At 46.7% G+C, this 92,158-nt stretch carries 92 protein-coding genes, 2 tRNA genes, 3 pseudogenes, 1 riboswitch and 2 other annotated features; of the genes and pseudogenes, 78 read left to right on the top strand and 19 right to left on the bottom strand.

Annotation, left to right across the window (positions count from 1 at the left end; genetic code table 11):
* Together B2751_RS05475 and B2751_RS05470 are read left to right on the top strand one after the other, a co-directional pair.
* On the top strand, nucleotides 1-1,272 hold a 1,272-nt coding region (locus B2751_RS05475), incomplete at its 5' end, for an NAD(P)H-hydrate dehydratase (protein WP_290773408.1).
* Between the two features lie 151 nt (nucleotides 1,273-1,423).
* Nucleotides 1,424-3,253, top strand: coding sequence for a bifunctional diguanylate cyclase/phosphodiesterase (locus B2751_RS05470; RefSeq protein WP_290773406.1), 1,830 nt, complete (start codon nucleotides 1,424-1,426; stop codon nucleotides 3,251-3,253).
* A 60-nt stretch (nucleotides 3,254-3,313) separates the two neighbouring features.
* On the opposite strand, the gene B2751_RS05465 is transcribed toward B2751_RS05470, so the two are convergent.
* The 4 genes from B2751_RS05465 to B2751_RS05450 all read right to left on the bottom strand — a co-directional run bounded on the left by B2751_RS05465 (nucleotide 3,314) and on the right by B2751_RS05450 (nucleotide 6,923).
* Nucleotides 3,314-4,393: a GGDEF domain-containing protein gene (locus B2751_RS05465; RefSeq protein WP_290773403.1), complete on the bottom strand. Its 1,080-nt coding sequence runs from the start codon at nucleotides 4,391-4,393 to the stop codon at nucleotides 3,314-3,316.
* Between the two features lie 98 nt (nucleotides 4,394-4,491).
* Complete coding sequence (locus tag B2751_RS05460) at nucleotides 4,492-5,061, bottom strand: 5' nucleotidase, NT5C type (RefSeq protein ID WP_231496878.1); 570 nt, start codon at nucleotides 5,059-5,061, stop codon at nucleotides 4,492-4,494.
* A gap of 99 nt (nucleotides 5,062-5,160) precedes the next feature.
* A complete protein-coding gene (ispG, locus tag B2751_RS05455) occupies nucleotides 5,161-6,270 on the bottom strand; it encodes a flavodoxin-dependent (E)-4-hydroxy-3-methylbut-2-enyl-diphosphate synthase (RefSeq protein WP_035409173.1) in 1,110 nt (369 codons plus the stop codon).
* A 167-nt stretch (nucleotides 6,271-6,437) separates the two neighbouring features.
* On the bottom strand, nucleotides 6,438-6,923 hold the full coding sequence (locus B2751_RS05450; RefSeq protein ID WP_290773615.1) for a hypothetical protein: 486 nt from the start codon (nucleotides 6,921-6,923) through the stop codon (nucleotides 6,438-6,440).
* 207 nt (nucleotides 6,924-7,130) lie between these two features.
* Here B2751_RS05450 and B2751_RS05445 point away from each other — a divergent pair, with 207 nt between their 5' ends.
* From B2751_RS05445 to B2751_RS05340, 22 genes are all read left to right on the top strand, one after another.
* The gene (locus B2751_RS05445) at nucleotides 7,131-8,774 is read left to right on the top strand and encodes a Na/Pi cotransporter family protein (RefSeq protein ID WP_035409170.1); all 1,644 of its coding nucleotides are present in this window, start codon (nucleotides 7,131-7,133) and stop codon (nucleotides 8,772-8,774) included.
* Between the two features lie 126 nt (nucleotides 8,775-8,900).
* Nucleotides 8,901-8,974, top strand: a tRNA-Met gene (locus B2751_RS05440).
* 11 nt (nucleotides 8,975-8,985) lie between these two features.
* Nucleotides 8,986-9,059 (top strand) — tRNA-Ile (locus B2751_RS05435).
* Between the two features lie 115 nt (nucleotides 9,060-9,174).
* Nucleotides 9,175-10,635, top strand: a complete 1,461-nt coding sequence (locus tag B2751_RS05430; RefSeq protein WP_035409168.1) for an alpha-amylase — start codon at nucleotides 9,175-9,177, stop codon at nucleotides 10,633-10,635.
* Between the two features lie 93 nt (nucleotides 10,636-10,728).
* Entirely contained in the window at nucleotides 10,729-11,337 is a 609-nt protein-coding gene (locus tag B2751_RS05425; protein WP_035409166.1) for a superoxide dismutase, read from the top strand.
* A gap of 133 nt (nucleotides 11,338-11,470) precedes the next feature.
* The gene (locus B2751_RS05420; protein ID WP_056060174.1) at nucleotides 11,471-13,543 is read left to right on the top strand and encodes a peptidoglycan D,D-transpeptidase FtsI family protein; all 2,073 of its coding nucleotides are present in this window, start codon (nucleotides 11,471-11,473) and stop codon (nucleotides 13,541-13,543) included.
* Between the two features lie 226 nt (nucleotides 13,544-13,769).
* A complete protein-coding gene (locus B2751_RS05415; protein ID WP_035409162.1) occupies nucleotides 13,770-14,714 on the top strand; it encodes a PstS family phosphate ABC transporter substrate-binding protein in 945 nt (314 codons plus the stop codon).
* Between the two features lie 89 nt (nucleotides 14,715-14,803).
* A complete protein-coding gene (gene pstC, locus B2751_RS05410) occupies nucleotides 14,804-15,745 on the top strand; it encodes a phosphate ABC transporter permease subunit PstC (RefSeq protein WP_035409160.1) in 942 nt (313 codons plus the stop codon).
* Nucleotide 15,746: 1 nt separating this feature from the next.
* Entirely contained in the window at nucleotides 15,747-16,655 is a 909-nt protein-coding gene (pstA, locus tag B2751_RS05405; protein ID WP_035409158.1) for a phosphate ABC transporter permease PstA, read from the top strand.
* A 95-nt stretch (nucleotides 16,656-16,750) separates the two neighbouring features.
* On the top strand, nucleotides 16,751-17,527 hold the full coding sequence (pstB, locus tag B2751_RS05400; protein WP_052019099.1) for a phosphate ABC transporter ATP-binding protein PstB: 777 nt from the start codon (nucleotides 16,751-16,753) through the stop codon (nucleotides 17,525-17,527).
* 18 nt (nucleotides 17,528-17,545) lie between these two features.
* Nucleotides 17,546-18,208, top strand: coding sequence for a phosphate signaling complex protein PhoU (phoU, locus tag B2751_RS05395; RefSeq protein ID WP_035409154.1), 663 nt, complete (start codon nucleotides 17,546-17,548; stop codon nucleotides 18,206-18,208).
* A gap of 107 nt (nucleotides 18,209-18,315) precedes the next feature.
* Nucleotides 18,316-19,041 (top strand): DUF4912 domain-containing protein, encoded by a 726-nt coding sequence (locus tag B2751_RS05390; protein WP_035409152.1) that lies wholly within the window; start codon nucleotides 18,316-18,318, stop codon nucleotides 19,039-19,041.
* 31 nt (nucleotides 19,042-19,072) lie between these two features.
* Nucleotides 19,073-21,256 (top strand): 1,4-alpha-glucan branching protein domain-containing protein, encoded by a 2,184-nt coding sequence (locus B2751_RS05385; RefSeq protein ID WP_290773400.1) that lies wholly within the window; start codon nucleotides 19,073-19,075, stop codon nucleotides 21,254-21,256.
* Nucleotides 21,257-21,360: 104 nt separating this feature from the next.
* The gene (gene rpmG / locus B2751_RS05380; protein WP_012369771.1) at nucleotides 21,361-21,510 is read left to right on the top strand and encodes a 50S ribosomal protein L33; all 150 of its coding nucleotides are present in this window, start codon (nucleotides 21,361-21,363) and stop codon (nucleotides 21,508-21,510) included.
* 57 nt (nucleotides 21,511-21,567) lie between these two features.
* Nucleotides 21,568-22,113 carry a 5-formyltetrahydrofolate cyclo-ligase gene (locus B2751_RS05375; protein ID WP_035409149.1) on the top strand — a complete coding sequence of 182 codons (546 nt, stop codon included), beginning with the start codon at nucleotides 21,568-21,570 and terminating at the stop codon, nucleotides 22,111-22,113.
* Nucleotides 22,107-22,886, top strand: coding sequence for a DUF92 domain-containing protein (locus tag B2751_RS05370; protein ID WP_056060181.1), 780 nt, complete (start codon nucleotides 22,107-22,109; stop codon nucleotides 22,884-22,886). The genes B2751_RS05375 and B2751_RS05370 overlap by 7 nt, the downstream gene beginning before the upstream one ends.
* Before the next feature lie 163 nt (nucleotides 22,887-23,049).
* Nucleotides 23,050-24,006 (top strand): L-lactate dehydrogenase, encoded by a 957-nt coding sequence (locus tag B2751_RS05365; RefSeq protein ID WP_035409145.1) that lies wholly within the window; start codon nucleotides 23,050-23,052, stop codon nucleotides 24,004-24,006.
* 255 nt (nucleotides 24,007-24,261) lie between these two features.
* Nucleotides 24,262-24,771 (top strand): GNAT family N-acetyltransferase, encoded by a 510-nt coding sequence (locus B2751_RS05360; protein ID WP_290773397.1) that lies wholly within the window; start codon nucleotides 24,262-24,264, stop codon nucleotides 24,769-24,771.
* A gap of 160 nt (nucleotides 24,772-24,931) precedes the next feature.
* Nucleotides 24,932-25,969: a M42 family metallopeptidase gene (locus B2751_RS05355; protein WP_290748890.1), complete on the top strand. Its 1,038-nt coding sequence runs from the start codon at nucleotides 24,932-24,934 to the stop codon at nucleotides 25,967-25,969.
* Nucleotides 25,953-26,156, top strand: a complete 204-nt coding sequence (locus B2751_RS05350; RefSeq protein WP_035409139.1) for a YqgQ family protein — start codon at nucleotides 25,953-25,955, stop codon at nucleotides 26,154-26,156. The genes B2751_RS05355 and B2751_RS05350 overlap by 17 nt, the downstream gene beginning before the upstream one ends.
* An 83-nt stretch (nucleotides 26,157-26,239) precedes the next feature.
* On the top strand, nucleotides 26,240-27,190 hold the full coding sequence (locus B2751_RS05345) for an ROK family glucokinase (protein ID WP_290773394.1): 951 nt from the start codon (nucleotides 26,240-26,242) through the stop codon (nucleotides 27,188-27,190).
* Between the two features lie 216 nt (nucleotides 27,191-27,406).
* The gene (locus B2751_RS05340; protein WP_035409136.1) at nucleotides 27,407-29,332 is read left to right on the top strand and encodes an LTA synthase family protein; all 1,926 of its coding nucleotides are present in this window, start codon (nucleotides 27,407-27,409) and stop codon (nucleotides 29,330-29,332) included.
* 106 nt (nucleotides 29,333-29,438) lie between these two features.
* Here the strand turns inward: B2751_RS05340 and B2751_RS05335 are convergent, their stop codons facing one another.
* Entirely contained in the window at nucleotides 29,439-29,618 is a 180-nt protein-coding gene (locus tag B2751_RS05335) for a DUF2759 domain-containing protein (protein ID WP_035409134.1), read from the bottom strand.
* 168 nt (nucleotides 29,619-29,786) lie between these two features.
* On the opposite strand from B2751_RS05335, the gene B2751_RS05330 reads away from it, so the two are divergent.
* Complete coding sequence (locus B2751_RS05330; RefSeq protein WP_290773390.1) at nucleotides 29,787-30,404, top strand: MBL fold metallo-hydrolase; 618 nt, start codon at nucleotides 29,787-29,789, stop codon at nucleotides 30,402-30,404.
* Nucleotides 30,405-30,446: 42 nt separating this feature from the next.
* Here B2751_RS05330 and B2751_RS05325 read toward each other — a convergent pair whose 3' ends face one another.
* Entirely contained in the window at nucleotides 30,447-30,710 is a 264-nt protein-coding gene (locus B2751_RS05325; RefSeq protein ID WP_023467555.1) for a DUF2626 family protein, read from the bottom strand.
* 224 nt (nucleotides 30,711-30,934) lie between these two features.
* On the opposite strand from B2751_RS05325, the gene B2751_RS05320 reads away from it, so the two are divergent.
* The 13 genes and pseudogenes from B2751_RS05320 to gcvPB all read left to right on the top strand — a co-directional run bounded on the left by B2751_RS05320 (nucleotide 30,935) and on the right by gcvPB (nucleotide 39,739).
* Nucleotides 30,935-31,321, top strand: coding sequence for a Spx/MgsR family RNA polymerase-binding regulatory protein (locus B2751_RS05320; RefSeq protein WP_035409130.1), 387 nt, complete (start codon nucleotides 30,935-30,937; stop codon nucleotides 31,319-31,321).
* 62 nt (nucleotides 31,322-31,383) lie between these two features.
* Nucleotides 31,384-32,226, top strand: a complete 843-nt coding sequence (locus B2751_RS05315) for an ATPase, T2SS/T4P/T4SS family (RefSeq protein WP_290773385.1) — start codon at nucleotides 31,384-31,386, stop codon at nucleotides 32,224-32,226.
* A gap of 14 nt (nucleotides 32,227-32,240) precedes the next feature.
* Nucleotides 32,241-33,182, top strand: a complete 942-nt coding sequence (locus B2751_RS05310) for a type II secretion system F family protein (RefSeq protein WP_056060200.1) — start codon at nucleotides 32,241-32,243, stop codon at nucleotides 33,180-33,182.
* 17 nt (nucleotides 33,183-33,199) lie between these two features.
* Nucleotides 33,200-33,511: a competence type IV pilus major pilin ComGC gene (locus tag B2751_RS05305; protein WP_023467559.1), complete on the top strand. Its 312-nt coding sequence runs from the start codon at nucleotides 33,200-33,202 to the stop codon at nucleotides 33,509-33,511.
* On the top strand, nucleotides 33,480-33,941 hold the full coding sequence (locus B2751_RS05300; RefSeq protein WP_035409128.1) for a prepilin-type N-terminal cleavage/methylation domain-containing protein: 462 nt from the start codon (nucleotides 33,480-33,482) through the stop codon (nucleotides 33,939-33,941). Before B2751_RS05305 ends, B2751_RS05300 begins: the two co-directional genes overlap by 32 nt.
* 5 nt (nucleotides 33,942-33,946) lie before the next feature.
* Nucleotides 33,947-34,024: pseudogene (locus tag B2751_RS15260) on the top strand (prepilin-type N-terminal cleavage/methylation domain-containing protein); the annotation flags it as partial.
* A 139-nt stretch (nucleotides 34,025-34,163) separates the two neighbouring features.
* Complete coding sequence (locus B2751_RS05295) at nucleotides 34,164-34,592, top strand: hypothetical protein (protein WP_290773380.1); 429 nt, start codon at nucleotides 34,164-34,166, stop codon at nucleotides 34,590-34,592.
* The gene (locus tag B2751_RS05290; protein ID WP_231496877.1) at nucleotides 34,589-34,861 is read left to right on the top strand and encodes a hypothetical protein; all 273 of its coding nucleotides are present in this window, start codon (nucleotides 34,589-34,591) and stop codon (nucleotides 34,859-34,861) included. Before B2751_RS05295 ends, B2751_RS05290 begins: the two co-directional genes overlap by 4 nt.
* Complete coding sequence (locus B2751_RS05285) at nucleotides 34,854-35,339, top strand: shikimate kinase (RefSeq protein WP_035409124.1); 486 nt, start codon at nucleotides 34,854-34,856, stop codon at nucleotides 35,337-35,339. Before B2751_RS05290 ends, B2751_RS05285 begins: the two co-directional genes overlap by 8 nt.
* A complete protein-coding gene (locus B2751_RS05280) occupies nucleotides 35,336-35,650 on the top strand; it encodes a hypothetical protein (RefSeq protein WP_035409123.1) in 315 nt (104 codons plus the stop codon). Before B2751_RS05285 ends, B2751_RS05280 begins: the two co-directional genes overlap by 4 nt.
* 184 nt (nucleotides 35,651-35,834) lie before the next feature.
* Entirely contained in the window at nucleotides 35,835-36,917 is a 1,083-nt protein-coding gene (gcvT, locus tag B2751_RS05275) for a glycine cleavage system aminomethyltransferase GcvT (RefSeq protein WP_290773374.1), read from the top strand.
* Nucleotides 36,918-36,930: 13 nt separating this feature from the next.
* Complete coding sequence (gcvPA, locus tag B2751_RS05270) at nucleotides 36,931-38,277, top strand: aminomethyl-transferring glycine dehydrogenase subunit GcvPA (protein ID WP_056060214.1); 1,347 nt, start codon at nucleotides 36,931-36,933, stop codon at nucleotides 38,275-38,277.
* Complete coding sequence (gcvPB, locus tag B2751_RS05265) at nucleotides 38,270-39,739, top strand: aminomethyl-transferring glycine dehydrogenase subunit GcvPB (RefSeq protein ID WP_290773371.1); 1,470 nt, start codon at nucleotides 38,270-38,272, stop codon at nucleotides 39,737-39,739. The genes gcvPA and gcvPB overlap by 8 nt, the downstream gene beginning before the upstream one ends.
* A gap of 64 nt (nucleotides 39,740-39,803) precedes the next feature.
* Here gcvPB and B2751_RS05260 read toward each other — a convergent pair whose 3' ends face one another.
* Nucleotides 39,804-40,184, bottom strand: coding sequence for a rhodanese-like domain-containing protein (locus B2751_RS05260; RefSeq protein WP_035409116.1), 381 nt, complete (start codon nucleotides 40,182-40,184; stop codon nucleotides 39,804-39,806).
* Nucleotides 40,185-40,322: 138 nt separating this feature from the next.
* Here B2751_RS05260 and B2751_RS05255 point away from each other — a divergent pair, with 138 nt between their 5' ends.
* From B2751_RS05255 to hpt, 3 genes are all read left to right on the top strand, one after another.
* Nucleotides 40,323-41,153 carry a lipoate--protein ligase family protein gene (locus tag B2751_RS05255; RefSeq protein WP_290773368.1) on the top strand — a complete coding sequence of 277 codons (831 nt, stop codon included), beginning with the start codon at nucleotides 40,323-40,325 and terminating at the stop codon, nucleotides 41,151-41,153.
* A gap of 24 nt (nucleotides 41,154-41,177) precedes the next feature.
* The gene (mntR, locus tag B2751_RS05250) at nucleotides 41,178-41,600 is read left to right on the top strand and encodes a transcriptional regulator MntR (RefSeq protein WP_035398709.1); all 423 of its coding nucleotides are present in this window, start codon (nucleotides 41,178-41,180) and stop codon (nucleotides 41,598-41,600) included.
* Between the two features lie 149 nt (nucleotides 41,601-41,749).
* Nucleotides 41,750-42,277 (top strand): hypoxanthine phosphoribosyltransferase, encoded by a 528-nt coding sequence (gene hpt, locus B2751_RS05245; protein WP_035409112.1) that lies wholly within the window; start codon nucleotides 41,750-41,752, stop codon nucleotides 42,275-42,277.
* Between the two features lie 56 nt (nucleotides 42,278-42,333).
* On the opposite strand, the gene B2751_RS05240 is transcribed toward hpt, so the two are convergent.
* Both B2751_RS05240 and B2751_RS05235 read right to left on the bottom strand, forming a co-directional pair.
* On the bottom strand, nucleotides 42,334-42,735 hold the full coding sequence (locus B2751_RS05240; RefSeq protein WP_035409109.1) for an SA1362 family protein: 402 nt from the start codon (nucleotides 42,733-42,735) through the stop codon (nucleotides 42,334-42,336).
* A 20-nt stretch (nucleotides 42,736-42,755) separates the two neighbouring features.
* Entirely contained in the window at nucleotides 42,756-43,688 is a 933-nt protein-coding gene (locus tag B2751_RS05235; protein ID WP_290773365.1) for a DUF1385 domain-containing protein, read from the bottom strand.
* A gap of 156 nt (nucleotides 43,689-43,844) precedes the next feature.
* Here B2751_RS05235 and aroQ point away from each other — a divergent pair, with 156 nt between their 5' ends.
* The 15 genes from aroQ (at nucleotide 43,845) to spo0A (ending at nucleotide 57,646) form a co-directional block, all read left to right on the top strand.
* The gene (gene aroQ, locus B2751_RS05230) at nucleotides 43,845-44,273 is read left to right on the top strand and encodes a type II 3-dehydroquinate dehydratase (RefSeq protein ID WP_035409105.1); all 429 of its coding nucleotides are present in this window, start codon (nucleotides 43,845-43,847) and stop codon (nucleotides 44,271-44,273) included.
* Between the two features lie 14 nt (nucleotides 44,274-44,287).
* Nucleotides 44,288-45,352: a M24 family metallopeptidase gene (locus tag B2751_RS05225; protein ID WP_290773362.1), complete on the top strand. Its 1,065-nt coding sequence runs from the start codon at nucleotides 44,288-44,290 to the stop codon at nucleotides 45,350-45,352.
* Nucleotides 45,353-45,387: 35 nt separating this feature from the next.
* Complete coding sequence (efp, locus tag B2751_RS05220) at nucleotides 45,388-45,954, top strand: elongation factor P (RefSeq protein ID WP_023467577.1); 567 nt, start codon at nucleotides 45,388-45,390, stop codon at nucleotides 45,952-45,954.
* Nucleotides 45,955-46,122: 168 nt separating this feature from the next.
* The gene (gene accB / locus B2751_RS05215) at nucleotides 46,123-46,572 is read left to right on the top strand and encodes an acetyl-CoA carboxylase biotin carboxyl carrier protein (protein ID WP_035409101.1); all 450 of its coding nucleotides are present in this window, start codon (nucleotides 46,123-46,125) and stop codon (nucleotides 46,570-46,572) included.
* 15 nt (nucleotides 46,573-46,587) lie between these two features.
* Entirely contained in the window at nucleotides 46,588-47,940 is a 1,353-nt protein-coding gene (gene accC / locus B2751_RS05210; protein WP_035409099.1) for an acetyl-CoA carboxylase biotin carboxylase subunit, read from the top strand.
* A gap of 123 nt (nucleotides 47,941-48,063) precedes the next feature.
* On the top strand, nucleotides 48,064-48,465 hold the full coding sequence (gene nusB / locus B2751_RS05205) for a transcription antitermination factor NusB (protein ID WP_035409747.1): 402 nt from the start codon (nucleotides 48,064-48,066) through the stop codon (nucleotides 48,463-48,465).
* Between the two features lie 71 nt (nucleotides 48,466-48,536).
* Nucleotides 48,537-49,370, top strand: coding sequence for a bifunctional methylenetetrahydrofolate dehydrogenase/methenyltetrahydrofolate cyclohydrolase FolD (gene folD / locus B2751_RS05200; RefSeq protein WP_081780391.1), 834 nt, complete (start codon nucleotides 48,537-48,539; stop codon nucleotides 49,368-49,370).
* Entirely contained in the window at nucleotides 49,367-50,689 is a 1,323-nt protein-coding gene (gene xseA / locus B2751_RS05195) for an exodeoxyribonuclease VII large subunit (protein WP_290773359.1), read from the top strand. Before folD ends, xseA begins: the two co-directional genes overlap by 4 nt.
* Nucleotides 50,690-50,691: 2 nt before the next feature.
* Entirely contained in the window at nucleotides 50,692-50,913 is a 222-nt protein-coding gene (xseB, locus tag B2751_RS05190) for an exodeoxyribonuclease VII small subunit (RefSeq protein WP_023467583.1), read from the top strand.
* Complete coding sequence (locus tag B2751_RS05185) at nucleotides 50,910-51,779, top strand: polyprenyl synthetase family protein (RefSeq protein WP_056060223.1); 870 nt, start codon at nucleotides 50,910-50,912, stop codon at nucleotides 51,777-51,779. Before xseB ends, B2751_RS05185 begins: the two co-directional genes overlap by 4 nt.
* 118 nt (nucleotides 51,780-51,897) lie before the next feature.
* Nucleotides 51,898-53,784 carry a 1-deoxy-D-xylulose-5-phosphate synthase gene (gene dxs / locus B2751_RS05180; RefSeq protein WP_290773356.1) on the top strand — a complete coding sequence of 629 codons (1,887 nt, stop codon included), beginning with the start codon at nucleotides 51,898-51,900 and terminating at the stop codon, nucleotides 53,782-53,784.
* 6 nt (nucleotides 53,785-53,790) lie between these two features.
* Nucleotides 53,791-54,597 carry a TlyA family RNA methyltransferase gene (locus B2751_RS05175; RefSeq protein WP_035409090.1) on the top strand — a complete coding sequence of 269 codons (807 nt, stop codon included), beginning with the start codon at nucleotides 53,791-53,793 and terminating at the stop codon, nucleotides 54,595-54,597.
* 154 nt (nucleotides 54,598-54,751) lie between these two features.
* On the top strand, nucleotides 54,752-55,201 hold the full coding sequence (gene ahrC, locus B2751_RS05170) for a transcriptional regulator AhrC/ArgR (protein ID WP_035409088.1): 450 nt from the start codon (nucleotides 54,752-54,754) through the stop codon (nucleotides 55,199-55,201).
* Between the two features lie 12 nt (nucleotides 55,202-55,213).
* Entirely contained in the window at nucleotides 55,214-56,920 is a 1,707-nt protein-coding gene (gene recN / locus B2751_RS05165) for a DNA repair protein RecN (RefSeq protein ID WP_290773350.1), read from the top strand.
* Between the two features lie 3 nt (nucleotides 56,921-56,923).
* Nucleotides 56,924-57,646 carry a sporulation transcription factor Spo0A gene (gene spo0A / locus B2751_RS05160; protein WP_035409083.1) on the top strand — a complete coding sequence of 241 codons (723 nt, stop codon included), beginning with the start codon at nucleotides 56,924-56,926 and terminating at the stop codon, nucleotides 57,644-57,646.
* A 156-nt stretch (nucleotides 57,647-57,802) separates the two neighbouring features.
* On the opposite strand, the gene B2751_RS05155 is transcribed toward spo0A, so the two are convergent.
* Both B2751_RS05155 and B2751_RS05150 read right to left on the bottom strand, forming a co-directional pair.
* On the bottom strand, nucleotides 57,803-58,387 hold the full coding sequence (locus tag B2751_RS05155) for a dihydrofolate reductase family protein (protein WP_290773347.1): 585 nt from the start codon (nucleotides 58,385-58,387) through the stop codon (nucleotides 57,803-57,805).
* A 675-nt stretch (nucleotides 58,388-59,062) separates the two neighbouring features.
* Nucleotides 59,063-59,317, bottom strand: a complete 255-nt coding sequence (locus tag B2751_RS05150) for a DUF2627 family protein (RefSeq protein ID WP_023467590.1) — start codon at nucleotides 59,315-59,317, stop codon at nucleotides 59,063-59,065.
* 122 nt (nucleotides 59,318-59,439) lie between these two features.
* Between B2751_RS05150 and B2751_RS05145 the strand changes: the two genes are divergently transcribed.
* The 15 genes and pseudogenes from B2751_RS05145 (at nucleotide 59,440) to trpA (ending at nucleotide 76,043) form a co-directional block, all read left to right on the top strand.
* Nucleotides 59,440-61,095, top strand: coding sequence for a sigma 54-interacting transcriptional regulator (locus B2751_RS05145; RefSeq protein WP_290773344.1), 1,656 nt, complete (start codon nucleotides 59,440-59,442; stop codon nucleotides 61,093-61,095).
* Nucleotides 61,096-61,239: 144 nt separating this feature from the next.
* Nucleotides 61,240-62,160 carry a phosphate butyryltransferase gene (yqiS, locus tag B2751_RS05140; RefSeq protein WP_035409077.1) on the top strand — a complete coding sequence of 307 codons (921 nt, stop codon included), beginning with the start codon at nucleotides 61,240-61,242 and terminating at the stop codon, nucleotides 62,158-62,160.
* 13 nt (nucleotides 62,161-62,173) lie between these two features.
* Nucleotides 62,174-63,298 carry a Leu/Phe/Val dehydrogenase gene (locus tag B2751_RS05135; protein ID WP_023467593.1) on the top strand — a complete coding sequence of 375 codons (1,125 nt, stop codon included), beginning with the start codon at nucleotides 62,174-62,176 and terminating at the stop codon, nucleotides 63,296-63,298.
* A 16-nt stretch (nucleotides 63,299-63,314) separates the two neighbouring features.
* The gene (gene buk / locus B2751_RS05130) at nucleotides 63,315-64,418 is read left to right on the top strand and encodes a butyrate kinase (protein ID WP_290773340.1); all 1,104 of its coding nucleotides are present in this window, start codon (nucleotides 63,315-63,317) and stop codon (nucleotides 64,416-64,418) included.
* The gene (lpdA, locus tag B2751_RS05125) at nucleotides 64,388-65,809 is read left to right on the top strand and encodes a dihydrolipoyl dehydrogenase (RefSeq protein ID WP_290773337.1); all 1,422 of its coding nucleotides are present in this window, start codon (nucleotides 64,388-64,390) and stop codon (nucleotides 65,807-65,809) included. The genes buk and lpdA overlap by 31 nt, the downstream gene beginning before the upstream one ends.
* 13 nt (nucleotides 65,810-65,822) lie before the next feature.
* Nucleotides 65,823-66,836 (top strand): thiamine pyrophosphate-dependent dehydrogenase E1 component subunit alpha, encoded by a 1,014-nt coding sequence (locus B2751_RS05120; protein ID WP_056060235.1) that lies wholly within the window; start codon nucleotides 65,823-65,825, stop codon nucleotides 66,834-66,836.
* On the top strand, nucleotides 66,833-67,816 hold the full coding sequence (locus tag B2751_RS05115) for an alpha-ketoacid dehydrogenase subunit beta (protein WP_290748965.1): 984 nt from the start codon (nucleotides 66,833-66,835) through the stop codon (nucleotides 67,814-67,816). Before B2751_RS05120 ends, B2751_RS05115 begins: the two co-directional genes overlap by 4 nt.
* A gap of 14 nt (nucleotides 67,817-67,830) precedes the next feature.
* Complete coding sequence (locus B2751_RS05110) at nucleotides 67,831-69,099, top strand: dihydrolipoamide acetyltransferase family protein (RefSeq protein WP_290773334.1); 1,269 nt, start codon at nucleotides 67,831-67,833, stop codon at nucleotides 69,097-69,099.
* A gap of 56 nt (nucleotides 69,100-69,155) precedes the next feature.
* Nucleotides 69,156-69,410 (top strand) — a binding site (T-box leader).
* 48 nt (nucleotides 69,411-69,458) lie between these two features.
* Nucleotides 69,459-69,708 (top strand) — a binding site (T-box leader).
* Between the two features lie 50 nt (nucleotides 69,709-69,758).
* Nucleotides 69,759-71,153: pseudogene (gene trpE / locus B2751_RS05105) on the top strand (anthranilate synthase component I).
* On the top strand, nucleotides 71,150-71,716 hold the full coding sequence (locus B2751_RS05100) for an anthranilate synthase component II (protein ID WP_035409060.1): 567 nt from the start codon (nucleotides 71,150-71,152) through the stop codon (nucleotides 71,714-71,716). The pseudogene trpE and the gene B2751_RS05100 overlap by 4 nt, the downstream one beginning before the upstream one ends.
* 6 nt (nucleotides 71,717-71,722) lie before the next feature.
* Nucleotides 71,723-72,738: pseudogene (gene trpD / locus B2751_RS05095) on the top strand (anthranilate phosphoribosyltransferase).
* Nucleotides 72,735-73,502, top strand: coding sequence for an indole-3-glycerol phosphate synthase TrpC (gene trpC / locus B2751_RS05090; protein WP_035409056.1), 768 nt, complete (start codon nucleotides 72,735-72,737; stop codon nucleotides 73,500-73,502). Before trpD ends, trpC begins: the two are co-directional and overlap by 4 nt.
* Nucleotides 73,499-74,062 carry a phosphoribosylanthranilate isomerase gene (locus B2751_RS05085; RefSeq protein ID WP_035409055.1) on the top strand — a complete coding sequence of 188 codons (564 nt, stop codon included), beginning with the start codon at nucleotides 73,499-73,501 and terminating at the stop codon, nucleotides 74,060-74,062. Before trpC ends, B2751_RS05085 begins: the two co-directional genes overlap by 4 nt.
* Nucleotides 74,063-74,064: 2 nt before the next feature.
* Complete coding sequence (trpB, locus tag B2751_RS05080) at nucleotides 74,065-75,261, top strand: tryptophan synthase subunit beta (RefSeq protein WP_035409053.1); 1,197 nt, start codon at nucleotides 74,065-74,067, stop codon at nucleotides 75,259-75,261.
* On the top strand, nucleotides 75,261-76,043 hold the full coding sequence (gene trpA, locus B2751_RS05075; RefSeq protein WP_290748983.1) for a tryptophan synthase subunit alpha: 783 nt from the start codon (nucleotides 75,261-75,263) through the stop codon (nucleotides 76,041-76,043). Before trpB ends, trpA begins: the two co-directional genes overlap by 1 nt.
* Before the next feature lie 50 nt (nucleotides 76,044-76,093).
* On the opposite strand, the gene B2751_RS05070 is transcribed toward trpA, so the two are convergent.
* The 6 genes from B2751_RS05070 to B2751_RS05045 all read right to left on the bottom strand — a co-directional run bounded on the left by B2751_RS05070 (nucleotide 76,094) and on the right by B2751_RS05045 (nucleotide 83,611).
* Nucleotides 76,094-76,564 carry a GNAT family N-acetyltransferase gene (locus tag B2751_RS05070; protein ID WP_290773611.1) on the bottom strand — a complete coding sequence of 157 codons (471 nt, stop codon included), beginning with the start codon at nucleotides 76,562-76,564 and terminating at the stop codon, nucleotides 76,094-76,096.
* Nucleotides 76,565-76,583: 19 nt separating this feature from the next.
* Nucleotides 76,584-78,557 carry a penicillin-binding transpeptidase domain-containing protein gene (locus B2751_RS05065; RefSeq protein WP_290773327.1) on the bottom strand — a complete coding sequence of 658 codons (1,974 nt, stop codon included), beginning with the start codon at nucleotides 78,555-78,557 and terminating at the stop codon, nucleotides 76,584-76,586.
* A gap of 116 nt (nucleotides 78,558-78,673) precedes the next feature.
* Entirely contained in the window at nucleotides 78,674-79,390 is a 717-nt protein-coding gene (locus tag B2751_RS05060) for a peptidoglycan DD-metalloendopeptidase family protein (protein WP_035409046.1), read from the bottom strand.
* A 244-nt stretch (nucleotides 79,391-79,634) separates the two neighbouring features.
* Nucleotides 79,635-80,528 carry a diacylglycerol/lipid kinase family protein gene (locus tag B2751_RS05055; protein WP_035409044.1) on the bottom strand — a complete coding sequence of 298 codons (894 nt, stop codon included), beginning with the start codon at nucleotides 80,526-80,528 and terminating at the stop codon, nucleotides 79,635-79,637.
* A gap of 67 nt (nucleotides 80,529-80,595) precedes the next feature.
* Nucleotides 80,596-82,452, bottom strand: a complete 1,857-nt coding sequence (gene abc-f, locus B2751_RS05050; RefSeq protein WP_052019068.1) for a ribosomal protection-like ABC-F family protein — start codon at nucleotides 82,450-82,452, stop codon at nucleotides 80,596-80,598.
* Nucleotides 82,453-82,729: 277 nt separating this feature from the next.
* Complete coding sequence (locus tag B2751_RS05045) at nucleotides 82,730-83,611, bottom strand: DUF1002 domain-containing protein (RefSeq protein WP_214855133.1); 882 nt, start codon at nucleotides 83,609-83,611, stop codon at nucleotides 82,730-82,732.
* Nucleotides 83,612-83,804: 193 nt separating this feature from the next.
* Nucleotides 83,805-83,911, top strand: a riboswitch (TPP riboswitch).
* Between the two features lie 72 nt (nucleotides 83,912-83,983).
* Here B2751_RS05045 and tenA point away from each other — a divergent pair.
* Entirely contained in the window at nucleotides 83,984-84,679 is a 696-nt protein-coding gene (gene tenA / locus B2751_RS05040; RefSeq protein ID WP_290773322.1) for a thiaminase II, read from the top strand.
* Nucleotides 84,680-84,730: 51 nt separating this feature from the next.
* Nucleotides 84,731-85,039, top strand: a complete 309-nt coding sequence (locus B2751_RS05035) for a hypothetical protein (protein WP_290749002.1) — start codon at nucleotides 84,731-84,733, stop codon at nucleotides 85,037-85,039.
* A 31-nt stretch (nucleotides 85,040-85,070) separates the two neighbouring features.
* On the opposite strand, the gene B2751_RS05030 is transcribed toward B2751_RS05035, so the two are convergent.
* Entirely contained in the window at nucleotides 85,071-86,987 is a 1,917-nt protein-coding gene (locus B2751_RS05030) for a glycoside hydrolase family 3 protein (RefSeq protein WP_290773319.1), read from the bottom strand.
* A gap of 265 nt (nucleotides 86,988-87,252) precedes the next feature.
* The gene (locus B2751_RS05025) at nucleotides 87,253-88,035 is read right to left on the bottom strand and encodes a sporulation protein (protein ID WP_290773316.1); all 783 of its coding nucleotides are present in this window, start codon (nucleotides 88,033-88,035) and stop codon (nucleotides 87,253-87,255) included.
* A 110-nt stretch (nucleotides 88,036-88,145) separates the two neighbouring features.
* On the opposite strand from B2751_RS05025, the gene B2751_RS05020 reads away from it, so the two are divergent.
* From B2751_RS05020 to B2751_RS05000, 5 genes are all read left to right on the top strand, one after another.
* A complete protein-coding gene (locus tag B2751_RS05020) occupies nucleotides 88,146-89,330 on the top strand; it encodes a class I SAM-dependent methyltransferase (protein ID WP_035409035.1) in 1,185 nt (394 codons plus the stop codon).
* A gap of 30 nt (nucleotides 89,331-89,360) precedes the next feature.
* Nucleotides 89,361-89,786: a BrxA/BrxB family bacilliredoxin gene (locus B2751_RS05015; protein ID WP_023467616.1), complete on the top strand. Its 426-nt coding sequence runs from the start codon at nucleotides 89,361-89,363 to the stop codon at nucleotides 89,784-89,786.
* Nucleotides 89,787-90,073: 287 nt separating this feature from the next.
* The gene (locus B2751_RS05010) at nucleotides 90,074-90,847 is read left to right on the top strand and encodes a transporter substrate-binding domain-containing protein (RefSeq protein WP_035409033.1); all 774 of its coding nucleotides are present in this window, start codon (nucleotides 90,074-90,076) and stop codon (nucleotides 90,845-90,847) included.
* Nucleotides 90,848-90,904: 57 nt separating this feature from the next.
* Complete coding sequence (locus B2751_RS05005) at nucleotides 90,905-91,564, top strand: amino acid ABC transporter permease (protein ID WP_035409731.1); 660 nt, start codon at nucleotides 90,905-90,907, stop codon at nucleotides 91,562-91,564.
* A gap of 13 nt (nucleotides 91,565-91,577) precedes the next feature.
* The coding region (locus B2751_RS05000) for an amino acid ABC transporter ATP-binding protein (RefSeq protein ID WP_290773608.1) at nucleotides 91,578-92,158 on the top strand (581 nt) is incomplete at its 3' end.

Genomic DNA, 92,158 nt, shown 5'->3' with positions numbered 1-92,158 from the left:
GGCAATAATGGTGGGGATGGTTATGTCATTGGTCGCGAACTGATACGTGACGGATTCGATGTCACGCTATTCACTCCGTTTGGAAAGAGTCGTTCGGATATTGCAACGATTCATACTCATTATGCAGAAGCGTTCGGACTTGTAGCCGAAAAACCATGTGGTCGATATGATGTCATTTTGGATGCCTTATACGGTACTGGATTTGATCCAGGTCGGATTAATCCGGAATTCGAGGCGCAGTGTACATTCGTATCGGAACAAAAGCAGCAAGGAGCACGCATCTATGCAATAGATGTACCGAGCGGTGTGCCAACGGACCATACTATAGGATTCAAAGAGATAGCGATTCGAGCAGATGCGACATTTCAATTGCATGCGATGAAACGATCTACCTTTTTGATACGGACGGCACCGTTTTATGGAGAATCAGAAACGCTAGATATCGGATTACCGGCTTTTGGTGAATGGCGCGTCTCACCGAAGGATCTGGCTTCCTTGTTTAAGCGGGAACCATACGGTCACAAGGGGACATACGGAACGGCATTATTGATTGGAGGAAGTGACACGATGCCGGGATCCATTCAACTTGCGACACGGGCAGCCCTAAGAACGGGAGTCGGTAAACTACAAGTCGCGACGACGTCACTTGCGAAACAGGGGATCGTCGTCCAAGCACCGGAAGCGATGGTCGTGGACCAGACGTTACCGGCGATTCAGAACGTGCTATCTTCCATATCAGCAGTTGGAATCGGTCCTGGTTTATCGCAAGAAGTAGCCGAAACATGGGTGGATCATCTACTTGAGAGTGATTTACCGGTAGTATTAGATGCCGGAGCACTAATAAAAGAAAGTTACCCAGAACGAACCGCGCCGATCATCGTCACACCGCATATTGGCGAATTCGCTCGGATGACGAATCAGACTGTTGCATGTATTCAAGATGATCTATTCGGTCAAGCAACTGAGTATGCCGTCTTGCATCAAGTAACTGTCGTTTTGAAATCCCATGTCATTTTAATCGCTAAACCAAATGGAGGTGGGTTTGTCATCTCTGGTGCATCGAGTGGTCTCGCAAAGGGAGGAAGCGGGGATACCTTGTTTGGAATTTTAACGAGTCTCCTTGCGCAACATCCATCAGGAGATGTCGAAAAAACGCTAGCGCTAGGAGCGGAGTGGTATGCGTGTGCTTCAAAACAAGTTGAACGACGATTACATCCAAGTAGTTTGTTAGCAACGGATGTCATCGAAGAGTTAGGACGATTTGGTTTATAGGACAATAAATGTTAGAGAAAAGTCTTCCACGACATGTATGAGGGAAGACTTTTCTTTTTAGGAAAGAATTGACACATTCGATACGATAGGAGTATCATCAAGCGATGTCGAAACCTATATACGAAAAAACTAATGGAAAGGAGGGAAATACATGGAGGACATTGTTCGGAAACAACAATGGTGGATCGGAAATTTTGCCCTTTTCATGATGCTTGTTGGCGCTTTAATCATTTATACGACGACGGAAGAGACGATAAAGAATGCATATTTAAGTCGTTCTGTCATTATTTCATTTTTAGTCCTCATGGGGATTTTTATTTTTTATATCAGTCGTCGTAAGATGGACGTGGTGTTGCAAACCCACTTATTGTCCTTGATGTTGCTCGTTGTTCCAATCACTTCGATTAGTTTTTTACCTTATGCGGCGGTCACCGTTTGGGCTAGCAGTTTTTTGTTTTTAATGATCGCTTTGATTTCGTATCAACGAATCATGATGTGGTACGCCATCATCATTGCCATCGCAACTAGTTTTTACGTCATGTGGAATGCCGATAACGTGACGGTGAAAATTGATCCGACTGATCATTATGGACGAATTGGCATGATTATAATTGGTGTTTCCATCGCCCTTGTCATCAATCACTTGCATATCCGTAATTTAAATCGTTTGAATGATTTGGCGATACAACTACACGATACGGCACGCTGTGACGAAGAAACAGGTGTTTTGAATCGTCAAGGATTGAACGAAGTCGATTTCCCAAGACCTGAAAAACAGCTCATTTTTGTCGGGATTCATTTAGAAAATTATTATGAGTTGGCACGGTATTTTGGAGAAGACATTCAGTCACAAGTGTTACGAGCATGTATTGAACGGCTCAAGCGAAAACTACCTCCTTATCAAGCGTTTGCTCGAATCGAAGCAGGAACGTTATTGATCGTCATGAAAAAGCCGGACAAGGTGGCATGTAAGGAAGCGATGGAAAAATTGAGTCAAGAAATTTCCATACCTTACGAAATCGAAGGGCATCATGTCTACGTCAACATATCCATCGTCATCGATAATGGAGAAGGGGCGACGGACAATCGGAAGCGTCGAGTACAGCAGTTATTGACTGCGCTACAGGAAGCCGCTCAACAAAATGAACGTGTGATGTGCATTGACCAAGCCTGGCGAAAGGATCAAGAATTGCGAGTCAAAGCAGCACAATCATTAGCACAGGCTAATATTGAAACGGACTTTCACCTCGTCTATCAATTGCAGTACGATGTTCGATCAGAACAATTCATTGGTCTTGAAGCATTGGTTCGCTGGAAGACCTCGTTGCAAGGAGCTGATCGACCATCCGTCTTCATCCCGATTGCTGAAAAAAGTGACTTGATGATTCGTCTAGGAGAATGGATTTTTGAGGAGGGGTGTAAGACGCGTAAAGCATTGATCGGTCTCGTTCCGGATGAATTTACCTTATCGGTTAACGTATCGCCACGACAATTGACGAGTGAGTCATTCATGCCATTCATTGAACGAACGCTACTCAAGTATGCACTAAAGCCGCAACAGATTAAGATCGAGATCACGGAAAGTCAGTCGCTTGATTTTGAGAGTCAATCGATTCATCGAGCGCTCAAGCGCATCAAAACACTCGATTTTCCAGTTTCTCTTGATGATTTCGGGACTGGTCATGCCTCGTATCACGTCCTCGAACGTTTATTACCGTTACGTCAATTAAAGATTCCAAAGCAATTCATTGAACAAATCGGAGCATCAGAGAAACGACAATCGATCCTTGAGTCGATTTTTCAATTGAGTCAGTCGATGCATGTCGAATGTATCGTCGAGGGGGTAGAGACGGGAGAAGAAGTACGCATTGCCAAAGAAATCGGGATTCATTTGTTCCAAGGCTACTTCTTCGCTAAACCGGTACCACTCGAAGAAATCATCTGTCTACTACAAAAATCGAATGAAGGAACGATTCATTAATACCTAAAAAGCCACTTCAGTCCGAACCTTTCGGAGAGAAGTGGCTTTTTCATACAGTATTTATGATTGGTACAGTCGATATTGATTTCGACCTTGTGTTTTTGCTTCATACAAAGCAATATCTGCTTGCTTGAAGACCATTTCAGCGGGTTGATGATGAGCGTAAGCAATTCCAGCAGATACCGTGATCGATACAGCGTGATCCTGCATGACAAATGGCGTTTGTTGAACGGCTGCCACGATTGTTTCTGCTAAATGAATAGGTTCGTAAAGGTCACAATCTGGAATGATGACGATGAACTCTTCACCGCCATATCGACCAACCGTGATAGGTGCGGGACAATGTTCATTCAATACAATCGAAAAATGGCGCAAGACGGCGTCGCCGCCGGCGTGACCATGTGTGTCATTCACACTCTTGAAGTGATCTAAGTCAAACAAGATGACGCCCCAAGAAGCTCTGTTTTTTTCAAGCGTCGTGACCTTTTCCAAAATGACATGTCGATTCGCAAGCCTTGTTAATTGATCGGTCGAAGCGAGATAGGATTGATAAGAGTAAAGAACAAAATGTTGTTGCAGGAGTAGTGACAAACGATAAAACAAAAAGGCTCCGCCAATCGTTAAGATGAAATAAGGAATATAAATCGTCCTCCAGGCATCTACAGGGGAATTACTCGTAATCAGTCGCCAAAGAACAAGTAGAGAACCGACTGTCACGATGGCGGTAAAAAAATATCCTTGCCGTGTAATGAACCGACGACAAATAAATGACAGCATCAAAAAACCGAGTAGCGTCATGACAGAACTAAGTAAGGCATTTATAGAATCGCCATTATCGATTAAAAAACGATAAATCAAAAGCATTAATCCCGTCACTGTGATACTGATGTTACCACCGAATAAAGCGGATAAAGCGAGGGGTAATAAACGCAAATCAATCAGTGCGCCGTTTAAATCGATCGCATGATGCATAAGAAGAATACCGGTGATCCCATTAGCAAAACCAAAATACAGCCGAGTAGATATCATCGAGTCGGGTTGAATCGGTAAACGATCACGAAGCAGATAAAAGGCGAACGTAGAAACGAGAAAAATAATACAAATATTAATAAAAAAGATATTCACTGTAGCAAGCATCATGAAGCACTTCCTATTTTAAAATTTAAAACGAAAATCATTGTAAGATATCTCAGAGTTCAATAACATGAAAAACGGAAAAAACAGCCTAATCGGCTGTTTTAACGAATCGGTGCAAATTTTTGAATCTCTTGAACAGCCTCATTCCATGAAGCGACACGAATAACATTATTCGGTACGGCTTTACGGTTATAAGGTGCGTCGAACAAAATCACAGGGATGAATGTATCTTCTGCAATCTGCACAGCATTCTCTAATCGATCTTCCATAAACAAATCGAGTGATAAATCACGGACGACTTGTACTTTGTCGTGTGATCCCGTCATGATTAAGGAATCAAGAGGAAGTTCATGTTGTTTGATCCACTCTTCAGTTACAGGACGAACGAGTTCCGATCGTGCTGTCACGTAATGGAGATCATATTGCTTCCGCAAATTCCATAAGTGGTGGCGAACATGTTCTTGAGGGATGGACTCACGATAAATTCCTGACTCGTGACCGGAGTTCACCATGTAGTCCCAAAATTCGATTTGATTCATATCCGTATACGTATGCAATTCATATTCAGACGCCTGATTGAAGTCAATCGACGTTCCGAGATGTTTATTCATGTAAGTGAAGCAAGAGGATGGATGTGTGATTGTTCCATCGATGTCGATTCCAATTTTCATTTACAGTCACCCACGTTCTAAGAATTTTTCTTCACTTAGTATAACATAGTCGAAATCGAGATACGAAAAAAGACTCCTCATGAAAGAGGAGCCCCTATCTTATACGTGATTTGCTTTTTCGGCTTCTTTTTCAGCCTGTTTTTCGAGGACGATGGCATCGATCTCTTTTTTCAATTCTTCGACCATTGTTGCTTCTGGTACTTTACGAATGATTTCTCCGTGGCGGAACAACAATCCTTCGTTACGAGCGCCGGCGATACCGATATCGGCTTCACGTGCTTCACCAGGACCGTTGACTGCACAACCAAGAACAGCAACTTTGATGTTCGCTTGGATATTTTCGATATAGTCTTCGATTTCTGCAGCGATCGACATCAAATCGATTTCGATCCGACCACATGTTGGACATGAGATCAATGTCGCAGCGTTGGCTGCGAGACCAAATGATTTCAAGACTTCTTTTGCGACTTTTACTTCTTCGACAGGGTCCGCTGAAAGAGATACACGAACCGTATTTCCGATTCCGCGTGAGAGGATCGCTCCAAGTCCTGCTGCTGATTTTAATGAACCAGAACGAAGTGGACCCGATTCCGTAATCCCTACGTGAAGTGGATAGTCAAACGATTCAGAAGCAAGTTGATATGCTTCAAGCGCCAACTGTACGTCTGATGCTTTCAATGAAACGATGATGTCATGGAAGTCGAGGTCTTCAAGGATCTTGATGTGGTGCAAGGCACTTTCGACCATACCACGTGCTGTTGGATAACCGTATTTTTCGAGAATGTGCTTTTCGAGTGAACCAGCGTTTACCCCAATACGGATTGGGATGTTTTTCGCTTTTGCTGCTGTCACGACGGCTTCGACTTTTTCGCGGCGACCGATATTACCTGGGTTGATCCGGATTTTATCGACGCCAGCTTCGATCGCCATGAGCGCGAGTTTATAGTTGAAGTGGATGTCTACGACAAGCGGGATGTTGATTCGGCTTTTGATTTCTGCAAGTGCGAGCGCATCACGTTCTTCTGGACAAGCGACGCGGACGATTTGGCAACCAGCTTCTTCAAGACGTAGGATTTCAGCGACTGTCGCTTCGACGTCGTGTGTTTTAGTTGTCGTCATACTTTGGATGATGACTTCATTATTTCCACCAATGACAAGGTCCCCTACACGAACGGGACGAGTCTTAGAGCGATGGACCATTTTCGGCATATCGAAAATCTCCTTTTGTGGCATACCGCCATATTGTTTATGTTTACCTTTTCTATCATATCGAACTATTCCCTAAAAATCGAGAAACAAGAACGAAAATCGAACATTTACAATTGTTTAATGAAAGTAAGGCGTCCGTCAATCCGTCGGACGCCTGATTTTGATACTCATCGAGATTTACGTGACGCGCGAGGTTTCGGGGAACGGGCAATCCATAATGGCACCAACGTGTAAATGAAGTGCCCGAGGATGAGTAAAGCAACTCCTATTTGATGATGCCCCAATTGGTAAAGAAACATGCCAAGGGGGAAGGTCCATAGATTCGTTGCAACCGTATAAGGGAACGTCTGACGATATGCCCATGGACGGGGGAGTAACAGACGAACGAATCCTTTCGTCAGATATGCCATCAAGAGCAAATACAGTAAGACCGCAATAGCGATGAAGATGAAGTGGAGAACGAACCAAATCACGATTGGAATATTTTTTTGTAAAAAGAAGGAATCGATGATCGTCGTCCATAGTGAAATCCAAGCCAATCCACAGAAATACAAAGAAACATCTGATAGACGAAGTCGTAAAAACGAGCGGTTTGGAATTAATGAAGTTTGTAAGTAATTAATGAGTTGACGTAAAAAAGACAAGAATATCACTCTTTCCATTGTTTTATAACAGATTTTTTGGTTTGTCTATTTGTTCATAAATAAAGGAATTATTGTAGTGGTACAGATTAATAAAACCTTAACAATTGGATATCGGGAAAACTGTTTACAAGTTCATTAGACCTTTACATAATAGGGGGGTCGAAAAAATAAACTTTACAAACACATCAATCCACATCAAATAAAGGAGCTGGCAAGATGAACTATGATTTGCAGGAAATGATTTTTACCTTCATCGGTGGACTTGGGATTTTCCTTTTCGGTATTAAGTATATGGGAGATGGTCTCCAAAAAACAGCGGGAGACCGATTACGTTATATCCTCGATAAGTATACGACGAATCCACTATTAGGTATCTTAGCAGGTATCGTCGTCACGATATTGATTCAATCGTCATCCGGTACGACTGTCATCGTCGTCGGACTCGTGAGTGCAGGTCTGATGAATTTACGACAAGCAATTGGTGTCGTCATGGGAGCGAACATCGGTACGACGATCACGGCCTTTATCATCGGGTTCAATGTTAAAGAAGCGGCACTTCCGGCAATCGCCATTGGTGCTTTCTTGATCTTCTTCTTCAATAAAGAACGTGTTCAGTATATCGGACAGATTTTCTTTGGTTTCGGTGCATTGTTTTACGGTCTCACATTGATGGGGGACGGGATGGCTCCGCTCGAATCAAGTGCCTGGTTCCGAGAGTTGACTGTCTCGATGTCGGATAACCCATTGCTTGGTGTATTCGTCGGAACTATCTTTACAGTTCTTGTTCAGTCGTCATCTGCGACGATTGGTATCTTACAGGAGTTGTATGCTGGTGACATGATCGATATCAAAGCGGCACTACCGGTCTTGTTCGGTGATAACATTGGAACAACGATTACGGCAGTACTTGCAGCACTTGGTGCGTCGATCGCAGCCAAACGGACAGCCGCCGCACACGTCATCTTCAATATCATCGGAACAATTTTGTTCTTGATTGCATTACCAGTGTTCTCAAGCTTCATCGCATGGATTACAGATGCGCTTGGTTTAGAACCGAAAATGCAAATTGCTTTTGCACACGGAACGTTCAATGTCGTCAACACATTGATTCAATGTTGGTTCATCGCACAAATCGCATGGCTCGTTCAAAAAATCGTACCAGGTACGGATACGACGATCGATTCAAAACCGCGTCATCTCGATCAAAACATCTTAAATCAATCTTCTGCGCTTGCCTTAAACCAAGCGAAACTTGAAGTTTTGCGTATGGGTGAATTCTCAAAAGACGCACTTGCAAAAGCACACCGTTACACGCAATCGCATGATAAAAAAGATGTTTCAGAATCCGAGCAGATTGAATATGCGATCAACTACCTGAATACAGAAGTGACGAGTTATCTCGTTAAAATAGCAGCACATGATTTATCAGAACGTGAATCAAACGATCATTCGTTATTGATGCACGCCGTCAATGACTTTGAGCGGATTGGTGATCATGTTGAGAATATCGTTGAATTAATCGACTTCCAGATCGTCAACCGGATTCAGTTCACCACATCTGCGAAGCGAGAGCTTGATGAGATGTATGTCCTGACACAAGAAATCGTCGCTTGTGCGATTCGCGCCGTCGAAGAAGACGATGTCACGCGGGCACGAAAAGTTCTTGAACTTGAAGGGAAACTTGATGCATTCGAACGTTCATTCCGTAAACAGCATGTACTTCGCGTGAATGCTGGTGAATGTACAGGACAAGCGGGAATGATCTTCGTCGACTTACTTTCAAACCTTGAACGAATCGGCGATCACGCTGTGAACATCACGGATCTCGTCCTTGAACAGCGGACAGCATTAATGAACTAAGCGTAGACTTATTTTAAAACAGCTGATTTCGAAAAAAATGAAATCAGCTGTTTATTTTTTTGAAATAGCATATTGACAAGTTTCGTCACATCTCGTAATCTAATAAGAGTAAGAAACATACATCATGGCGGTGTAGCTCAGCTGGCTAGAGCGTACGGTTCATACCCGTGAGGTCGTGGGTTCGACTCCCTCCGCCGCTACTATTACTTAAGGACCCTTAGCTCAGCTGGTTAGAGCTGACGGCTCATAACCGTCCGGTCGCAGGTTCGAGTCCTGCAGGGTCCATTTGGTTGAACGCTTCTCGTTGCAAACGGGAAGCGTTTATTTTTGTTCGCTCGGGGAATAGTAAAGGTATTGTAATAATATTCATACTATAGTAACTAAGGGAGAGCGAAGAGAGATGGAACGTAACCATACGATGATGCAGTTTTTCGAGTGGCATGTAGAGAATGATGGAAAGCACTGGCAACGTTTGAAAGAACGAGCGCCTGAATTGCGTGCTGCTGGCATCACGTCCGTGTGGATTCCCCCAGCATCGAAAGGTCAGTCGGATGAAGATACAGGATACGGCATCTATGATGTCTATGACTTAGGCGAGTTCGATCAAAAAGGAACGGTCCGGACGAAATATGGCACAAAGGATGAACTGGTCGAAGCAATCGAAGTTGCCCATGAGAACGATATCGCTGTTTATGCGGATGTTGTCATGAACCATAAAGCTGCAGCAGACGAACTCGAAACGATTAAAGTAGTGGAAGTCAATCCAGAAGACCGATCGAAAGAAATTTCAGAAGAGTTTGAAATCGATGCGTGGACGAAGTTTACTTTCCCAGGTCGTAATGGAAAGTATTCGGATTTCGTCTGGACACACGAATTCTTCAATGGAACGGATTTTGACGCGCGCGAAGAAAAAACAGGGATCTTTAAGATTTCCGGAAATAATAAAGATTGGAACAACCAAGTAGATGATGAGTTCGGCAATTATGATTACCTCATGTTTGCAAACATCGACTACAATCATCCGACGGTACGGGAAGAAATGATCCGTTGGGGACACTGGTTCAAGGACACGATCGATTGCCAAGGCTTCCGTCTTGATGCAATCAAGCATATCAACTATGAATTTGTCCGTGAATTCGCGAAATCGATGATGGAAAGCAGCGAAGGCGATTTTTACATGGTCGGCGAGTTTTGGAAGTCAGATCTCGACGATTGCCGTCATTTCCTAGACAGTGTCGACTACACGATTGATTTGTTTGATGTTCCGCTTCATTATAAATTCCATGAAGCTTCCAAGCAGGGAGAAAAATTTGATTTAACGACATTGTTTGCGGATACGCTCGTCGAGTCGCATCCGACGAATGCCGTGACGTTCGTCGACAATCACGATTCACAGCCTGGCGAGTCGCTAGAATCATGGGTGGATGACTGGTTCAAGCAACATGCCTATGCAGCGATCTTGTTACGTAAGGACGGATATCCATGTGTCTTTTACGGGGATTACTATGGCGTCCAAGGACCGACCCCTGTCGAAGGAAAAAAAGAGATGATCAATGCCCTGCTCTATACGCGCTATCATAAAGCATACGGAGAACAACAGGATTATCTTGATGACCCGCACTGTGTAGGCTGGGTTCGTCTTGGTGTCGATGAAATCGAGAACTCAGGTTGTGCCGTGTTGCTTTCGAACGCCGACATGTGCGAGAAACGCATGTTCGTCGGTGAAGAGCGTGCGGGTCAAGAATGGTTCGACTATACAAACCATCAAGATCATCCAGTCGTGATTGACGAAGAAGGATTTGGTGTCTTCCCGGTTCCGGGCGGAGGCGTCTCTGTTTTTGCTCCGCAAGAAGTCGAGTAAATCCGAGGGTCTTGACTTGCGTCAACACAGGTACTTTTGCTAGTCTTAAAGGGTATTGAAGTTTTCGAAAATAGCACAAAGGGGGACATGAACATGTCAAAATTTGAATTACCAGAACTCGGCTACGCTTATGATGCGCTTGAGCCACATATCGATGCTCGTACGATGGAGATTCACCACACGAAACACCACAACACGTATGTCACGAACGTGAATACGGCGCTTGAGGGTACAGAACATGAAGGAAAGTCACTTGAAGAACTTCTTCAAAACTTGGATGCTCTCCCAGCAAACATTCAAACTGCAGTCCGTAACAACGGTGGCGGTCACTGGAACCACTCATTCTTCTGGAAATTGTTGAAGAAGAACGATGGCGCTGCTCCAACAGGGGAACTTGCAACAGCAATCGACGAAGCATTCGGATCATTTGATGCATTTAAAGATGCGTTCGCAAAAGCAGCAACAACTCGTTTCGGTTCTGGTTGGGCTTGGTTGATCGTTGACGGTGGGAAATTGGCAGTCGTTTCGACTCCAAACCAAGATACACCAGTCATGGAAGGCAAAACGCCAATCCTTGGTCTTGATGTTTGGGAACATGCATACTATCTCAACTATCAAAACCGTCGTCCGGATTACATCAATGCATTCTTCAACGTCGTTGATTGGGACCACGTAGCGAAGCTTTACGCTGACGCGAAGTAATGGAAAGAAGCGTATCGTTCAATTGTGAACGATACGCTTTTTTTAATGCGGAAAATCATGGGATAGGTTGTTATGGAAAGTTTCCTTCTATATAATGAAACAAGATGACTTTTGAACGATAGGGGAGTACGCCATGGCTAAACGAATCACCGTACGAGGAAGACGGCGTAATCATCTGCCGCTTCGTCTGAATTTAATGTTCTTCGTCGTTTTTTTATTGTTTGCGATTTTGATTTTCCGTCTAGGAGTCGTTCAAATCGTCAATGGTGAAAAAATTTCGCGGGAAGTCCAAAAAACGGAGATGACTGCATCAAAGTATGAAGTACCACGTGGTAAGATTTATGACCGGGATGGTCGTCTACTTGTCGATACAATTTCTAAATACTCCATTGTATATCGTCGCGCACAATCGACGAAAGTAGATGAACGTATTGAAATCGCGCAGCGTCTCGCAGCAATCATTGATCTGCCTAAAAAAGACTGGAAAGTCACGGAACGTGACATCAAGGATTTTTGGGTCGCGACGAACACGGAAGAGTCGGATCGTCGTTACCAAGCAGCAGTGAAAAAGAAGTATCCTTCAACGGAAGCACAAAGTAAGCTTTCGATTGCGGAACAAGATCAAATCCGCCTGGATGCGATCACGAAAAAAGATATTGATTACGATGATAAGACGATGGAAGTCATTGCGATCAAACATAACATGGAAGTCGGTTATGCGCTTGATCCACAACTCGTCAAGCTCGGTGCGTCTGCAAAAGAGATGGCAATCATCGATGAAAATTTAGAAGATTTGAAAGGTGTATCGGTTGAACCGTTTTACGAACGCTCTTATCCGTATGAAGGAACACTTCGAAACATCTTCGGAAAGTACTCGAAGATTCCGGCAGAACAACAAGCGGAGTTCAAAGCAAAAGGATATAGTTTGAATGATCGTGTCGGGACTTCGTTCCTTGAGCAACAGTACGAAGATCTTCTGCGCGGGAAACCGGCATACGATGTGTACGAAACGTTTAATGGAGAACCGGTCGGTGATCCAAAACGTGAAGAAGGCGAGTCCGGGAAGGACCTCGTTCTAACCGTTGATGCGGAATACAATAAAAAAGTAGATCAAATCATGCAACAAGCGATCAAAATGGGTCGTGGCATGGGTAGTCGTTATTTAAAAGAAGGATATGCCGTCGTCATGAATCCACAAACTGGTGAGATTTTAGCGATGTCAGGTCAAAAGCTTGATCCTTCGACTGGGAAGTTCACGGATGTAGCGATTAATAATGTCTTGACGTCTCTTCAAATCGGTTCAACGATCAAGGGTGCGACAGTTGCGATGGGACTACAGGAAGGTGTCATTCGTCAAAACGAAGTCATCAACGATGCGCCGATCACAATCGGAGGTACAAAAAAAGGATCATATGTTAACATGGGACCGATTACGGATTTAACGGCGCTTGAGCGCTCGTCGAACGTCTATATGTTTAACATTGCGATGCGGATGGCGAAATATCCGAGCAATGGGATTGCTGGTGCGAGCGTGGATGGAGCAGCTGCCATCATGCAGAATTACTATAGTCAGTTCGGTCTTGGGGTGACGACAGGTGTTGATTTGCCTTACGAAGCAAAAGGTGTTCAAGGGACGCCAGACCGTGTCACGTTGTTGATGGACCGAGTCATTGGTCAGTACGATGCCTTTACGCCGCTTCAAGTCGCGCAGTACATTTCAACACTTGCGAACGGTGGTTATCGAGTTCAGCCTCACTTCTTAAAAGAAGTATTGGCGTCGAACTCGATTGAAAAGGGTACGAAAAAAGTCGATTACAGCTTTAAAACGAATTATCTGAACCGGATTGAAGTCAGTCAAGATAATATTGATCATGTCCGGGAAGGGTTGCACCGTGTTGTAAAAGGTGAGCGTGGTACAGCCAAAGTCATCGCACAAACTGGAATCGATGCTGCAGCAAAAACAGGTACTGCACAGGTCAGCGTCTATGGGGATGACGGAATCGCCTTACGTGACGGAAGCGGGCAACCGGTTCGTTCATTGAACTCGAATCTTGTCGGTTGGGCACCGTATGACAATCCAGAGATGGCGTGGGCCGTGTTCCTTCCTTATATGGAACAAGAGACTGTCAACTCGAAAATCGGTCATGATCTTGTCAAAGCGTACTTCAACGTAAAGGACGTACCGTGGCAGACTAAGCCAAATTAACTAGAAACTAAGCGAGGGTGAGCAATCACTCTCGTTTTTTTTGTTTGTATTGACCTTTTTTTGTAATGGATTTCGAATTGTAAACACTAAAAAACACGCCTTTACAATTCTTTTACGTTGGATTCATTTCGTTTTAATAGTTCATCCGTAGTATAAGTCTTGTAAGGAAAACGGATAAAAAGTCGTAGCATCGTCAGCGACATACTCTCGAGGAGGAAAATTAATCATGTCTTGGATGAAAAAAACAGCACTCATTACAACGGTAGCATCAATCGCAGTAGTGGGGGCAGCATGTGGTAACGATAAAGGCGGTTCTGCTAGTTCATCTGATTTAAAAGGGAAAATCGCAATCGACGGTTCTTCTACAGTCTTCCCGATCATGGAAGCTGTCGGTGAAGAATATTCAACGGAACAACCTGACGTAAATGTCACAGTCGGTGTCTCTGGTACGGGTGGCGGATTCAAACGCTTCGTCGTCGGTGAAACGGATCTTTCGAACGCATCGCGTGAAATTAAAGAAGAAGAAGCAGCTGAAGCGAAAAAGAACAACATCGAATATACAAAACTTTCACTTGCATATGATGGTCTAACTGTTGCAGTCAGCAAAGATAATACATGGGTAAAAGAACTCTCGCTTGATCAACTCGAAAAGATTTGGCTCGACCCAAACGTTAAGACTTGGAAAGATGTTGATTCTTCTTATCCGGCTGAACCACTGAAGTTCTTCAGCCCAGGGAAAGACTCAGGAACATTCGACTTCTTCTCTGAAAAAGTACTTGAGAAGAAAGACATGCGTAAAGACGTTCAACTGTCTGAGGACGATAACGTACTCGTCAAAGGGGTTGAAGGAACGAAAGGTGCGATCGGTTACTTCGGTTATGCCTACTACGCTGAAAATAAAGATAAGTTAAAAGAAGTACCACTTTCAGCTGAAGGAAAAGATGCTGTCGATCCAACACCAGAAACAATCAAGGATTTATCTTACCCGCTGTCACGTGAAATCTACACGTACGTCAACAACAAATCATTGAACGATAAAAAACAGGTGGCAGACTTCGTGAAATTCACGAACGAAAACGCTGGAGATTTAGCTGAAGAAGTCGGTTATATCAAAATGCCACAAGATCGTTACGATGAAAACACAAAAGCAATCGAAGATGCAATGAAATAATCATCGAGTCATGAGGATGGCCCAACCGGGGAAGTCTGTACCGGTTGGGTCCCGTTCTCATGTCAAGAAGGAGTAGGGAGCGAAGAAGGATGAATTCAACACCCAATAAATCGGTTCGCGAGCTGATTCAACAGAACCGACAGCAAAAATTCAGTGTGAAAAACGTCATGGAACGCATCATGCCGATCGTTTTATTTCTGTGTGCGTTCGTCTCGGTCGTTACGACCATCGGCATCATTCTCACGTTAGTCATTGAAACCGAGCATTTCTTTGAAGTCGTTCCGTTCAAGGAATTTTTCGGCAGTACGAGCTGGTATCCACTGAACTCTCAACCAGAGTATGGGATTTGGCCGCTTGTCGTCGGTACACTTGAGATTACCGTGATTGCGATGCTAGTTGCCGTGCCGATCGGCCTCACGTCTGCGATTTATTTAAGTGAGTATGCGTCAGACCGTGCACGCCGTATCTTAAAACCGATTTTAGAAGTCTTAGCTGGTGTTCCGACGATCGTTTTCGGATTCTTCGCGTTGACGTTCGTCACACCACTACTCGTTAAATTAATTCCAGGCATTCAAATCTACAATGCGCTCAGTCCGGGGATCGTCGTCGGTATCATGATCATTCCAATGATCGCCTCGATTTCTGAGGATGCGATGAGCTCTGTTCCTAAAAAAATTCGTGACGGTGCGCTTGCTCTTGGTTCGACACGTCTTGAAGTCGCATTAAAAGTCGTTGTTCCCGCTGCCTTGTCCGGAATCATTGCTTCAATCGTACTCGGAATGTCTCGGGCAATTGGTGAGACGATGATCGTGACGATCGCTGGTGGTTCGAATCCGACAGCTGCTGTTAATCCACTCGAGCCGGTCCAGACGATGACTGCGTATATCGTTCAGGTCGCTTTAGGCGATGCTGGATTTGGAACAGTTGAATATTACAGTATCTATGCGGTTGGTACGCTCTTGTTCGTCTTTACGTTATTGATGAACTTACTCGCGAACTGGATCACACGCCGCTTCAGAGAGGAGTATTAAGATGGCCTTACCAGAAAAGCAACCTGTCACAAAAAAATTCATCGACCCGGTCGCAGTTAAGAAATCCATTAGCCAACGCCTCGTCGTCAACAATGTAACGAAAGTCATTTTCCTCGTCGGTCTGTTTTTCGGTCTCGTCGTCTTAGGTATTCTCCTATTCGGCGTCATCCGTGACGGTGCTTCGTGGTTATCACTTGAATTTCTACAAAACGCACCATCTCGTCGTGCGGAACGTGCCGGAATCTATCCAGCGTTAATGGGATCGATCTTCTTGATGCTCCTGATCATCCCGATGATTTTCATCATTGGTGTTGGAGCAGCAATTTATTTAGAAGAATATGCAAAAAAGAGTCGGATGACATCGTTCATCGAGGTCAATATCTCGAACCTCGCAGGTGTTCCGTCGATCGTCTTTGGTTTACTCGGATTAACGTTCTTCGTCCGTAATATGGGCTTCGGTTCGACGTTGATTGCTGGAGCTTTGACACTCGCATTGATGAGTCTTCCGGTCGTCATCGTTTCTTCTCAAGAAGCAATTCGCGCCGTGCCACAAGCGATGCGCCATGCATCACTCGCACTCGGTGCATCGAAATGGCAAACGACGTTCAAAGTCGTTCTTCCGGCATCACTTCCGGGAGTCATTACAGGAATCATCTTAGCTGTATCCCGAGCGATCGGTGAGACAGCACCGTTGATCATGGTCGGAGCTGCCATTTTCATCGCCCGTGCGCCAGAAGGGATCTTTTCAGAGTTCACGGCATTACCGATTCAAATCTATAACTGGACAAGTCGTCCACAAGCGGACTTCCAAGGTCTTGCAGCAGCAGGAATCATCATCTTGATGGTCATTCTCTTGACGATGAACTCGCTTGCGATCTGGATTCGGAACCGATTTTCTAAACGCTATTAATCGAACGAGATAGAAGGGATTTCTTTTAAGGAGGAAGACAGATGATGGATACGAAGCTGAATACGAAATCAGTCGTCACAGAAGGGGCAGAGCGTATGAACCAACCAGTAGTAGCACGCGAGAGCGTCTATAACGTTAAAAATTTAAATTTATGGTACGGTGACGATCACGCGCTTAAAGATGTCAATCTTGATATCAAAAAAAATGAAGTTACGGCAATTATTGGACCGTCAGGATGCGGTAAATCGACATTCATCAAAACATTGAACCGGATGGTCGAACTCGTTCCGATCGTGCGGACGAATGGTGTCATTGAATATCACGGACGTAATATCTTTGAAAAAGAGTATGGTGTTGAAGAATTACGGACGTCTGTCGGAATGGTCTTTCAGCAACCGAATCCATTCCCAAAATCAATTTACGATAACATCGCATATGGTCCACGTGTCCATGGCGTTAAAAACAAAAAAATCCTTGATGAGATCGTGGAACGTAGTTTACGCCGAGCAGCGATTTGGGATGAAGTCAAAGATCGCTTAAATGAAAATGCCTACGGTCTTTCGGGTGGTCAACAACAACGTCTCTGTATCGCGCGTTGCCTCGCGATCGAGCCGGATGTCATTTTGATGGATGAGCCGACATCGGCACTGGACCCGATTTCTACATTAAAAGTAGAAGAACTCGTCCAAGAGTTGAAATCGGACTACTCAATTATCATCGTCACGCACAACATGCAGCAAGCTGCACGTGTATCTGACAAAACAGCATTCTTCTTGAATGGTGAAGTCGTCGAGTTCGATCAAACAGACCGGATCTTTGGAAATCCGACCGACAAACGGACGGAAGATTACATTTCAGGACGATTCGGATAAGAAGGGGAGACGAGACGAATGGCAGCGAACCGTACAATTTTTGGAGAAAACCTTGCAATACTCGATCAAAAAGTCTTTTTACTAGCACGAAAAACGATGCAACAAATCGCAACGACAGCAGAGGCGCTCGAAAAATATGATCAAGATATCGCACGTGGTGTCATTGCGAACGACAATGAACTCGATGATCTTGAACTCGAAATCAACGATGATGCGATCCTCTTAATCGCGAAGCAACAACCAGTTGCGACGGATTTACGACGGATCATCACAGCGATGAAGATTTCATCGGATCTCGAGCGGATTGCGGATTATGCAGGAAATATTTCAAAAGCAGTCCTTCGTGTCGAAACATTTCCATACGTCATCGATATCTCCTTGTTGAAGGAAGCGTTTGAGACATTACTCGATATGACGGAAACCGCAATCGTTGCATATCGTGATGGAGATGTCGAAAAAGCAAAAGCACTGTCTGATCTCGACAATGTCATCGATGAGACGACATACAAGGCGCTCCGTCAGTATATGCGTCATATGTCCTTGCAACCGATCGTTGTCGATGAAGTCATGCAATTCACGAACATTTGCCGATATATCGAGCGAATGGGTGACCACTTGACGAACGTCGGGGAACATCTGATCTATCTCGAAAAAGGAAAACATTATGATTTAAATGGGTGAACTAAGTAGGCAGGAGGAATTTCCTCTGCCTACTTTTTTTGTAAAGGGATTCGAAACACGTTTGTAGAATAGGAAAGAAGTGAATAATGACAGAGAGGTGATTGGGAATGCTTGAGCAAATCATTAAAATGAAAGAACAAGGGCTGACAACAAAACAAATCGCAGCTCAATTGGATACGACTGAAGGAAAAATTAAATATGCTTGGACCAAATATCGTAAATCATTGACAAATCAACCAACTGTAGAAGCACCGAAAGTAAAATCAAAAACTGTCAAACAGACCAAAAAGTCGACTGCACCGGTATTAGATGTCGTACCGTCTGTGCAAGTGATGCCATCACTCGAACGTGATGCGTTTGGAATGGCGACGCATTATGAAGATGATATTCTCCATGCAATCGTTCAGTCACCGACTGCGTTATATGTCTACTGGGAATTGTCTGAACTGTCGAAACAGTTGTTAGAAACGCATTATCACACGACATTTGATTCGTTCCGTAAAGAGTTACGCATCATTGACGTCACACTCGTCGATTACGAACAAGGACAAGCGAATCGTACGTATCAGTTCGAACTGCCTGAGATGACGAATGCTTGGTTCGTTCGACCAGTTGCCCCGAATACTACATACATCATTGAATGGGGCATTCAAACGATTGATGGAGATTTCGTTCCAGTACTACGTTCGAAACCAGTCGAGACACCACGTGACGAACCAGTCACAGACGGACGCTTCGCCGAAGTCGTGCATCATTGGCAATACGGTGAGGTCGAACAGCCGGAATGGGTCGAGGTATTACGCCCGTATTCTTATTTCGATCGCGTCCGATAATGGAATTAGAGAGAGGAAAGGAAGAGAAGCTATGCGAAAAGGATATTTTTCACTCGTCTTACATGCACACTTACCATATATCCGTCATGAAGAGGCGCATCGTCTCGAGGAACGGTGGATGTATGAAGCGATTTCAGAAACCTACATTCCATTATTGTGGGAAGTCGACCGCTTATCACGTCCGCTCGGTTGGACAGTCAGTATTTCACCGCCGGTCATCGAGATGCTTGCCGATCCACTGATTCAAGACCGCTACATCGAGCATATCGAGGACACATTACGTTTGATTCGTCAGGAACTGGAGCGAGAGCTTGACCAAAAGGAAGGAGATGCTCTTTTATTCTATCAAGACCGCTATCAAGATTTATTGAATACGTTCCTTCACTGGGAAAAAGATTTGAACCGGGCATTCCGCCATTACAAAGAGCAAGGCTATCTTGATTTGATTACCTGTACGGCGACACACGGGTTCAGTCCTCACATGTTGTCTGAACAAGCGGCGCGCTCTGAAATTCAGACAGGCTTGAACTGTTTTGAACGCCATTATGGATTCCGTCCATCAGGTCTTTGGATGCCGGAATGTGCCTATACGCCAGGACTTGATCGGATTTTATATGAGGAAGGCATTCGCTATACGTTCGTCGATGAACATTCGATTTTAAACGCCGATCCAGCACCAAAACACGGAATCGGAGCACCCGTCTATTCTCCACACGGCGTAGCACTCTTCCCGCGTGATCAAATCATTTCCGGAAAAATCTGGAGTTCTGTCATCGGGTATCCGGGACATCCTGATTATCGTGAGTTTTATCGGGATCTCGCGTATGATCGGGAATGGGATCAAATTGCTGAGTTCATGCATCCGGAAGGCTTACGTTATGATACCGGGTTGAAATTGCATCGTGTAACAGGTGAGACGGATCAAAAAGACTATTACGTACGTGACTGGGCATGGCAACGAACAAGTGAGCATGCAGCAGATTTTGCTCAAGCACTTGGTGAACATTTAGATGCATATCAAGGACAAGACTTCCCGCCATTTCTCGTCACAGCACCATTTGATGCTGAATTGTTTGGTCACTGGTGGTTCGAAGGACCTGATTTCCTTGGTAAAGCGATGGAACGTCTAGAGGATCAGGCGATTGAGTCGATTTCACCAGCTATGTTCCTCGAACGTCACTTCCAAGACATCGATACGGCACATGTCGCGATGGGAACGTGGGGACGAAAAGGCTATGCGGAAGTCTGGATCAACGAGCGCAACGACTGGATGATTCGCCATCTCCACCAGCTCGAAAAGAGACTAGCAGGAATCGTTGCGCGAAATCGTCATCAAGATGCATTGACTGTCAAGGCGAAACGCCAGCTCATTCGAGAATATCTACTTGCTGTCTCAAGTGACTGGCCGTTCATTTTAGACGGACAGACGACAGCACAGTACGCTGCGAACCGGTTCCGTGAACATATCTTACGTTTTGAAGAAACCGAACGTCGTCTCGATGCACAAGAATTAACGATGGACTGGTTGGAAGGGCGTTATCAACAATATCCGTTCTTGCAAGATGAAGACATTGAACCAGATGTTTTCTTAACGGCTCATGACTATTATGTTGCGGTCAAACGCGATGCTGCTTTGAACAAGGATGGTATTCTAATGTTCACTCGGGATTACGAACAATCTCACCGTCCAGTTCGTGATGTAGCTAGACGACTAGCGGCAGCGGGAGAGAACGTCTACGTCGTAACGGAACATCCTGAAGCGTATCGATTCGAGGAGGGTGTGCATGTATACGGGGTACAAGTGACAGGTCTACCGCTCGTTCAAACATACAATCAACTGGCTGCGTTAAATCTAGCCTTCTTGCGTCAGGCGCAAGCCTTGGCGAAGATCGTTGACTTCCAAGTCGTCCATAACTTCAATATGGAAACAGCGTCAGCTGCCCAGGCAATCGCCAAGATGAAAGAGTTGCCACTCGTCAGTAATGTTTATGATGTCGAGAGTGAGCGTTCTCCGGATCGTTCAGGTGGTCTGGTCGTTGCGTTAAAACGACTTGAAGGAGACGCATTGCGTCAATCGGCTGTCGTTTATCTAGAACGGGAAGAGTCACGCAACGGGGTGGAACAGGAGTATCACGTTGAAAAGAAACCCCTTCGTTTTGAAGAGAACCTTGAAAAACCATATCAACACGTGACGAATCCGAAAAAGAACGGATGAACAGTTGCAATTCCTTTCCTTTCTTGGTACGATACTTGAGTATGCTTAACCTTATGTAAAGCAAAATCACTTGATACATCGAGAGCTAGATAGGAGGGAATTCCATGCGCGTTAAAATCACATTAGCTTGCACTGAAACTGGTGACCGTACTTATATCACTAAAAAGAACAAGCGTAACAACCCAGAGCGTCTTGAGTTGAAGAAATACAACCCACGTCTCCGTAAACACACACTTCACCGTGAAGTGAAATAATTGAGATGGAAGCCGTCACTTCGTGTGATGGCTTTTTTTGTGGAAAGGAAGACAGTTATGAACAAACAAGAAGTACGCCGTCTGATCAAAGAAAGATTAGATGTGATGGAGAACCGTGCTGAAAAGGAACGGTTAATACACGAACATGTTTTGTTATTGCCTGAATGGCAACAAGCGACTTGTGTCGCAATCACGTTAGCATTTCGAAATGAATGTGATACAAGCATATTGATTAAACAAGCGTGGCAAGAGGACAAGACGGTCTTGATACCGAAAGTAGTCGGAGAAGAGATGGTCTTTTATGAATACAGACCAGAAGATCAATTGCAGCATAATCAGATGGGGATCGCAGAACCAATGGATTCAGCTCGTCGCACTACACTTGATCAAGCGGGATTTTGTCTCGTTCCGGGACGCGCCTATCGACGGGATGGCTATCGCTTAGGGTGGGGAGGCGGTTATTATGATCGTGCACTCGTGACATACACAGGTTGTAAAGTATCCATCGCCTTTTCAGAACAGCTCTTTCCAGATTTTGAAGTGGAAGACTTCGATATCCCAGTTGATCTCATCGTCACGGACCAAGAGGTTATCCGATGTTAAGTGTTACGATTTTATTTTGTCTCATTCTCGCCTGGACTGGACGATATTTTCGCTTGTTGACGACAAGCGGGGCTGTCTTGACAATGCTCGTCGGCAGTGGTGTCTCATTTGGATTCGGCTTGAAAGGTTTAGTGGTGCTCTTACTCTTCTTTGGCAGCTCGAGTCTTTTATCGAAAATTGGGCGTTCTAGAAAAAAATCCGTGGACGCGATCGTCGAAAAAGAGGGTGCACGTGACGGATGGCAAGTACTTGCGAATGGAGGAGTAGCGTTCGTCGCTGCTATAGCCTACGCCATGACGATGAATTTTGCATATCTCTTGTTATTCCTATTCGTCATCGCGGCATCGAATGCCGATACATGGGCTTCGGAAATCGGTCCACTCTCAAGACGTGATCCATGGTCTTTGAAAACATTACGACGGGTACCAGCAGGAACGAGCGGAGCGATGTCGTTAATCGGAACGTTAGGAACAATTGCTGGAGCTGCGTTCATCGCTTTAGCAGCGCAGTGGATCTTCTCTCTTTCTTTGACAGAGGCCTTACTTGTGACAGGTATCGGTGTCCTTGGAAGTCTGCTCGATACACTATTTGGAGCAATGTGGCAACGCGTGTATGAATGTTCAGTTTGCGGGGAACGTACGGAAAAACGAGAGCATCATGGACAACCGACAGCTTACGTATCGGGTATTTGGTTTCTTGGAAATGATGCGGTAAACGTCATGACGAGTGGTCTAGCGAGTGGAATCGGGTTTATCATCGTCCGATTCTGGTAAGTGCAAAGTATGACAGGGTAATTCCTTATGTTAGGATATCGATGACACAAAATGGACAAATGTGATTAATTTCACATATTACAAAGAATGTGAAAGATGTTACAATTTATTTGTGAGATAGTTAACAAACTCTTAGAACGAATGAAAGGGTGGACATAACGAGATGGAATTACATGCGAAAGTAACACGGGTGGCGTTAATCGGAGCAGGTGCGGTCGGTTCAAGCTTTGCTTATCAGATGTCAACAGCCGGACTTTGTGAGGAACTTGTCATCATTGACGTCAATAAAGCAAAAGCAGAAGGTGAAGCGATGGACTTGAACCACGGAACCCCGTTTAGTTCTTCACCGATGCGGATCTGGGCTGGAGATTATATGGACTGCCGAGAGGCTGAGGTCGTCGTCATCACGGCGGGAGCTCCTCAAAAACCAGGAGAGACGAGACTCGATCTCGTCGCAAAGAATGCATTGATCATGAAAGAAATGATTCGTCAGATTATGGATTCTGGTTTTGATGGTCTCATCGTCGTGGCTTCCAATCCGGTTGATATCATGGCACATCTGGCTTGGAAATATTCCGGTCTTCCAAAATCACGCGTATTTGGATCAGGAACGGTGCTCGATACAGCACGTCTGCGTCAAATGCTTGGAGAATACTTTCACATCGATTCTCGCAATGCCCATGCCTACATTCTTGGAGAACATGGAGATACGGAATTCGCTGCCTGGAGTAATAGCCGTATTTATGGAAAAACAATTGATGAACTACTTGCTGAGGACGATCGTTATTCTCAAGCAGACCTTGATCAAATCTATATCAACGTTCGGGATGCTGCCTACCATATTATCGAACGTAAAGGAGCAACTTATTATGCGATTGGACTTGGACTTGTTCGAATCGTGCGTGCCATCCTTGGGAACGAGAACTGTTTGTTGACGGTCGGGGCGTATGTAGATGGGCAGTACGGGATTTCCGGCATTCACATCGGAGTACCGGCGATCATCAATCGTCAAGGTGTGCGGGAAATCATTGAAGTCGCGTTGACGGAAGAAGAAATGAAGAAGTTTCATCATTCTGCTGATGTATTGCGTCAGACACTCGAACCTGTCTTGCAAGATTAACGGCGCAAAGCATGACGAAAACCTCATAAATAGAGAGCTTAAAAACTCAAATGGTGATCCTGTATCTTAGTGTCCACCTTTGAGTTTTTGTTATGAGAAAAAAAGAGGCAAACATCACTACTGTATTTAAGTGAAATTAAAAGAGAAAAAAATCTAGGTTTTATTTTACTAGAAAAGGGTTAAGTAAGAGATAGAAGCGTTTTTCCGTTATTATTTGTACGTCATGAAACCCAAAAAAGGAGAGAATCGACAGTCATGTATACTTTTCGAAAATTAACTAAAGAGGATGCAGAACAATACTGGAATCTACGCCTTGAGGGATTAAAGAATCATCCAGATGCGTTCGGTCATTCGTTTGACGATGAACAGCAAACCCCGATCCGCGAAGTACGAGAAGGTCTAGAAGGAGAACCCGACTCCGATGAGATTTGGCTCGGTATGTTCGACGGCGATGTATTGTTTGGGTTTGGTCAGGTCAAGCCATATGAACTGTCACGTGAATCGCACAAAGCGATGATTTCCGGAGTATATGTTTCGCCTGCATATCGTGGAGGGACCGGTCGTGCTCTAATGGAGGCCTTGATCGACGAGGCGAAGAAGTTACCAGACGTTGAGCAAGTCATTCTTGCCGTATTATCAGGAAATGAAGCAGCGCAAAGTCTTTACGAATCGCTCGGCTTTGAAGTATATGCCGAAGATCCAGACTCCGTAAAATTAGAAGATGGCACATACCGCGATGATATTTGGATGAAAAAATACGTCTAAGTTCATTATATGGTGTGGACAAAAAGCTGTAGCAAAAAAGCGCTACAGCTTTTTCGCGTAGTGGATGTAGGATATCAGTACCGACAAAGAATGAATATTTGTTATCATGAAAACAAAGCGGATAGCACGTTGTAGTCCGATTGAAAGGGAGCGAATGAACATGAAAGAAGTCATACGTACGATTGAAGAGCTGGTCTCGATTCCAAGTCCGACAGGTTCGACGAAAGAAGCGATTACATACGTAGAAAAGCGATTGATGGCAGAAGGCATCACGTATCGAAAACTCGAGAAAGGAGCCATCTTAGCGACTTTGCCTGGTGCTTCAACTCGCACGCGGTTACTGACGGCACACGTCGATACATTAGGGGCAATGGTAAAAGAGATTTTACCAACGGGACGACTCAGTTTATCACAATTAGGGGGCTATGCTTGGACAGCGATCGAAGGAGAGAACTGTCTCGTGCATAAGATGGACGGTCAAACAATTTCCGGTACGATTGTTTTCCATCATTCGAGTGTCCATACGTCACGCGAGACGAACAAAACGGAACGGTCCGCTGATAATATTGAAGTCCGACTTGATATTCGTTCGACGACAGCCGAAGAGACGCGCGTCGCGGGGATTGAAGTAGGAGACGTCGTGACGTTTGATCCGCGTTTCCTCTATACGGAAACTGGGTTTGTGAAATCGCGCCATCTCGATGATAAAGCATCGGTTGCTTTGTTGCTTGAATTGATTAAAGAATGGAAAACCATCGACCTGCCACACACGGTCCAGATCCTGATTTCAAATTACGAAGAGGTTGGGTTCGGTGGAAATGCTGGATTCACGGAAGAAGTCGCAGAATATATCGCGGTCGACATGGGTGCGTTAGGAGATGGTCAGCACTCTGACGAATTCACGGTCTCGATTTGTGCAAAAGATGGTTCCGGTCCGTATGACTTAGCGTTACGTCATCAGCTAACACGTCTAGCACAACGCAATAGTATCCCATATAAAGTTGATATTTATCCGTTCTATAGCTCGGACGCTTCGGCAGCAGTGCGTGCGGGACATGATGTTCGACACGGACTATTTGGTCCGGGGATTGAATCGAGCCATTCTTACGAACGAACACATGAGACGTCATTACAAGCGACCTATGATTTGCTACATGCGTATGTAAAGGAGCCGATGGTCGATGAAGACGCTGTATGATGTACAACAGTTACTTAAGACGTATGGAACATTCATCTATCTAGGAGATCGAGCATCAGATATTGCGATGATGATGCTCGAACTTGATGAATTGCAAGAAGCAGGCGTTTTGGAGCAACGTCAGTATGATTCAGCAAAACTCATCTTACGACATGAATTAAAACGTTCACAATCCGATAATGTTTAAGGTTGCGCAACCCTTTGCGCAATGCGAGTGTGTCCGTTAAAATGAACAAGTAGACATTATATGAACATAGGGGAGACAGAGCAATGAAATGGTTACTCGGCATTGATATCGGTGGAACGACAGTGAAGATGGCAATTTTGGATTTGCAAGGCATCATCGTAGAAAAATGGGAAATTGAGACGGTGATCCTGAATGATGGTGCACAAATTCCAGGAGATATTGCAAAATCATTTTTTGAGAAGTGTCAAGAAAGCAAAAAACGACCAGAGGATTTTGTCGGAGCAGGTATTGGTGCGCCAGGATTCATCGACTTTAATACGGGTGTCGTTGAAAAGGCAGTCAACATCGGGTGGCATAATTTTGAACTCGTTGGTGAATTCGAACGGTTGACAGGTTTACCGGCAGTACTTGAAAATGATGCGAACGCAGCAGCGATCGGTGAGATGTGGAAAGGTGCCGGTAGTGGCGCAACAGAATTACTCGCGGTCACACTTGGTACGGGTGTCGGTGGTGGTCTGATCACGAACGGACAAATCGTTCACGGTACGGTCGGAATGGCAGGAGAAATCGGTCATATCACGATGTTGCCTGAAGGTGGCGTCATGTGTGGATGTGGACGTAAAGGATGCCTTGAGACGATTGCTTCAGCAACGGGTATCGCCCGTCTTGGTCTTGAGAAACGTAAAGGACAAGAATCGCTACTGAATGACATTAAAGCAGTGACGGCGAAAGATGTATTTGAAGCGTATGAGAAAGGCGATCGTATCGCAACGGATGTTGTAGAGGAAGTGACGTTCCACCTCGGACTTGCGATTTCAAATCTAGCAAATAGTATCAATCCGGAAATCATCGTCATCGGTGGTGGTGTCTCGAAAGCAGGTGAAACACTGCTTGCACCACTACGTCAGCAATTTGAACGGTTTGCGTTACCCCGTGTCTTTGGATCAACGACGTTCAAGATTGCTGAACTCGGAAACGATGCTGGAGTCATCGGGTGTGCATGGCTTGCTAAGCAAATGTTCTTGAAAAAATGATAATATTCAATTTCAATGAAAGGTTCGCTCCGGCGAATCTTTTTTTTGTTTACAAACGTATAGTAATTGTGTGATTGTTAAGTATCTTCCGGATTCCGGTTGCATTTTTGTAAAACTAAGCGTAAAATTTTCACGTGATATGGGTATATGTACATTATGATGTAAGTTGTGTGAACTGAAAGCAGAAGGCACATGTAAATTAGGAGGCAGGTTTTTATGCAGCAAGACGCAAACATCTGGTCGCGAATGCGCCTAAAGATGGGTCAAGGCGTTCGCAGTACTTATAAAGAGCATAAGCTTTTTTGGATTGCGACCTTATTGATTTGGTTAAAAACGTATTTAGCGTATACACTTTTCTTCAACGTTCCCGTAACGAATTCCGCGCAAGCATTCATTCTACTAATTAATCCAATTAGTTCAGCGCTCTTCATGTTTGGATTTAGCTTCTTCTTCCGAGGAAATGTCCAAAAATGGTTCATCTACGGTACACTGTTCGTCGCAACCATCATTTTATATGCGGACATCATTTTTTTCCGCTTCTTTAATGATTACTTGACGTTGCCAGTATTGTTCCAAACTTCGAATGCAGAGACGGTTTCCGCTTCACTCGCATCGCTTTTAAGTTGGGCTGATTTACTGATCGTCGGCGATTTGATCATCTTACCATTTTTCTTACGGAAAATGGATATGTCCAAAAACGTCGCGTCACGTGGGCGCGCAATTCTTGCATTCGTCGCAGCAGTCGTCGTCTTCCTTGGAAACTTGACGCTTGCTGAGACAGAACGTCCAGAATTACTGACACGTGCCTTTGACCGGGAATTACTCGTTAAGAACATCGGAACATTTAACTTCCATATGTATGACGCACTCATCCAGTCGAAGACATCTGCGCAAAAAGCACTTGCGGATAGCTCTGAGTTATCAGAAGTCCAAAACTTCATCGATTCGAAGCATGCTGCAGCCAATCCGGCGATGTTCGGCAAGTATAAAGGTAAGAACGTCATCGTCATCTCGTTTGAGTCAGCTCAATCATTTGCCGTTGGTTTAAAAGCACCAAACGGTCAAGAAATTACACCGAACTTGAATAAATTGATCAAGGAATCCCATTCATGGGATAACTTCTATCACAACACAGGACAAGGGAAAACGTCAGATGCTGAGTTCATTCTTGAGAATTCGATCTATCCACTTGGTCGTGGATCTGCATTCTTTACGAACGGAGAGAACGAATTCCGTGCAACACCTGAGATGTTGAAAGAAGATGGCTATTACTCAGCTGTTTTCCATGCGAATAACAAGTCATTCTGGAACCGGGACATCGTCTACAACAGTTTCGGCGTAGATCGTTTCTTCTCGGAGACGGATTATGATTTAGGGGATCCAGCAGATTTGACGGAGTGGGGCTTACTCGATGACAAGTTCTTTGAACAGTCACTTCCGATGTTAAAAGATTTACCACGTCCGTTTTATTCGAAATTCATTACGTTAACGAACCACTATCCATTCGAGATGCCAAAACCAGAAGATGAACTCGTACCACCGCTTGAAACGAGTTCTACGACACTGAACCACTACGTTCAGGCGCTAGCGTATCAAGATATGGCACTCGGTAAGTTCATCGAAGGTCTAAAAAAAGATGGTACGTGGGATGATACGATCTTCATGGTATACGGTGACCATTACGGTATTTCAACAAACCATAATGCTGCGATGGCAGAACTCATGAACAAAGATGAGTTGACTCCGTATGATGTTGCGCAACTGCAACGTGTACCGTTTGTCATTCATTTACCAGGTCAAACGAAGGGTGTCAAACACGAAAATGTTGCGAGTCAAATCGATATTAAACCAACATTGCTTCACCTGTTAGGTCATGATTTCAAGAATGAGATCTTGTTCGGTACCGATCTCTTCTCAAAACAACATAAAGACTATGCGTTGTTCCGTGACGGTTCTGTCGTAACAGATAAGACGGTCTACACGCAAGAAACATGTTATGACCGTAAGACAGGAGAAGAAGTGAAGGACGGGGAACAAGCGGAAATGTGTAAACAATCTACGAAACAATCTGAGAAAGAATTAGGACTCTCAGATAAAGTCATCTATGGCGACTTGCTACGTTTCCTTCAAACTTCAAAATAAGTAAGATAATACTGAGAGTAGGTCTACGTTCTAGTAGGTCTACTCTTTTTATAAAATAACAAAAAAGAGAGATGCTCGAGGCACCTCTCTTTTTAGCGTACTCTGATTACGATGGAATACCGCCGTAAATCAATGTCGCAATCCCAAACCAGCCGAATAAGACGACAGTTAGGGCTGCGAATACGAGTGGAAACATTTGGCGTTTCTTAAGTGAACGAACGACGGCCCAAACACCGACGAGTGCGACGAAGAAGAAAAGCCAACCGATTGGTTGATCCAAATGCATGACGTACTCCCCCTTAAACAATCACGTTATGAATTTCACGAAGATTTCACTTAAATCTCACTTTTTAGTTTATCCGACTCTCGGGATAAAGTCGAGAGGGCGTTGCAGGAACTTTCGACAATTTCGTGTATAGTAGGGGAAGAGTCTATTGAAAAGGGGTTTTATAGAATGGAAATCGTCATGATCACTTCCGGTATGGCATCTGAGAATGGCTACTTGTTATTTAAGGACAAGGAGTGTCTCGTCATTGATCCAGGAACAGAAGATATGCGTTTTTTCGATGAAATTGAAAGTCGAGGAGCAACCTTAAAAGGAATCCTTTTGACCCATGCTCACTTTGACCACATTGGTGGTGTGGATATGTTACGACGCTTCACGGAAGCTCCTGTCTACGTTCATGCGGAAGAGGCAGGCTGGCTTGGTAATCCAGAATGGAATGGTTCGGCAAAATTCGGCATGCCGCCGATGCGCATGAAGCCAGCCGATCATCTGTTACAACCAGGACAATTGGCAATCGGTAACTTTTCAATGCATGTACTTGAGACGCCAGGACACTCACCAGGAAGTGTGACGTTCTATTTCAAGGGAGAACGAATCGCATTCGGTGGGGATCTCCTCTTCCAACAAGGCGTCGGGCGAACGGATCTTTATGGTGGGAATCAAGACGTATTGATGCGTTCGCTTGATCGACTCATTGCGGAACTACCAGCAGACACGACAGTCTATCCGGGTCACGGTCCAAATACGACGATCCGACAAGAGATGAAAAACAATCCGTTTCTATAAGCAAAAAAACTCGCCATCCGAGAGGATGACGAGTTTTTTTCATTACATCTGGAAGTTCGACCAGTACGTAAAGACGATGAAAAATACAGTTAAGTAAGCTCCAAAGATATAGACATACGTTTTTTCAGTTAAACGCAAGTAACCAAGCGCTGCAAAAAAGACAGTTTGTGCCAAGAAGACAAAGCCCATGACTAAAAATGAATCCGTATGCTCACTTGAGCTTGCATCGCCACCCAATGCGCCGATAAATGCCATGACTGCGATGATACCAGTCCAGAAACCGAGTACGCGGTACATTCTCCCCATTCCTATAACCCCCTAAATCCGACAGATAGTCAATATACGTACTTATTTTACCAAGCAAACAATCATTCGTCTATCCTGTTCTAGTGATTGTTAAGGAATAACTGTGAACAAAAGATGAAGTTTCAAAAAAAGTTGTACAATAGTTGTACAAAAGGTGTACAAAGTCAAAATGTCGTGCTATAGTAACTGTAATGAAACCCCACACTTTGAGAGGAGGAGCAAAAATGGCGAATGAGTTAGTCTTTTTCACATATCCAAGCTGTACATCATGTCGTAAAACGAAATCATGGTTAAAAGAGGAACATGTTGATGTAGAGGAACGTCATCTGTTCAGAAATGCTCCAACAGTTGATGAACTCATGGAACTGTTAAAATTATCGACAGACGGGATTGAAAGTTTGCTCGCAACACGCAGTCAAGCCTTCAAAGATCTCGGCATTGATATTGAAGACATGAAACTCAGTGAGTTATTACGCCTCATGAGTGACAACCCGAAGTTGTTACGCCGCCCAATCATCACTGATGGAAAACAACTCGTTATCGGGTATGATAAACCGGGTCTTGAGACATTAGCGAAGCGTAAACATCGGACAATTGCACACGTATCGTAAAGAAGCCGGTTTGGTCGGCTTCTTTTTTTTGTGTATTGTTTGCTGTAGGGAGGTGAGTAGAAATGAAGGAATGGACGACACAACTCATGGAACGATTCGAAGCACTCGGTGCAACAGATGTTCATTTCGTTCCGAACGAGACTCGCGTCCGAATCGTTTGTCGAACGAGCGATGGGCTGTGTGAACAAGATGACGTAGAACTGACACGTTACCGGACGCTTGTCAGCCATATTCGCTATGAGGCGAACTTAAAGGAACAAAATGAACGAATTCCGCAAAGTGGCTTGTATCCACATGGGAAAAAGGGAATGCGTGTCTCGTTGTTACCGAGTCGACAAGGGGATGCGATGTCGTGGCGTTTTTATCGTTCGACGGTCTCTCGAGAAACGGCTTTACAAACGTTACATGATCAATTGGACTTCGCATGGTTAGCTGAACAACGACATGGGTGTATCGTCATTTCCGGATCGACAGGTGCAGGAAAGACGACGATGTTATATTCCTTGATGAGTACAATGGAAGAAAAACGAATCATCTCGATTGAAGATCCGGTGGAATGTACGGTACCAAACGTCTTACAACTGGAACTAAATGAAAAAGCAGGCTTCACTGCTACACGATGTTTTGAGGAAATACTGCGAGCGGATCCAGATTGGATTGCTTTTGGTGAGGTGCGGACAAGGGAGGCAGCACGTTTGACGATGAATGCCGCCCTTAGTGGTCACGTCGTGTTGTTTACGCTACACGCTGGAAGTATTGATGAAGCGCGATTACGATTGCGCAGTTTAGGTATCGAAGAGTCAGAGCTAGCTGTCTGTCAACGCATCATTCATCTCGAGAGAAAAGGAGAGGATGTCCGCTGTACCGTCAGAAACTTACAAGCCGCGATCAAAGTCGGTTCTTAAAACGATATCATCGCTTGTTATCAAAAGGAATTTCCGCGAAAGAGACGCTACTCATTTTAAAACGATTCGAGCGTCATCCGTTCTCGGAAGTGGTCGGAGAAATGGAGCAACGTCTTGAAAAAGGAGACTCCTTTGCAGCATCCCTTGAACCGCTTGCGTTAACGAATACCTTAAAACGACTTCTTTTTGTTGGAGAAAGGACAGAGCGACCGTTGCTTGTTCTTCGCCAAATCGTGAAACTGCTCGACCTCGAAACAGAAATGCGATCGAAGTTTTGGAAGATGATCCGATATCCGCTTGTTCTAGCGACCAGTCTATTCCTGCTGTTCTTCTTTTACGCCCTCTACGTATTTCCATCTCTCCTCGAGATGTCGGACCCGAAAACTCTCCCCTCATTTCTTCATCTTCTTCTTCACCCCTCTGCGAAATATATGCTCGCAAGTATTCCCGTTATTTTGTTAACCTCCGGTTACCTCTTCTTTCGCTTCTTTCCATTAAACCGTATTTTACGACTGAAACCGTTACAGCGTTTGATTCGTCTCTACTACAGCTATTTATTCACGATCGAAGTAGGATCGTTTATCGATGCTGGCTTTTCGCTCGAAGAGACCTTTCGTCATCTAGAGCAAGGACAAGCGAATAAAAAAGGTCATTTGTACGCTCGTTTGCATGCTAAACAACAGGCGGGGGAACCACTTGCAGAAGCGCTTGGCGAAGATGAGATCATCGAAGCCGAGACGATTGGAATCGTCCATTTAGCGCGAGAAAGTGGAGATCTTGGTCCGTTGTTGCTTGAACAAGCGACGCTCTTGCATGAGTCGATGGAAGAGGAGTTAGAGAAAAAGTTGTTATGGATCGAGCCGATTTTGTACGGGGGATTAACGATCATGACAGGAACGTTGTTTCTCATCTTATATTATCCGATTCAGCTAGCGATACAGCAGCTTCCATTTTAAACAGAGGAGACGATACGATGAAACAATTCTTAAAACGACAGGACGGATTCACTTTACTGGAGATGGCAGCCGTCTTATTAATCATTTCGTTGTTACTGCTCGTTTTGATTCCAACGATGACAAGTGGAAAGGATCAGGCGAAAGGTGTGAGTTGTGAGGCGAACATTCGAGTCATTCGTTCGGAGGTCAATCTCTATTATGCGAAAGAGAAAAAATACCCGGAATCGCTTCAGACGATCAATCGGGGAACCGCCGATAAACCGAATGCCCTCGTCTGTGATCAGGAGACGTATACGTATGATCCGAAGACTGGCGAACTTACGAAGTGAACAAGGATTTACCTTATTTGAGATGACGGCGGTACTGACAATCATTGCTTGTTTACTTGTTTTGTTGTTGCCGGCACTATTTGAAAAACGACCGGACTGGATTCCGCTTGAACAAGAGGTTCGTCTAATGGAACAAGATATTCAGACGCTTCGGCTCATGCAGTACTCGAAACAAGATCAAGCATTGATGCAGTTTCGATTTCGAGGAGACGGGACAGGATACCTTGTACTTGCGGATGACCGGCTGTTATGGCAACGAACGTTCCAGAATGGGCATACATGTGCCGTCCCCCCGTCAAACCGCATCATCTACTTTAAGAGCTATCACTCGATTTATGCAGCGACGTGGTCTTGCCGTTCGGCAACAGCCGAGTATGAAATTAAATTCTTACTTGGGAACTATCAAATGGCAATCCGTAAAGTGAGGTGAGAAGTATGCAGGACAAACGACAAGCGGGTTTCTCTTTGCTCGAAGTGATTCTCTCTATCGTTGCGATGGGTGTCTTCATGATGCTAGCGATCGATCCTTATCTCGATTTACGAACGAAACAAATCAAATGGGAACAAGAGACGAAACAGCTTGAGCAGATGGCGACGGATCAAGTTGAAAACCGAACAGTGTCCTATGTTCTGAAGCAAGGAGCGTGGTGCAATGAAACGACATGTCTTGCGAGCAGAATCCGGAATGACCCTCCTCGAACTATCGTTCGTCCTGTGGATCAGTCCGTTGCTCCTGTTGGCGATTTTGACGCTGACACCACTCGTTCGCCCACCAGAAGTCAATCGAATGAATGAGGAACTGTTCTTTCATACCGTAGAACGGCTCATGTGGCGGAGTACGATGTGTGAACGCGTTGGAGATGAGATTCGCGGAATGGACGTTAATCCGGGAGAGATGGCTGAGAAATGGCGTCTCGTCCGTGTGCAGGATCAACTACGCCTCAAGAAAGAACAAGGAGGTGAACTGACATACGCTCGCGATGTCAAACAATACACTGTGACAAGCACTGCCGAGATCCTCTCAATTCAGTTGAACGACAGCAAACGTTCCTTCCGATGCGTCAAGACGGATTCATCTTGATTCAGACCTTACTGTTGCTTCTAGGCATGGGAGTCGTGCTCTTAATCGCTTGTCAGCAAATTGACGAAGAAATGCGCCATCATCAGTTGGAACAAGAAGCACTACAACTCGAATCTCTCATCCGCGCGGCAAAAGCAGATTGTACGAAGGATGAGACCCTCCGCTATCCAATCGGGCAAGTCAGCTGTACAGTGACCGATAAAGGCTTTAAAATGGAAGCGAGATTAGATAATGGTCAAAGAATCGAGGCGGTCGTTACACATGAGTAAGGTTTATTTGATTGGCTTTATGGGAACTGGTAAATCAGCCGTCGGACATCGATTACGTGGACGATACACGGTCGACGAATTGGATGAACACTTCGAACAGAAACATGGACAAACGATTCCTTCTTTTTTTGCTGAGTATGGCGAAGCAGGGTTTCGTACACACGAGAGCGAATTGTTAAGGAACAGCAACGCGGAAGTAGTCGTCACGGGTGGTGGAATCGTCGAACGAGAAGAGAACCGACTGTTCATGAAAAAGGCAGGGACAGTCATTTGGATTGATACGCCTTTTGATGTCATCTGGAAACGGATTGCTTCTGACTCGAATCGTCCACTCGTGACAGAACGGGAACAGGTGAAGCATTTATTCGATCGTCGCTATTCTTTGTATGCTGGAGTTGCCACTGTTCGCATTGAAGGAACGACATCAATCGAAGGGTTGGTTCATGCGATTGAAACTGTATTGGAGGAAAAGTCATGATTTGGATTACGTTAGGTATTATTTTATTGTCCATCGTAGGACTTGTGTTGTTCGGATTCATTCTTTACAAAAAGAAGCTATCTCAGGATATTCAACAATTAAAGCAATTGATGGAGCGCTTTACGATTCGTCAGAAAACCTTGCAGACGAACATCGATCATACAACGCACCGAATCGATCAAATCAAAGGGAACATCAACCGGATCACCGAAGAAGGAAATCGTGTGAAGCAGGGAACAAGCCAATTGGTGACGGAAGGTCGTCGACTCCAGGAGGAAATCAAACGAACTGCCGGAATCAAACAATTTTGAAATGGCTTTCATGGGAAGAATATGAAACAATAGGAGAGAAGGGACAGGGTCCTTTCTCTCTTTTTCGTATGTTCCTTTTTCCGAATAATACTAGATAATTATGATTTTAATTGGTAAGATGGATTTGAAAATGGAACATTAAAGAGAAGAGAGAGTGAAAACGTTCGTAAATAGGGGGATTTGTATGAGTCAAACGACATTGAAAAGAACACCGTTATTCGAGACGGTTTCGCAAACCGGTAAGATGGTGGATTTTGCGGGATTTGAAATGCCAGTTTTGTTTTCCTCGATTAAAGAAGAACACGTTGCAGTAAGGGAGAACGTCGGCATGTTCGATGTCTCGCACATGGGAGAACTGTTCGTCAGCGGACCGGATGCTCTGACGTTTTTACAAGCTACATTATCGAACGATATTTCGAAGATTGCGGTGGGGCAAGCGCAATATAACGTCTTATGCCAAGAAGACGGTGGGACAGTGGATGATTTACTCGTCTATCGTTTGGCAGAAACGGACTATCTTCTCGTCGTCAATGCTTCGAACATTGAAAAAGACGAACAACATTTACGTCACTATCTAACAGGGGACGTCACGCTTGAGAATCAATCGGAACAATATGGTCAAATTGCGGTCCAAGGACCACGTGCGGAAGCCATCCTTTCCGGCATGACACCACTTTTCTTATCAGAGATCGGATTTTTCAAGTTCCAACGGGGGACGGTTGCAGGAGTGGAAATGATCGTCTCACGCAGTGGGTACACAGGGGAAGATGGATTCGAACTCTACATGGCAGCTGGTGACGCACCTGCTGTCTGGCAAGCACTGCTTGAGCAAGGTGTCGTACCATGCGGGCTCGGGGCACGTGACACATTACGTTTTGAGGCATGTCTGCCACTTTACGGACATGAATTATCAGCAACGATTTCACCCATCGAAGCTGGAATGGGCTTTGCGGTCAAACCACAAGTCAAACCGTTCGTCGGTTCAGAGGTATTGTTGCAACAGAAAGAACAAGGAGCACCGCGACGCTTGATCGGTCTTGAATTACTCGATAAAGGGATTGCGCGTCAAGATGCACCGGTTTGGCATGACGGGGAAGTCGTTGGTGTGGTGACGACAGGTACGTTGCCGCCGACAGTCGGAAAAGCTATTGCTTGGGCACTCGTTCCTGCAGAAGTAGCGGAACAAGAGCAATTTGAAGTGGAAGTACGCGGAAAACGTTTAGCAGCGAAACGAACAGCGACACCGTTTTATCGTCGCACGAAATAAGGGGGATATTTCTATGGATTTTCGTTATTTACCAATGACAGCAGAAGATGAGCAGGCGATGTTACAGACGATCGGTGCAGCATCGATCGAAGATTTACTCGCTGATATCCCGGCATCCGTCCGTGATAACGGTACATTGGAAGAAGTCGGTGTGCCACTTCCGGAAACGGACTTGATTCGGACGCTATCGAAGCTTGCCGACCAAAACATGAATACGAAACAATATCCATCGTTCCTTGGCGCAGGCATCTATGATCACTATGCACCTGCTGTCGTCAATCATATGTTACTGCGCTCAGAGTTTTACACTGCCTATACACCATATCAGCCAGAGATTTCGCAAGGTGAGCTACAAGCGATTTTTGAATTCCAATCGATGATTTGTGAATTGACAGGGATGGATGTCGCGAACTCGTCGATGTATGACGGTATCACGGCGTTAGCGGAAGCGGCCATGCTTGCTTGTGCCCATACGAAGAAAAAAACGATCGTTCTTTCAGATGGCGTTCACCCGGAAGCGCACGATGTCGTTCGGACGTATGCGAACGGTCCAGGACTAAACGTCGAGACGTTGGCGCTTGAGCAAGGTGTCACACGGATCGATCAACTCGATGCCATCGAAGACGTCGCCTGTGTCATCGTGCAGTATCCGAACTTCTACGGTCGTGTCGAAGAACTACAAGCATTGGCCGATGCGACTCATGCTCGTGGTGCGCTGTTCATCGTCTCTGCGAATCCACTGGCACTCGGTATCTTAGAAGCGCCAGGTAAACTTGGCGCTGACATTACGATCGGAGATTGCCAACCGTTCGGAATTCCACAAAGCTTTGGTGGACCGACATGTGGTTATTTCACGACGACAAAAGCGTTGATGCGTAAGATTCCGGGACGTCTCGTTGGACAGACCGTCGATGAGAATGGGAAACGCGGTTTCGTTCTGACGTTACAAGCACGTGAACAACACATTCGCCGTGACAAGGCGACATCTAACATCTGTTCGAACCAAGCGTTGAATGCACTCGCTGCTTCGATCGCGATGAGTGCACTCGGAAAACGGGGTATCCGGGAACTCGCGACACGTAACTTGCAAACGGCACATGCATTAAAACAAAAGCTGAAACAGGCTGGCTTTACGATCGTTGACGATGGACCGAGCTTCAATGAATTCGTCGTTACGCTACCAATCGACGCGACACGTGCGAGTCAACAATTGCTCGATCACGGAATCATCGGCGGTTTACCGTTAGGATCGTATGACGCAGCGCGTCAAAATGAAATGCTTGTTTGTGCAACGGAATTACGGACGAATGAAGAGTTGGATCAATTCGTGACAGCGTTAGGGGGACTCACACATGAATGAGCAAACATTGATCTTTGAAATTTCTAAACCGGGTCGTATCGCCTATAGCTTACCGTTACCGACTGTCGATGAGGTGGCAGTAGAAGAATTGTTACCGACCTCGATGTTACGGAAGGAAGACGTGGCGCTACCGGAAGTATCTGAACTGGATCTCGTCCGTCACTACACGGCACTCTCGAACCGTAACCATGGTGTGGATTCTGGATTCTATCCACTCGGGTCATGTACAATGAAATACAATCCGAAAATCAATGAAGATATGGCACGCCTCCCTGGGTTTGCACACATTCACCCGCTTCAACCAGTCGAAAGTGTTCAAGGGGCACTCGGTTTGATGTATGATCTGCAAGAAAAACTCGCGGTCATCACAGGAATGGATGAAGTGACGCTTCAGCCGGCGGCGGGAGCACACGGTGAGTGGACAGGCTTGATGTTGATTAAGGCCTACCACCATGCACGTGGTGACTTTAAACGGACGAAAGTCCTCGTACCGGACTCGGCACACGGAACGAACCCGGCATCGGCATCAGTCGCTGGATTTGATACCGTGACGGTCTTATCGGATGAACGTGGTCTCGTTGATCTAGCAGACTTAAAGAAAAAAGTCGGTGACGATACAGCGGCACTCATGTTGACGAATCCCAACACGCTCGGTTTGTTTGAGTCGGATATCGTCGAAATCGCACAAGCGGTTCATGAAGCAGGCGGAAAACTGTACTATGATGGTGCGAACTCGAATGCGATCATGGGCATTGCTCGTCCAGGGGACATGGGCTTTGATGTCGTCCACTTGAACTTGCATAAGACGTTCACAGGACCGCACGGTGGCGGCGGACCAGGATCGGGTCCAGTAGGGGTCAAACAAGATTTGATTCCGTATTTACCGAAACCAATCGTCCGCAAAGAAGAAGAGCGTTATGTCCTCGACTACGATCGCCCGGAAGCGATCGGTCGCGTCAAACCATTCTACGGTAACTTCGGCATCAACGTTCGTGCCTATAGCTATATTCGGACGATGGGTGGGGCAGGTCTCGCTCGCGTCTCGAAAGAAGCGGTCTTGAATGCGAACTATATGTTGGCTCGTCTCAAAGGTGCGTATGACGCGCCATACGACGTCTATTGCAAGCACGAATTCGTCTTGTCGGGTAAACGTCAAAAAGCATTAGGTGTCCGGACGCTTGATATCGCTAAACGTCTGCTTGACTTTGGATACCATCCACCAACGATCTACTTCCCGTTGAACGTCGAGGAGTGTATCATGATCGAACCGACGGAAACGGAATCGAAAGAAACACTCGACGCCTTCTGTGATGCGATGCTCCAGATTGCAAAAGAGATCGAAGAGACACCGGATGTCGTCTTGAACGCCCCACACACGACGGTCGTCAAACGGATGGACGAGACACTTGCTGCTCGCAAGCCCGTCTTACGCTATGAACCAAAACAAGAAGTACATGTATAAGCAAGAACCATAAAAAAAGGATCTCTCCTTCCGGAGGGATCCTTTTTTTGCGATGAACGAAGCATCAGCTCCGTTTGATTTTTCCTGACCACTGCTTGAATCCGCCTTTTAATTGATACAGATTCGTATAGCCTGCTTTTTTCAAAACTTTTGCAGCCTGTGAAGAACGCATGCTACCTTGGCAGTACAAGTAAATCGGCATATCTTTCCGTAATTCCTTCGAGCGCATCTTCATTTGGCTGACCGGGATATTACGAGCACCAACGATGTGTCCACCTTTGAATTCCTGTGTCTCGCGGACATCGACGATTTGTGCTTTGCGATAGTTCGCACGGAATTCTTCCTGTGACAATTTCGTGATACCTTTGACCGGCATGAAACGCCAAGCGATGTAGGCGATCAGCGCGACCCATAATACGATCGTAACGATAGTTCCAGTTTCCATATTCGACTTCCAACCCCTTCATTCGTTTAACCTCTGTTTCATTATAGTCAACGAAATCGATTTCGGCAATCGACTCGTGATTGCGCGACCGAGAAAGGGTTTGATACACTAATACGGAAACGTTTTGGGGGTGCTGAAGTGAACAGAGAGTGGCAAGTATTGACGACGCCGGCAATGGAGCCGGCAATGAACATGGCAATCGATGAAGCATTAATTCAGTTCGTCGGGCGGGGGGAGATCGCACCGACGCTTCGTTTTTACTCATGGGAACCACGTGGATTAAGTATTGGTCATTTCCAACGAGCAACCCGTGATATCGATCGAAAGCGGATCGCGGAGCTCGGCATTCCGATCGTGCGTCGGATGACAGGAGGGCGAGCTGTCTTGCATGCAGACGAGTTGACATACAGTATCGTCATCCCTGAAGATACGGAAGGGTTACCACGCACGGTCATCGAAAGTTACCGAATGTTGACGGAAGGGATTCGCAAGGGATACCATCACCTCGGCATTCCAGTCGAATTTTCAGTTCCATTGACGGAAGAGGAAAAAGAAGAATTACGGAAGCCGAAATCGGCTGTCTGTTTTGATGCAGCATCGTATTATGAACTCGCTGTCGGTAAACGAAAAGTCGCCGGAAGTGCACAAGTCCGTCATCAAGGCGTCGTCTTACAGCATGGTTCTGTTCCACTCTCTGTTGATGAAGGCGAACTGTTTGATTGCTTCTTGTACGATGATGAGTCGACGCGCGAGCGGATGAAGGCTCGTTTTTCAGGAAAGGCTGTCGCTCTGAACGAGTTAGCAGGTCGCGCTGTAGCATTTGACGAAGTAAGAGGAGCGTTCACGAAAGGGTTTGAAGAAGCACTTGATTTGTCGCTCGTTCCGTTGACATTCACTAGTGAGCAGTGGCAGGAGATTGAGCGTCTTGCCGAGAAATACCGTAGTGATGAGTGGAACTGGAAACGCTAATGAATGAAATGGGAAGGTGATGTCGTGCCAACTCCGAGTATGGAAGATTATTTGGAACAAATTTATAAGTTGATTGAAGATAAGGGATATGCCCGTGTATCGGATATTGCGGAGTCATTAGGTGTACATCCTTCGTCTGTGACGAAGATGGTACAAAAGCTCGACCGCGAGACCTATCTCGTTTATGAAAAATATCGGGGGCTCATGCTGACGCCTAAAGGACGTAAGATTGGGAAGCGTCTTGTAGAACGACATGCATTGCTTGAAGATTTTCTTCGTCTCGTTGGTGTGGATGAGGAATTGATTTACAAGGATGTCGAAGGAATCGAACACCATATTAGCATCGAAGCATTGGATAAAATCAATGGGATGATTCAGTTCTTTGCGGAACGTCCTGGTCTGAAAGAAGAGTTACATCGCTATCAACAAGCCCATCCAGAGGATTGAGGCTTGTTTTTTTTATATAATTTCTTATTAGATACACTTAAACACGAACAATCCATTATAATTTCATGGTAAAGTACGCATTATGAGGTAGATATGCTATACTGATCCTGAAAATGGACGAAGGGGGTGACGGGTGTTCGCACCTTGTCATGGAAATCACGATTAAAGAAAAGTTAGTGTCGGAATCACAACTGAAAGAAAAAGTTCGTGAGTTAGCACAGCAGATCGAAGCAGATGCGGCAGGACGTCAAATCGTTCTCGTCGTCGTATTGAAAGGATCGATGGTTTTTGCTGCGGATTTGATGCGCGAAATCAAAGGAAGCGTCCAAATTGATACGGTCGCGTGCTCTTCTTATGGTACAAAGACCGTTTCTTCAGGTCGTGTTCAATTGAAGAAGGACCTCGATCTCGATGTTCAAGGAAAATATGTCGTCGTCATCGAAGATATCATTGATACAGGACGGACGCTTCATTTCCTATGTGATCATATGAAATTGCATCAGCCAGGCGTCCTGAAGGTGTGTACGTTACTTGATAAACCGGCACGTCGTGAAGTAGAACTCGATGCGGACTATGTCGGGTTCGAGATTCCGGATTACTTTGTTGTCGGGTACGGGATTGATTGTGCTGAAGAATACCGCAATCTTCCTTACATCGGTTGGGTCGAAACGGAGTGAAAAATAAGGAGGTTCGTCATAGGCGACGAACCTCCTTAATTAATATGCTTTCAACATTAAAAAGCACGTTTTTTCTTTTTGCCTTTTTTTCCTTCAATGACCGTCAGATGAGGCGCTTTCGAACGATCACGTAACGGTCTGACTTTATTCGATGCAGGTGCTTTCGAAGACTTGACTGGTTTTTTCTTGAAGTCTGTCCGGCGAACAGAATTCGAAGGACCATGCATTTTTTTGGATTGAGCGACCGATTTACGGTACTGTGCGTTCGTACCGTTTCCGACGCTTCGATTACGAGTCAGGAACTTAAAGAGTAAGAAGATGATCCCGGCAGTAATGCCGAAGAACAGCAATTGTGAAAACAGACTACTTGGATTATTGACGAGTTTATATCCAAAGCCGACAAAAGCGAACAGTAACACGACGAGTGCGAATGTAGAACCAATGCGTTGTCTGATCATAATATCACCCCTGTTATCGATTAACCCAGTGCATTCTCATGTAGGTTATGTTCCTGTTTTTCTAAGGCTTCAAACGCATAAATCGCAACCTCAATTTGAGCATCATCCGGTTCTTTCGTCGTCAAGTACTGTAACCATAGACCAGGCAAGGCGATAACACGAAGTCCTTTGATATGTTGTGCTTTATTCGTTAGCTGTAAGACTTCAAATGAGAGACCGATGACGACCGGTAATAAAGCAATCCGGCAGACGAGACGCAACCAAAGCGGATCTGTTGGGACGATCAAGTAGACGAAAAAACCGACGATGACGGTGAAAATCAAGAAACTCGAGCCACACCGGTAATGGAGTCGACTGCTAACACGAACGTTTTCGACGGTGAGTGGACGTCCGGACTCGACACAGTTAATGACTTTATGCTCAGCGCCATGGTACTGAAAGAGTCGTTTTACGAGTGGAGTCAAAGAAATCACGTAGAGATAACTAAATAGTAACGTTAATTTAATCACTGCTTCGATGATGTTTTGAACGACATGTCCCGATAAGAGCGGAAACACATCAAACAAAGACGCAAGGAAAGCAGGTAATAGCGTAAAGAGTAATTTCCCAAAGAAAAAGGAAAGAATTCCGACGACAGCCACTCCGAGCCATTTCGTCAATGGACTAGCCGTTGACTCTTCTGGTTCTTCTTCACCGGGTTTGACGCCGTAGCGATCACTTGCGAAATTCATGTGACTTGCGCCATTCGCTGAAGATTCCATTAATGCAAAGAGACCGCGCAGGAGTGGAATTCGTTTTCCTTTGGCGATTCGTGGTCGAATCGGTTTTTGTTGTGCAAACGTCTCAATCGACGAATCATTTCGACGAATCGCAGAGACCGCATGGGTCGCATTTTGGAACATGACGCCCTCGACGATGGCTTGACCACCGACCGGCGGATTAGTCGTTTTCATAATAGAACGCATCCCGTCTTCATTAAAATTAGGTGTATCGTCAGTGTACTTGATTTACGACAAAAAAACTATGTTCGACTCGTCAAAACGAGGTAATCTTTAGGAGTCGGAAATCGGGTTATGATACAATGAAAAAGAATTCGAGGAGGTGTTTTTTTGCGTGTCTTGATTTTAAACGGACCAAACTTGAATTTACTTGGAACACGCGAACCGGATACATACGGAACGGCAACGTTAGCTGATTTAGAACACGAGCTTCGCGCTTATTTTCCGAACATTCAGTTTCGGTTCGAGCAATCGAACCATGAAGGACGACTGATTGATGTTCTTCACGAGGAACGAGGGGCGGACGGCATCGTCTTCAATGCGGCTGCCTACACGCATACGAGTATCGCGTTACGTGACGCGATTGCTGCAATCGAAGCACCCGTCATAGAGGTCCATCTATCGAATGTCCATTCACGTGAATCCTTCCGGCATCATTCGATGATCGCACCAGTCTGCAAGGGGGTCATCGCTGGACTTGGCATGACGGGATATCGTCTGGCAACAGAAGCACTCCAAGCTTTACAACAATCGGAATAAGGGGGAAATCAATCATGAAACAACGGATCGAGGCGTTACAAGCAGCTTTAAAGGAACGGGACCTTCCAGGATTACTCGTCACGAAAGCAGAGAACATTCGTTATATTTCCGGCTTCACAGGTTCAAGCGGTGCATGTCTCGTAACAGAAGAGCAAGCGTACTTCGTGACGGATTTCCGTTACACGGAGCAAGCGGCAGACCAAGTCAAAGGAATGGAAATCGTCCAAATTGAACGTTCGATTCCAGAGACAATGGGTGAATTGATGGCAGGGGCACGTGTTCGCGCGGTCGGCGTCGAAAAAGATGCGATGACACTCGGTGCTTTTGAAGCGTATGATCAAGCTTCTTCGATCGAACTCGTTCCGACGACGGGAATCATCGAAAACCTACGCTTGATTAAGGATTCATCAGAGATTAAGATGATTAAGGAAGCGGTGGAGCTCGCAGATGCGACCTTCCAGCATATCTTGACGTACATTCAACCAGGACGGACGGAACTTGAAGTATCAAATGAACTAGAATTCTTCATGCGTAAGCAGGGAGCGACGTCTTCTTCTTTCGATACGATCGTTGCATCGGGCTATCGTTCTGCCTTGCCGCACGGTGTTGCCAGTTCGAAGGTCATTGCGACAGGCGAACTTGTCACGCTTGATTTTGGGGCGCTTCTGAACGGTTATGTTTCAGATATCACACGGACTGTAGCAGTCGGTCCGATCAATGCTGAATTGCAGAAAATCTACGATACAGTCTTACAAGCACAACTAGCGGGTGTTGATGGTTTAAAACCAGGTATTACAGGGATCGAAGCGGACGCATTGACGCGTGATATCATCAAAGAAGCAGGATACGGCGAGTACTTCGGTCACTCGACGGGACACGGCATTGGTCTAGAAGTACATGAAGGACCTGGTCTATCTTTCCGCTCTGAGACGAAACTTGAACCGGGCATGATCGTCACGGTCGAACCAGGTATCTACGTGCCGCAAGTCGGCGGATGCCGAATTGAAGATGACGTCTTGATCACGGAAACAGGTCGAGAAATTCTTTCGTCTTCACCAAAAGAACTGATCACTCTCTAATTCAGAGTGACGGGACATTTTAGGAGGAACCATTCATGGTATCAGTAAACGATTTAAAAACAGGATTAACGATCAAAACTTCAGACGGTATGATTTGGCAAGTACTTGAATTCCAACATGTTAAACCAGGTAAAGGGGCAGCGTTCGTTCGGACGAAAATGCGTAATATCCGTAACGGGAACATCCAAGAGATGACATTCCGCGGCGGTGAGCGTGTCGAGCGTGCGCACATCGAGCGTAACAAGATGCAATACCTCTACCCAATGGGTGAGACATATGTCTTCATGGATACAGAATCTTACGAGCAGTTGGAATTGACGACGGCACAAGTCGAAGCAGCTCTTCCATACTTGCTTGAAAACATGGAAGTTCAAATCGCTGTTTATAACGGCGAAATCCTCGGTCTTGAATTACCTAACACGGTCGTCATGACGATCGTTGAAGCGGAGCCGGGCGTTAAAGGCGATACAGCTTCGAACGTCAAGAAAAACGCGACAGTAGAGACGGGACACATCATTCAAGTGCCACTCTTCATCGAAGCGGGCGAAAAAGTAACGGTTGATACACGTACAGGTGATTTCACAGGTCGTTACAACGGATAAGAACGAAACGACAAGACGTCTTTCACCTTTTGTTAGGTCGAGAGGCGTCTTTTTTCATCCAGCGTGACTTGCATCCAATGGTATGACCAGTTAATATAAGTATTTGAGTAGGCATTAGCACCTGGTATAATAATTGTGAATACAGCATAGATGGGGGAAGAATGACAGATGAAAATCGATCAGTTGAAACAAGTACTCGAAATGCTCGATCAGTCGAGTGTAAACGAACTCACACTTGAGACGGATACGTATAAATTGGAGTTAAAGAAACAAGGAGAGACGGTAACGGTCTCACACCAAGCACCCGCTGCACCGGTAGCAACACCTGCTCCTGTGAAACAAACAGCGGCACCTGTTGAAGAAGAAGCAGTCGCTGACGATACGATCACAATCAATGCGTTAATGGTCGGGACGTTCTATTCTCGTCCAAATCCGGATAAACCGGCATACGTCAAAGTCGGGGATCAGATCGAAGTCGGTCAAGTCGTCTGTGTCCTTGAAGCAATGAAACTCTTCAATAACTTAAACTCGGAAGTATCTGGAACGGTCGTCGAGATTCTTGTCGCCGATGGAGATCTCGTTGAATTTGGTCAACCACTCTTCCGGATCCGTCCGTAAACGGGGGTGAACAGCATGGAAAAATTATTGATTGCCAACCGTGGAGAAATTGCCGTCCGCATCATTCGAGCGGCAAAGGAACTTGGAATACAAACCGTTGCTGTCTACTCGACGGCGGATAAGGAAGCGTTACACGTTCGCTTAGCAGATGAGGCATACTGCATCGGTGAAGCAAGTTCTGCTTCATCCTACTTAAACGTTACGAACATTCTTGCGATCGCAACAAATCGTCAAGTCACGATGATCCACCCGGGTTATGGTTTCTTAGCTGAGAACGTCGATTTTGCCGAGATGTGTGAAGCGTGTGGGATTAAGTTCGTTGGTCCGACGTCGGATGCGATTCGTCAGATGGGGATCAAGGATGTCGCGAAGAAGACGATGATCGAATGCGGAGTACCCGTCGTGCCTGGTTCAGATGGAACGGTCACAGACGAAGAAGCGGTCGCACTGGCGCAAGAAATCGGTTATCCAGTCATCATCAAAGCGACAGCAGGTGGCGGTGGTAAAGGGATTCGGGTCGCTCGTTCGGAAGAAGAGTTGATCAATGGTCTAAGTGAGACGCGCCGTGAAGCGAAACAAGCTTTCGGAAACGGAGACGTATACTTAGAGCGCTTCATCGAAGAATTCCGCCATGTTGAAGTACAGGTGCTTGCTGACCGTCATGGCAATGTCATTCACCTCGGGGAACGAGATTGTACCGTTCAACGCCGGATGCAGAAACTGATTGAGGAAGCACCATCTCCTGCGGTCAGTGAAGCGACACGGTTGAAGATGGGCGAGGCTGCTGTAAAAGCAGCAAAAGCGATTCAGTATACGGGAGCTGGAACGATCGAATTCATCTTCGTCGAAGAGACGGAAGAATTCTTCTTCATGGAGATGAACACGCGCATTCAAGTGGAACATCCAGTAACGGAGATGATCACAGGGTTCGATCTCGTTCAAGCACAACTCCAAGTCGCGCTCGATCATCCACTTGCCGTTAAACAAAAGGATATCAAGTTCCATGGTCATTCGATTGAGTGCCGGATCAATGCCGAAGATCCAGACCATGATTTCCGTCCGTCTGCTGGACGTGTCACACAATATGTGACACCGGGCGGAATGGGCGTGCGCATCGATAGCGCGGTCTATCCAGGGTATATGATTCCACCATACTATGACTCGATGGTTGCAAAGTTGATCGTTCATGCAGAAACACGGGAAGAAGCATGCGCGAAAATGGAACGTGCGCTAGCTGAATTTTGGATCGAAGGTGTTAAAACGACAATCCCGTTCCACGAACGTGTTCTCAGTCACCCGGTATTCCGTCGTGGTACATTTACGACAAAATTCGCAGAGCGTGAGTTAAAAGGTACGATCGTAAACTGAATCAGGACGGGAGTTTGTGCGACGAACTCCCGTCTTTTTTTGGCGTTCTCTATGTTTTTTAAAAGAGGAATGTGCTAAACTAACTGATTGAGAACGACAAAAAAAGGAGCACGCAAAATCATGATGAAACGACACATGGCACGCGAACTCGCAGTCCAATCTTTGTTCCAAATGGAACTTTCGGATCTGACTGCACAAGAGGCCATTGAATTCGCGGTAGAAGGTAAGGAATACGATACATTCGTCGAGCAATTGGTGAACGGTGTCGAAACGAACAAAGAAACAATTGATCAGCATATTCGAGAAGCGCTCGTCAACTGGTCGTTCGAGCGACTTGGAAACATCGAGCGGACGATTCTTCGCTTAGCCGTCTATGAATTGTTGTTCGAAACGAACATTCCGGTTCGAGTAACGATTAACGAAGCCATCGAATTGACGAAGGCGTTCGCAGATGAAGAAGCAACAAAAATTGTGAACGGTGTTCTTGGTAAAGTGGCACAAGGCGTCGTCAAAGAAAATTCATAAACCGATTTAAAACCGAATAGAGACAAACAGACAGAAGAGTGAATCGAACTTTTTGGGGGAGTGGACAAATCATGGCAGTAGTAATCGATGGAAAACAGGTAGCCCATTCATATCGTATGAAGCTGAAAGAAGAAGTCGCACGTCTGAAAGAACAGCGGATTCAACCGCAATTGACTGTCATCTTGATTGGTGAAGATCCAGCTAGTCAATCTTATGTACGCGGAAAAGAGAAGGCAGCGAAGGAAATCGGAATGGATTCAGAGTTGATCCGACTTCCGGCAGAAACAACGGAATCAGAACTCCTTCATTTGATTGAACGCCTGAACGTAGATGCGAGTGTCCACGGGATTCTCGTTCAATTGCCGTTGCCAGACCATATTGATGAGAGCAAGGTCATTTTTGCGATTTCTCCTGAAAAGGACGTCGATGGCTTCCATCCTGTCTCTGTCGGGAAGATGATGATTGGTGAACCGACATTTTTACCATGTACACCAAATGGTATTCTCCATCTCGTAAAAGAGATGAATGTACCGATCGCGGGTCAGCACGTCGTTGTCGTCGGACGGAGTCAAATCGTCGGAAAACCCGTCGGTATGTTGTTCTTGAATGAATCGGCTACCGTTTCATACTGTCATTCAAAAACTGCAGACCTCGGTGCGATGACACGCCAAGCGGATATCTTGATCGTCGCAGTCGGTGTACCGAAGCTGATCACTGCAGATATGGTGAAACCGGATGCTGTCGTCATTGACGTCGGTGTCAACCGTGTCGATGGTAAACTCGTCGGTGATGTTGATTTTGATACGGTACAAGACGTTGCATCGATGATTACACCTGTTCCGGGTGGCGTTGGTCCAATGACGATCACGATGTTACTGCATAACACGATCGAGGCCGCGCAATGAGTGAACCTCTTCACGTTTCCGATTTAGTCCACTATGTCAAACGTGAACTAGAAGGTGACGCCCTTCTACAACAAGTCCAGGTGGTGGGAGAAGTGTCGAACTTTAAACGACACTCTTCCGGTCACCTTTATTTTACGTTGAAGGACGAACAGTCACGGATGAAAGCCGTCATGTTTGCTCGGGATGCGAGTCGGGTCAAGACAGACATACGCGACGGCATGCGTGTCGTCGTCACGGCACGCTTATCTGTCTACGTCTCTTCTGGAGAAATGCAACTCTATGTCGAACGGATGACGGAAGATGGTGTGGGCGCGTTATACGAGGCGTTTTCTCGCCTGAAAATAGATCTTGAAGAACGTGGTTGGTTTGATCCTGCGATCAAACAACCGTTGCCTGCTTTTCCGGATCGGATCGGGATCATCACATCGCCAAAAGGAGCGGCGCTTCATGACATTGCAACGACACTCCGGCGTCGTTATCCGCAAGCAGCCATCGTCTTCGCGCCGGTTCTTGTACAAGGAGCAGACGCGGCACCCCAAATCAGTCGTGCTATTCAACTGATGAACGAGCATGCTGCCTGTGATGTGTTGATCATTGGTCGTGGTGGCGGTTCGATCGAAGAGTTGTGGGCATTCAATGAAATGTCTGTCGTGACAGCCGTGTTTGAATCACGTATCCCAATCGTCTCTGCTGTCGGACATGAGACTGATTTTACGATCAGTGATTTCGTCGCCGACGTTCGTGCTGCTACACCAACAGCGGCGGCAGAACTTGTCACTCCGGAAGCAGAGGCACTCGTCCGTCGTGTCCAGGATGTAGAGCGACGTTTGGAACGAACGTATACACAACTCCTTAAGAGTAAACAGGAGCAAGTGACACGTCTAGCCGCGAGTTACGGTCTTAAATCGCCACGTGTTTTACTCGGACTAAAGCAGGAACAACTGGACCGGACGGAAATGTTGCTCCAAAAAGAGATGCAGTATATCGTGACTCAAAACCGACAGCAGGTGGAGCGTCTTCACACACGTTTAATGCGAATACCAGTACGTGATCGATTCGTACAACAACGAGCAACGATTGAACAGTCGCGTCGTCGACTCGAAATCGTGCGTCGGCTTTTGCAATCGAAACAACAACAAGTGCGTCATGTGCTCGCGCGACTCGACTCCGTCAGTCCGACGCATGTCCTGATGCGCGGCTATACGTATGTCGAACAGGATGGACAAATTGTTCGTTCCGCGAAGGCATTAACAGCGTCTTCGTTCGATATCCGATTCCATGATGGAACGATTCGTGCCAAACGAGAGGATGGGGAGTAAGGATGGAGACGGAACAATCTTTTGAAGAAGCACTAGAACGACTAGAAGAGATCGTCACGTTACTCGAAGAGGGCGAAGCTCCGCTAGAACAAGCGATGGCTCTTTATGAAGAGGGCGTCAAATTGACAGCTCTTTGCCAAGGAAAGTTATCCGTTGCTGAGAAAAAACTCGATCAGATCCTGGAGCAAGATGGTACGCTGCGGGAAAAAGGAGGAGCACAATGATTGCCTTGCATGAATGGAAGACACAAGTCGAAAACAAAATGGCAGAGTTCATGGAGCGACTCGATGCACCCGACCGTTTACGTGACTCAATGCGGTATTCACTTGATGCCGGTGGGAAACGGATTCGTCCGGCCTTGATTTATGCAGTACTCGATGCCTTTTCAATCGACCGCTCAAAAGGAGATGCTACTGCTGCGGCACTTGAGATGATTCATACATATTCGCTGATTCATGATGACCTTCCGGCAATGGACGATGATGATCTCCGTAGAGGTCGTCCGACGAATCATATTGCTTTTGATGAAGCGACAGCGATTTTAGCAGGAGACGCATTGCTCACGAACGCATTCAGCTGCCTCCTTGAGACACCAGCTTCGCCAGAAGTGAAGCTTGCGCTCGTCGAACGATTAGCAGCGGCGGCAGGAGCTTCTGGTATGGTCGGTGGACAACTCGATGATATGCTCGGTGAGCGTGGTGGCATAAATGATGTAGCGGAGCTAGAATCGATTCATCGTCGAAAAACAGGAGCACTTCTCGTCTTTGCGGTCGAAGCAGGCGGGTTGCTCGCCGCGGTTAGTCCGACAGATCTTGAGCACCTGCATCAATATGGTCGCCATCTCGGCATTGCTTTTCAAATTCAAGATGACATCTTAGACGTGACAGGAGATGCTGAAAAAATCGGCAAGCCGGTTGGTAGTGATGAAGAAAATGAAAAAGCGACGTATCCGAAACTCCTCGGTCTTGAAGGTGCGAAACGTGCACTGACAGCTCAGGTGGAAGCAGCAGAACAGGCGATTGAAGCACTATCGGTCGAAGCGACGACACTTAAGGAACTGCTAGACTTCGTGGTCAAGCGTGACCATTAAGCAGGACGACGCATCGTGCGTCGTCTTTTTCTATGCTGACAATGGCGCTCGATAGATTGTTCTAGTACAATGTAGGGTACAAACCCTATAAGATTGTAAGGAAAAGAGGCGGTAAGGTATGAAATTGACAGAAATACAGGATCCGTCATTTTTAAAGCGTATGTCGGTCTCCGAACTCGAAGTTTTCGCAGGCGATATTCGACGCTTTTTGATTGAAGAATTAGCGACGACAGGTGGGCACTTGGCACCGAATCTTGGAGTCGTCGAGTTAACGCTTGCACTGCATCGTGAATTCGACAGTCCAAATGACAAGTTCGTCTGGGACGTCGGACACCAAGCCTATGTGCACAAGATTCTCACAGGACGCGCGAGCCAGTTTGATACGCTCCGTCAGCATAAAGGACTTTGTGGATTTCCGAAACGCAATGAAAGCGTGCATGACGTCTGGGAGACAGGGCATAGCTCGACGTCCTTGTCAGCAGCAATGGGGATTGCTGTTTCAAACGAATTGAGCGGTAAGGATGACCGCGCAGTCGCGATCATCGGTGACGGGGCGTTAACAGGCGGTATGGCCCTCGAAGCATTGAATCACATCGGAGCAGAGCAACAAAACGTCATCGTCATCTTAAATGACAACGAGATGTCGATTGCACCAAACGTCGGTGCGATGCATCAAATGCTAGGACGGATTCGTTCATCGCGAAAAGTACGTTTTGCGCAAGACGAGCTTGAAGCATTGATCAAAAAGATTCCGGTCATTGGCGGACGTTTGGAAAAAGGAAGCGAGAAATTGAAAGAAGCCGTCAAGGGAGCGCTCGTTCCTGGGATGTTCTTTGAAGAACTTGGTTTCAACTATTACGGTCCGGTCGATGGACACGATCTTAATGATTTGATCGAACAGCTCAATTACGTGAAAAAAGAAGAAGGACCTGTCCTGCTTCATGTCATCACGAAAAAAGGGAAAGGTTATCGTCCGGCAGAGTTTGACGGGGTCGGTACATGGCACGGTCTTGGACCATACAAGATGGAGTCCGGCGAAGTCATCAAAGGAAAATCAAAAGCACCAAGTTATTCCTTTACGGTAGCGGATACCTTGACGAAGATGGCACGCGACGATGAAAAGCTGACGTTGATCACACCAGCGATGAGTGTTGGCTCAAAACTCGATTGTTTTGAAAAAGAATTCCCAGAGCGGATGTTTGACGTTGGGATCGCGGAACAACATGCTGTCACGTTCGCAGCTGGTCAAGCGACGCAAGGCATGAAACCCATTGTATCAATCTACTCGACGTTCTTCCAGCGCGCATACGATCAACTCGTGCATGACGTGGCGCGTCAAAATCTGGACGTAACGTTTACGATTGACCGATCAGGTCTTGTTGGAGCAGATGGAGAGACACACCAAGGGGTCTTCGATATTGCTTTCATGCGCCACGTGCCGAATATTCGAATCGTCATGGCAAAGGATGAGAATGAACTACAGCACTTGCTCTATTCAGCTGTTAAATACGAAGGACCAATCGCCGTTCGTTTCCCGCGTGGCGAAGGACTTGGTGTACCAATGGATGAGACATTGCATGAAATTTCGCTCGATACGTGGGAAGTTGAACGTGAAGGAACAGATGTCGCCATCCTTGCATTCGGACCACAAGTGCAAGACGCGCTCAAAATCGCGGATCTCTTAGCAGGCGAATTATCAGTTCGTGTCATCAATGCCCGGACGATCAAACCGCTTGATGAGAAGATGCTGAACGCTCTTTACGCAGAGGGAATTCCACTTGTGACACTGGAAGAAGCCGTCCTAAAAGGTGGATTCGGATCAGCTGTCCTTGAGCATGCGAACGAGCAGGAAGCATTCCCACGCGTCAAACGCTTCGGTATTCCGGATTGGTATATCGAGCACGGCGGTGTGAATGAGTTGCTGGAAGAAATTGGACTATTACCTGGACAAATCGCAGAAGAAGTACGCGCTTTCGTCAATCAAGGAAAGAAACAGAGTGTGTGACGATTCATGGAAAATGTAAAGAAAATCCGCCTCGACGTTCTTCTCGTCGAGCGCGGTTTGTTTGAAACGCGTGAAAAAGCGAAACGGTCGATCATGGCTGGACTCGTCTTTAGTGGCACGGAACGATTGGAGAAGGCCGGTGAAAAGGTCAAGTCCGATATCGATTTGCACGTTAAAGGTCAGTTGATGCCTTACGTGGGGCGTGGTGGCTTTAAGATGGAAAAGGCACTTCAAGTATTCGATTTTGATGTCACGGGTAAAACAGGTCTCGATATCGGATCGTCGACAGGTGGTTTTACCGACTGCTCCTTACAAAATGGAGCAGCACATATGTATGCACTTGATGTCGGTTCCAATCAGCTGGACTGGAAGCTTCGCTCGGATGACCGCGTGACGGTGATGGAAAAAACGAACTTCCGGCATGCGACACCAGACATGTTCCCTGTCGCGCCGCAGTTTGCGACGATCGATGTCTCGTTCATTTCATTACGTTTGATGCTTCCGCCATTGAAGATGATCCTCGTTGAAGGAGGAGACGTCATGGCGCTCGTCAAACCGCAATTCGAAGCAGGTCGTGAGGATATCGGTAAAAAAGGCATCGTGCGTGATGAGCGGATTCATGTCCGAGTTCTAGATGAGATGATCGAATTCTTCATTCAACAAGGGTTCTATGTCAAGCAGCTCGACTATTCTCCGATTACCGGTGGAGAGGGCAACATTGAGTTCTTGTTGCATGCACGCCTTGGTCAACCAGGGCTTGATCCGTCCGTTCATGCGACGGAGACGGTCAAGCTAGCGCATGCTAGTCTTTAAACGAACAGATGATAACGAAGACGGATCCGGTTCATGGGTCCGTCTTCCTTGTTGTGTGGCACGATGAAAACCGGATAATAAAATGGGAAACGTGGACTTTTGATGATTTATTGGATTACAATAGTAACATCGAAGAATACTGTGAGGTGCAGGAATGACAAAGGGGCAACGGTTGATTAAGATTCGGGAGATCATCACCCAATCAGAAGTAGAAACCCAGGATGAATTGGTAGAGGAATTACGGAATGCAGGATATAAGGTGACACAGGCAACGGTATCACGAGATATCAAGGAACTCCATCTCGTGAAGGTCCCGTTGAATGATGGACGTTATAAATATAGCTTACCCGCCGACCAACGCTTCAACCCACTCGGGAAATTGCGGCGTCTGCTCGGAGATAGCTTCATCTCGATTGATTCTGCTCAAAATCTGATTGTCATGCATGTCCTGCCGGGAAATGCGAATGCAGTCGCTGTCTTACTAGACCATTTGAGCTGGAGCGAACTGCTTGGAACGGTGTGTGGGGACGATACGATCCTATTGATTGCACGAAGTGAGGGACAAGCGAAAGAAGTGACGGAACGAATTTTAGAAATGCTGTAAGGAGTTGACAGGATGCTAGCTGAATTATCGATCAAACAATTTGCGATCATTGACGAGCTACAGATCGACTTTAAAAAAGGAATGACCGTCTTGACTGGGGAAACAGGTGCCGGTAAATCGATCGTTCTCGATGCGATCGGATTATTAATTGGTGGACGTGGATCCGCGGAATTCGTTCGATACGGGGAAGATCGGGCGGAACTAGAAGGATTGTTTCTGATTGAAGACGACCATCTCGTCTATGATCTTGCAGAAGAGTATGGCATCGATATCGAAGACGGATTGATCATCTTGCGACGTGATCTGTTCGCGACAGGAAAAAGTGTCTGTCGCGTCAACAATAAGCTGGTCACACTGACGATTTTACGTGAGTTCGGACGTGTCCTCGTCGATATGCACGGGCAACATGAACATCAGCATTTAATGGACAGTACGTACCATCAAGCGATTCTCGATGACTTCGCGCAAGAGGCGATCGCGCCACTCCTTCAAGCCTATCAGTCCGGTTATCAAACGTATGAAGAAAAACGGATGGCGCTACAATCGCTCGCACAAAGTGAGCAAGAACTCGCCCAACGGATCGACTTGTTATCGTTTCAGACCGAAGAGATCGAAGGCGCAAAACTTCGAGCGCATGAGGAAGATGAGTTACTCGTCGAGCGGAATCGTCTTGCGAACTTCGAGAAGTTATATGCGTCGTTTAAGACAGCCTATGACGCTTTACACGATGAGATGCGCGGCATCGATTCCGTTGGAGACGCGATGCGTGAACTACAACAAGCATCAAGCATCGACGAACAGTTTTCTCAGCAAAGTGACGCGATCGCAAGCGCCTTTTATGGACTAGAAGAAGTCGGTTATGCCATTCGAGATCAACTCGAAACACTTGAGTTCGATTCCAATCGACTCGATGAGATCGAACAACGTTTGTCCGTCTTCCAACAGCTGAAACGAAAATACGGAGCGACGATTGAGGAAGTCATCGCTTACGGTGAGAAAATTCGGATTGAACTTGATACGATGACAAATCGAGATGAACGAATTGAACGCTTAAAAACCGAAGTCGAACAGCTCGAAAGCGAATTGTTTGAAATTGGTGGTCGACTCTCACAACAGCGTCGCAAAGCGGCAGTTCAATTAAGTGAAGCGATTCATTTGGAGTTGCGTGAGCTTTACATGGAGAAGGCGCGGTTTGAAATTCGTTTTCTTCAAGACGGAAAGACACCGATGCTACGCAAGAACGGGATCGACCATGTGGAATTCTTCATCATGACGAATGCGGGAGAGCCATTCAAGTCGCTCGGAAAAGTTGCATCGGGCGGGGAATTATCTCGTATCATGCTTGGACTGAAGTCGATCTTCTCGCGCTCGGTCGGAGTCGCCTCAATCATATTCGATGAAGTCGATACGGGTGTTTCAGGTCGTGTTGCACAAGCGATGGCAGAAAAAATCTATCGTTTGTCGGTAGACGGACAAGTGCTTTGTATTACGCACTTACCACAAGTCGCTTCGATGGCGGATCAACACCTCTATATTCGAAAGATTGAGGAGACGGATCGTACGACGACTCAAGTCAACGTCTTGTCTCAAGCAGATCGAGGGAACGAACTTGGACGGATGATTTCCGGTGCCCATATGACAGATTTGACATTACGGCATGCCGAGGAATTGATGGATCAGGCGAAGACGATGAAAGAATCGCTTAAAAATGGGGTGTAAGGATTGATTAAAGTCGGGATAGCAGATGATAATCGCGAAATGGTCGAACTGATTCGCCAGCATATCTCTGCGCAAGAAGACATGGAAGTCGTTTGCGTCGCCTACAATGGCGAGAGTTGTCTCGAACGCATGAAAGAACATGAGGTGGATGTATTGCTCCTCGACATCATCATGCCTCATTTAGATGGGCTTGGTGTGCTCGAAGAATTGATGAAGAAAAAGAAGAATCCTGCTGTCATCATGTTGAGTGCTTTCGGTAAGGACGAGGTCTCACAACAGGCGGTCACCCTTGGAGCATCATACTTCTTACTTAAACCGTTCAGCATGGATCAGCTCGTTCAAAAAATTCGTCTCGTGACGAATCAAGGACAAGCTCCGGCGATCGAAACGATTGATCTAAAAGTCGGCTCGACGCTTCGAGAAGTGGGGATCGCTCCGCATATCAAAGGGTTTACGTATTTAAAAGACGCTGTCTTAATGGTGCTTGAACGGGAAGATCTACTCGGATTGATCACAAAGGAACTCTATCCGACGATTGCGAAAAAACATCAAACAACAGCTTCTCGCGTCGAACGAGCGATGCGTCATGCCATCAAGTCCGCCTGGAACGAAGGAATGCAGCAACACGAGTTGTTTAACGGTCGGATCGAACAAGAGAAGAGTCCAAAGAACTCGGAATTCATCTCGTATGTATCGAGTCATATGAATCAAGAACAATCCGGTTGAAGCCATATACCGTCTAATTCATAAAAGGCGCCAGACTGAAGATAAAGTGCAGTTTTTCTCTTGACGAGAAAGATTGCACTTTTTTTGTCCATCTCGAATCGCTACGCTTCTTTCCTCTTTCTTTCTGGTAAAAGGCAGAATCTAAACGATAACGGTTTATATTTGATTCTTATTTCGTTCATAGCGAATGATTGACACTCCGTTATCAAACGTGTGTTGTTCCATGACGTTCCAAGTGAGGGGAACCATTCTTTGATCGGGAAAGAGACGCTTACCGGAACCGATGATGACAGGATAATGGATCAAGCGAAGCTCATCGATCAAATCCGCTTGATAAAGTGTATGAACGAGTTCACTACTGCCCCAGATATGAAACGGTGGGCCATCCTGTTGTTTCAAAAGCTTTAGTTCAGAAGTCGGATGCTTCAAACAAGTTGTCGGCTGCCAAAGGACAGGTAGTGCATGACGCGTGGCGACATACTTCATGGCATGATCGGCAATCGGCCAGACATCTGAGTGGAGTGGCCAATAACTTGCCCATTGTTCGTAAGTCGCTCGACCGAGCAACAGAGAGCAGTCCTCATGCATCCATCCGCGAATGACTTGACCGATTTCAGGATGTTGAAAAGGAACGGTCCAGCCACCATGTTCGAAATCGTTGCTTACATCCTCCTCCTTTCCACTCGGTGCTTGAACGACACCATCTAAAGATAGATGTTCGAATACGATGACTTTTCGCATACAAGATCTCCTTTCGAATGCACTCTTTCTACAGCATACGGTAGAAATCAAAAAAAATAAAAGCGTTTGCAAATAAATATTGCATAAACTGAAATGTTTGTTATAATAAAGGTACCAAATGATTTGGCAAGACGTCAGATGAACGTCGAGTCGGCGAGGACTCCGGAAATCCCGTTGATGAATATCATCTCAGAACGCCAACTGTAAATGGCTCAAGAATGCCGGACGACATTCTCTTGGTAGAAGTCGTACCAAGGTATCTTGTTCATTCTAGATGGGAAATCTCGAATGAATGGGAGCTTCCATGATTTCGAAGCTAGGGAAAAGTGGAAGGTAACGGATCGTCTAAAATGAAAAGTACAGTTCGTGAAAAGGAGTGTTGTCTAGCAGTGATTGTTAGCAACCGAATGTTTGACTGCTTCAAGCGGATGACATTACGCTCCACCTAGGTCCCGAGTACAGTCAGATGATGGAACTGAAATACCATTCTATCGTTAGCTCGATAGCCAGATCTGATTTCTTTCCACCTCTTCATTAAGAGGAACACCTAAGGTTTTGGAGTACACGAATAGTTCTAACTATGAGAGGAGTTCATCCGTAAGTGAAACCAATTTTATACGAGTAAAAGGTCCCGCGCTTGAAATGAGTTCAAGAAATGGGGACCTTTTTCTGTGTTTATTTTTTTTGATAGCGGTCGGAGACTTTTCCACGTTTTCGATCGCGATAAAAGACATATCCTGCGACAAATCCAATACCACCCATCGCAAGAATCAACCCAACGAGACCTTGCAATACATATACGTAAGCCGCATCGCCTAAGTATTTAAACGGCACTTGCGCAATTAGAAAGACACTGTCGCGCATGAGCTTAATACCAATCGCGCCGATGATGCCGGGGATTAATAATGAGAGCAAACCAATGATACGCATAGGACGCCACTCCTTTCCAAGCGTATTGTATCAAAAAATCGACCATTCTGCGAATCGGGTTTGCTTCCCTTTTTTATTCCGAGTAGGATAGAAATGTAAGCAGTTTCAAAGGGGGGATTTATATGCATCATCTACTCGTCGTCGGAGCAGGTCAAGGGGGAACAGAGGTCTTGCACGCATTTCAACGTTCACCACTATTAACGGTCATCGGTCTTGTTGATCCAAACATGGAGGCGCCTGGGGTAGCGCTTGCACGGCGCGCGGACATTCGGATCGAAACGAACTGGTCAGCATTCGAAGGAGCAGACGTCGATTTCATCATTGACGCTACGGGAGAAAGTGGCGTACTCGAACAATTAATCCATGATTTTCCGGGAGCGGCGGTCTTACCGGGTGAATTCGTCAGAGTGTTACTTGAGCGTCTGACTGAAAAAGAGAAAATGCTCGAAGCAATCATTCATTGTACGAGCGAAGCGATTTCCGTCGCCGATCAAGACGGACAGACGATGCTGATCAATCCGGCGTATACGCGAATGACCGGTTTCACGGAACGAGATGTCGTCGGAAAACCGGCTAGCGCCGATATCGGGATGCAGGAATCCGTTCATTTGAAAGTCTTGAACACAGGCGAGAACGTGCGAGATGTTCGTATGAAGATCGGACAAGATCAACGCGATATCATCGTCAACGCAGCACCTGTCATCGTCGATGGACAAGTCCGCGGTTCCGTTGGAGTCATTCGAGATATTTCGGAAATGAAGGCTCTAGCAAAAGAATTAAAGGCAGCGCGACAAAAAATCCGGACACTCGAAGCTAAATATACTTTCGATGATATCATCGCCGAGAGTGAAGCAATGCGCTTCGTCGTCGATCAAGCGAAGCTTGCGGCAACGATGCCAGTCAACGTCTTGATTCGCGGTGAATCCGGAACCGGTAAAGAACTGTTCGCACATGCGATCCATGCAGCGAGCGAACGCAAATATGAACAATTCGTCCGCGTCAACTGTGCGGCGATTGCACCGACGTTACTCGAAAGTGAACTATTCGGTTACGAGGAAGGAGCATTTTCAGGAGCACGGCGTGGCGGCAAGAGGGGATACTTCGAAGAAGCACACGGAGGTTCGCTGTTCTTAGATGAGATCGGCGAGCTGCCACTCGATGTCCAAGCCAAACTGTTACGGGTGCTACAGGAGAATGAAGTCGTTCGTGTCGGTGGCACGAAGGCAATTCCGGTTGATGTCCGGATCATCGCGGCGACGAATGCGAATCTAGAGCAAAAAATCATCATGAATGAGTTCCGAGAAGATCTTTATTACCGGATTAATCGTTTACCGATTCACATACCGGCACTACGTGAGCGTCCGGATGATATCGCACCGTTAACCTTACACCTACTCCGCAAATTGAATCAAAGTTATGGACGATCGGTCGGACGGATCTCGGATGATGTACTCGAAGCAATGAAGAAGCAACCGTGGAAAGGAAACGTCCGCGAGCTTGAAAATGTCATCGGTCGCGCATTGATTTTTACGGATAAAACAGAAACGGTCTTACGAAAAGGACATCTTCAACTTGTCGTGCCACAAACAACAAAAGTCACGACGATACAGAAAAAGGAAATCAAACATTTATCCGACGAGATGTCTCACGTCGAAGAACGGTTGATCCGGGAAGCGCTTACTGCTTTTAACGGCAACAAAACAGAAGCCGCAAAACAACTTGGGATCTCTCTGCGGGCACTTTATTACAAAGTGGAACGATTTAACATTTATTCATGAAGCGCAAATTTTTGCGTGCAATATATTGCAAAAAATGCAAAAGCGTGCAAAATTAAAGACGTTCTTGCTTATCTTACCGTCTCTTTTGAATTGGCACGAAAATTGCTATTACTATTTATGTATGACAGGTAAGGGGGGAATACAGTGAGATTCAGTGAAATGGTCGAGCAGGCAGCTCGACTCGAAGATTCCGTCGTTGCGATTGCAGCTGCGGATGACGAAGAAGTGATGGATGCTGTCGCATTAGCAATTGAAAACGATTTAGCGCGTTTTCATTTGTTCGGGGATGCGACACGGATTCAGCAGATGATTCAAAAACGGACATTACGAGAGTCGCAGTTCGTGATCACCCACACCTCTACATCGCAAGAAGCGGCAGAGCGTGCCGCTCATGCCGTTCGCAAAGGGGATGCGAGTGTCTTGATGAAAGGTCTTGTTCCGACAGCGATGTTCATGAAAGCTGTCTTGAACAAAGAAACAGGTCTGCGTTCTGGAAATGTCCTGTCGCATGTCGCGTTGTTCGAAGTGCCAGGGCGTGAATCAGCGATCGGATTGACCGATGCAGCGATTCATATCCAACCGACACTCGAAGATAAGGTAAAAATTATCGAAAACGGTGTCTCCGCCTTACGAGCGCTTGGATACGGATTACCGAAAGTCGCAGTCTTAGCAGCCGTCGAAGTCGTCAATCCGACGATGCAGGCAACGATAGACGCTGCCCTACTGACGCAAATGAACCGACGTGGTCAAATCAAGGATTGCCTTGTAGACGGACCACTTGCGCTCGACAATGCCGTGAATCTCGTCGCTGCCCAGCAAAAAGGCTTGACGGGAGACGTAGCAGGGCAGGCGGATTTACTCGTCGTGCCGCAAATCGAAGTTGGGAACGTTATCTACAAATCGCTCATGTATTTCGCACATGCCTCGGTGGCGGCGATTCTCGTCGGAGCGCGGGCTCCAGTTGTATTGACAAGCCGTGCCGATACAGCAGAAGCAAAAATGTACTCACTAGCCTTTGCGCTATTAAATGCTCAACAGACGAAAAAAGTAAAACAAACAATCTGAGGAGGAACTTAAAATGGTCGAAACAAATGTAGAATCACGCTTCAGTATCTTTGAAACAATGGAGATGGAAGATTACGAACAAGTTGTTTTTTGCCACGATAAAGTATCTGGATTAAAAGCAATCATCGCGATTCATGACACGACACTCGGACCGGCACTCGGTGGACTTCGTATGTGGAATTATGCATCTGATGAAGAGGCATTGATTGATGCGCTCCGTTTATCAAAAGGGATGACGTATAAGAATGCAGCCGCTGGTTTGAACCTTGGTGGTGGCAAAGCTGTCATCATCGGCGATGCGAAGACACAAAAATCAGAAGCACTCTTCCGGGCATTCGGACGTTACGTCCAGTCACTGAACGGTCGTTATATTACAGCAGAAGATGTCAATACGACGGTTGCAGACATGGATTATATCCATATGGAGACAGATTTCGTCACTGGTGTCAGCCCAGCATTCGGATCAAGTGGTAACCCATCACCAGTTACGGCATACGGAGTCTACCGTGGTATGAAAGCAGCGGCAAAAGAAGTGTACGGAACAGATTCACTTGGTGGCAAAACGATTGCGATCCAAGGAGTCGGTAACGTTGCCTTCAATCTATGCCGTCATTTGCATGAAGAAGGTGCAAAGTTGATCGTCACGGACATCAACCAAGAAGCACTTCAACGTGCAGAAGAAGCATTCGGTGCCTTGATCGTCGCACCAGAAGACATTTATAGCGTCGAAGCGGACATCTTTGCGCCATGTGCCCTCGGTGCGACATTAAACGACGAGACGATTCCACAATTGAAAGTCAAAATCATCGCTGGTGCGGCAAATAACCAACTTAAAGAAGACCGTCACGGTGACATGCTCGAAGAACGCGATATCTTATACGTACCAGACTTCGTCATCAATGCGGGTGGTGTCATCAACGTTGCCGATGAACTCGACGGATACAACCGTGATCGTGCCATGAAAAAAGTCGAACTCGTCTACGACGCGGTCACAAAAGTATTCGAGATCGCAAAACGCGATCATTTACCGACATATCGTGCTGCTGAGAAAATGGCAGAAGAGCGTATCGCAACAATGCGTAGTGCCCGCAGCCAATTCTTACGTCGTGATAAAAACATTCTAGGATCACGCGGCTGATCAGAGGAGGATATCCATGAGCGAACGTATTTTGACGATCAATCCCGGTTCGACTTCGACGAAGATCGGTATCTTCGAAGGATCAAACCCGTTGTTCACGAAGACGTTACGCCATCCAGCGGAAGCGGTCAGAGGACCGCTTCCAGCGCAGCTGGAGATGCGTCGTCATGTAGTACTCGAAGTGTTAGCTGAAGAACAGATTGATTTGAAAGCGCTTACTGCAGTCGTTGGGCGTGGTGGGTTACTCCGACCGCTTGTCAGCGGTACGTATGCAGTCAACAGAGAAATGCGAGAAGACTTACTCAGCGGTATTTTTGGCGTTCATGCATCGAACCTCGGTGGACTCCTTGCGGATGAGATTGCTCGGACACTCGACATCCCATCATTCATCGTTGATCCGGTCGTCGTTGACGAACTAGAACCGATTGCGCGTATTACAGGCTTACCTGAACTTGAACGAAAAAGTATTTTCCATGCCTTGAATCAGAAAGCTGTTGCGAAACGGTACGCGAAGGAAATCGGACGTCCATACGAGGAACTGCGCCTGATCATTGCACACATGGGTGGCGGCATTACAGTCGGCGTACACCATGAGGGGCGTGTTATCGATGTCAACAATGGACTCGATGGAGAAGGACCGTTTTCGCCAGAACGAAGCGGGTCGCTACCTGTTGGTCAACTAGTAGAACTATGTTATAGTACCAAGTATAAACTTGAAGAGATGAAGCGTCTGGTCGTTGGGTCAGGCGGACTTGTTGCGCACTTAGGTACGTTTGACGCGGTTGAGATCGAGAGCCGGATTGAAGAAGGCGATGAAAAAGCGGCATTGTTATATGAAGCGATGGCGTACCGGATCGCGAAAGAAATCGCTGGTCAAAGTGCTGTCTTGTTCGGTCAGATCGACGCGATCATTCTAACAGGCGGACTTGCTTATAGTGATCGGTTGACGCGTGTGATCGAAGAACGCGTCGCCCACCTTGGTCAAGTCGTGCGTAGTCCTGGTGAAGATGAGTTGCAGGCGCTCGCAGAAGGAGTGTTGCGTGTCTTACGTGGGGAAGAGGAAGTTAAGGAATATGGAGGCGAACCAACATGGCTAGAGAATTCGACGTCGTTGTCCTAGGTGGAGGACCCGGTGGATATGTCGCCGCGATCCGTGCAGCACAAGCCGGGAAGTCGGTAGCAATCGTAGAACAAGGAAAATTAGGCGGGACATGCTTACATCGTGGCTGCATCCCCTCTAAAGCATTTTTGAAATCAGCAGCAGTCTATCAGACGGTCAAACACGCTACTACATATGGCGTGGACGTACCGGAATCGTTTTTACGATTCGAACAGGTCAAACAACGCAAACAAGAGATCGTAGATGGATTAGAGGCAGGCATTCAGCACCTGATGAAAAAAGGAAAGATTGAAGTCTTTCATGGTCGGGGTTCGATTCTTGGACCAAGTATCTTTTCACCGATGCCCGGAACAATCAGTGTCGAGCCGGAAGAAGGCGAAGGCGAGTTGATTCTTCCACGCCAATTGATCGTTGCGACAGGATCACGTCCACGTCCACTGAACGGTCTTGCTTTTGATTCAGAGTATGTCCTCAGTTCGGATGATGCGCTCGATATGGCAGACTTGCCAAAATCAATCGTCATCATCGGCGGCGGCGTCATCGGTGTCGAATGGGCATCGATGTTGACGGATTTTGACGTCGCAGTAACGGTCGTTGAATTCAGCGACCGGATTTTACCGACAGAAGATGCGGCAGTCAGTCGTGAAGTCGCCCGCCAACTAAAAAAGCGGGGCGTCAAGATTCATACGGGCGCAGCTGCACAAAGTGATACGTTCCGTATGTCAGAAGACGGCGTATCGATCGCGATCGACCGTAACGGAGAACAGACGACGCTTGAAGCGGATAAGTTGCTCGTCGCCATCGGTCGGATGGCGAATGTCGAAGGTATCGGAATCGAAAACACAAATATCGTCGTCGAAAATGGCTTCATCCAAGTGGATGACTATTTCCGGACGAAGGATCAACATATCTATGCAATCGGCGATGTCATCGGTCGCTTGCAACTCGCGCACGTCGCGTCAGCAGAAGGCGTCAAAGCAGTCGAGGCGATCGTAAACGGAACGACGACACCACTTGAATATGCGTTCGTACCACGTTGTATCTACAGCGTACCGGAAGCGGCATCGGTCGGTTTAACGGAAGACGAAGCGAAACGTGCCGGAATGGACGTTAAGGTCGGGAGCTTCTCGTTCAATGGGTTAGGAAAAGCGCGGATTGAAGGAGAAGCAGCAGGCTTCATCAAGCTCGTCTCGGATGCGAAGACAGATGATCTCGTCGGCGTTCACATCGTCGGACCAAAAGCAACGGAACTGATTAGTGAAGGTGGGTTAGCGCTCGTACTCAATGCAACGGCATGGGAAGTTGGACAGCTCGTGCATCCGCACCCGGCCTTATCAGAAGCATTTGGAGAAGCAGCACTTGCAGTCGACGGACTTGCGGTTCACGCCTAAGGAGGAATTACGGATGGAAAAGATAGAATTCAAAGAATTGGTAGAACTCGGATTAACGGAACAAGACGCGATTCACATGTTCGAAACGATGGTCCGTGCGCGGAAAATCGATGAACGGATGTGGAAGTTGAATCGAGCAGGTAAAATTCCCTTCCTCGTCTCGTGTCAAGGACAAGAAGCGGCTCAAGTCGGTGCAGCGTTCGCACTCGAAAAAGGAACAGATTACATTTTGCCGTATTACCGTGATTTAGGTGTCGTCTTGCACTTCGGTCAAACGTCACGCGATATCATGCTATCGGCATTCGCCAAAGCAGAAGATCCGAACTCAGGTGGTCGCCAAATGCCAGGACACTACGGTTCACGTGCCTTGAACATCGTGACAGGTTCAAGTCCGGTTACGACGCAAGTACCACATGCTGTTGGAATTGCACTGGCTGCGAAGATGCGTAAGGAGCCACTCGTTGCTTACGTCTCGTTCGGTGAAGGTTCTTCAAACCAAGGTGATTTCCATGAAGGAGCAAACTTTGCCGGAATTCATAAGCTTCCTGTCATCTTGTTCTGTGAAAACAATAAATACGCGATTTCGACACCACTTTCGAAACAGCTGTCAGCTAAACACGTTGCTGACCGGGCGATTGGCTATGGTATGCCAGGATATACAGTGGACGGTATTGATCCACTTGCTGTCTTCAAAGTCGTCAAAGAAGCACGCGAACGTGGATTACGGGGAGAAGGTCCAACCTTAATCGAAGTTGAAGTCGAACGTCTCGTGCCACACTCATCCGATGATGACGATAAATCATACCGTTCTGCTGAAGAACTCGATGCCTTAAAAGCACGTGACGGAATCAAACTCTTCCGTGCGCGTCTGATTGAAATGGGTGTCTTGACGGAAGAAACAGCGACTGAAATCGAACAAGCGATGGAGAAAGAAGTCGATGAAGCAACGGCGTATGCTGAAGCAGCGGCTTACGATGCGCCAGAAAATGCATTACGTTACGTGTACGACGAGGAGGAAACGAAATGACGACGTTAAGTTTAATCGAAGCGATCAATAGTGCAATCAAAGAAGAGATGGAGCGCGACGAGTCCGTCTTCATCCTCGGCGAAGATGTCGGTGTCCGTGGTGGTGTCTTCCGGGCGACACAAGGGTTGCTTGAACAATTCGGAGAAGAACGTGTCATCGATGCACCGCTCGCTGAGAGTGCGATTGCCGGTGTCGGAATTGGAGCTGCGATGTACGGCATGCGTCCGATTGCTGAAATGCAATTCGCTGACTTCATCATGCCAGCGGTCAACCAAATCGTCAGTGAAGCAGCGAAGATTCGGTACCGTTCGAACAATGACTGGACGTGTCCGATCGTCATCCGCGCACCGTTCGGCGGCGGTATTCACGGGGCACTTTATCATTCTCAGTCGGTCGAAGCGATGTTCAACTCGACGCCTGGTCTGAAGATTGTCATCCCATCGAATCCATATGACGCAAAAGGATTGCTAAAGGCAGCGATTCGTTCGAATGATCCGGTCTTGTTCTTTGAGCATAAACGGGGCTATCGTCTGTTAAAAGGGGATGTTCCTGAAGGCGACTATACGGTCGAAATCGGTAAAGCAGACGTCAAGCGTGAGGGCGAAGACGTGACGATCATCACTTATGGGCTATGTGTTCATATGGCACTTGAGGCAGCAACACGCCTTGAAAAAGACGGAATCGATGTCCACATCCTTGACTTGCGGACGGTGTATCCAATCGACCGCGAAGCAGTCATCGAAGCAGCGAAAAAGACGGGGAAAGTCTTGCTCGTCACGGAAGATAATAAAGAAGGTAGCGTCATGAGTGAAGTATCGGCGATCATTGCAGAAGAAGCCTTGTTCGATCTTGATGCACCAATCGAACGACTCTGTGGTCCAGACGTCCCAGCGATGCCATACGCTCCGACGATGGAGAAGTTCTTCAACATCTCAAGTGAGAAAATTGAAGATAAAATCCGGACGTTACACGCATACTAAGGGGGAACTGACCGATGAAGACTGAAACACTTACGATGCCACAACTCGGGGAAAGCGTTACTGAAGGAACGATTTCGATGTGGCTGGTCAAACCAGGTGACACTGTTAAAAAATATGATCCGATTGCAGAAGTCATTACTGATAAAGTAACGGCAGAAGTCCCGTCTTCGTTTGATGGTGTGATCGAAAAACTTCTTGCAGAAGAAGGCGATACGTTGCAAGTCGGTGACGCAATCGTCACGATGCAAGTCAACGGGGGATCAACGGAAGTTGCTGCGACTGAACAAGAAGTACCGGCTGTCGAAGAGACAACGACGGCTGATACTTCGATGAAAAAGCGCTATTCACCAGCAGTCTTGAAACTATCGGGTGAGCATGGCATCGATCTCGAACAAGTGACGGGTACAGGAGCCGGCGGGCGGATTACTCGGAAAGATTTGTTGAAACTGATTGAGTCCGGCGCTATTCCTACACCACAAACAACTGAACCAAAACCGGAAGCGAAAACGACTCCGGTAGCGCCTCCAACAGAAGCACCATCCGCACCAAAACGTCCGGTCAGCGCACCACAACCGACGGAAACGGGCGACATCGAGATTCCGACTGCCGGCGTACGTCAAGCAATCGCTTCGAACATGGTTCGCGCGAAACACGAAGCGCCACACGCCTGGTTGATGATCGAAGTCGATGTCACGAACTTGGTCGAAGCACGTAATCGTCATAAAGATGCGTTCTTCAAACAAGAAGGGGTCAAATTGACGTTCTTACCATTCTTCATGAAGGCGACGGTCGAAGGATTGAAGAAACATCCAATCATGAACTCGACATGGGCGGGAGATAAGATCATTCAAAAGAAAGCGATCAATCTATCACTTGCTGTTGCAACGCAGGACGCTCTGTTCGTACCAGTCGTCAAGAATGCGGATGAACTAAGCATCAAGGGGATCGCACGCGCGATTGATGACTTCGGGAAACGGGCACAAGCCGGCACGTTGTCGTCTGCAGAGATGCAGGGCGGGACGTTTACGGTCAACAATACGGGCTCATTCGGTTCAATCCAATCAGCACCGATCCTTAACTTCCCGCAGGCGGCGATTCTATCCGTTGAATCAATCGTCAAACGTCCAGTTTGGGTGAACGGCATGTTCGCAGCACGCGACATGGTCAACCTCTGTATGTCGATCGATCACCGGGTGCTCGACGGACTCGTAGCCGGACAGTTCCTACAAACTGTCAAACAAGCGCTCGAATCCATCGATCCAAACCAACTTTCCTTATACTGAGATTTTCCAGTTGACAGGGAAGTAGAAGCATCGTAATATAAGAAACAATTCAACACACGATAGCAAAGACGAAGAGAAGTAACTTGTGAAACGATTTAAGAGAGCTGATGGGTGGTGTGAATCAGTATCGGGTAACAAGCGAATGGCCTTCCGAGCTTCAGACCGAATCCTTTAAGTGGGTGGTAGTAGGCTCTGACGGGTTCCTCCCGTTATTGGGGTCGACGAATCAGGACAATGGTCCGGTTCGTTTCAAAGGGGACGATGTCAGCATCGTCAACGAAGGTGGTACCGCGGGTCTTCCCGTCCTTCATGTTCTACATGAATGGGCGAGAAGACCCTTTTCGTATACAATTGAATCGAATAAATCGTAGAGTGAGTTAAGTAGCGAGGCAACATCGGCGTTTCAGAGAGCGGAAGAATGGTGCGACTTCCGTACGGCGAGGTTTCGTGAATGGTCTCATGAGAGCGTGGCTGAACGAAGAAGTAGGTCACGACGGATGCCCCCGTTATCGTAGGCTATGATGTCTCTTATTTAGACGCATCAGACAGAGTGGGAACGATCGAACCGTTCCAATCGAGAGGTGGCACCGCGAGATCATCGTCCTCCATGCAGCATATGCTGTGTGGAGGACTTTTTTTATTCCAGGAGGCGAACAGAGATGGTTCAGACAGACACACTTATCATTGAACAACTTGAACTAAACGGCGACGAGATGACGCCGATCATGATTTTCCAACAACTGAGTGGAACACAGAAATGTTTACTTGAAAGCTCCGCCCATACGGATCATGGACGGTATTCGATCATCGGTGTCGATCCGGTGGAAATGATCCGCGCAGAAGGACGAACCGTGACACGGGAATAGTTGAAGACAGGTCGATTGACACAAGAAACAGGTGATCCAGTACGACTGATGCAACAGTTGATCCTCCGGGAGGGCGTCGAAGAAGATTTTCCGTTTTTAGCAGGCGGGATCGGATATGTCGGTTACGATATGATGCGGGCGTATGAGACACTCGGAGCGATTCCGGAACGAACGCGCCAACTACCGGACGCGCTACTCGCCGTCTACGACCAAATCATCCTGTTTGATCATCTCGAACATCGTGTTCATTTAATTCAAACGTCACTTGGTGGCATCACCGATCGTGATGAATTACGTCAACGTCTAGTAGATCGGAAAGCGCAACTCGAACAATCGCGAGAGCGAACAGACATCGAGCGTCCACTCCGGGATGTCGTTTATGAACCGTTGATGGATCAAGAGACGTTTGAAGGACTCGTCGAACAAGCGAAGAGACATATTCGGCAAGGCGACGTCTTCCAACTGGTTCTTTCGCAACGACTCGATGCGACGTTTACGGGTGACCCGTTCCAATTTTACCGAAAACTCCGTAAGGATAATCCGAGTCCCTATCTCTTTTATATCGACTTAGGCGAAGCAATCGTACTTGGGGCCTCCCCGGAAAGTTTGGTCCAAGTCAAAGGGAATCGAGTGACGACGAATCCGATTGCCGGCACACGTCGCCGGGGGAAGACGACAGAGGAAGATGAACGGCTAGCAGAAGAGTTGCTTCACGATGAAAAGGAACGGGCCGAGCACCGGATGCTCGTCGATCTTGGACGCAACGACTTAGGACGGATTTGTCAGATTGGTACCGTCGAAGTGACACGCTTCATGCAAATCGAACGATTCAAGAACGTCATGCACCTCGTCTCCGTCGTTGAAGGGACGTTAGCAGACGGGAAGACTGGAGCAGACGCACTTGTCTCTTGTCTACCGGCTGGGACGGTCACAGGAGCTCCGAAAATTCGAGCGATGCAGTTGATTGACCAGTACGAACAGGTCAAACGAGAAGTATACGCTGGAGCTGTTGGCTATTTCGACATTCGGGGGAATATGGATTTTGCTCTCGCTATCCGGACGATGGTCATCAAGGATGGTGTCGCTTCTGTTCAAGCAGGGGCTGGTATCGTCTACGACTCGATTCCACGCCTTGAGTACCAGGAGACGTTACACAAAGCGAAATCACTACTGGAGGTTTGGAAATGATCGTCCTGATTGATAACTATGATTCCTTTACCTATAACCTATATCAATACGCATCGGTTTATACGGCCGTCCACGTCATTCGAAACGATGCGGTTAGCATCGAAGAGCTCCGCGAGATGAAACCGGACGGTATCATCCTCTCACCCGGTCCCGGTCGCCCGGCTGATGCTGGCATCTGCATCGATCTAATTCGTCAATTATCGGGTCAAGTACCAATTCTCGGTGTCTGCCTCGGACATCAGGCAATCGGCGAAGCATTCGGAGGACGCATCGTTGAAGCACCGGTCATCATGCACGGGAAGACATCGATGATCCGACAATCGGGACAACTCTTCGACGAAATGACAGGAACGTTAGAGGTCATGCGCTATCATTCGCTGATCGTCGCTCGAAACGACTTACCGACGGAGCTCGTCATCACAGCAGAAACGGATGACCGGACGATTATGGCACTCGAGCACCGGACGCATCCGACTTTCGGAATCCAGTTCCATCCTGAATCCGTCGGAACACCACAAGGACAGCAGATGATTAAACGATTCATTGAATTGACGAAGGAGTGACGAACGATGAAAGAGACGTTATTGAAATTAGCAGAAGCAAAACATTTACGATATGAAGAGATGCAACAGGCAGCACGCGAACTGTTTGCAGAAGACGTGACCGATAGCGAAATTGCTGCTTTTCTCGTCGCCTTGAAAGCAAAAGGGGAGACTGCAGAAGAATTAGCTGGTCTCGCTTCAATCATGCGCGAGGTCGCCCTCGACATTCCGGTCACCGGCGATTTCATGGATAACTGCGGCACGGGAGGCGACGGCTCACAATCGTTCAACATCAGTACGACAGCCGCCTTCGTCCTAGCCGGTGCCGGTATGAAAGTCGCGAAGCACGGAAATCGGAGTGTCTCGAGTAAAACGGGCAGCGCTGATGTGCTCGAAGCACTCGGGGGGGTTTNNCCGCGACACCAGAACGTTTAGCAGAACAGCTCGAGTCGAACGGAATCGCCTTCTTGTTTGCGCAACGGATGCACCCACGCGTCAAGCAAATCATGAAGGTTCGACGCGATCTGCGGATTCCAACGATCTTTAACTTGATCGGTCCGTTGACGAATCCGGTCCCACTCAAGACACAACTATTAGGAATTTACCGGGAGGATATGCTCGAGACGATGGCGTTGACTTTACATCGACTCGGTCGGAAGCGGGCAATCGTCTTGCATGGTGCGAATGGAATGGATGAAGCATCCCTTGCCGGAACGAACCAACTCGTCTTACTTGACGAAGGTGAGCTGATCCGCTTCAGTCTTCACCCGGAGGAAGTCGGACTGAAGACCGCACCGCTTGAAGCGATCCGTGGAGGTAGTGCACAAGAGAATGCGACGATTTTACTGCAAGTCCTTGGTGGCGAGCATGGTGCTTATCGCGACACGGTCCTACTCAACGCTGGGATCGCTCTCTTTGCAGCAAATCGAGCGAAGACGATTGAGGAAGGGATTGCTTTAGCAGCAGATAGCATCGATTCAGGACGAGCGATGGAACGATTGAACCAATTACGACAAATGACACGGGAGGAAGCAATCGGATGAATATCTTAGATCGCATCATCGAAACGAAACGAGCAGAAGTCCTGCAATTAAAATTAAACGGGGTCGAACGAATTGATCGAGAGGCATTGAAGCCGTCGATTAAGCAACGACTAGCGGGAGCGGATTTATCCGTCATCGCGGAAATCAAACGAGCGTCGCCATCAAAAGGTGCCATCGCACTCGACGTCGATGTCGTCACTCAGGCAAAACAATATGAAGCGAGTGGGGCGACCGTCATCTCTGTCTTGACGGACGAGACGTACTTCAAAGGATCGATGGACGATTTAGCGGCAGTCGCTGCAGCGGTCGACATCCCCGTCCTCTGTAAGGATTTCATGATCGACCGGGTTCAGATCGACCGGGCAAAAGCACATGGAGCACGGTTGATTCTCTTAATCGTCGCCGCTCTCGAGCAGGAGACGCTTGCTGACTTGTATGCGTATGCTTACGCGGAAGGGCTTGAGGTCTTAGTCGAAGTCCATGACGAAGAGGAATTACGCCGGGCAGAGGCGATCGGTGCGCAAATCATCGGCATCAACAACCGGAACTTGAAAAAGTTCGAAGTTGATTTACAGACATCGGTCGGATTACTCGAACAGAAACAACCAGACGTCCGGTACATCAGTGAGAGTGGCATCAAGACGGTCGAGGAAGCACAGTTGTTACATGCTGCAGGTGCAGACGGGATCCTCGTCGGTGAGACATTGATGCGGGCAGACGATCCACAAGTCTTCATCCGAGAAGTGAGTGGCGTTCGCGTATGACACGGATTAAGTTCTGTGGTCTCCGGGAAAGAGAACATGTCGAAGCGGCAGTTCGCTTAGCGGACTACATCGGTTTCGTCTTTGCTAAAAGTAAACGACAGGTCACGCTAGAAGAAGCAGCGCGTCTTAGACGCGACATTCCAAGTACGGTCCAGGTCGTCGGGGTCTTCGTCTCCCCGACTTACCAGCAGGTGACCGACGCCGTCGAGCAAGTCGAACTGGACCTCATCCAAATTCATGGGACGATTCCGGACGGCAAGCTACCGGTTCCGATCATTCAAGCGATTCCCGTGACGGACATCGCAGAAGTAGAGCAACAGACGGAGTATTTACTCGTCGACGCACCGGTTGCTGGAAGTGGCGAGACATTCGACTGGTCACGAGACATTCAAGCAGAACGTCCACTATTCATTGCCGGTGGCTTGACAGCAGGAAACGTCGGAGAAGCAATCAAACGATATCGCCCGTTCGCCGTTGATGTCTCAAGTGGCATCGAGACGGACGGACGGAAAGATCCCATCAAAATGCAGGCATTCGCTGATGCCGTAAAGGAGAGATAAGCATGAGCTACGCACAACCGGACACACTCGGGCAATACGGTAAATACGGAGGACGCTACATCCCGGAAACATTGATGCATGCAGTGATCGAACTTGAAGAAGCATACGAAACCGTAAAAGAAGATCCAGCATTTCAAGCGCGAATGGACGAATTGCTGAAAGAATACGTCGGACGTGAAACACCACTTTACTTTGCCGAACATTTGACGCAAACGATTGGTGGCGCAAAGATCTATTTGAAACGAGAAGACTTGAACCATACCGGTGCCCATAAAATCAACAATACGATCGGTCAAGCGTTACTGGCTGAACGGATGGGGAAACGAAAAATCGTTGCTGAGACAGGGGCAGGACAACACGGTGTCGCGACAGCGACGGTCTGTGCCTTGCTCGACCTCGAGTGTGTCATCTTCATGGGCGAAGAGGACGTCCGTCGTCAAGAGTTGAACGTCTTCCGGATGGAGTTACTTGGAGCAACCGTCATCCCGGTCACACAAGGCAGTCGGACACTCAAAGATGCCGTCAATGAAGCACTCCGTTACTGGGTCAAACATGTCGAAGACACGCATTACTTGATGGGTTCTGTTCTCGGACCACACCCATTCCCACAACTCGTGCGTGATTTCCAAGCGGTCATCGGAAAAGAGACACGACGTCAAATCATCGAAAAAGAGGGGCGTCTGCCAGAGGCGATCGTCGCTTGTGTCGGCGGCGGTAGTAATGCGATCGGGATGTTCCATCCTTTCATCGATGATACAGATGTAAAATTGTATGGCATTGAAGCAGCGGGCAGCGGAATCGACACAGAAAAACACGCAGCGACGATGACAAAAGGAGAGGTCGGTGTCTTGCACGGTTCGATGATGTATCTCTTACAGGATGCCCATGGTCAAGTACAAGAAGCGCACTCGATCTCAGCTGGACTCGATTACCCGGGTGTCGGACCGGAGCATAGCTTGCTAAAAGATATCGGTCGTGTTCAGTATGAAGCGGTGACCGATGAACAAGCACTCGAAGCACTTCAGCTGTTAAGCCGCAAGGAGGGAATCATCCCGGCACTTGAGTCGGCACACGCCATTGCCTACGCGACTCAACTCGCTGCAGAGATGGACAAGGAAGAGATTCTCGTTATCTGCTTATCAGGACGTGGCGACAAAGATGTCGTTACTGTCAGAAACGCACTAAAGGGGGAAGAATGATGCGATTAGAAACAGCGATTCGTAACGTTACAAGTAAGGGCGAAAAAGCCTTCATCCCGTACGTCATGGGGGGAGATGGAGGGATTGATCGCCTTCCGGAAATCTTAGCGTTTCTCGCTGAATCCGGAGCGACAGCGATTGAAGTCGGCGTTCCGTTTTCGGATCCCGTTGCTGACGGTCCAGTCATTCAAGAAGCGGGACTCCGGGCGCTAGAAGCGAACGTCGGACTGAAGGATGTTCTTGAGGCGGTTCGCGTTGCCCGTCAGACCGTCGATGTTCCAATCGTCTTGATGACGTACTTAAACCCGATTTTCCGTTATGGATTAGCAGCATTTCTAGCGACATGTCGCGAAGTCGGGGTTGACGGATTGATTATTCCTGATTTACCACTTGAACAGAGTGAACAGTTCTTCGAACGAGAGGACAAGTCGGATATCGCGCTCGTTCAACTCGTCTCCTTGACGAGTCCAATGGAACGGATTCAAAAGATTGCCGATAAAAGCGAAGGGTTCCTTTATGCCGTTACGGTCAATGGGACGACTGGCGGACAGACGACGTTTGATACGGCGCTTGAAGAACATTTAGCAAATGTCGCAGCCCATAGCCCGGTACCGGTACTTGCCGGGTTCGGAATCAGTACACCGGAACACGTCAAACAGTTGAGTCGACCAGTCGCGGGTGTCATCGTCGGCAGTAAGATCGTCGACTTACTCCATCAAAACGATCGAGAAACGATTCAACAGTTGATGGCAGCACGGCTTGCGGCAACGCCGTCACATTAATGAAAAAGAGCAGATGATCATACGATCATCCGCTCTTTTTCGTATAGATGTCACTTTTGAACGAGTGACTTCTGCAAGTTCGTATACAGCGGTTCGAATCCGAGTTCTTCATAAAACGTTGCGGCCCGGTCGTTGACGGTCCAGACATTCAAGCGAACAGCATCCACCTTTTGCTCGAGTGCGAGTTCTTCTGCCACCTGTATCAACTGGCGACCGATTCCTGATGAACGATGGGAAAAGGTGACACCGACGTCAGTGATGTTCAAGATTCGGACAGGCGTAAACCGGTCGGGTGCCGGTGCCGTCCACTTACCAAACAAGTAACCAATGAGTGTTTCTCCATCGAGCACTGTCAGACAGAGGTGTTGTTCTGCTTCTATCATCTGACTTAAAGACTCTAGCGTGTATGGTGTCGTTACATCTGGGTGAAAGTGAGGCGACAACTGCTTGTGATGCGCGAATGTCTCTGCCGTCAGTGTAAGCAGGGCAGGGAGGTCTGAAGTACAGCTAGTGCGGATCATCAAGAAGCGATCACTCCGATCATCGATTTTGTTTGAGTACTTCGGCGACAAGTCCCGACACGTACGGACTGCCACGATTTTCTTTTTCGACTGACTCGATCATGATGGCAACGAGAAGATCTTTTTTGTCGTTGTCGTATCCAACGAAGAAGCCATTCTCTTTGCCGTCGGTTTCGCCTGCCTTTTTCAATTCTGCCGTACCTGTCTTACCGGCAACATCGACTTCTTTGATATCAGCCGGAAGCGTATAACCGTTATGAACGACATCATACAAATCATCGCGGATCATCTTCGCGTCGTCTGCGTCGAGTAAATCCTTCTTAAAGACTTGCTTCGTTTTTTCCTCTTGTAAGAGTGTCGGACGATAGATTGTTCCATCCGTCAGGAAAATTTCATACATCGATGCTAAGTGTAGAATATTCGTCAACATCTGACCTTGTCCGTAAGACGTGTCCATCAGCTGTCCATCAGAAGAAATCGTGCCGTCGTTTGAGATCTGTGAGGCACGTAATGGATACGTGAACGGTAGCTTTTCACCGTATCCGAGCGCTTCAAGACCAGACGTAAATGCTTTCGTTCCGACTTGTTCGAGTGTCGAACGGGCGAAATAGATGTTGTCGGAATAGACGAGCGCATTATGCAGATTGACCGGGGCCGGTGTCTCATGAATGCGGGTGACGTTAAAACCATCGATCTTATTTTTCAGCCCATTGATTGTGTAGGCTTTTTCCGGGTCGAGCGTTTCGCTCTTTAATCCGACAGCAGCCGTCAATGGTTTTTGAGTCGAACCGGGTGCGAAGGCACTTGTGAATCGGTTCAATAATGGCTGGTCCGGGTCCTGCGTCAGTTCATCGAGTCGTGCTTGTGAGATTCCTGACATGAATTCAGAAGGATCAAAGCCAGGAGAGCTGAGTAAGACACGGGTCTCGCCGGTCCGCGGATCAATCGCTGATGCTGTTCCGGGATCATCCTGCATCGTTTCATAAGTCTTTTTTTGAAGAGTGGCATCAATTGTCAACGCAATATCTTCGCCATCCGTCGGTTTCGTTTCGGCAACAGTAACGTTTGAGCCGTCTTTTTTCTGTAAAGTGATTGTCGCACCGGCTTTACCACGTAAGCGCTCATCGAGTACTTGTTCAAGTCCACGTTTCCCGACTTGCTCGCCAGCTTGGATTTGATTTTTTGATTGTTTAATCTCGTCTGCTGTCGCTGAACCGATATATCCAATCAAATGAGAGGTTGCTTTACCAAGTGGATACGTTCGGACTTCCGTTTCTTGGACACTGATTCCAGGAATGTCACGCAATTTTTCAACCATTGCTTCGTCGGTCATCGTTTTGAGCGGAACGAACTGTCCATCTTTGACCCAACTTGCCTTTAAGGAATCTTCGACTGAAGAGGTCGGGCGGTCGAGCAATTCGGCAACTTTCTCGATGTCTTTTAATTGTCCGGCTGTCGCGCCGACAGCAAATCCTTTTCCAGAGGTTGCGAGCGGTTTCTCATTCGAATCGAGTAAATCACCACGTTTGCCTTCAACGGTTTGTAGCTGGACTTTGTCATCCTTTTTAAAATCCTTTAGGACAAAAGAAGTATCCCAGTCGATGAACCAGTTTTCGGTCTCTCCTTGTTTCTCAAATGTCAGTGGAACTTGTTTATCGTAGGCAACGGTTCCTGCAACCGTATCAAAGGAAATCCGCACGGGAAGGGACGCTTTTTCGTCATGCGTTGCTTCCTCCGCTTTCTTTCGTTCGACGGATAACTTTTGAATATCAAGTGATTTCGACAATTGTTTCGTTCGCTCGATGAATTCTTTTTTACCGTATTCTTTTTTAGTAGCTGTACTCGCGTACGTATACATTTTATCGTAGTCCTGTTTCTCCCAAAGTTTGATATAGGCATCAAGACGTTCTTCAGGTGTCGGTTGATCTTGGCAACCGGCAAGCAGAGTCACGCCGAAAGATGCCGATAGAATCAAGGGAATGGTTCGTTTCATATGATTCGCCTCCTATATGCATGAGAGCCATGAATATACCGTACCACTCCTGTCAGAAGATTTCATCTGAAACAAAAAACCGGACTTCTCAAGATGAGAAGTCCGGCGAATCTGATTCAGTTGAAGTAATTGAGTGGATTAACGCTGTTTGCTGCAGACGTTCCACTGTAGACGTAAGAGCCGCGGTGCATTTCAAAATGCAAGTGAGCACCAAAGGCATTTCCTGTCGCGCCGACTGTCCCGATTTTTGTTCCTTTAGCAATCGTTTGTCCAACAGAAACAGCACGGCTGTTCATATGTGCGTAAACTGTCGTGTACTGGATGCCGTTAACCGTATGCGTCATCATGACATGATTACCGTATGCACCGTAGTAACGAGACGTGATGACCTTTCCAGCAGCTGAAGCATAGATGGGTGTACCCGTCGGAGCACCGATATCAATACCATTGTGGAACGTGTAACCATAAACACCGCTTGCCGCACCGTATCCTTGTGTGATCGGACCGCTTGCTGGACGCGAAAAACCAGTCGTTGCTTTTGTTGAAGTCGTCGTACTGTACTTTTTAACATATGTAGAAGAAACGTAGCGTGATGCGCCGCCGTATGAAATTTTTGTCCATGAACCAGAAACACCGAGATAATTGAATGTCTGTCCTGTATTGACGCTACCGACGATTTTATAAGCCGTTGATGGACCTGTCCGGACGCGTAGTCCGTCTGCCATGACTTTTACTTTATATGTCGTTGCGGCCTCAACTTTCGAAGCACTCGTTGTAGCAAAACCTGAAACTACCAAAGCTGTCATTGTCATTGTTGTAAGCAAACGTTTCATTAAGTGTATTTCCTCCTTAAAAATCTGAAGCGCCAGAACTGATCATTACAAAATTGTAAGATTTTATGTATATTTATTTATTTTAAAGAATGATTTTTCGCCTGAGATGATTATAGCATCGTCAATAACACAAAAATATTTCAAATATATTTCAAAATTACGCTTTGTTAACATATATTGTAATGGATTTTAAAGTAAAAAAGAAACCGACAAATCGTCGATTTCTTTTTTTACTCGTATAACGTTAGTCAGCAGAGAATGGTGAATATACAGTGAGATGTTGAGGGAGTACCTCGACAGTCACAGGAACATGACCTGCCGTATCACCATCGGCATTGATTGGTAACTCTTCTTTCGAACGAATCTCGACACGTGTCGTCGTGAAGTGTTCGATTTGATCCGCCTTTGATAACCCACCCGTGATGAGTTTAGGTAATGCTTGAAGCGCATCAAAGAATCCGAGCTTCGTAATGATGAATCCATGGAGTAATCCATCGTCGACTTTTGCTTCTTCCGCAAACGATTCGAATCCACCAACGGAATTCGTCAAGGCGATGATTAACAAGTGGGCTTCTCCATCAAATTGTTTTTCGGCAGAGTTGATTTCGATTGGATAAGGACTATGATCCTTAAAGGCTTTCAGACCTTCAATGAAATAAGCGACCGATCCAAGTGACGTTTTCTGTTCGATGCTCACTTCTTCGACGGCTTCCGCAATCAGACCAACCGCAATGACGTTCATGAAGTAATGATCATCATATTTACCGATATCAAGCGGGCGGGCAGGGGCATCAGCTAATATCTGAATCGCCTCTTCGGGGTCCGTCGGGATGTGTAACGCGCGTGATAAATCATTGACCGTCCCAAGCGGTACGATCCCAAGTGTTGGACGATGTGGTTGCTCGGCAATTCCAGTAATGACTTCATTGACCGTTCCATCACCACCCATGGCGATGACGGCGTCGTAATTAGACTGGGCGGCATGACGTGCGAATTCCGTTGCATCGTGTTCTTTTTCCGTGAATCGAACGTCGACGGTTTGAAAGCGAGTAGCAAGCGTCTCTTCAGCGAGCGTCGCGTGTTTTTTTCCGAGTTCTTTACCAGAAGACGGGTTGATGATCAACATAGCTTGAGACAAGATGAATTCCTCCTTTGACGTATCTGTTCCTATTTTCCCGAGTCAAAGAAGGACTAATCATTTTAGTTCAAGTTTCTAAAATTAAACGTTCATACAAACCTTCAATTTTTCGTAACAATGCTTCTTTTTCCATCTCGACCGTCATCCATTCTTCTTCCGCGGATACATGAGAAAGAACGGCATCAAGATGTACGACTTGAAGTTCCAGCTCTTCTATTTGCTGTTCAATGGACTGTTCTTTCGCAGGTGCTTTCGAACGCTTTGAAATTTTCGATTTCTTCTCATGATTTATCTGAGGTGGTGTGTCATGACTGGCATGTCGTTTCTCCACTGCGTAAGCATAGTTTCCAGTATACGAAGTAATTTGATGGTCAAGCCAAATGATTTTTGAAAAAAGACGATTCAAGAAATAGCGGTCGTGTGAGACGGCGATCAATGTACCAGAAAAATTCTCGAGTGCTTCTTCAAGCGTCTCTCTTGATTCAATATCTAGATGATTCGTCGGCTCATCGAGAATCAAAACGTTGATCGACGAATGAACGAGTACGGCAAGCTGCAATCGAACACGTTCTCCTCCGCTTAGTGACAAAATAGACCGAAAGACAGTCGGTCCAAAAAACAGGAACCGGGCAAGAATATGGCGGGCTTCCGCTTCTGGAACGGCAATGCGGTCTCTAAACCAGTCGATTAAGCGAGCATCCTCCTCGAAATGGGCATGCTGGGACAAGTAACCGATCCGGTTCGATGGTCCACGCGTGAGCGTGCCTGCGTCTGGTGACAATTCATCAAGCAACAGTGCGAGCAACGTCGATTTCCCGCTCCCATTCGTTCCGACGATTGCAACCCGATCTTGAGCCATGATTTCGAACGAGACAACATCGAAAATGCGACGGGAATCGTAAGCGAAAGAGAGCTCTTCAGCGCGAAAGACGACTTGACTCGTATGATCGGTAGAAGAAAAAGAGACATCAGCGGTTTTGGCTTCGAGTTGCGGTCGTTTGATCCGTTCGATTCGCTCGAGTGCCCGCTCCATCGATTTTGCTTTACGGAATAATTTCTCACTCGGTGGAGATGCTTCGTTTGCCCACTGCCGTAGTCGACGAATCGCTTCCTTCATCTTCTTGATTTTTTTCTGTTGTTCCTGATAGGCGTGGAACTGTTCCATCAAGCGACGTTCTCGTTCGACGACGAACGCGCTGTAGTTCCCTAGGTAGGAGGTCAGTTCACCATCTTCAAGCTCGACGATCGAGGTGACGACGGCATCTAAGAAGACCCGGTCGTGAGAGACGAGCAGGATAGTTCCAGTGTAGTCCCGTAAGAATTGTTCTAACCATTCAACGGCAGCTAAATCAAGATGGTTCGTCGGCTCATCAAGGATTAGGAGGTGTGGTTCCATCAGCAACATGCGACCGAGGCAAATCTTCGTTTGCTCACCGCCGCTCAACTGATGGAAAGGGCGAGTGAGTAACGGACGTAAATGTAATCCGTTCACCATGCGCTCGATCTTCGAGTCGAGTAGATAGCCATCTTTTTGTTCGAATGCATTTGTCGCTTCCGCATATCGAACGAGTAGTGCATCCAGATCATCTGGCGCTGTCGCCATCAAAAGCTCCAACTGTTGCATCCGAGAACGGATTGCGAGGATCTCTTCAAACGCCGTCCAAAGGACGTCGAGTCCGGTCATTGTCTCGGCATAAGTGGGAAGTTGTTCCAAGTAGCCAATCGTCAAACCGTTCTTTTGATAGATGACGCCACCGTCCGGTTGGTCAAGGCGAGCAAGTAAGCGGAGTAATGTCGTTTTACCACTCCCATTTCGTCCAATCAGACCGACACGATCGTGTTCGTTTAAGAAGAGGGAAACGTCCGTTAAAATCGTTTCGCCTCCGAATTGTTTTGTCAGATGTTGAATGTCGCAAATCATCATAATAAGTTGATCCTTTCGCGCGCATTAAAAAAAGGGAGAGCGCAAATAGCACTCTCCCTAGTGTGTGAAAGATGCGCTTTGCTGTATTTTTCAATCATGAAGTTCTAAAAAAGGGCAGACGGGTGCCTTAGAACGCCATTCCATGAAAAATCGCGCGCAACAGATACAATTGTTCCATTAACCAATGTTTGCACGCAGCAAAGTCCATCATTTCACACCACCTTTCGTTTCAGATACAACCAGTTTACCATTATCTTGTTAATTGCGGAAGTCTGAATTATTTGAACACACCAGCAATCGAGCTGAAGAAGTCACTCAGACCATCAAATAATTTAGCGAAGAATCCTTTTGTCTCCTCGGACGTTGCAAACGCATGGATGTCTTGACCAGCATTTTTCAGTCCACTCTCGATTTGCCCCCAGTTGATGTTCGCTTGCTCCATTTGATTGAATAGATTCGTCAACCGATCCATCTGTGCATCAGACAGTTGGATGTTGTTGTTTTGAATGACTTGGACGATCAGGTTTTCGATCTCGACTTTTGTTTCCGGTTTTTGATTCGCGATTTCGGCCTTGATCTCATTCATCAAATCAGCGACTTTATCTGTCCCGACTGTCTTCCCGACGTCTGATGTGACCGATAATTCTTGCTGTGCTAAATCTTTCCGTTCGTCACTCAGCTTGATTCCGGTCTCAGCCGAAGTTTGATCATAGGCTTTCATGATTCCTGTCAGTGCCGATGTTCCAGTCACTTTATAAGGAGAAGTGATCGTGATGTCGGCATCTTTGACACCTGCCGTGACGAGAGCGTTGAGATACATATCCTTCGTCACCCACGTGATGTTTTCCGTCGCAACGGAAAGTCCGTCACCTTTTTCCGTCAATTCGATCTTAGCGGATGAATACATGTTGCCGCCCTTTTGTGACTGGGGGATGTTTTTCCCGAGGTATTTTTCTTCGTCTGCAGAGGTTGCGATGATCGGTGTGATACCTTCCGGTGCATTGAGACGTGAAAGCACCCAAGCCTTATCTTTTGCGCCGAGTGACTCACCGAGAGTGACGATCGTCTTATCGACGACCTGCTCGGCGGATGCGGCTGTCGGAAGTAATAAAGCAGAAGCGATAACGGCTGACGCCATGATTTTTGTTGGTGTATGCATAATGAAATCCTCCAATTGTAAGTAACAGAATGAATTATAGTATCAGGTACTAAAATTAGTGTACGAGAACGAAAGAAGTTCGGAATCGGTCTGTAGATGGAGACGATATCCGCCTTCTGACACTCTATAGTATAGCGAAAAGAGGACAACTTGACTTCCATTTTCAGCATGCTATAGTGGATTTGAATCGAATAATGACCACTAGGGGAGTCGGTAGGCCGACTGAGACGAACGAAGACGTTCGGACCCTTTGAACCTGATTAAGTTCGTACTTACGGAGGGAAGTGGCGTCAAGTCTTGTTCTTCTTGCGCCATGCCCGTGTGTTTCGGGGTGGTGTTTTTTCGTTTCATAAAAACAAGGAGGATGAGATCATGACATTCACACAAGAAATCAAACAAGCAGCACAAGCGTATTGGGACAGTAGTTTTACGCACCCATTCGTTCAAGGAATCGGCGAGGGAACGTTACCGCTCTCGAAATTTCGACATTATGTCATGCAGGATGCGTATTACTTAAAACACTTTGCGAAGATTCAAGCGAAGGCAGCGTCAAAAGCAGATGACTTTGCGACGATCGCGACACTTGCCGAGCACGCGACTTCGACATATGGGGCAGAACTGAGCTTGCATCAATCATTTTTCGAGCCGCTCGGTATCACGGAAGCAGACCTTGAAGCATTTGAACCGGCACCAACGGCATATGCTTACGTCTCACACATGCATCATGCGAGTGAAGGGACGCTTGGTGAGACGATTGCTGCCATCTTGCCATGTTACTGGTTGTATTATGAAGTTGGACAACAATTATTGACGTGTACACCGGATGAAAAAATCTATCAGCAATGGATCGACACATATAGTTCGGAATGGTTCGAAAAGGTCGTCTTTGAACAGATTGCACGGCTTGATGCGTTGGCGGAACAAGCAAGCCCGACTGAACGAGAGCGGATGAAACGGCATTTCGTGACTAGTTGTTACTATGAGTTACTCTTCTGGCACATGGGGTGGACGGAAGAGACGTTCACGTCGGTCTACGAAACGATTCCAGCTCGCCCGGTATCTTCTTAAACCAGTAGATGGTAGAATTAGGAATACCATCTAGTGAAAGTAGGGATTGGAATGGAAATCATAGTCATCGCACTCGTGATCCTCGCGGCATATGTCGTGCAACAGGTGCTCGGAAAAGTGAAAGTGAGATTTGTTGGGTACATCATTCCCATATTGATGGCGGTGTACGGCACATATGCTACGATTCAGAATTTTCAGGTGTTGCTTCAGTTTGGTTTTACAACGGGGAGAACTATCGCAACTGTCCTGGTCGTCGTCCTCTATGCTTCGTTGACTTATTCACTTCATCGTGTCTACGAGCGTGCGAAAGCAGAAACTGAATCTTCATATCAATTATTAAAAGACCGAGGCATCCTTTAAAGGAGTCTCGGTCTTTTGGTGTATCATGTTCTCATTTTTTCCAATTTTTAAAGCCGTCACCGAATTCGAGATGCAGTTGATCGGTAAAGATACCGTTCTGAAAGACCGGCACATCAACTGGTAAGGTGCCTTGCGGTTTGAGCGTTCCGAAGATGGCTCGAATACCGGCAGGAAGATTTGGTCCCGCTGATTTCAGATTGCCTGCTTCGGAGTCCGGTCCGTTCGGATCCCCTTTAAAACCATAGACGAGGACGTGTGCCGGTGCGTCCGGTTGAACGGCGACATCGTATGGATTGCGGAGGCTAAGCAAGACGGATGGTATATCTGTTTGTTTCGCATACCGGAAGATTGAAGCCGGAATCGCTTGTTCTGGTGCAGTAGGCAGTAGTTTGGCACTCGTATTGACGTTTGAACCGACGATGATGTAATCTGCTGCATCGAGTTGTGCCCGTAGTGTCGGATTTTGGTCGAGCGGTAGCGTAGTAGCCGAGTAATTCGCTGTCGTTACGTGCCAGTTCCGGTTCTTAGGCAGGGAAGCAATCGTCTTTTTCATGCTGTCCGTTTGATCCGTCGCAGGGGCGATCACAAGAACGTTTGCATTCTTTTTCGGCTTGAAGGGTAACGTCCGCTGATCATTTTTCACGAGTGTGACCGCGGCTTCCGTCATCGCGCGTTCTTTTGCTTTATGTTCGGGACTACCGACGATTTGGTTCGCTTGCGCGAGTTTATCTGCTAAGGATGTCGTATCCGTCGTGCCATTCCATATTCCGCGTTCTGCCTTCAGCGTCAGGATCCGCTCGACCGATTGATCAATCCGTTCCTCTGACAGACGTCCGTCTTTGACTGCCGCAATCACGTCCTTAAAAATCTGGTCGAGTTTTGTGACATCCTGCTCGGAACGAAGAATCGTCGGCATGAGCGCGATGTCGACACCGGCGTCAAATGTTTTCAGAACGGCTTCTGATTCCGTAAAATTGTCGGCGATCGCCTGCATATTCAAAGCATCCGTGATGACGATGCCATCGTAGCCGAGTTTTTCGCGCAGTACGCCCGTGATGACGTCATCCGACAATGTCGCAGGTAAAGGGAAAGTACCGTTTTTTGACGTGACGACTTCAGACTCGATTTGCGGCATTCCGATGTGTCCTGTCATGATCATATCGATGTCTTCGGCGATGGCTCGCTTGAACGGGACGAGCTCGACTTGTTCCAGCTCCTCCAGGGACCGGTTGACAACCGGCAAGCCATAATGGGAATCGGTCGCGGTATCGCCGTGACCCGGGAAGTGTTTCGCGGTCGCTGCGACGCCTTCAGTTTGAATACCCTTCATCAAAGCGGAACCGAGCGTTCCGACGAGCTCCGGGTCACTTGAGAACGAGCGAACACCGATGACGGGATTTCCAGGGTTACTGTTGACGTCAAGAACCGGACCGAAGTTGACATTGATGCCAAGCGCATTCAGTTCAGAACCGATGATATGACCGGCATCATTGGCATACGCGCTACTACGGGTCGCACCTATCGCCATATTGCCGGGTAAGTTCGTTCCTGTTCCGAGCCGAGTGACGATGCCACCTTCTTGGTCGATCGTGACAAAGAGCGGAATATCGTTGCTGTCATCTTGTTTGACGACTTCTTGTAGATCATGAACGAGTTTTGTCGTCTGTTCGGTTTCACTGACGTTCTCAGCAAACAAAATGACGCCACCTAAATCATAGCGGTCGATGATGTTCGCGACTTCCGGAGCAAGCGACGTATGGTTACTGCCATTCCACTGCCGGAAGTCCGGCATGATCATCTGTCCAATTTTTTGTTCGAGCGTCATCGTGTCGATTTTTTGACTGATCCGATCTGCTGAAGATCCTGCCTCTGCCATGACAGGCAAACTACTTGAAACGAGTACTGCTGCGAGTCCTGCTGTTAACGTGAATTGCCCGATCCTTTTCATGATGTACATCCTCCTCTAGTCAAACCACGACTGGAATTCTTTTCAATACGGACAGTATAGCAAGGTGCTTGTTTTAAAACAATATTTTATTTGAAAACGATTGCATTAGCAAATAAGTTTTAATAATGTTTTTGTGCATTCCGATTTGAACAAAAAAATGACTCCCCTTGAAGAGGAATCACTTTTTAGTCATTCGATCGATCAGCTATAGCGCTCCACGATGTTTGTCAGCTGGCGTTCGACAAATGACTGATCCTGCAGTTCACTATTGGATAGGCGTAGTTTGATCATTGACTCNNCCCCCCCCCCCCCAAACCACCCCCCCCCCCCCCCCCCCCGCAACACCCCCCCCGCTTTTCCCCATTGCCTCATCCGCTCCAGCCATTTCACTGAACAATGATCCGAGACTATGCGCACGACGATCGACTTGGACGATTAAATCAATCCCTGAGCTGTCTTGGAGCATGATGATTTCGATCTCATCCAGTTTATGAGCGTAGTGTGTATTGCGTGCTGAGTATTCAAGTTCCTGAGCAATCGGTAAATCTTTACGGAATCGTCCAGGTAATTTTTCTGTATCGGCTTTCTTTAACCGGAAGCCAAGTGACTCCATGGCATCTAAGACCGTCGTTTGGTAACGGTTTGCTTCGACGATGACAGCGTCACGGTCCGACGGATCAACGGATTGTGCGATGTCAAGTCCGGTCTCGATCCATGATTTCGATTGGCTGACGGAGAGTGGCGTATTTAGTGGCACACGTAATGTGAATGGAATTTCCCGCTCGACACCCGCTTCGATCGTGAACTTCGCTTCATTTAAGGCAAACCGGTCGAGCGTAAAGGTGGTAAACGTCGTACTATCATTGACTTCTTGTTTGTACTGCGTGTTGAATTCAAGATAAATCCGGTCAATTTCTTGATCGACGTTTCCACCTTTGATATGGACGACACCGTGGATTTGACCGCCTGGTTCACAGCGATCATGCGTCAACCGTGTGTCGACCGTTGCAGCACCGATTCCGATTTGTGAGAGAATTTTTTTGAACATGATGCATTCCTCCTTTTGATTACGTACGAATGATGAAGCGTGTAAACTTGTCGAACAGGTACGAATTTGCTACAGTTTCGAAAGAACATTAGAAAAGGACGGGACGACTAGTGGAACTACATGAATTAAAAGCGAACCTTGCTTCGAAAATCACGCAAGGAGTACTGATCCATGCAACGATGAGCAATCCGCGTCAAAAATCCAATGATCTCCGACGAATCAAGGTAAAACCGATTCTATTAAGAGATACGGTGATGATGCAGGTTGAGTTTCAATTTGAACGCGTCATGAAGCATGAAAATATTTTAGTGGAGGATTTCATCGGTCGACTCGATGACTGGTTCACGGAATTCCGGCAATTCCTCTTCCGTTTTGAAGAAGAAGAATGGCAGTTCCAGCTCTCGAAAAAGATGAAAGTCGCGATCAAGACATCCCAAAAGGAACCGATGAAAGCACTCTTGTCGCATGACCGAAAAAAAACCTATCTATTAGAAGACGGTGTACCGGTTCCGTTTCTGATTCGTCTAGGTGTGATGACGGAAGCGGGGCAAGTCAAAAAACAGAAGTACGATAAGTTCAAGCAAATCAATCGCTTCCTTGAATTCGTCGAGGATAGCATCGCCGCCTTACCAACAGGAAAAAAACTGCGGATTTTAGACTTTGGTTGCGGGAAATCGTATTTGACGTTCGCTCTCTACCATTATTTAAAAGTCGTCAAAGGATTCGACCTTGAAGTGACAGGTCTTGATTTAAAGAAAGAAGTTATCGAAGAATGTACGCAAATTGCACGTGATCTGGATTATACCGATCTGACATTCCGCGTCGGAGACGTTCATGATTATACAGGGGAGACGGAAGTCGACCTGATGGTGACGCTTCACGCTTGTGATGTTGCGACGGACGTCGCACTCGCGCGAGCTGTCGACTGGAATGCATCAGTCATCCTAAGTGTACCGTGTTGTCAAAAGGAACTGAACCGTCAATTGGACTGCGCTCCGCTTGATGTCATGCTCCAGCACGGACTGATCAAAGAAAAATTCGCATCACTTGCGACGGACTCGATTCGTGCCGAGTTATTGACGCTTGTAGGATATGAAGCGCAATTGCTTGAATTCATCGATCTTGAGCACACACCGAAGAACATCTTGATCCGTGCGTACAAACAAAACAAGCGACCAACGGAAGAAAAAATCGACCGGTACATCGCATTCCGTGATCTGTTGCAGGCACGACCATTTTTAGAAAATGAATTAAGCGGCAGACTTGGACAGATTTCACCGAAACTCGTACAATAAGAAGGAGAACGAATCAAAGGAGGCAATACGATGGATTTCCAAATGTATTTTGAAGATGTCGTCCAAACAGCCCGCAAAGAAGCGCAAGCTGCTGGATTTGAAGAATTAACGACGCCAGAGAGCGTGGATGAAGCAATGAAACGGGAAGGTCTGACACTTGTCCTTGTCAATTCTGTTTGTGGATGTGCTGGCGGGATCGCCCGTCCTGCAGCAGCGTACGTCAATCGGAAAGAGGGCATCAAGCCCGATCATTTTGTCACGGTATTCGCTGGACAAGATCGCGAAGCGACAGACCGTGCGCGTGAATATTTCGAAGGTTATCCACCTTCATCTCCATCCTTTGCGTTAATGCAAGATGGAAACATCCTCTCGATGGTCGAGCGCTTCGACATCGAATCGTTCACGGCGGAAGAAGTCGTCGAGAAACTTGAATCATTAATTGAAATCTACGCCTAAGCGAAGAAGACTCCTGAAAAAGGAGTCTTTTTTTGTGTATTCATAAGACTAAAATAATAAATTTTAAATTTGAAAACGTTTGCAAAATTGTATAAACAGTCATTTATGCATGATTTATGAATAGAAAGTCAAAAAAATTTATATATTTATGCTTTACAGTGAATAAATATTCGTATATCCTAAAAGCAATAGAACAGGTCAGGCTTTTCGGTATTGAATTGGACATACACATAAGTCATACTATTGTTAAAGTTCTGACAATTGAGCGTTGGAAGGGGAAAACTCGAATGAAAAAATTATTAGCAACGGCAATGGCAGGCATTCTGGCAGTCACAATGGCAGCATGTGGCGCGTCGGAAGAATCAACAGGTGGATCAAGTAAGGATGATAAAGTATTGACGATGGGAACATCAGCGGATTACTTCCCATTTGAATACATCGATACGAAAAAAGGAGAAGACATCGTCGGCTTCGACGTTGCGATCGCCAAAGAAGTTACGAAAAATCTTGGATATAAATTAAAAATCGAAGATATGGAATTCGGTAGTCTACTTGGTGCGCTTAGCTCAGGTCGTGTGGATTTCGTCATGGCGGGCATGACACCAACGGAAGAACGGAAGAAAAATGCTGACTTCACGGACATTTACTTCGAATCGAAAAACTTAGTCATGACGAAGGATAAAGCGATCAGTTCAGAAGATGAACTCAAAGGTAAAAAAATCGGTGTCCAGCTTGGTTCGATTCAAGAGGGACTCGCGAAAGACCGCTTTAAAGACAGCGAAACGGTTCCATTGAACAAAATTCCAGAAATCATTCAAGAATTGAATACAGGTCGGATCGATGCCCTCATTATCGAGGATGCAGTCGCCGTCAAATACATGGATCAAGATGCCTCTCTGAAAACGTACCAGATTAAAGAAGATGGTCCAGCTGGTTCAGCAATCGCCTTCAAAAAAGGGGATAAGATGCGTGACGATTTCAACAAAGAGCTGAAGAAAATGATCGACAGTGGTGAAATCGATAAATTAGCAGAAGAGTGGTTCCAAAAAGAAGCAAAATAAGTCAAGTGCATGGGGGTGGGGGTAACCTCATCCCTTTTGTGCGACGTTAGGAGATTGATTATGATAGACTTTACAAAGATTCAAGATTCAATTCCATATATTCTCGAGGGCATTCCGGTCCTCTTCCAAGTCGTCATCGTAGCAGCCATTGCCGGGATGCTGATCGGAATCGTCGTCGCGGCACTAAAAATCACAAAAAGTCGAATCCTCCGTTTTATCGGTCATGCCTACACAGCGATTTTCCGGGGTACACCACTGATTTTGCAACTGGCAATCGTTCACTTCGGATTACCGCAACTAACTGGATATGTCACGACAGGATACCAATCAGCAATCATCGCCTTCTCTTTGAACTCCGGAGCGTATATTTCGGAAATCATTCGGGCAGGGATTCAGGCTGTTGATCGTGGACAATGGGAAGCAGCAGACGCGCTCGGTATTTCGTATTTCAAACAACTGCGTTCGATCATTTTGCCGCAAGCCTTTAAAAACATCCTCCCAGCGATCATGAACGAATTGATCACGTTGACGAAGGAGTCGGCGCTTGTCTCGACGGTCGGCGTGCTTGATGTCATGCGCCGGGCGCAAATCGTCGGAGGAGAAAAGGCAATCTATTTCGAACCGTTATTGTTTGCCGGATTCGTATATTTTGTTCTTGTCATGGGATTGAGCTTGATAGGCCAACAAGTCGAAAAAGCTATGAGAAAGAGTGGGTAATCAGATGGAACCTATGATCCAAGTCACCGATTTGCATAAGCAGTTCGGAAAATTAGAAGTATTAAAAGGTATCTCGACGACGGTTACACGCGGTGAAGTCGTCGCTGTCATCGGACCGTCGGGATCTGGTAAATCAACATTTCTACGGTGTATCAATTTACTTGAACAACCAACGAGTGGGACGATCATCGTCGATGGTTTTGAACTGACAAAACCAAAGGCGAACATCTCGAAAGCACGTCAGAACATCGGCATGGTTTTCCAACAGTTCAACTTGTTCCCGCATAAGTCTGTCCTTGATAATCTGACGTACGCACCAATCAACGTCCTCGGAATTTCAAAGGACGAGGCGATTAAACGAGCGGAGACGTTACTGGAACGTGTCGGTCTAGCGGAAAAACGCGATAATTACCCGAATCAGTTGTCAGGTGGACAAAAACAACGGGTCGCGATCGCCCGCGCACTTGCGATGGAACCGAACGTCATGCTGTTCGATGAACCGACATCAGCCCTTGACCCAGAGATGGTCAACGAAGTGCTAGACGTCATGAAGCAGCTTGCTGAGAGTGGAATGACGATGGTCATCGTGACGCA

This window comes from Exiguobacterium sp. UBA6282 (assembly GCF_002440475.1).
In the GTDB taxonomy this organism is placed as follows: domain Bacteria; phylum Bacillota; class Bacilli; order Exiguobacteriales; family Exiguobacteriaceae; genus Exiguobacterium_A.
The sequence above is the reverse complement of the archived record's forward strand: the minus strand, read 5'-3'. Positions and strand labels throughout refer to the sequence as shown.

Bases quoted from the DNA above. Each gene is read 5' to 3' on its own strand.
- B2751_RS05085 (WP_035409055.1), top strand. From the start codon at position 73,499: ATGACACGGATTAAGTTCTGTGGTCTCCGGGAAAGAGAACATGTCGAA.
- B2751_RS05135 (WP_023467593.1), top strand. From the start codon at position 62,174: ATGGTCGAAACAAATGTAGAATCACGCTTCAGTATCTTTGAAACAATG.
- pstA (WP_035409158.1), top strand. From the start codon at position 15,747: ATGGCCTTACCAGAAAAGCAACCTGTCACAAAAAAATTCATCGACCCG.
- B2751_RS05260 (WP_035409116.1), bottom strand. From the start codon at position 40,184: ATGGAAACTGGAACTATCGTTACGATCGTATTATGGGTCGCGCTGATC.
- xseB (WP_023467583.1), top strand. From the start codon at position 50,692: ATGGAGACGGAACAATCTTTTGAAGAAGCACTAGAACGACTAGAAGAG.
- B2751_RS05415 (WP_035409162.1), top strand. From the start codon at position 13,770: ATGTCTTGGATGAAAAAAACAGCACTCATTACAACGGTAGCATCAATC.
- B2751_RS05335 (WP_035409134.1), bottom strand. From the start codon at position 29,618: ATGCATTTGGATCAACCAATCGGTTGGCTTTTCTTCTTCGTCGCACTC.
- folD (WP_081780391.1), top strand. From the start codon at position 48,537: ATGGCAGTAGTAATCGATGGAAAACAGGTAGCCCATTCATATCGTATG.
- accC (WP_035409099.1), top strand. From the start codon at position 46,588: ATGGAAAAATTATTGATTGCCAACCGTGGAGAAATTGCCGTCCGCATC.
- B2751_RS05340 (WP_035409136.1), top strand. From the start codon at position 27,407: ATGCAGCAAGACGCAAACATCTGGTCGCGAATGCGCCTAAAGATGGGT.
- B2751_RS05145 (WP_290773344.1), top strand. From the start codon at position 59,440: ATGCATCATCTACTCGTCGTCGGAGCAGGTCAAGGGGGAACAGAGGTC.
- B2751_RS05155 (WP_290773347.1), bottom strand. From the start codon at position 58,387: ATGCGAAAAGTCATCGTATTCGAACATCTATCTTTAGATGGTGTCGTT.
- nusB (WP_035409747.1), top strand. From the start codon at position 48,064: ATGAAACGACACATGGCACGCGAACTCGCAGTCCAATCTTTGTTCCAA.
- accB (WP_035409101.1), top strand. From the start codon at position 46,123: ATGAAAATCGATCAGTTGAAACAAGTACTCGAAATGCTCGATCAGTCG.
- B2751_RS05120 (WP_056060235.1), top strand. From the start codon at position 65,823: ATGGAAAAGATAGAATTCAAAGAATTGGTAGAACTCGGATTAACGGAA.
- B2751_RS05470 (WP_290773406.1), top strand. From the start codon at position 1,424: ATGGAGGACATTGTTCGGAAACAACAATGGTGGATCGGAAATTTTGCC.
- B2751_RS05325 (WP_023467555.1), bottom strand. From the start codon at position 30,710: ATGGGGAGAATGTACCGCGTACTCGGTTTCTGGACTGGTATCATCGCA.
- ahrC (WP_035409088.1), top strand. From the start codon at position 54,752: ATGACAAAGGGGCAACGGTTGATTAAGATTCGGGAGATCATCACCCAA.
- B2751_RS05370 (WP_056060181.1), top strand. From the start codon at position 22,107: ATGTTAAGTGTTACGATTTTATTTTGTCTCATTCTCGCCTGGACTGGA.
- B2751_RS05060 (WP_035409046.1), bottom strand. From the start codon at position 79,390: ATGAAACGTTTGCTTACAACAATGACAATGACAGCTTTGGTAGTTTCA.
- B2751_RS05330 (WP_290773390.1), top strand. From the start codon at position 29,787: ATGGAAATCGTCATGATCACTTCCGGTATGGCATCTGAGAATGGCTAC.
- B2751_RS05305 (WP_023467559.1), top strand. From the start codon at position 33,200: ATGAAACAATTCTTAAAACGACAGGACGGATTCACTTTACTGGAGATG.
- rpmG (WP_012369771.1), top strand. From the start codon at position 21,361: ATGCGCGTTAAAATCACATTAGCTTGCACTGAAACTGGTGACCGTACT.
- B2751_RS05225 (WP_290773362.1), top strand. From the start codon at position 44,288: ATGAAACAACGGATCGAGGCGTTACAAGCAGCTTTAAAGGAACGGGAC.
- B2751_RS05185 (WP_056060223.1), top strand. From the start codon at position 50,910: ATGATTGCCTTGCATGAATGGAAGACACAAGTCGAAAACAAAATGGCA.
- B2751_RS05430 (WP_035409168.1), top strand. From the start codon at position 9,175: ATGGAACGTAACCATACGATGATGCAGTTTTTCGAGTGGCATGTAGAG.
- B2751_RS05345 (WP_290773394.1), top strand. From the start codon at position 26,240: ATGAAATGGTTACTCGGCATTGATATCGGTGGAACGACAGTGAAGATG.
- gcvPA (WP_056060214.1), top strand. From the start codon at position 36,931: ATGGATTTTCGTTATTTACCAATGACAGCAGAAGATGAGCAGGCGATG.
- B2751_RS05375 (WP_035409149.1), top strand. From the start codon at position 21,568: ATGAACAAACAAGAAGTACGCCGTCTGATCAAAGAAAGATTAGATGTG.
- ispG (WP_035409173.1), bottom strand. From the start codon at position 6,270: ATGCCGAAAATGGTCCATCGCTCTAAGACTCGTCCCGTTCGTGTAGGG.
- B2751_RS05035 (WP_290749002.1), top strand. From the start codon at position 84,731: ATGGAAATCATAGTCATCGCACTCGTGATCCTCGCGGCATATGTCGTG.
- lpdA (WP_290773337.1), top strand. From the start codon at position 64,388: ATGGCTAGAGAATTCGACGTCGTTGTCCTAGGTGGAGGACCCGGTGGA.
- abc-f (WP_052019068.1), bottom strand. From the start codon at position 82,452: ATGATGATTTGCGACATTCAACATCTGACAAAACAATTCGGAGGCGAA.
- B2751_RS05420 (WP_056060174.1), top strand. From the start codon at position 11,471: ATGGCTAAACGAATCACCGTACGAGGAAGACGGCGTAATCATCTGCCG.
- B2751_RS05365 (WP_035409145.1), top strand. From the start codon at position 23,050: ATGGAATTACATGCGAAAGTAACACGGGTGGCGTTAATCGGAGCAGGT.
- B2751_RS05360 (WP_290773397.1), top strand. From the start codon at position 24,262: ATGTATACTTTTCGAAAATTAACTAAAGAGGATGCAGAACAATACTGG.
- B2751_RS05100 (WP_035409060.1), top strand. From the start codon at position 71,150: ATGATCGTCCTGATTGATAACTATGATTCCTTTACCTATAACCTATAT.
- B2751_RS05285 (WP_035409124.1), top strand. From the start codon at position 34,854: ATGAGTAAGGTTTATTTGATTGGCTTTATGGGAACTGGTAAATCAGCC.
- trpA (WP_290748983.1), top strand. From the start codon at position 75,261: ATGCGATTAGAAACAGCGATTCGTAACGTTACAAGTAAGGGCGAAAAA.
- B2751_RS05280 (WP_035409123.1), top strand. From the start codon at position 35,336: ATGATTTGGATTACGTTAGGTATTATTTTATTGTCCATCGTAGGACTT.
- B2751_RS05385 (WP_290773400.1), top strand. From the start codon at position 19,073: ATGCGAAAAGGATATTTTTCACTCGTCTTACATGCACACTTACCATAT.
- B2751_RS05150 (WP_023467590.1), bottom strand. From the start codon at position 59,317: ATGCGTATCATTGGTTTGCTCTCATTATTAATCCCCGGCATCATCGGC.
- hpt (WP_035409112.1), top strand. From the start codon at position 41,750: ATGGAAATCACGATTAAAGAAAAGTTAGTGTCGGAATCACAACTGAAA.
- B2751_RS05065 (WP_290773327.1), bottom strand. From the start codon at position 78,557: ATGAAACGAACCATTCCCTTGATTCTATCGGCATCTTTCGGCGTGACT.
- B2751_RS05070 (WP_290773611.1), bottom strand. From the start codon at position 76,564: ATGATCCGCACTAGCTGTACTTCAGACCTCCCTGCCCTGCTTACACTG.
- B2751_RS05240 (WP_035409109.1), bottom strand. From the start codon at position 42,735: ATGATCAGACAACGCATTGGTTCTACATTCGCACTCGTCGTGTTACTG.
- B2751_RS05175 (WP_035409090.1), top strand. From the start codon at position 53,791: ATGGAAAATGTAAAGAAAATCCGCCTCGACGTTCTTCTCGTCGAGCGC.
- pstC (WP_035409160.1), top strand. From the start codon at position 14,804: ATGAATTCAACACCCAATAAATCGGTTCGCGAGCTGATTCAACAGAAC.
- B2751_RS05110 (WP_290773334.1), top strand. From the start codon at position 67,831: ATGAAGACTGAAACACTTACGATGCCACAACTCGGGGAAAGCGTTACT.
- pstB (WP_052019099.1), top strand. From the start codon at position 16,751: ATGAACCAACCAGTAGTAGCACGCGAGAGCGTCTATAACGTTAAAAAT.
- trpB (WP_035409053.1), top strand. From the start codon at position 74,065: ATGAGCTACGCACAACCGGACACACTCGGGCAATACGGTAAATACGGA.
- B2751_RS05320 (WP_035409130.1), top strand. From the start codon at position 30,935: ATGGCGAATGAGTTAGTCTTTTTCACATATCCAAGCTGTACATCATGT.
- B2751_RS05355 (WP_290748890.1), top strand. From the start codon at position 24,932: ATGAAAGAAGTCATACGTACGATTGAAGAGCTGGTCTCGATTCCAAGT.
- trpC (WP_035409056.1), top strand. From the start codon at position 72,735: ATGAATATCTTAGATCGCATCATCGAAACGAAACGAGCAGAAGTCCTG.
- B2751_RS05295 (WP_290773380.1), top strand. From the start codon at position 34,164: ATGAAACGACATGTCTTGCGAGCAGAATCCGGAATGACCCTCCTCGAA.
- B2751_RS05425 (WP_035409166.1), top strand. From the start codon at position 10,729: ATGTCAAAATTTGAATTACCAGAACTCGGCTACGCTTATGATGCGCTT.
- B2751_RS05010 (WP_035409033.1), top strand. From the start codon at position 90,074: ATGAAAAAATTATTAGCAACGGCAATGGCAGGCATTCTGGCAGTCACA.
- B2751_RS05045 (WP_214855133.1), bottom strand. From the start codon at position 83,611: ATGCATACACCAACAAAAATCATGGCGTCAGCCGTTATCGCTTCTGCT.
- B2751_RS05235 (WP_290773365.1), bottom strand. From the start codon at position 43,688: ATGAAAACGACTAATCCGCCGGTCGGTGGTCAAGCCATCGTCGAGGGC.
- buk (WP_290773340.1), top strand. From the start codon at position 63,315: ATGAGCGAACGTATTTTGACGATCAATCCCGGTTCGACTTCGACGAAG.
- B2751_RS05390 (WP_035409152.1), top strand. From the start codon at position 18,316: ATGCTTGAGCAAATCATTAAAATGAAAGAACAAGGGCTGACAACAAAA.
- B2751_RS05315 (WP_290773385.1), top strand. From the start codon at position 31,384: ATGAAGGAATGGACGACACAACTCATGGAACGATTCGAAGCACTCGGT.
- B2751_RS05115 (WP_290748965.1), top strand. From the start codon at position 66,833: ATGACGACGTTAAGTTTAATCGAAGCGATCAATAGTGCAATCAAAGAA.
- gcvT (WP_290773374.1), top strand. From the start codon at position 35,835: ATGAGTCAAACGACATTGAAAAGAACACCGTTATTCGAGACGGTTTCG.
- recN (WP_290773350.1), top strand. From the start codon at position 55,214: ATGCTAGCTGAATTATCGATCAAACAATTTGCGATCATTGACGAGCTA.
- efp (WP_023467577.1), top strand. From the start codon at position 45,388: ATGGTATCAGTAAACGATTTAAAAACAGGATTAACGATCAAAACTTCA.
- B2751_RS05015 (WP_023467616.1), top strand. From the start codon at position 89,361: ATGGATTTCCAAATGTATTTTGAAGATGTCGTCCAAACAGCCCGCAAA.
- dxs (WP_290773356.1), top strand. From the start codon at position 51,898: ATGAAATTGACAGAAATACAGGATCCGTCATTTTTAAAGCGTATGTCG.
- xseA (WP_290773359.1), top strand. From the start codon at position 49,367: ATGAGTGAACCTCTTCACGTTTCCGATTTAGTCCACTATGTCAAACGT.
- B2751_RS05030 (WP_290773319.1), bottom strand. From the start codon at position 86,987: ATGAAAAGGATCGGGCAATTCACGTTAACAGCAGGACTCGCAGCAGTA.
- B2751_RS05300 (WP_035409128.1), top strand. From the start codon at position 33,480: ATGATCCGAAGACTGGCGAACTTACGAAGTGAACAAGGATTTACCTTA.
- B2751_RS05350 (WP_035409139.1), top strand. From the start codon at position 25,953: ATGAAGACGCTGTATGATGTACAACAGTTACTTAAGACGTATGGAACA.
- B2751_RS05445 (WP_035409170.1), top strand. From the start codon at position 7,131: ATGAACTATGATTTGCAGGAAATGATTTTTACCTTCATCGGTGGACTT.
- phoU (WP_035409154.1), top strand. From the start codon at position 17,546: ATGGCAGCGAACCGTACAATTTTTGGAGAAAACCTTGCAATACTCGAT.
- B2751_RS05465 (WP_290773403.1), bottom strand. From the start codon at position 4,393: ATGATGCTTGCTACAGTGAATATCTTTTTTATTAATATTTGTATTATT.
- B2751_RS05460 (WP_231496878.1), bottom strand. From the start codon at position 5,061: ATGAAAATTGGAATCGACATCGATGGAACAATCACACATCCATCCTCT.
- gcvPB (WP_290773371.1), top strand. From the start codon at position 38,270: ATGAATGAGCAAACATTGATCTTTGAAATTTCTAAACCGGGTCGTATC.
- tenA (WP_290773322.1), top strand. From the start codon at position 83,984: ATGACATTCACACAAGAAATCAAACAAGCAGCACAAGCGTATTGGGAC.